Origin of the sequence: Acinetobacter variabilis (genome assembly GCF_000369625.1) — a bacterium.
Classification (GTDB): Bacteria; Pseudomonadota; Gammaproteobacteria; order Pseudomonadales; family Moraxellaceae; genus Acinetobacter; species Acinetobacter variabilis.
Genome location: NZ_KB850113.1, coordinates 921,251 through 1,036,593, shown reverse-complemented (window position 1 = coordinate 1,036,593; position 115,343 = coordinate 921,251). Strand labels below are relative to the sequence as shown.

Genomic DNA, 115,343 nt, shown 5'->3' with positions numbered 1-115,343 from the left:
TGATCCGGAACACACGGTCTTCCAGGCCCTGACGGTCAGGGTAGTAGATCAGTGAGATTTCAGACTGTGGATTCTCAGTCAGACGGTCATCATCATCCCAAGCTGGCATCCAGAAAGAAGCAGTAGGGGCGTAGCACTGTAACCAGTCATCCCATTGCTCATCATCTAAAAAGCGGGCTTCCTGATACAGGAACTGTGCAATATTTTCTAAAGTGATGTCGCTCATGCGGTTTCTCCTTCAGTGCTTGCAGCAATTTCTTTTTCGGTCGCAATGCCTTTTTTGATCAGTTCTAGCCAGTACTGGTGTTGTGCCAGATATAGGCCTTCATCTTCAGTTTTAATGCCGGACAGTTTTGGTTTTAGACCAATTTCATTGGCTGCATCATCCGGCCCTTGAATCCAGTGTTTAGACCCGCGACACATGTCGTTCCATTCCAGTGCGATCCCGGCATAACCAGCCTGACAGGCACGGAATTCTTCAAGATCGTCCGGAGTTGCCATACCAGAAGCATTAAAGAAATCTTCATACTGACGGATACGGCGAGTGCGTGCTTCCGGCTCTTCACCGACAGGACCGATACAGTAAATGGTCACTTCAGTCTTATCGACAGAGATTGGACGCAGGACACGAATTTGTGAGCCGAATTGATCCATGAAGTAAACGTTTGGATAAATACACAGGTTACGTGAACGCTCGATCATCCATTTCGCCATGGCTTCGCCATAACGCTCGGTATATTCATTTTTCTTGGCAAAGTTTGGACGGTCTTCCGGATTGGCCCATTGAGTCCAAAGCAGCATGTGACCATGTTCAAAGCCATAAGAACCACCGCCTTGTTTGCCCCATGAACCTGCGCTCATGGCACGAATATTATCGCCAGCTTCTTTTTCCTTACGTTGCTGAGTGGTCGCGGCGTAGTTCCAGTGCACAGCAGAGACGTGATAACCATCGGCACCGTTTTCTGCAGTCAGCTTCCAGTTACCTTCATAGGTATAAGTCGATGAACCACGTAAAACTTCCAGACCTTGCTCAGACTGACCCACGATCATATCGATAATCTTGGTAGCTTCGCCCAGGTATTCTTCCAGAGATGGAACATCAGGATTCAGGCTGCCAAACAAGAAGCCTTTGTAATTTTCAAAACGGGCTACTTTTTTCAGGTCATGAGAACCGTCTTGGTTAAAGCAATCTGAATAGCCTGCATCAGCCGGGTCTTTCACTTTTAACAGCTTGCCCGAGTTATTAAATGTCCAGCCATGGAATGGGCAGGTATAGGTTGCTTTATTACCACGTTTGTAGCGGCAGAGCTGTGCACCGCGGTGTGAGCAGGCATTGATCATGGCATTCAGTTCGCCATTACGATTACGTGCAATGATGATTGGCTGACGGCCAATATGGGTTGTGTAGTAATCGTTGTTATTGGGAATTTGGCTCTCGTGGGCCAGATAAACCCAGTTTCCTTCAAAAATGTATTTCATTTCCAGATCAAATAGGGCTTGATCAGTAAATACGGAACGGTGCAGTTTAAATTCACCAGATTCAAAATCATCGACCAGTAATTCATCAATACGGTCTAAATGGCTGGTGTTAATTACAGGAATACGAGGCATGTCCAGTCTCCGACTTTCCAAGGAGGGGAAGTCATCGGGATGTTGCTCAGACTGACATCCCGATTCCATTTTGAATTAAGCGCTTGCGCGACGACGTTCTACTTCAGTGCTTGGTGCAGCAGCTTGGTCTTTCACCAGTTCAATATTGAACTGGATATGTTTGAATGGACCATTTAAACCGCGGCGTGCGATTTCAGCTTCATCGGTCACATCATCAGCAGTTGCGACCAGACCATCACGTGTGGCGAATGCAAAGTCATCCCACAGGTATTGATCGCCTTCGATGTTGAACTGTGTGGTTAACTTGCGGTAACCCGGTGCAGATACGAAGTAATGCACATGAGATGGGCGGTTACCGTGACGACCTAATTTGTCCAGTACGAACTGGGTGGTACCTTCAGGTGGACAGCCATAACCGACCGGCATAGTGGTCAGCGCCACATATTTACCGTCTTGATCGGTAAAGATAGAACGGCGCAGGTTAAAGTCAGATTGCGACTTGTCAAAGAAAGAATAGTTGCCCAGGCTATTGGCATGCCAGACTTCAACTTTTGCACCTTCAATGATGTTACCGTCAGTATCAGTCACTGTGCCTTCAATAATCAGGGTTGGAATTTTGCCTTCTTCAGAACCGTCATCCATACGCGCAAAACCAACTGACTCAGGTGCACCTGCAACATACAGCGGGCCTTCGATGGTACGTGGTGTACCACCTGTAATGCCTGCTTTGGCATCTGCTTCATCCGCGCGTAAGTCTAAGTAATGTTCCAGACCAAGACCTGCAGCCAGTAAGCCTAATTCATTAGCTTGACCTGCATCAGTAAAGTATTCCAGACCTTTCCAGAGTTCAGTCTGAGAAATATCAAGATCTTCAATAGCCTGGAAAAGATCACCTAATAAACGTACAACAACTTGTTGTACACGCTCATCGACTGGTCCTGTCGCTGTATCGACATTCATTTTTTTAACCAGTGCATCAATTTCTTGGCGGTTCATACTATTGCTCCTAAAGTATGTTTTCATATTTTAGTGGCGCATGTTTTAGCATTCATTTGGCTGGCTAAATCTTGCTGGCCACAAGTCCTTTTGGATTACCCTCAGGTGTATGGGTGGGAAGGATTTTTTTATTTCCATTCCCGAATTTATTCATTACTTGTCATCATCCCGAATCGATGATGGATGGCGGTTCAATGCCATAACTTCGATGTTCATATACGGATAGAGCGGCAAGCCCTGTAGCAAGTTGTGCAACTCTTCATTGCTTTCAACATCAAAAATACTGATGTTTGAATACTGCCCGGTGATACGCCAGATATGACGCCACTTACCCTGACGTTGCAGATCCTGTGAATAGGCTTTTTCGACAGCCTTAATTTCATTGGCCTGTTCAAACGGCATATCTTTTGGAATGTTGACGTCCATTCGTACTTGGAAAAGCATGGGATTCTCCTGGAATTATTGACGACGCAAGTTGTCAATTTTGTTTTCATCCAACTCAATACCCAGACCTGGTCCTTTCGGAATCTCAAGTTCAAAGTTTTGATACTGGAGTGGGGTTTTTAAAATTTCATCAATTAACAGCAATGGACCAAACAGTTCGGTGCCATAAGCGAGACTTTCAAAAGTCGAGAAGGCATGGGCAGAGGCGATGGTGCCCACCGGGCCTTCCAGCATGGTGCCGCCATACAGGTCGATACCAGCCAGCTGTGCCACTTTTGCAACTTCACAGCCTTCAATCAGGCCACCAGACTGCGCTACTTTGACTGCAAAAACTGATGAACCATGCTGACGTGCGATCTGATAGGCAGACTGTGGCCCCATCAAGGATTCATCCGCCATGATGGCGATATCAAAACGCTGGGTCAGACGTCGCATTGCATCCAGATTGTCAATGGCGCACGGCTGTTCAATCAGATCAATGCCGCCGTCCTGGAGTAACTGAATACCTTTAATCGCGTCCAGCTCTGACCAGGCACGGTTGACGTCCACACGGATTGAAATGTCTTTGCCCAATGCCTGTTTAATGGCAAGCACGTGTTCAACATCCTGTTCCACTGGACGAGAACCAATTTTCAGTTTGAAAATATTGTGGCGTTTGGCCGCAATCATTTTCTGGGCTTCAGCAATGTCTTTCTCGGTATTGCCAGATGCCAATACCCACAGCACTGGTACGCTGTTACGTAAACGTCCACCTAGAATTTCACTCAGTGGCTGGTTCAGACGTTGTGCCTGAATATCTAGTAGCGCAGTTTGAATGGCACATTTGGCAAAACGGTTACCATTAATATTCTTTTTGATGGCTCGTAATGTCTGTGCAACATTCAAACCCGATAATGTTTTCAGAAGCGGTGCAAAGTAAGTCTCAATATTCACTTTGACACTTTCTGGGCTTTCTTCACCGTAGCCTAAACCGCCAATAGTGGTGGCTTCGCCCCAACCCACATAGCCGTCTTCGGTGGTGATTTTGACCAGGACCAGTGTCTGGGTTTGCATGGTTGCGACAGCCATCTTGTGAGGACGGATCGTCGGTATTTGAACCAGCAAGGTTTCAACTGACTTATACATAATTACGCTTCACATTCTTGCTTTAATGTTTTGACTTAATATACCTTAAAAGAATAATTTTGATTGGTCTAAGATCGATTTAGCATTTTTTTATACTTTAAAGGTATTTAGGGATATGGAACTCAGGCATTTGCGTTACTTTGTCGCAGTCGTCGAAGAACAAAGTTTTACCAAGGCGGCAGAAAAACTGTTTATTGCTCAACCACCTTTAAGCAGACAGATACAAAATCTGGAACAGGAACTGGATATTCAGCTCTTTGAAAGAGGTAGCCGACCGCTTAAGACCACAGAAGCAGGTCAATTCTTCTACCAGCATGCGGTTAAACTTTTGTCTAATGCGGAAGAAATCAAATCGATGACCAAGCGGATTGGTATCGCGGATCGCACCATTAGTATTGGTTTTGTTGGCTCGTTATTGTTCGGTTTGCTATCGCGTATTGTGTTTTTATTTAAGCAGCAACATCCCCAGCTCAAAATTGAGATGGTTGAAATGAATACTTCAGAGCAAATTCAGGCACTTAAGGAAGGGCGGATTGATGTCGGTTTTGGACGCTTGAGAATTTCAGATCCAGCAGTGAAACGGGTGTTGCTGCGTGAAGAAAGACTCATGGTCGCTGCGCATTCCAGCCATTTTTTCTCGCAACGAGATGGCGTGAACCTGGTTGAACTGGTGGATCAGCCACTCTTTTTATACCCGAATAATGGTAAGGCTAATTTTTCTACCCAGGTGCGCGGTATATTTTCCGAGTATGGGCTAGAGCCGAAAAATATCCGTGCAGTTAGTGAATTGCAACTGGCACTGGGTTTTGTGGCTGCTGGAGAGGGTGTTTGTATCGTGCCGGAAAGTGCCCAGAATATTCGTCTGGCACATTTAAACTTTATCCCTTTATTAGATGAATTTGCGGTCAGTCCGGTCTTTATGGCGATTCGTAACATGGATGAAAGTGAATATATTCGTTATCTGTTTGATGCGGTCTATCAGGTTTATGATCTTGAAGCGATTAAATATGATCGTGCGGTGTTTTAAACAAGATTAAAACTTTTTAGATGCTATATAAAATAGGTGAAATTATTAGGGTGTGTTGACACTTTTAGCTTAAAAAATAGCGAAGTAGTAAAATCAAATCGCCAAACCCAATTTTACTCTTCGCTATGCCTCGTACCATGCTGACAGATCAACACTGGCAAAAGTTGAAAACTATTTTGCGTAATTTATCTATTCATCACAACTCAAACTTACGTAATTTTATTGAAGCTATTCTCTATAGAATTAGAACAGGCTGTCCGTGGCGAGATATTCCTTCCTATTTCGGTCAATCAAACTCTATTTTCAAACGTTTTAATCGTTGGTCAAGCAGTGGTAAGTTACTTAGATTATTCAAATTATTAGCATCATGCCCCGATATGGAGTGGATTTTTATTGATGGCTCTCACGTACGTGCTCATCAACATTCTGCCGGTATAGCGAATCAATCCATTTCTAAAAGTGTAGGAGAAAACTCCTCAAAAATACATTTGATTGTTGATGCAAATGGCAATCCTGTTGATTTCATGATTACCGATGGAACCACACATGACGTCAAAGTTGCACCTGATTTAATATCAACATTAGACTTAAAAGAGACAAAAGTGGTCTGCGCAGATAAAGGCTATGATTCAGAACCACTGCGTGAACAGATCAGAAAAACAGGGACGAAAGCGAATATACCAAAGAAAATAAATAGCCAATCGAACAATGATCATATGGACTGGTATTTATATAAAATCAGGCATTTAGTTGAAAATATGTTTTGTAGATTAAAGCAATTTAGAGGAATAGCTACTCGATATGACAAGCTCAAAAGAAATTATCAAAGTGCTGTTGCCTTAGCCTGTATATTTTTATGGCTACCTTTATAGGTTTAATTATGAACAGTAAATGTCAACAGACCCTATTTAATGACTGAATTAAAGTCGTTTTATTTGGATGAATATCATTAAGGCATAGTAAATAAAGCTTTCTCTTGAAGGCAGACTTTATAGGTATAGAAGTATGCATATTCAGTTTTGGACATTTATGGACATCTTCTGCATTGTGAATCTCATAAATTGAACTTCACAATTAGGAGGTGAAGATGTCTACAAATAAAGTGAATATAAATACGCTGATCGATGAAGCAAAGTTCACACCTTTTCATTGGGGCGTCCTGATCTGGTGTTTGCTGATCATTATTTTTGATGGTTATGACCTGGTGATCTACGGTGTAGCTTTACCGCTACTGATGCAGGAATGGTCACTCAGTGCAGTACAAGCCGGCATGTTAGCCAGCACTGCCTTGTTCGGTATGATGTTTGGAGCCATGAGCTTCGGGACCTTATCGGATAAACTGGGACGTAAAAAAACCATCATGATCTGTGTCGCGATCTTTAGTGGTTTTACGTTTATCGGTGCCTTTGCAACATCACCTGTCGAATTCGGAATTCTACGTTTTCTTGCCGGACTTGGTATTGGTGGTGTGATGCCCAACGTCGTTGCCCTGATGACGGAATATGCGCCTAAACGTATCCGTAGCACCTTGGTTGCCCTGATGTTTAGTGGTTATGCCATTGGCGGTATGACGTCTGCACTTTTAGGTGCATGGCTGGTACCACAGTTTGGCTGGCAGATCATGTTCTATATTGCCGGTGTTCCTTTATTGGCTTTACCGTTAATCTGGAAATTCCTGCCTGAATCGTTGATGTATCTAACCGTCAGAAATCAGACTGTAGAAGCACGAAACATCATTAAGAAGATTTCACCTGCTCAAGATGTTACAGAAAATTCTCAATTTGTCCTGAATGAAGTGAAAAAGGGTGATGAGGCGCCATTAAAAGCGTTATTTCAGAAAGGTCGTACATTCAGTACCTTCATGTTCTGGATTGCTTTCTTTATGTGTCTGCTGATGGTGTATGCATTGGGAAGCTGGTTACCAAAGCTGATGATTCAGGCGGGTTACTCATTGGGCGCCAGTATGATCTTCCTGTTCGCCTTGAATATTGGCGGCATGATTGGCGCAATTGGTGGGGGTTATCTGGCAGACCGTTTCCATATCAAAAAAGTACTGACAATCATGTTTCTTTGCGGGGCAGCTTCTTTAATCCTGCTCGGTTATAACAGTCCGCAATTCGTGCTTTATAGCTTGATTGCAGTGGCCGGTGCAGCAACCATTGGTTCTCAAATCCTGCTCTATACCTTCGTGGCACAATATTATCCATCGACGGTGCGTTCCACCGGCATGGGTTGGGCTTCCGGAATTGGGCGTATCGGTGCGATCGTTGGACCGGTATTGACAGGTGCTTTACTCACCATGAATTTACCGCATCAAATGAACTTCTTTGCAATTGCGATTCCCGGTTTGATTGCTGCGCTGGCAATTTTCCTGGTGAACTTAAAAATGTCTGTAGAAGGTCAAGCCCTTGCTACACCTGATATTCGTACTGATTCTCTCGCTGAAAAAGCAAGTTAATGGATTAAATATCAATTAATAAAGAAAACACTTCTAATGATAGAGATCGCCATCGTAAGCGGCGGTGATCTGTTGCTAGAATCGAGACGCATAATAAAAAAGTGAGTTTAGGATGAACACGGAACAATTATTTAATAATCAAACAATCACATTAAAACGCACGGTTCTGATGAGCATGATGGCAATGAGTTTAGGGGGCCTTAGCTTGTCTACCCAGGCACAAACTCCAGCTCAGTCCAATCAGCAGGAAATTGAGCAGTTGCGTCAAGAGGTTCAAGCTTTACGTGCCTTGATTGAACAGCAGCAGACTCAGACAGCTGCTGTGACTGCACCTGTAGCGGCAACGCCGGCACCTGCAAATACAGCAGTAGCTCCTACTAGCAAACCTGTGATGAAAATTGCCAGTGGGGCCGAGTTTAATTTATACGGTAATATCCGTGCTGATGCCTCTTATCAGGCTGAGGGCGGTGCAGCGACACGTATGTATAACCAGATTAATGCGGTACCTCTTGAAGGCACAGGTGAACGCAGTGATGAGTTTAAGTCCACGCTTTCAGCCACCCGTTTAGGGATGGATTTTAAAGCGCCCGTGGGTGCTGGGGATAAGGCCTTAAGTGGTAAGGTTGAGGTCGATTTCCTGGGTGGAGCTGGTTTTGATAACCTGCGTATCCGTCATGCCTATATCAGCTATGCTGACTGGTTAATTGGTCAAACCTGGTCAAACTTTGCAACTCCGGACTATATACCTGAGACGGTAGATGCACTGGTTTATGCCGGTGGTTCAATTAAGCGGACACCTCAGATTCGTCATACCAGTACTTTGAGTCCAGCGACCAATCTGGTGCTTGCAGTAGAAGATCCGAAAGATGCGACCATTACGGGAATCAAACAGCGTTTACCGGCTTTAACTGCACGCTTAAACCACAAATTTGCGGATAATCTTTCTGTCAGCGCGCGTGCGATGGGGAATGAAAAACGCGTGAATGAAGATGAAAAAACTGCATGGGGTGTAGGTGTAGGCGCGAAATACGAGTTTGTTCCAGGCACCAGCCTTAAGGCAGATTATTATCATGTCAAAGGTGATAGCAGTTTTGTCTCTTATGCTAATCCAGGTGTCGTTACAGCTGTTAATGGAGATCTTCTACAGAGTGAATTCGACTCAATTACAGTCGGTCTAACGCAGCAGTTTAATGATAAATTGCGTGGCACAGTAGGCTATGGTTATATGAATTTCGACCAAGATAATGGATATCTTGCTGCTCCTGGCCTGAATCTAACAGCAGTGAACAAAGACCTTTGGCAGGCTTGGGCCAATGTGTTCTATAACCCTACAAAACCGCTGAGTTTTGGCCTGGAATATGTCTATGGCGAACGTGAAGCATTGGGTGCTGCACCAACAAATGGCAGTACAAAAGGTGAAGATAACCGAGTGAATGCCGTTGCAATTTACAGTTTCTAAGCTCTAGCGATTTACATAAGAAACCTAAAGCGTGGATGAATTAATCCACGCTTTTTGCATGATTCAGGATCATCTTTGCCAGCACATCGACAGCATTTTCTATCTCAGAGGTCCAGTCAAATGAACAGTTCAGGCGAATATAATTCTGGCTAGTATGTTCCGGTTTAAACAGCAAAGCAGGAGCAATGGCAATATTATACTGAATCAGCTGTTCATATAAAACCTGGCCATCCAGCTGTTCCGGCAATTTGATCCAGAGAAAATACCCACTAGAATAATAATAAATTTCACAGACTGAATCTAAACGCGCTTTGAGTTCCTGATAAAACTTTTGCTTATACTTTTCCAGCTGCTGTTTTAAATGGCGCAAATGCTTTTCATAATGATGATGGGACAGAAAATCGACCAGTGCATTTTGTAATAGCGGACTAACAGTCAAAGTACTCATGAGCTGTAAATGCTGGATTGCATCAGAAAATGGGCCAGCGAAAACCCAGCCGACCCGCGCACCCATGCCCAAGGTTTTGGAAAATGAAGAGCAGTGCAATACCCGTTGATGCTGATCAAAATATTTTACGGAAACCGGTTTATGAGCACCGTAATTGAGTTCCTGATAGACATCATCTTCAATCAGATATACCTGATATTCATTCAACAGTTCCCCAATTCTTTGCTTGATCTCTGAATTTACCGTAAAGCCAATCGGATTATGCACATTCAGCATCAGCCAGCAAACTTTGATCGGGTACTGTTTAAGTGCTTGTTCAAATGATTCCAGGTCAAAACCAAACTGTGAATGCTCAGGGATTGTGATGACTTGCAGGCCTAAACGTTCAGCCGCCTGCCAGGCACCATAAAAAATGGTTTGCTGCAGCAGGATAAAATCACCAGGTTGAGTCAAAGCCTGTAAAGACAGATTAAGGGCTTCCAATGCACCAGAAGTAATGACAATGTCATCCGAAGTGCAGTTTATGCCTTGTAACTGATAGCGGTTGGCAATCAGTTGGCGTAATTCCTGATTACCCGGTGGCATATGATTTTGATGGCTATAACTGCTTTTTCTTTTGCTATGCTGCGCCAGAATCTGCATAAACCGGCTGTTATATAACAGTTCAGCATTTGGAAAAGCTGAACCAAAAGGCGCAATATTTGGGGTTTGCAGTGACTTTAAATAATTAAATACCACAGAGTTGATTTTAATTTTGGAATTTAAGCCAATCTGTACCGCAGGTTCTTTGCTGTTATAGGTTTGAGGTCGCTCCGCAATATAGTAGCCAGATTTATCTTTGGCATAGACTAATCCTTGCGATTCAAGCACCTGATAGGCATTAAGTACCGTCATCAGGCTATAGCCGGACAGTTCAGTCTGTTCCCGCAATGAAGGTAATTTGTCATGCGCCTTCCATGCGCCATTTTCAATCATCTGGCGAATATTCTGGGCCAGCTTTTCAGATTTGAACATAAGAAAATAAAATCTAAACTGTACTAATATAATCAGGATTATATTATGAATAAGTTGTTAAAATATAACAAATGAAGAAAAACAGTGGCTAACTGTTATATTTTTTTTAATGAATATTGTATCTATACAGCTAATTTAGGTCTGCTGATAATAAAGCTCATAACGCCAGACCAACCTATGGGTGATCATATGAATTCAGAAGACAACAAAGCACCAAAATATGCGGATAGCAGTATTTCTGATGCAGCATTCAAGAAGATGATTCTCTGGTTTGCACTTTATGCCGGTTTATTCTGCCTAGGTGTTATCTTTGTAGTAAATGCAGACAAAATTATGATGAGCGGCTTTTAAAATTCTCTCCCTGAACACTATCATCGCCCCAATCTAAATTGGGGCTTTTTTATGGCACACATTACCAGTTTTATTTTCTGCTTTTTTTCTGCATCCACTTTATGACTTTGTCACAATTTGATACTCACAAAGTCAGATTTCCTTGCTAGATTCAGACTGTTTAATGATAAAAATGAATACAGGCTTTTTGCCAGCACATCATACAGAAATAACAACGATATAACAGATGGACAAATAGCAAGGATAAAGGAGTGAAGCATGCTCGGAAATATGATGTTCCAGCCCTTACTGATCAGCAGCATGATTGAACATGCCGGCCGCTATCATGCCGATACCGAGATCATTTCTAAAAATACTGATACCAGCATTAAAAAGACTAATTGGGGAGAAATCCGGGAAAACTCGAAACGTTTTGCCAATGTATTACAGCAATTCGGTCTGACACTCGGCGACCGGGTTGCAACCATTGCCTGGAATAATCATCGACATCTAGAATCTTGGTATGCCATTTCGGGAAGTGGACTGGTTTGCCATACCATTAACCCGCGCTTATTTCCGGAACAGCTGGTATTTATTATCAATGATGCTGCCGATCGGATACTGCTGTTTGATAAAACCTTTGCACCTCTGATTAAAGCCGTCAAACCGTTATTAAAAACTGTAGAACAGTATATCTGTCTGGATGCTGAAGATTCCGCGATTCGTGAAGCCATTCCGGAAGTTCAGTTTTATGATGATTTGCTTGCCCAGCAATCTGCAGAATTTGACTGGCCTGAACTGGATGAAAATACAGCGAGTTCACTGTGTTATACCTCCGGTACGACCGGAAATCCAAAAGGGGTTTTATATAGTCATCGTTCAACAGTATTGCATAGTTACGCCATTATCATGCCGGATTCTCTGAATGTAGCAGCGCGTGACATCATGCTGCCGGTGGTACCAATGTTCCATGTCAATGCCTGGGGAACCCCATATGCCGCTGCCATGGTCGGTTGTACCTTGGTGCTGCCGGGGCCGGGCCTGGATGGAGCCAGTCTGGTCAATCTGATTGATACGTATAAAGTATCTGTAGCTTTAGGCGTTCCAACGATCTGGCAAGGGCTGATTGCGGCTGCCCAGCAAAGTGGTTCAAAACTGGAAAGCCTGAAACGGAATGTGGTCGGTGGTTCTGCCTGTCCACCGGCGATGCTGAAAACCTTTAAAGAGCAGTTTAACTGCGAAACCATTCATGCCTGGGGGATGACTGAAACCAGCCCACTCGGTAGTGCCAATCAGCTAAAAACCAAACACCTTGATCTGGCGGATGAAGAAAAAATGCAGATTCGTCTGTCTCAAGGTCGTCCACCGTTTGGCGTTGATTTACGTTTAACCGATGAAGAAAAAGGAACTCAGGAAATTGCCCGAGATGGTGAAACCATAGGGAATCTACAAATTAAAGGGCACTGGATCATTGATCATTATTTTGGCAAGGAAGAATCTGCACTCACAGCAGATGGCTGGTTTGATACCGGAGATATTGCTACCTTAAATGAAGATGGCTTTATGAAGCTGTGTGATCGCTCCAAAGATCTGATCAAGTCAGGCGGTGAATGGATCTCTTCAGTCGATCTTGAAAATATGGCCATGGGACATCCTGAAATTGCCATGGCTGCCGTGATTGCGGCACAGCATCCTAAATGGGATGAGCGTCCCGTTCTAATTGCAATTAAAAAGCCAGAGAGTCATGTGAGTGAAGCCGAAATTCTGGATTACTATGCGGACAAGGTCGCAAAATGGCAGATCCCGGATCGCGTGATTTTTGTAGATTCTATTCCATTAAGTGGAACCGGCAAGATGCTGAAAAAAGACCTGCGTGAACTTTATGGTTCTATCTTGCTGGAACAGGCCGTAGGTTAAGCTATTTTTTTTAAAGGTAAATTTTTGCCTTTTTAACTCACCCAATATTTAAAACAGAAACTGATCTCTTATATAGAGGTCAGTTTTTTTATGTGTTTTTGCTCAAAATATACAGACCAAAAAAGCAATTTATTCAGTTCATACAGTTTTAACAGCACTTTCTGGCTAGGATTGTCTTACAAAAAGCTCAACAATGGTTTTTAAACACATAATTTGACCTACATTGACATGGTGTGAGCTTCAGAATTCTTTATTCTAGACTACATAATAAATAGACAGTTGTATATTAATGCTGTCTGCGGAATAGAGGGGGATAAAAATGACAAGTATGACAACCTACAAGCCGCATTGGATTCGTGAAGATTTCATTGATTTTGTTGGTGAAAAAATCCATCCAACCTGGGCACTCAAAAAAGTCAAAGCATCGGTCGTGAATATTCAGGCGGTCAGCCCTGACTTTTTTAAAATCCAGTTACGTCCAAATTATAACTTTAACCGCGGGTCATTTCAGGCCGGTCAAAATATCGCGGTGACTCTGCGTCTGGATGGAGTTCGTCATCAACGTCATTATTCTATTGTGACCATTTTAAAAAATGGTGATGTGATTATTGCAGTCAAGCAGCAAGGTAAAGTGTCGCGTGCCCTAACTTTATTGCAACTGGATGCAGTGGTCGAGCTGTCTCAGCCACAGGGCGAATTTACCTTATTAAACTCTCCTAAACCGATTCTGTTTCTGGCATCAGGCAGTGGCATTACAGCAATTTATTCCTTATTGCAAAAAGCAGTCGTGCAGTTTCAGCATCGGATTGACCTGATCTATTTCACTCGTGATGATGCATTTCATGCCGAGATCAAAACCTTGGCGTTGATGCATCCTCATCTGAAATATCATCATTTTAATACAGTCGAGCATAAGCAGCATCTGAGCCAGCAATTGCTAAACAAGCTGGTATCAGACTTTGAACAGCGTGAAATCTATGCCTGTGGTTCCGCGGGAATGATGAAAACTGCACTCAAAATTGCCGATAAACTGGCGGTGAAATCCAGCTTTCATTCTGAATATTTCCAGATTGCAATGGATGAAAAAGTGAAAGCACAGCCTGTACAATTTTTAAGATCGCAGCAGGAATTCCAGGCAGAATCTAATCTGCTGGAAAGTGCAGAACAGGCGGGTCTTCGTCCAGCGCATGGTTGTCGTATGGGCATTTGTAATACTTGCTCATGTACCAAAGTCAGCGGTTCGGTGAAAAACATGCTAACGGGTGAGATCGACCACGGCAGCAATACTCCAGTCAAACTTTGTATTTCACAGGCCGTCAGTCCTGTGGTGATTAATTTATAAGCTATTTTAACCATTACTAAACGAATAAGAAGGTGCTCCCATGAATATGCAAATTGATTTTAAAAAACACAGTAAATCTCAATTTCTAAGCCCGGAACAGGTTGAAGAGTTCGGCGCCAAGGTTGATGCTATCCGCCGTGAAATAATGGAAGATTTGGGCGAGAAAGACGCAGAATATATTTATAAAATCCGTAATTTTGTACGTTATAGCGAGATTGCTTCCCGCGGCATGTTGATGTTTGCAGGCTGGTTGCCACCAGTATGGTTAGCGGGCACAGGCTTATTGGGTATCTCGAAAATCGTGGAAAATATGGAACTTGGCCATAACGTAATGCACGGCCAGTTCGACTGGATGAATGATCCAAGTTTGAATGGTTCTACTTATGATTGGGATACTATTTCCACTGGGAATGACTGGAAATACACCCATAACTATATTCACCACACTTATACCAATATTGTCTGTATGGATCATGATGTCGGTTATGGTCTGATCCGTGTCAGTGAATCTCAGCCGTGGGAACTACGTTTTATCTGGAATATTCCTTTAACCATTCAGTTGATGGTGTTCTTTGAATGGTATGTGGGTGTACAGCGTTTGCATCTGGAAGATGTAATTGTCTATAAAACCAAAACCTGGAAACAGGTCTGGGAAGAAGCAGCACTTTTACGCAAAAAAATGCGCCGTCAGGTCCTGAAAGATTATGTATTTTTCCCGATTATTGCCGGTCCAAATGCGATTCCAGTATTTACCGGGAATGCGGTTGCCAATGTGATTCGTAGCCTATGGGCGTCTGCGGTGATCTTCAATGGACATTTCACCGAAGATGCAGAAATCTTTGAAATGGACAATACCGACAATGAAACCCGTGCAGAATGGTATCTGCGTCAGATCCGTGGTTCGAGCAACTTCAGTGGGGCGAACTGGTTGCATATTCTGAGTGGTAATTTAAGCCATCAGATTGAGCATCACCTGTTTCCCGATATGCCAGCAAACCGTTATGCCGAAGTAGCACCAAAAATCAAAGCCTTATGTGCCGAGTACGGGATTCACTATAACGAAGCCAGCTTTGTGAAGCAGTTCTCGACTGTATGGGTCAGACTGGCGAATTGCTCTCTGCCAAATGAATGGAATCAGCAAATTGCAGAAAAAACTCATGCAGTTAAATCGGTGTTTCGTTACTTTAAATCTAAGCTTGTAAATTAATTTTTAGGGTTTCTCTATTATCCAATTTGGTACTCCTCAATAGATTTGGATGGTCTATTGAGGATTTTTTTATCTGTTAAAAAGTGCTCAGTTCACAGGAATTTATGAATGAAATATGAAGATGTTTTTCAAAAAATGACGAAGCCGGGACAGATTTACTACGGCTGAAACGCTTCGCCTACAAGCTAAGCGTTTACCTCAAGGAGGTTCTTTTTATAATGGCCGCGCTCTATCATTCAAGCATTCAAGGTCTCAGTTTTGAAATATCTTAAATATTTTTCAGGCATCTCACTGTTATTGCTGTTAACCGCGTGTAATACCCCGGAAACTCCAGCACCAGATTATCAGGGGAACTGGAAAAATACACTGGAAAACCCTAAATTGGAAAATATCCTGGTGATTTCCAAAAATGGTGAAAACTATTTCATTACCAATACCATTAAAGATAAAGAAAGCGGCAAAACCGACAAGAAAAATCCAATGCCTGCTTCAGTCGCTGATAATGGTCTGCTACAGATTAATTCAGGTACAGGTGTCGTTGAGTTCGCGATTGACGAAAAAACTGGCAATCTGGTCGGTTCAGGTTCCGTCTATAAAAAAGCCAAATAATGCTCTAATCTAATCATTCAGAGATAACACGAAAAATGCCATGATCAGGGAAGATTCATGGCATTTTTTAGTTCACCAATTTTATGAGACCAGCAAAATCTTCTACAAAATAATCTGCCTTGGCTTTGATCAAATCCATTTCATGCGCAGAATACTGGTCGTAAATTGCCACTACATCAATTCCCGCATTGTTGGCAGCTTCCACCCCAATTAAAGAATCTTCAACAATCAGGCAATCTTTAGCTTCAATTTCAAAATGCTGGAGCGCATTTAAATACACTTCTGGATGCGGTTTGATATTCTCAACATTTTCGCGAGTCAAAATAATCGCAAAATCATTATCAAAACTGATTTTCTGATTAATCTTCTGATTATTGTCCTGATAACGCTGCACATTGAATAAGCTGGTGGTAGTCGTAAGTGCCAATTGTATTCCTTGCTGTTTTAAGGCTTGAATCAGCAGCTCAGCTTGAGGTTTGAGTTCAATCACATGATCCAGAAAATGCTGTGAAATACCGTAACGGCGATTTTTAACCTCTTCCTTGCTTGGCTTGAAACCATAGAGGTCTTTTAAATAGCCACAATATTCCAAATAGGGATCGGGCATATGTCTAAAGGCTTTCAGTTGCAGGTCACGCTGTTGCTGAATCTGATCCAGACCGACTTCGATCCCTGACAATTCCTGAATCAGGGCAGCATCGACCTGGTTCCAGATTCCCACTGAATCAATCAAGGTTCCATCCAGGTCAAAACACACCAGCTTTTTATCTTTAAACATGTCACCCCCATTTTTCTTTCACCGCCATTATCCCGTTTTTGGATAGAGATAAAAAGTCCAGTTTGGGTGCATATCCAGATTGCTTTTATCAATAAATTCCTAAAATGAACTTATTTTGAGCATTTTAAGTATTACTCATAATAAAAATCGTAATACCAAATTGGCACGTCATTTGCATTTATCTACTCATCATAAAGTGATCTAGGGTTCCGGCAGTCATGTTTAAAAGACTGCGCCTGAGACCGAGAGTTCACGGCTCGATTTGAGCTACACGGAGGGATAAAAGCCCGGGAGGTTGGAACAAAAACCTTAGAGAGGTCATGCACATGGGCGCAATAGACAATAAGTACCATAACAATCAAACACTTTGGACTGAAATTCTGCCGGGAGGGCATCATTGGTCCGGGCGCATTCAAAAAGGTACGGTTTTGCAATTCAAGGCACTCGGTGCCAATGCCAACGTATCGCTGTTCTGTGTTAATGCTGAAGACAAACTGGAACGTTACAACATGCCAGACAGTCTGAAAGGCCAGCATACCGCATACCTCACCGCAGGGAATGTGCTGTATTCCGATCTGGGTCGTGTAATGGCATCCATCGTTAAAGATGAAGCTGGCTGGAACGATACCTTCTGTGGTCCATCCCGTCCTGAACAGATTGAAAAACAGTTTGGCATCCGTACCTTCCAGGATGCCCGCAATGACATGTACCAAAGCGGTTTAGATGGTCTGTTAATTGAATTATCTAAATTCTCACTCGGTCAGACTGACCTGAGTGCGACTGTGAATCTATTCTCTAAAGTTACGCCAAATGATGCGGGTGCATTGTCTTATGTGCCTTCAGACAATACTGATCAAATCATTGAACTGCGTTTTGAAATGGATTGTCTGGTGTTCCTGTCTGCGGCACCACATGGTCTGGATAACAGCGCGGAATATCAACCAGCTGACATTCAGTTATCTTTGTTTAAAGCCAATAGCTTAGGCGAAACCGATATCTGTCGCGACTCCTGTCCACAGAACCAGCGTGCATTCCAGAACAACGCACGTTACTACGCACTTTCTAACGTTTAAGGCAGGAGAATCACTATGACAGTTCTACAACAATTCGAAAAAACCGTACTTAGCGAAATCTGTCCTGCCGGTGAAGCATGGATGTGCGAAGTCAAAAAAGGACAGTATTTCCGTATCATCGATTTGGAAGGGAATCAGGCAGTCGATATCTTATTTATCTCGGCTAAAAATCCGGAAGAGCGTTATAGCGCAACCGATACGCTGGCGATTAACCAGCAGATTTATCTGGAAAAAGGCGCTACTTTATACAGCAACTTTGGCCGCGCTATTGCCGTAATTCATGATGATAACTGTGGCCGTCACGATACTTTAGGCGGTGCATGTTCATGTGAAAGTAATACAGTTCGTTATGCATATGACAAATACCCGATGCACAGCTGCCGTAACAATTTTATGTATGCGCTGGCAAAACATCCAGTGGCAAAAAAACATGGCTTAAACGTGCGTCACATCGGTCCAAACATCAACTTCTTTATGAATGTGCCTGTGACTGCCGATGGTCACCTGAAATTTGATGATGGTATTTCTGCACCAGGCAAATATGTGGAAATCAAGGCCGAAATGGATTTGATCGTGCTGATCTCAAACTGCCCGCAGTTGAATAACCCATGTAATGCCTACAACCCGACACAAATCCAGCTGGTTGTGCGTGAAGGCGAGGAGGCTTAAGTCATGTTTAATAAAGTTCTGATTGCCAACCGTGGCGCGATTGCCTGCCGCGTGATCCGTACCCTGAAAAAACTGGGGATTCAATCTGTAGCCGTTTATTCAGAAGCAGACCGTGATTCACTCCATGTGACTTTAGCCGATGAAGCGGTGTATATCGGTGAAGCACCTGCCAGCCAAAGCTATTTAAATGTCGATAAAATTTTAGAGGTAGCTAAACAAACTGGAGCACAAGCGATCCATCCGGGTTATGGCTTCTTGTCTGAAAATGCTGAATTCTGTGATCTGTGTGAATCACAGGGCATTGCTTTTATTGGGCCAAACTCTGCGCAGATGCGTGCCTTTGGTCTTAAACACACTGCACGTGAACTTGCGATTCAAGCCAATGTACCGTTACTTCCGGGTAGTCAGTTATTGGCGGATGAAGCTGAAGCCTTAACAGAAGCAAATCGTATTGGCTATCCTGTGATGCTTAAAAGTACTGCGGGTGGTGGCGGGATCGGCATGCGTCTGGTCTGGAATGAAGCTGAGCTGAAAGATGCCTATGCAACCGTGTCTTATTTGGCACAAGCCAACTTCAAAGATGCAGGTCTGTACCTGGAAAAATTTGTACAAAATGCCCGCCACATCGAAGTGCAGATTTTTGGTGATGGTCAAGGCAAGGTGATTGCACTGGGCGAGCGTGATTGTTCCGTGCAACGCCGTAACCAGAAAGTGATCGAGGAAACCCCAGCACCGCACATTAACGATGTGCAACGTGCCTATATCCAGAATGTGGCGATTCAACTGATGGAATCGGTGAACTACCGTTCTGCCGGTACGGTTGAATTCGTGATGGATACTGACACGCAAGAATTCTACTTCCTTGAAGTGAATACCCGTCTGCAAGTCGAACATGGCGTGACGGAGCAAGTCTTTAGTGTGGACCTGGTGGAATGGATGGTAACGCTTGCCAGTGGTGACTGGACGGCTCCAACAGCGCAACTGGAATCCAAAGGACATTCGATTCAGGTACGTCTCTATGCCGAAGACCCAATCAAGAACTTCCAGCCAAGTGCTGGTCTGCTGACCTATGTCGAGTTTGATGATAAGGCACGTAACGAAACTTGGGTCGAAACTGGTTCAAACGTATCGTCGTTCTATGATCCGATGATTGCCAAAATCATTGTGACGGCAGATGATCGTGAATCAGCGATTCAAGCCATGAGCGATACACTCGCAAAAACCCAAGTGGCAGGCATTGAAACCAATCTTGAATATCTACAAAACATTATCGACTGCGATGTATTTAAATCGGGTACACAGACCACACGTTTTTTAAATACTTTTGATTGGAAAACCCAAAAAATTGAAGTGCTACAAGCAGGCATTCAAACCGCCGTGCAAGATGTTACAGGTCGTTTAGGTTATTGGGATGTCGGTGTGCCACCATCAGGTGCGATTGATCCGCTGTCTTTAAATGTGGCGAACCAACTGTTGGGTAATGTACCGAATACTGCAGGCCTAGAATGTACCTTGCAAGGTCCAAGCTTAAAATTCCATTGTGATAGCCAAATCGTGCTTGCAGGTGGTGATATGCCATCGAGTTTGGATGGTGTGTCTGTCCCAATGTGGCAAACCGTCAATGTCCGTAAAGGTCAGGTGCTTAAATGTGGAAAAATCGCCACAGGTTGCCGTACCTACATTGGGATTAAAGGCGGTCTGAATGTCCCTGAATATTTAGGCTCACAAGCGACCTTTACCCTAGGTCAGTTTGGTGGTCATGCAGGGCGTAATTTACTCATTGGCGATATGCTTCCAATCACGGCATTTACATCCGATGACGTCAAAGCATTAAGCGAAGACCAAATCCCTGCATTCTCAAACTCTTGGGAAATTGCGGTGATGTATGGTCCACATGGCGCACCGGATTTCTTTACCAAAAACGATATTGATACTTTCTTTGCCAACGAGTTTGAAATTCACTTTAACTCAAGCCGTACCGGTATCCGTTTGATTGGTCCAAAACCTGAATGGGCTCGTCAGGACGGTGGTGAAGCAGGTCTGCATCCATCCAATATTCATGATAATGCCTATGCCATTGGTGCGATAGATTTCACGGGTGATATGCCGATTATCTTGGGTCCAGATGGTCCAAGTCTCGGTGGTTTCGTGTGTCCTGCGGTGGTGATTAATTCTGAACTATGGAAATTGGGTCAGCTTAAAGCTGGTGATAAAGTCAAATTTGTACCTGTCAGCTATCACCAAGCGAAATTGCTGAATGAAAAATATCATGCACAATTAACTGCGGTAGACACGCAAGCAGTCATTTTTGATGAGTCGTTCTATCCTGAAATCAGCACGTTGAAATCTGCCATTTTAGATACTTTAAAAGGTCAAAATGGCACGCCTGATGTGGTGTATCGTCCTGCCGGTAACAACTATATGCTCGTTGAATATGGCGAGTTGGTTTTAGATTTAAACCTACGTTTCCGTATTCATGCGCTGATGCAATGGGTCAAAGATCAAAATATTCAAGGGATTATTGACCTAACACCGGGTATTCGTTCACTGCAAATTCATTTTGATTCGACCCAGCTCGATCAAATTGATTTACTACGCATGCTTCAAGTCGCAGAAGAACAATTGCCTGATGTCACCGAGATGCAAGTGCCATCACGTACTGTGTATTTACCGCTGGCTTGGGAAGATTCACAAACGCAACTTGCCACTGAGCGTTATATGCAAACCGTGCGCCCAGATGCACCGTGGTGTCCGGACAATATCGAATTCATCCGTCGTATTAATGGCTTAAAAGATAAACAAGCAGTGAAAGATGTGGTCTATAACGCCAGTTATTTGGTCATGGGCTTGGGCGATGTGTATTTGGGTGCGCCTGTGGCAACACCACTTGATCCGCGTCAGCGTTTAGTCACCACCAAATATAACCCTGCACGTACATGGACACCTGAAAATGCAGTGGGTATTGGCGGTGCGTATATGTGTGTCTATGGCATGGAAGGTCCGGGTGGTTATCAGTTTGTCGGTCGTACTTCACAAATGTGGTCACGCTACCGTAAAAACCCAGATTTTGAACAAGGCATGCCGTGGTTATTACGTTTCTTTGACCAAATTAAGTTTTATGAAGTGTCTGAAGCTGAACTCATGCACATGCGTGAGGACTTTAAAGCAGGTCGTTTAAAACTGCGTATTGAAGATGGTGTACTCAACCTTAAAGAATACAACGACTTCTTAACGGAACATCAGGAATCGATTTCTGCATTTAAAGCGGTACAACAAGCAAACTTTGATTCTGAACGCCGTCGTTGGCATGAAGCAGGGCTTGCAGAATATGTGTCTGAAAGCCTAGATGCCGTGGATGATGGTGAAGGTGTAGAAGTGCCTGAAGGTGGTTGTGCGGTGGAATCGCATATGCCGGGTTCAATTTGGAAAATTGAATGTCAGTCGGGTGATATTGTGGAAGAAGGTGCGACCTTAGCCGTGATTGAAGCAATGAAGATTGAGATTCCAATTATTGCGCCTGAGCGTATGCGTGTAGATGCAATTACCATTGAAAAAGGACAGACGGTGAAAACGGGGCAGGTGTTGTTTACCTTGGCGCCGGTAGCTTGATAAGTAATTAATATAAAAGACCGTCCGTAAGGGCGGTTTTTTTACTATACTAATCAAAAATATATGAATTATTCAAAACTAAATTATGAATGAAACGAATAGTGCTTTAGCCAATATTACTGATGCAGGATTATTTGAAAGATTAGCATCTGATGTTCTTAGATTTGCTGAACCTGAGATTTATAAGAGTATTTCCCATCAGGGTATGAATCCGCAAGGTAAAACAATTAAAGCTCCATTGGATAATGTAGGTTGGTGTTATGTCAACGGTGAAACAAAGGTAGTTGCTGTAGCACACACAACTACATCGCGTAATGATTTAGAGACCAAATGGCTGAGAGATTTAGATACAGTTACACCAAGAATAAAAGGTGGTAAGCCAACAGGAAGCGATGGGGATTTAGTAAAAACAATTAAAGAATTAGTTAAAATTAGGCAAAAAAATCCTCATTTATTAGCTAGATTGGCTTTGATGTGTAATAGTGATGAACCTCAAGACATACGTATCAAAGCACATCAGCTAGCTTCTCAGCATAATATTGAATTAGAAATATGGTCAAATTCTAGAATTTCTTCATTTTTAGATATTGATCCTAATGGTCAAACAATTCGTCATAAATATTTTGGTGTTTTGCCTACTGTTTTATCCTACGAAGAAATCTTAAGGATAGGTAATTTAAGTACGGTACATCTTAATTTCAATACTGAATTATTCGTTGAACGTGATGACATAAAATTTCAAAATTTAAATCTAGTAATTGGAACTTCTGGTTCTGGGAAAACTACTCTTTGTACGAACTATATCCTGAAAAAATTACATAAAGGATGTCCAGTGTTAGTACTTAGAGAAGAAAGTATACAAAGTTCTTTAAATTTGGATGAGGCCATTGAGAAAGAGCTAAAGAGATATTCTGATCGGTTGATGCAAGGATGTGGGAGAAATATGTTAGATTTATGCTCTTTAGATAATCCACTAACTATTTTAATCGAGGACATTAATGCTACAAACAATACAGAACAACTAATTGAAAAGATTGCCTTATGGTCTAGTAAGGAAAAAAGAATAAATATTCTGTGTCCTATTTGGTATCAAAAGCTAAGTACTTTGTCATTCAAGCTTAAAGAAGAATTATCTAAGAATGGATTTTCATATATTTATGTAGATAATTACTCAGATGAACAAGCTTTAGAAGCACTTCAAAAAAGAACCAGACTAAATAATAAGAACATTGATGATTTAACTTTAATCCAAATCGCCAAAAATCTAGGCAATGATCCTTTACTCTTAGATTTGATCACGAACCATACAGAAGTGAGCAAAAAGGATCATATTTTAGAGGATTTTATAAAGAATACACTTGAACAGATTGCTTATCAAAATGATAAATTTATTGATGATCTAGAAAAAACCCTTTTTAAAAGCATTTCATATTTCATTCTAAACAAGACAAATAGAGTTAATAGAAGTCATTTATCAGATTTTTTAAATCGTGAAGAAAAGTCGGATATAATAAATATTCTTGCTGATGGACGTATCATAAGGCTTGATGAACAAAGTAATATTATTTTCCGCCATGACAAAATTAAATTTTTTCTCATGGCTCAATCTATACAAAAATTTTTAGAAAAAGATGAATATTTAGAAATTCTAACTGATCCTTATTTCTCAGAAACATTGGGATTATCATGTTATTTATCTTCATTAGATATCGAAAGGCTTGAATTACTTACTCAGCATAATTTTCTAATAGGAATATATGCTTACTATTATGCTGTTAAGAATAATTCAGATTATAGTAATAGCTGTGTAACAAGTATTTCAAATTGGTTGATTGACAAAGATAATCATAAGTTGTCCAAAAGTACATTACGCTTTAAATCTCTTACGGTTTTAAATGAATTAGTACATAATTCAATTCCTGACTTGCTTAAACTTTACCCTAAACAAGATCATCAACATATATATTACGAATGTGGTTTTAAAAATGGAAACTTAGCAGATGGTATCCAGTGGATAAGATTTTTCCGATTTGAAGTAAACTATTTACAAATTTCTTTAGTCATAGATTTTGTTGTAAAAAAATACAAAAATGAATTTAAAAACACATTATTTGAATTACTAAAAGATAAAAAAACGAAAGTTTCGGTTCTTCATTCGCTCTTTATTATAATCGGATACATAGGAGATGCAGAGTATTTGGACTCAGTTCACACTGCTATAGACAACATTCAGGATGAAGAAAAAGATTATCTTCTTATATTTTGGGTACTATCAAGGATCTGTGATGAAGAATCCGTCTATTTGCTGGATATAGTTTTAAACTATTGGAATAACTTATCGGAAGATCAAGATGAGTATCAAAGATCACCTAAAAGTTCATTCACAATGTATACGTTGGATTTTAAATTTAGAAACTATTTACCAACGGATTCAACTATAAATTATCTATTGGATTATGCCGATAAAAGTGATTTAAAAAATTATATTTTGTATTTATTAAGATTAGTCGATCATCCTGATGTATTAGAAGCACAAGTTAGAAAATTGGCGGATTGGGGGAGAAAAGGCGCTCACACTTGGGGCTTGATAGCCGATGATGTAAGTCGTGCTTTTGAGGAGGGTAAGCAACTATCAAAATTATCTAAAGATAGACTTAAAGAAATATTTATCAAGACTACTGAAGACTCTTTTGTCCGAAAGTATGCATTAAGGATATGGATAAGTAGTCCAAATGGATCTGATTTAGAAGCTCTTCAGTCAATCTCGAATGAAGATGACATTTATGATGAAGTCTTAATGGCAAAAGCAAAATGTAAGGATTTGAGCATAATCGATCAATTAATAGAGAAAATTAAAAATAATGATTCCACATATTGGTGGCAAGCAACTCGTTATATTTGGCATGAAAAATTCGAACAAATCTTTGAAGATTATATCTTGACCGTAAATGATGAAAATTATTGGATGATTGATGAAATTTTTGAAAAAATATCTATAAAAAAAGCAGAAAATCTATTAGAAAAATACTGGGATAACATCAATCAATATAATATTTTCATTCAGTTAGCTCTTTTAGTTGCTACTGATAAATTATGCTCATTAGTAGATAACTCAATTCAAGATAGAAATCTACAAGAAGTTTTTAAATACTTTAGTCATCATTGGGGCTTTAAACAAAAAGGGAGAAAAGGAATCCATCGTTATGATCAACTTCAAGCGATTAAACCTTATATCCAGTACCTAGATGATTTTTCTAAGTCTGAGTTATACGAAATCTCTCTTAAAAATGGATGGAAAGATTTTGCACAAGAATTTATAGATCCACTCGGCTTTGTTGCACAAAGATTTGAAATGCAAAGTGCCCCTAATTGAGCCAAATTTAAGGCGTAACTTGGGTAAGTGGTCGACCTAATTCCGTAAATCTGTTGAGGACTGCTACACGTGCATGAATTTCATTCACCTGACTAGGAAAGCTTCTTGCCATTAATTTATCGCCTAATAATTTGATGCAATGCATCTTGGTTTCCACCAAACTGCGGCGATGATAGCCTGACCATTTTTTCCATAATGTCCTGCCTAAACGTTTAACTGTTCGAAGTAATTCATTTCGCTCTAGCGAGCTACTCTTTGTATCTTTCCATGGTTTCGCATTTTTTCTAGGTGGAATCACCGCATGTGCTTGCCGATCTGCAATGACCTGACGGCATTGCTTGGTGTCATAAGCTCCATCGGTATAAACAGAGTCAATCTGCTCATCTTGTGGAATCTGATTAAGTAAATCACCAAGCACCTGTGAATCACTGACATTATTGGTTGTGAGCTGAATAGCGCGTATTTGTAGGGTTTTGGCATCTATACCAATATGTAGTTTACGCCATTGGCGACGATATTCAGCTCCATGTTTCTTGCGTTTCCATTCGCCCTCACCTAGAAACTTCATGCCTGTAGAGTCTACGAGTAGATGCAGCCCATCGCTACTTTTTTGGTAGCTGATTGCAATATCAATATGCTTTTGTCTTCTACAAAGCGTACTGTAATCTGGTGCGGTCCAATTTAATCCGCAAAGTTTAATCAGACTTTGCACAAAGCCAGTGACTATACGTAAAGATAGACGGAATAAGGATTTAATCATTAAGCAGCATTGGATAGCTGCGTCGGAGTAGGTTTGATTTCGCCCTTGTTTGCCTTTTGATGGCGCATACCATTGCGTAGCAGGATCAAACCAAATGGCAATATTTCCGCGACTCATGAGTGCTCGGTTATATGCGGGCCAATTGGTTGTGCGGTAGATTTTGTGTGTAGGCTTCTTCATTTGAAAATTATATCGCTGAAAAAGCCTTTACAGATAGGTTTGTGCAACAAAGCCGATCCACTCATTCCTAACGATTGCCAATATTGCTTAAAGATTAGCACTAAAAGACTTAATGAGGAGCTTCAAGAAGGAAGAATTATTTGGTCAGATAGATGGCTTCATGATTGTATTGAGAAAGGATGGAGTATTAGTGAAGCATTTGAAAATATAATATCTTGGCTTGATACCAATTATTGTGATTTAGCAGTAGATATTGTTGCATCTAATCTAGAGTATCTTGGCTCAAGACAACAATTTTTAAGATTGAATGACTTATGTGAAAAAAAAGGTGTAAACCTAAATATACAAGAAATTTTAGAGAGGACTTACTGGGTAGTTTATTTAAGAACGATTGAGTAAGCTTAAAGACCAATTAAAAGGTCTTTTAAAAGAGCTTTTAATTGGTTATCATTTGTCTATTGTTTACATGTCTAGGACATCGCCAAGATGAACAATATTATCCATTCACGCTTTGTTGCAAGCGTAACAGACCTGAAAAAGAACCCAATGGAAGTGGTCAATAATGGCTTTGGTGAAGCAGTCGCGATCCTAAACCGAAACAATCCAGCATTCTATTGCGTACCTGCGGATATGTATGAACGCCTCATGGATCTGATTGAAGACAAAGAACTTTTAAAACTCGCTGAAGAAGCGCAAACAGAAGACACTGTAAAGGTAAGCCTAGATGACCTACGAGCTCGAGTTCACAAAAACCGCGCTTAAAAAGTTTGATAAGCTGAATCCGCAAATCGCAGAACAGTTCATTCGTAAGCTCGAAACAATATTAGATAACCCCAAAATCCCGAAAAACAAACTCAGTGGCTCTGTTGATTTATATAAAGTGAAACTTAGATCGGCAGGCTACCGTTTGGTCTATCAAGTCATCGATTCAAAAATTGTAGTTTTGGTTTTAGATGTAGACTGCAGGGATACCATTTATAAAAAGATGTGAAAAATTTTTCTGGAAGTGCTTGCCATTGCTAAATCATCTTTCAGCCACACTTTGATGCACACTCGAACCCCAATGGTGCAAAATGGCCTATTTTTTAGGCATAAAAAAAAATAAAGCATCCTTGTTTTGCCTCTTTTTACGTATGTAATTAATTTCCCACGCGTTCTGCTTAAATCTATTCTATTTTATATTGTGGCACGCTTTATGCTTTTATTTATATACAACATAAATAGAGGAGAGCAATACACTTGATCACTCATAATCACAAACATCGGTTAACCATTCATGTATAAAAAGAATAGCAAGGACATGATCATCAAAATGGAATAAACCGGTGAAATACAAAACTTACTTTTGCTTTAGAACAAGCCCCATCTCACTGTTATGGGGCTTTTTTTCGCCTTTTTACCCAATTTTATTTATCACGTCCCAATAAGCACAAACTGGCACGCTTTCTGCATTTTCCTAAGTAATACGAAATTCTGGTTTTGTAATATCCACAGGAGATGCACATGAACAACCCGACATCAAATAAAAAAATGCATCCATGGCTTCACTTTCTGGTAGAGCTTCTCAGCGTACGCGCAGGCTTTCACATTAAACAGTCTTCCCAATACCAACCCAAGGATCAACATCGTGCCTAAACAAAAATTGGCACGGATCAGTATTACCGTGCCAGAAACAACGCTGCATGCAATGGATCAAAAAATTGTCGAGCAGCACTATGAAAGCCGCTCGCAGGCCATAGTCGACATGATTAACCGCCACCTGATTGATGATCTAGTGATTCGAGATGAAGTCATGGTTGGCACACTTACCTTGCTCTATGACGTCAGCCTGAAACCGCTACGCAGTCAGTTGGTCGATCTGCAACAGCAGTATCTGGCGCAAGTAATCAATTCGCTTCATATCCAGCTGGATGATGAAAAAATCCTGCAAGTCATGCTGATGCAGGGCGCGAGCAGTGATCTGAAAGAAATTAGCGAACAATTTATTGCCCTGAAAGGCGTGATTAAAGGACATCTCGAACTGATGGATGCCGTCATGCCGCCTATTCCACAAAATACCGAACACACTTAAGGAGAACAGCTGTGCACAACTTATGGACTGTACAGGACTGGCAACACGCCTACCAGAATAACAATATCCAGCTTAGTGACCTGATTGAGTATGTTGCCGGGTTGAATAATGACGATCATGCCTGGATATCAATTGCGACAGCCGCACAATTACAGGCACAAATTGATGCATTGACTGGTGCAGATAGTGCAAGCTTGCCACTCTATGGGGTGCCATTTGCGGTCAAGGACAATATTGATGTTGCAGGGTTTTATACCACAGCGGCATGTAAAGAAGCGGCTTATCTGGCGACTTCCGATGCAACAGCAGTAGCCAAATTAAAAGCTGCCGGCGCGATTGTCGTGGGTAAAACCAATCTGGATCAGTTTGCGACAGGTCTGGTCGGTGTGCGCTCTCCATACGGCGCGGTGAAGAACAGCTTTAATCCTGAATATATCAGTGGTGGTTCGAGTTCGGGTTCCAGCGTGGTGGTAGCCAATGGATTAGTACCATTTTCACTGGGTACAGATACTGCAGGTTCAGGACGTGTACCAGCAGGCCACAATAACATTGTTGGACTCAAACCGACCAAAGGCTGGTTCTCGACTACTGGCCTGATTCCGGCTTGCCGTACCATTGATGTGATTTCGATTTTTGCATTAACGGTGGATGATGCCTGGCAGGTAGCGCAAGTCATGCAGGGCTATGATGCCAGCGATGATTATTCCCGAGTACATCCTCAAAATGTACCGAGCCAATTTTCAAAAGGGAAAATTGCCATTCCGGATACACTGGAATTTTATGGCGATGCTGAAACTGAAAAAGCATTCCAGCTGGCGATCGCACGTGCACAAAGTTTGGGTTATACGGTTGAGCCGATTGATTTTACTCCCTTTCAGCAACTGGCGACTGCACTTTACAATCGCTCTTGGGTGGCTGAACGTACCAGTGCCGTTGAAAAACTGGTTTCTCGTGATATGACGCATCCGGTGATTCACCAGATTATCAGTCAGGCAGACAACTTTAATGCTGTCGATATGATCCAGGCAGAATATGAACGAGCGCAATTGGCTCGCCAGATCAATCTGGCGCTGGCAGACTTTGATGCCTTGATGGTGCCAACGGCGCCAACCATCTACAAGATAGCCGATGTGGAAGCCGATCCACTGGTGAAAAACAGCCATATGGGCGCTTATACCAACTTTGTGAATTTTGCGGATTTATCGGCTTTGGCACTGCCTAATGCAATTCGTGCTGATGGTTTGCCAAGCGGGGTAACTTTTATTGCCCCAGCCTGGATGGATCAGGCATTGGCAAACTTTGGTCAGATCTGGCAGCAGGCAACAGCTTTAACACTGGGCACTTCGCAAAAAACTTATGAACAAACAAGCCAGATTCAGTCACAGCATGCAATAAAACTAGCAGTCGTCGGCGCCCATCTGACTGGTATGCCGTTGAACTTCCAGCTCACCACACGTGGCGGCACTTTAGTGCAAAAAACCAAAACTGCAGCCAGCTACAAACTGTTTGCCCTAAAAAATACCACCCCACCAAAACCGGGCCTGCAATACCACAGTAAAGGTCAAGAAATCGAAGTGGAAGTCTGGGAGATCCCATTCGCCAACTTTGGTCAGATCGTGGCGGAAGTTCCGGCACCACTTGGTATTGGTAATGTACAGCTGGCAGATGGCAGTTGGGTTAAAGGCTTTATCTGTGAAGGCTATGCGCTGGAAGATGCAACTGACATCAGTCATTTCGGCGGCTGGCGTGACTTTATTAAATCAAAACAAATTTCAAATACGCGTTTTAAATGTAATTGCATAGGGGAAATCGCACAATGATCAAAAAAGCTACTCTAGCAGCATCGGTTTGCGGTGCCATTTTATTTAGTGGTTGTGACAATACAGCGAAAGTTCCAGAATCATCTGGTCAGGCCAAAGGCAGTGTAAATACTCAGCCGATTCGTATCGGCTATAGCGACTGGCCAGGTTGGGTGGCTTGGCAAGTGGCGATTGAAAAAGGCTGGTTAAAAGAAGCAGGTGTGAATGCAGATTTTAAATGGTTTGACTATTCAGCTTCATTGTCTGCCTTTGCTGCAAATCAGCTGGATGCAGTCATGGTAACCAATGGTGATAATCTGGTGACTGGCTCTGGTGGTACTAAAGGCGTGATGATTCTGGCGACGGATTATTCAGCTGGAAATGACGTGATCATTGCCAAGAATGGAATTAATTCGATTCAGGATCTACGTGGTAAAACGGTTGCCACTGAAAAAGGTCTGGTCGATCACTTGCTGCTATCGACTGCTATGGATGATGCAAAGGTTAAACTGAGTGAAGTGAAACTGGTCAATACCATGACCAATGAATTACCACAGGTCTTTGCAACAGCGGATATTGATGCGATTGCGGTATGGCAGCCAGTGGCGAATCAGGCCTTATCTGCGGTTGCCGGTTCAAAAATTATTTTCAGCTCTAAAGATAAAGCTGGTCTGATTTATGACACTTTAACTGTGAATCCTGCGCATTTGGAAGCCAATAAAGAGCAATGGAAAAAGGTCATTCAAGTTTGGGATAAAACCGTTAAATATATCAATGATCCGGCAACACGTGCAGATGCTGTAGAAATCATGTCGAAACGTGTCGGTATTGATGCCAAAGCCTATATGCAATTTGTAGATGGTACTCATTTGTTGGATCTGGAAGCCAACAAGAAAGTTTTTACCAAAGGTAATGGTTTCGATTCGATTTATGGTTCAAGCTATCACGTCAACAAGTTCAACGTCATCAATGGCATTTATAGCACTGAAGTGAATGTGGATAGTGTGATTGTTCCAACGCTGGTACAAGAGCTGAAATAAGACGGAGTGCAGACAATAAAAAATCCCCGGTTTCGGGGGTTTTTTATATACCATTAAAAAATATAAAAATTAAAGTTCAACACTTTTGGAAAAGACATTAATAAAAATAATTCCCACAATCATAAAAGATAGACCAATCAATGCCGGAATATCCAGTTGCTGCTTGAACACCAGCAGTCCAACCGTAGAAATCAGGATAATGCCTGCACCGGACCAGATTGCATAAGCAATGCCCATTGGAATGGTTTTCATGGTCAGTGACAAGAAAAATAAGGCAACTGCATATCCTAAAATAGTAGCCAGCGAAGGCCAAAGTACACTAAAGCCATTGGATGCTTTCAATGCAGAAGTAGCGATGACTTCTGCAATGATGGCAATCGACAGATATAAAAAAGCCATATTTCTCCTTATAACACTCGTTCTGCATGATGCAGCAGGTGATCCTGTTCCGCGCTTATCCACTGTGCTGCTTCTGCAGTCGTAGTGGTCGTATGCTGAAAATCATATTCAGGTTGGTAGATATCAATCTCAAAAATCAGATCAATTGCACGGCTCTCAACTTCTACATGCTGGACCAGACGGGTTGCATCCAGAATTTTAAAATTGTCTAGCTCAAAGGCGTTGCCTGTTTCCCCGGTACAGGTGCTGTAGGTTTTACTGAAACCTTGAGTGCCAATAGAGACTTCAAAGCTTTGTAATAGATCAAATGAAGTAGTATCGGCTGACTGGATATCTAATACTGCAACCTGAGTTTGTACCTCTGGCAAGCGAGTCAGGGCATAGGCAATATGATCATCGCAGATGATCAGACCACCATCCATTTTCAGTTCTTCACCTGATTGGACATCTACTGCAGATTCTAGACGTAGGCCTAAGAACAGGCCTTTCTTCACTTGCTGACGCCAGTCTTCGACATAGACATTGCTCGGTGAAAATTCCAGAATACAGTTCCCGATCGCATGCAATTTTGCGGGTTCAGGCCATTGCACATGATTCTGGTAATTGGCGTAGTTTTCTACTTCCCAGGACAAGAGCTGCGTTACATCCTCCCATACTGTATTACCAATCCAGCCCTGACGTTCTGTCACCGGCGTGTCATTCTGACTTTTAAGGCGCAGGTCAATGGTAAAGCTGCGTGACTGGAACCAGTACACAATAGTGTTTTGATCGGTCAGGCCATTAAAGAAACTGATGCTTTTCCTGCGAAATGCCCCGTATAAAAAACTCGGAACAACTTCAGGTTGAGCAGTCGTTGGCGTTAAGGTTTTTATGGCTTCTAACAGGTTCATGATGTCGCCTCCGCTTTTTCATTTAAGCCAAAGGAAGACAGTGGAACGGCATTTTTTAGAACCAGCTCACCATTGGCAATTCGCTGTTTTAAATACTGGAACGTTTGTGCCGTCTGGTTAAACAGGTGTTCACCACCAATTAATGCCTCATATTTGGAATCATCAGTTTTTACCATCGGTTCTATCACGGTGTCATAGTTACAGGCACAGAACAGCGGGAAGGAATAACGTTCTTCAGAGACTTTTTTTACGCGGTGTTTGGTCGCCAGGTATTTGCCATTGGACAGGATTTCCATCATGTCACCAATGTTCATCACCAGCGTATTTTCAATCAATGGAATATCAATCCATTCACCGGCTTTGTTCAGCACCTGCAAACCTGGCGCGGTAGGCAGCAGCAGGGTAAAGCATTCATAGTCAGTATGTGCGCCGATGCCTTCGGCATCTTTGATATCCAGATTGTAAGGATAATGAATCAGGCGCAATTGACTTGGCGCATCATTAATTTTATCGGCGAAGAAATCTTCTTTGACACCCAGTGCCAACGCAAAGACTGCAAAAATCTGTTCACTAATGGTGCGCAAGTGACCGTAATATTGGCTGACAATAGCTTTGAAATTTGTATATTCAGGCCATAAGGTTGGGCCTAGCAATGGGCAGTCTGTTCTAGAACCCTGATAGTCATAATTCACATCATAGGCTTCTTTAAGGTCATAACTGTTGCCCGCGAATTGTTCTTCACCAATTGGCACATAACCGCTATGGTTACTGGATTTGCCAATATAGTGCTGCATTTTTGTGTCCAGATCCTGCTCGAAATAAGATTTGGCCAGTTCAACCAGTGACTTGGCATAATCAAAATTAAACTGATCCACTTTAAGATAAAGGAATCCGACATCTTTACAGGCCTGGTCTAAAGCTGCCGCAACTTCAAGACGATCGGCCAGATGTGGACCTTGCATTTTAGAAATATCGACGAGCGGGAGTACGTATTGGTCTTGCATTGCAATCACCTTATTGTTGGTCGTCCAACACAGCGATTAAAACCTTTGGGTCGTCCCAAAGGCTCTTTTTTAAAACGGATTATTTGCTTGTACTGACTTTGGTTAAGCGTGGAATTTCTGGAAGATCGGCTAGTGCAGGATCCAGTTCGTCTTCCTGTGCATGTACCAGATGATTGACGTGCTCGCGAAGCTGTTTAAATTCCGGAGTCAGCATCAGATCTGGATGGCGTGGACGTGGTAAATCCACTTCAATAATTTCCTTGATTTCACCTGGATTGGCTTTCAGCGCCACAATCCGGTCTGCCAGCAAGATGGCTTCATCCATATCGTGGGTCACGAAAATGATGGTAATGTCGATGTTTTGCCACAGATCCATCAGATGACACTGCATTTTTTGGCGCGTATGCGGATCCAGTGCACCAAAAGGTTCATCCATCAGTAGTACTTTAGGTTCATTGACCAAAGCGCGGGCTATCGCCACACGTTGCTTCATCCCGCCTGAAAGTTGATGCGGATACTGATCCTGATATTTTTCCAGGCCAATGATGTTGATCCATTCACGTGCCTGCGCTTCAGCAGAAGCATTACTTTGACCTTTCATTTTCGGGCCAAACATGATGTTTTCTTTCACGGTCTTCCATGGAAACAGGGTATAGCCCTGAAACACCATGCCACGTTCCGGGCTTGGGCCAGTAATCGGCTTGCCATCCACCAGAATTTTACCGCTGGTATAAGGATCCAGCCCAGCCACGACACGGCTAAAGGTCGATTTACCGCAACCCGATGGGCCAATCACACAAATAAACTCACGTTTATGAATTTTTAGGTCAATGCCATTTAAAATGGTGCGTTCAGTTTTGCCATGCTTAAAGGATTGGGTGAGCTGTTTGGCTTCCAGGATGACCGGACGGCTATAAATCTTGTCAAAGTATTCGCGAGCATTAAATTCAGTGCTGTTCATTAGTTTGCTCCTGGTTTCCATTTAAATAAGCGTTGTCCCAATTTCATTAAAATCACGTCACAGAGCAGACCAATTACCCCAATGATCAAGATTGCTGCAAAAACATTGTCAAAATTCTGATAACGGGCCTGCTGGGTAATAAACCAAGTAATACCAGACGTGCTACCGATCAGTTCAGCCACGATCAGGTAAGTCCATGCCCAGCCGAGCAGTACGCGCAAGTTACGGTAAATTTCAGGAAGAGCTGCTGGAATGACCACATGAAACAGGCTTTTTAATTTATTGGTACCTAGGGTAAAACCGGCTTCAATCAGACTGCGATCGACTAGTCGTGTGGTATTGGCAATGATCAGGATTTGCTGGAACAGGGTTCCAATCACAATGATGGCTACTTTTGGTGCATCATTGATGCCTAAAATAGCGACCGCAAGCGCACCAAAGGCTGGAGCTGGCAGATAGCGGAAAAACTCAACAAATGGCTCGGTCAGTTGGGACGTTTTATTAGAGAAACCACATAAAATACCGAGTGGAATACCGATCAGGGAAGAAATAAAGAAGGCAGTAAATACCAGTTTGATACTGTGCCACAGGCTTTCATGAAACCATGGGGCATTGGCTTGAGCAGGTTCTGTGGTAAATGCAGTGACCAATGCGATCGCCACTTCATGCGGGGCAGGCAGATAGATCGGATTGACCAGAATACCTTGGGGCGGCGCCAGACCTTGATCCACTGCGGATTGCGCAGCAGAGAAAAAGATATCCTTATCAATACGACTACCGACCTGTAAATAGCTAACGCTGCCTGAATCGGCAATCTGCACTTGTGGATGCCAGATAAATGGCAAATAACTGACTGCACACCAAATCAAGATCGGTATTAAAAAAGACCCCAAGCCAAACAGTATTTTATTTCTTTGACTGAGTTCACGTGCAACGTAACTCATAGTGTTGCCCCTCAATATTACAATTTTTATAAAACGTAATACTGATTAAGCAAAATGAATGCCATGATAAGTAGAAACATTCAAAATGATAAAATAACCTGATATTTAAAAAGAAAAATTTAAACTGATAAGTAGGACTAACAACTTACTTAAGTTAACAGTTTGATTACATCCAGAAACATAAATAACCGTATTTTAGTCTTTATTGATCAATTTATAGTCAAAAATATTTCATATCTTTACATCGGTTTATTTAATCTCTTAGTTTCCTTAAGGTATTTTCCAATTCTTAACTCATTGAATTATAAAAGGGGAGCAATGCTAGAATTTAAAAATCAAATCGTACACGGCGCAATTTTCGATATGGATGGAACCATGTTTGATACTGAACGTTTGCGCTTTCAAACCTTGCAACAAGCTTCACGTGAGCTGATCGGCGTCGAATTTTCTGAAAACTATTTAATGCAGTGCTTGGGCTTAAGTGCCCGTAGTGCCGAGCAGCTGGCCAAAGAGCGTTATGGACAAGATGTTCCTTATGCCGAGATCCGCCAGCGCGCCGATGTACTGGAACTAGAACATGTACGCAATTATGGTGTTCCAATTAAAAAAGGTTTATTACAGGTGTTGGAACGCCTACGCAAGGCAGGCCTAAAAATGGCTGTGGCGACTTCGAGTCGACGTGCGATCGCAGAAGAATATCTGATCAATGCCAATGTCTATAAATTTTTTGATGTGCTGGTGTGTGGTGATGAGATTAAACAGGGGAAACCTCATCCAGAAATTTTTATCAGCGCAGCCGAAAAAATCAATTTAAGTCCGGCTCAATGCCTGATGTTTGAAGATTCTGAAAATGGCCTGCGATCTGCCTATGATGCAGGTGGCATGACGGTACTTTTCAAAGATATTAAAACGCCGAATGAATCGATGCTGGCACAAGCCCAATATTATTATGAAACGATGGAAGATTTTCTGACAGATCTGAACCAGTTTGTTCCTGTTCTGGAAATGCCAGAACTTGAGACCGCATTTCCGCAAACGCTGAATCAGTTAACGGTCGGGATTCACGGTTTCGGTGCGATTGGTGGTGGTTATTTGGCTCAGGTGTTATCACACTGGGATGGTTATACGCGTCCACGCAAAATTATTGCCTCAACGCGTAATCCACTCTATCAGTCTGCCGTAAATGCATTTGGCACTTATTGCATTCGTTATGGTCAGAACTCTTTTGACCAGCGTATTGAAAATATGAGTGTAATTGATGCGCATGATCTGGAGCAAATGCAGAACATGTATATTGAATCCAGTCTGGTCGCAGTCTGTGTCCCTGAGGAAGCGCTGGTTTCTGAAGCAGAGGTGATTGCACAGGGTTTATATGCGCGATACTTGGCCTACGAGCAGCAGGAACAGCCGCTGACGCTGTTGATTATCCTAAATAAAATCGGAGCCAAACAGCTGGTGATGCAGCAGATTCTGAGCCGTCTGAAACAGATTACGAATGAACAGACAGCGCAGCACATTATGGATCAGCATTATTTCTGTGACACAGTGGTGAACCGTATGGTCTCCAAACTGTCCGACCAGAAACTGTACCGTCAGCTGCGCATCAAATACAACATGTTCAAGCAGTATCAGCTGGATGAAGATCTGTCCGTAGTGGATCTGGATGATTCTACAGCCCTGAATGCAGACCAGGAACATCAGGCGGGCTTGTATATTGAAGACCTGCGCCGTAATTTCCAGCCTAGTCATATTCTGCAGTCGATGGATCTGATTCTGTTTAATGCCGAAACGGATATGCCAATCTATGTGGAAAATAACAGTCCATTATTGGCTAAAATGCGCCAGATGATTCTGGTAGATGATATTGCCAATATCCAGCTGATTAAAAACCGATTATGGAATGGTGTGCATGCGATGATGGCTTGGTATGCCAGCCTGCGCGGTCATCAGACTATTGGCGTGGCCATGTCAGATCATTCGGTCAGAAAATTTATGCAGCAGGCTTTAGCGCAGGTAAAGCATGGCCTCTGTTACCAGATTCCTAAGCATTCTTCAGATCTGGAACGTCTGGCACAAAGTTTCACTGAATCTTGTGCCTATGCTTATCAGGACCCATGTGCACGTGTAGGACGTGAACCCTTAAGAAAGCTGGAACACAATGAACGGGTTATGGGTTCATTATTGACCTTGCTTAAATATAGCTTGCCATTTGATGTGGTTTTAAAAGGCGCAGTGCTGGGTTATATCTATGCTCTGGAACAGGGTGAATGCGAGCAGCAGGAACTGTTGATGCATTTACAGACCCAGTTAAGACATATGGCATTAGAACCGCAGCTATATGAGACCTTGTATGATGAAATGTCACAATTCATCAATCAGGTTATCGCTGGAAAATTATCCTTGCAAAAATTTATGCAACTGGATTTACAGCAAGCGTTCAGTTAAATATCAGCAGTTAATAAAAAGACCCAGAAATTTCTGGGTCTTTTTTATGGAAATTTATAAGCTTAAACAGCCGTAGATTCTTGCTGATAAATACAGGATTGGGCAATTTGTCGCTGATCATCTGCGGACAGATCAATATTTTCCCATTTTTCCATCTGCTCTAATAGCCAGATAAAATCGGTAAATTGAGGCTCAACACTTTCACCTGCAAGGTTACGGATAATATTCTGAATCTTATGGAAGTCATAAACGTGTCGAGAAGCTGAACATTCAAACTGGATAATCTGATAATCCATCAGCATGTCCCAGACTTCAGAAAGATCCGTAACATGCTTTAAATCCATCTGGGCTTTTTTTACAGCCGTGACTAAGGCCTCAACAGTCAGTGGATGCAACTCGCCCCATTCCTGAGTTATCGCCAGCACTTTGTCTGCCACTTTAGGAATGACATTCTGACTGGCTGCAACAATCAGGCTATAACCTTCAAGCTTGGCCTGAATATTCCAAGGTTCACCCACACAAAAACCATCAAAAATCTGTGCTGCGATCCCTTTGACCATCAAAGGGGGTGGTGAGGTCTTGAGCAATATATTTTTGGCATATTGCGGATCACTTAAGGCCAGCCATTCTCTTAAACAGTAATGATGAATGGAATATTTATAAACATGAGCCAGACCTACGTTATGTTGCTGCTTTAAGGCACTGACCAGCTTTTGCGACGTGATCTGTTCATTATCTTCAGGCTGAATGCCCAGTTCATAACACAGATCCTGTCTTAAGCTGATAAATGCCTGATTGATACTGAGTACTAATGGAGTCTGCAAAGCGATTTGTAACTGGTCTGCGCCCAAAGCAGCCGCGGGAAGCATGGCAGACAGGCAATGGGCTGCATCCAGAAAGCCATAGGCTAGGCGGTCGCGTAAGCTGGACCAGGAAGCTTCACGGATCAGATTTACCTTTAAACCCTGTTCAGTAAAATAACCTTGGCGCTCTGCCCAAAGAATGGCAACACAATCAAGCAGTGGAATATAGCCAATATTGAGTTCTGTTTTTTCTAATGTTGTCATTGAATGCTCCTTATTGGCCAGATAACAGTTTTTGTGCATCAAGTAAGCGCCTTGCCATATCGCCAATGGTAATCCGGTGACTCATGGCATTTTTTCGCAATAGGGCAAATGCTTCTTCTTCGCTCAGTCCATGCAGCTGGATCAGCAGGACTTTGGCTTTATCAATATCCCTGCGATCACTTAATTTTTCCTGAGTTTCCTTCAGGTCATGTAACAGTTTTTTATGTTTCTGAAATTGTTCAATCGATATTTCCAGAATATTTTCCAGTTTGGTCGGATCGATCCCGTCCACAATATATGCCGTGACGCCGGCATCAATGGCATTTCTGATGGTGTCCTTGTTGGAATTTTGGGTAAACAGAACCGTAGGTAATTCATACTGACTCACGCAGCTTTCGATAATATCGCGATGAGGATGATCCATATTTAACAGAATGACATCGGCATGCAGGCTTTTGATATCAACAATGTTGAGGTCATTCAGAATGACACAGGCCACTACAAGAAAATCATGCGCAAGCAAAGAAGCCTGAATAAATTCAGCGCGTTCTGGATCATCATCAATCAGGGCAATTCGTAATTTAGACATGCAAGATTTTTAGCTAGTACATCGGGGAATATTCTATGAAGACTTATGCAAAAAACATACCATGCAATTTGGTGCAAAAAATTAGGAGATCAGGTTAAAAGTGTCATAAAAATAGTGCAGAAGAACTTAGAAGGCCGAATCAACCTGACTAAAATAAGGCGTTCTTGAAATAAGCGCACTAAAATAAGGAGTTTTAAGGCGAATAAGAATATAAAAATATTGGAATAATAATTGCTTATTTTTAATCCACTATAAAATAAAAAGGTGGAATAGACATGAAATTACAACTTATACCATCACTGCTAGTAATAGGAACTCTTTTGATGGCGGGTAATGTGATGGCAGAAGATGGTGGTTTACGTTTTACCGAGAAAACTCTGGCCAAAGTGGCAGAAATGAAAACCAAGAAAAAACCAGCCGAAACCCAGCAAGCTGCACCATTACAAGCGCAAGTAATTGCAAATGACTCTAAATAATAGCCAGAATACATGAAGAAACTCTCCAGCAGAAGAGTTTCTTTTTTTGGCTGAAATTTATAAGCCATAGTTCAAAAAATAAGAATTCTATTTTCTAGTTATAACTTAGATTTTGGTTTAGAAACCTGTCTATTAAACTGATCTTAATGAATCAGAATATTGTTTATATCTTCGAAATTTTTAATTTAAATAATTTTTTGCCAACTCGAATGAGATGGTTACAAGAAAAAAATACATATATATAAATTACAAATACTTAATAAATTAGATGTCAGAACTTGTTTGAATCTGTCTGCGATCTTGCAAAGTATTGACAGATTATTTGTATAGAATAAATTAAAATATTGCCGCACCAGTCAGATATTTTGGCAGAAAATATCTGCTTAATTTTGCGTGCTTCATTTATGCTACAGCTTAAATTTTAAGCCAAGCCCTTAAGCAGATCAGGATCACTTATACAGGATTGTATAAATTCGCCATGAATATGACAAAAATTCCTCTCAAGAAAAATCCGCTTAGCCTGATGATATTGTCGGCATTTTCAGGCCATCTTTATGCTGAAACTACGCTAGCGCAGGATAGTGTTCAGCAGTTGGACACTATTGTGGTGACCACTGAGCAAAATACAAATTCTCAGAAACAGACTGAGGCGGAACTTGCCAGCGTTTCGGGAGGAACCAACTTTATTTCAGATCAGCAGTTACAACATCAGCGTCTGGGAACCACTGCTGACGTCTTCCGTCTCCAGCCCGGTATTTATGCCCAATCGCCGGGCAATGAAGGAGCCAAAATTTCTATCCGTGGTTCTGGCATTAACCGTACTTCTGGTGCACATGCATCCGGAACTTATGTCATGATTGATGATATTCCCTTTACTGGACCGGGTGGTACGGCTTATGAACTGCTTGAACCGTGGTGGATTGATCATGTTGGGGTGTACCGTGGTGCCAATGGTTTAAAACAGGGCGGATTGTCCTTAGGTGGAACAGTTAACTATAAAAGTAAGACTGGTGCAGAGCAGAATGGCTCTGAATTAAAATACGAAGCGGGTAGCCATGGCTATCAGAAATACCAGTTTAGTACTGGCCGACAACTCGACAAGTTAGATTATTATCTGGCAGTGACGGGTTCACAGTTTGATGGAATTCAGGATCATGCCGAAGGTGATGGTAAAGGTTTGGCTTTTAATCTGGGTTATCAGATCAGTCCGGATATCGAGACCCGCTTTTATGCCCGTTACCGTGAAAGCAAACACTTAACGCCGGGACGCATTACCCAAGAACAGCTCAAGAATAATCCTGGAGCAGCCAATGATTTTAATCTGGCTGTAGATGCCAAGCGGATTCAGCCGGGCAGTACTTGGCTGGCAAATACTACCACCTGGAACTTGCGGGATGATGCCAAACTGACCGGTAGTCTGGCTTATCATCATTATCCATTGGATTTACGTGAAAGTAGTTATCGTACCAATGTCGATTATGAAGATATTAGTGCAAGAATCCAGTATGAGAAACCTTATGAGTTATTCGGTCTTGAACATCAAGGAAAAGTTGCTTTTCGAAGTACCACGCACCGTCCGAATAGTGGTGTAACCGAAACAATTCGACGCGATACTACAATTGATGGCACGCTTTATCCGGCAGATACCGTAACACGCCGTTATACTTATCGTGGTTCAGACAATGTGCTGCAATTTGATCAGGAAACCCAGTTGAATGATCAGTTTAAGCTTGATCTAGGATTGGCAGCAGCCTATACCCACCGTGAGAGTGAAGTGACTTATCCTGTGGCTAGTCCTGAAGTTAGCCGCTATGAATGGAATTTCGCACCGCGTATTGGCCTGACTTATCAGCCAAATGAGACGCTGCAATGGTTTGCCAATTTAAGCCGTAGTATTGAACCGGCACATCCATGGGCGATGGCATGGTCTTCGCCATATTATTTTGATGGTGGGGTCGCTTCAGGGCGGGTACGTGAACCTATTTATCTGGACACGCAAACTGCAAATACTTTAGAACTGGGTGGCAGGGGCCAATCAGCCTGGGGTGATTGGGCACTGAGCTACTATTATTCCAAAGTTAAAAACGAGTTATTAACCTCAGAGTTGATCAAAACCTATGAGGATGGATCGGAACGACCTTCTGAACCAATTGCTGTAGAATCCAATGCAACTCCAACCCTTCATCAAGGTGTGGAACTCAGTCTGGATACACTATTCTATGCATCACAGCAGGGCGAGCTTCGTTTACGTCAGGCTTATACCTTGAGTGATTTCCAATATAAAAACGATCCTTTATTTGGTAAAAACCAGTTGCCGGGAATTCCAAAACATCTTTATCAGGCACAGCTCAGTTATGCCTTGAATAATGGTCTTTATATGGGTCTAAATACAGAATATGCATCGAAGATGGCGCATGATTATGCCAATAGCCGCTTTAGTGATGATTATCAGATTTGGGGTATTGATCTGGGATATGCACCAGAACATCAATCATGGAAAACTTGGATCAACTTTAAAAATATCACCGATGAGAAGTATGCTGCGGTCGTGATTCCTGGGCTAAATGATCAAGGTGCTGATGTAGCGCGATCTTCGCCGGGTGAAGGTTTCTCTACTTATGCCGGTGTGTCATTTAAATTTTAATTATTTAAAAATTAAAAAAAGAGCGGGATATTTCCCGCTCTTTTTATTTACCCAATAAAATGATTGATCAGGTTTCTAATATTCCGGTAACGCCTGTCACGATCATATCAATGGCAATCGTACCAATCAGAAGTGCTGCAACACGACCGACGATATCGACATACAGGTCAATATAGTTTGAATACTTGTGCTGTAAATGATCATGCAGGTATTTCATCAGGATCAGCAGACTACAAGTCAGAAACAGGGTCGAGAAAATCACCAGAATGGTTTGCATTAAACTGAGCTGTATACCGGTGATCACAGATGCCGAAATGGTGCCCGGACCGATCATAAACGGCATGGCAATCGTGCCTGCCAGATGACTGGGCGCTCCACGCATCACGCCAATCGTATCAGCACCTTCAAAGACATAACGATAGCCAATTACTAGAAAAATAATACCGCCAAAAATCTGGAAGGACTCAAACCGCACATGCAAGACTTCATTAAAGAAGGCTTCACCAGTTTTCGCAAAAATGATGAAAACAATAAAGCTGATCAGGCTGCCCTGAATCAATGCCATATTGAAGACCTTTGCTTCGGAATTACGGATAATTCCGAGCATATAAATACTCATCAGAAAGGGATTGAGTAGAGAGAAAAACAGGGCAAAGGCATTCAAGCTTTCTGACATCATTGCGTCCTTCAGTAGTTAAGAGATCCTAGATTTCACGATCCGGGAAAAGTGGACGTTTACCTGGGCTGATCCGGTTAATGTGCAGATACATCATATGGCGTTCATATTTATCCAGGATGTCATTGATCACCTGTTCCTTACTGTAACCGACCAGATCGTTACCCTGAGAGCCTTCAAACAGATAACTTTCCAGACGATAGTAATAGCGTTTGGTTCGTTTACCACGTGAACTGAAATTTGGCGTGTCATAGCGTACCGGCCATATTTCATAAACAAAGTTTTCTTCTTCATCGAGCTGAATAGTCAGATCCAGATGATACAGTTCAGGTTCTTCCTCAAGTGATTTTTCCTGAATATTGACTTGAATACCTTTATCAATTAACTCGGTTGCAACGGCCTCGATGGCTGGTTTGCAGACATTGTCCAGCATGGTCCGGGTCTGGGACAGGCTTGGATGTAGCATGACCCGGCTCAGACGCTTCTTCCAGTTCAAGATATCCACATTACCGACCACAGGTGCCGCATTCAGGCTGGTACTGGCCTGACGAAAATCCTCCAGACGCAAGGACTTATATAGCCCCGCCATCACAAAGAAAATGACGAAACTAAAAGGCAGTCCCATAATGATGGTAGTGTTTTGCAATGCAGTAACACCGTTAGCCATTAGCATAGCTAGCGTCAAAAGACCAATTGCAATTGCCCAGAACACACTCAGCCAGCGTGGTGAATCATGCTCAATATTAGTGAATTTAGTGGTGAAGTTCCCCAATACTAATGCCCCTGAATCCGCTGAAGTCACATAGAACAGCAACCCTGTAATGGTGGCTACACCTGCGATAAATGTGAAACCTGGATACTGTGCCAGCAGATCATAAAAACCATGTGCCGGATTTTCTAAAACAGTTGTCGCAAGCTGAGTATTACCATCAAAAATCACGCTGTATAAAGCACTGTTACCGAAAATAGACAACCAGGTCAGGGTAAATAACAGAGGAATAACCAAAGTCCCGGTGACAAATTCACGAATAGTACGACCACGGGAAATACGTGCCAGGAACAGACCTACAAACGGCGACCAGGCAATCCACCATGCCCAGAAGAACAGGGTCCAGCTATTCATCCATTCTTTAGGCTGCTCAAAAGGAAAACTGCTTAAAGAGAGTTTCGGGAACTGGCTGAGATAATCACCAAAATTCTGAATTAGAGCCGCTAATAAAAACTCTGTATTTCCCATAAAGAGAATAAAGAGCAGCAATCCGATTGATACATAGATATTAATTTCGGATAGGACCCGGATACCTTTATTAACCCCCGCAGTGACGGAAATAATGGTAATAATGACGGCAACACCGATTAATGCAGTTTGAATCCAGATATTTTCTGGCAAGCCGAACAGGACATGCAAACCATAATTTAATTGGACGACACCAATACCGCAGGTGGTGGCAATACCAAAAATCGTACCGAGTACTGCAGCGGTATCTACCGTATGGCCAATCGGGCCATTAATTCTTTTTCCAAAAATAGGATAAAGCGCAGATCGAATTGTCAGTGGTAAATTATAGCGATAACTGAAATATCCCAACGCAACCCCAATCAGCGCGTACATGCTCCAGCCGGTCAGACCATAGTGAAACAGGGTCCAGACCATAGACTGACGCGCGGCTTCAAAGGTTTCAGCTTCACCGACTGGAGGACTCATATAATGAGACAAGGGTTCAGCGACCGAGAAGAACATCAAGTCAATCCCGATCCCGGCTGAGAACAACATGGCCGACCAGCTCAGCAGGCTGAATTCGGGTTTAGAATGTTTGGGACCAAGCTTGATTTCGCCATAACGTGAGCAGGCGATAAAGACAATAAAAACCAGATACAGCGTTGCCGCCAGCAGGTAATACCAGCTAAAGGTACTACTGACCCAGTTTAAAATATTAATAATGACTAAATTGGCTTGTTCATTAAATAAAATCGTGATGATAGAAAACAGCAGAATAAGCGTCGCCGAACAATAAAAGACTACCTTATTCAGACTATCTTGCACCTCTTCGTTTTTCTTTTGCATAAATCTCTGACCATCGTTTTGTTGCCGAATGATCTACAGTGCAGTGTGATTTAAAAGCAAAAGCTGGCCCTAAAGCTTCCTTGTTTTCGTGAATTACAAACTTTTGCAAATCCAAAACAAACTGCGCTGTACATCAAGGGTGAGCTGGTACTATAATTTTTATTAATTGAACGTTCAATTAAAAAAGCGTTTATGAATTGTTACATCATTCCGCTATTTGCTTTAGCAGAGTGATTTTTTATTGCTACATCCGTTATTCAGGTTAGTCCTATGCCAAAAGTTGGTATGCAACCGATCCGTCGTCAGCAACTGATCGATGCCACCTTAGCTGCAGTGAATGAGCTAGGTTTTGCAGAAGCTTCAATTAGTCAGATTGCTCAGAGGGCAGGTGTCTCAACAGGCATCATAAGTCATTATTTTCAAGGTAAAAATGGGTTAATTGAAGCCACAATGCGTTACTTATTGCAGCAATTAGGTAAATCTGTTGCTGAAATCAAGTCACAGGTGAATGACGCCCCTGAACAACGCTTACTGGCAATTGTGCGTGGCAATTTTACTGCTCCACAAACGGATAAAGCGGCCATGAAGGTGTGGTTGGCTTTTTGGGCCAGCAGTCTGCATCAGCCCGATTTACATCGTTTACAGCAAATAAACCATTACCGCTTACATTCCAATCTTAAATATGAATTCATGAAAAAGCTGAGTAAGGATCAAGCTGAGAAGGCAGCACAAGGTCTGGCTGCACTCATTGATGGATTCTGGCTAAGAGGTGCTTTAGTAAGTGGCGAAATTGATCCAGAACTGCCGATTGAACTGTGTAGTGAATATATCCGGCAACAACTCAAATAACCAATCTGCGAGGGAATTCCATTGACAACATTCAACCTGCAACGTCCTTATATTCATGGACAATATGTCGATGCAACGTCCAATAGCACGTTTCAAACTATTAATCCTGCAACAGGCGAAGTCCTGGCTGAAGTGCAGGTCTGTTCAAAAAATGATATCGATCGTGCGGTTGAATCTGCACAACAAGGGCAAAAATTCTGGGCAGAAATGACCGCGATTCAACGCTCGCGCATCTTGAACAAGGCAGTCGCCATTTTACGCAAGCGTAACGATGAGCTGGCAAAATTAGAAAGCTTGGACAGCGGTAAAGCCTTTAGTGAAACATCGACTGTTGATATTACGACAGGTGCAGATGTACTCGAATATTATGCGGGAATTCTACCGGTTCTTGAAGGCCAGCAAATCCCGCTGAGAAGCAGTTCCTTTGTCTATACTCGCCGTGAACCTTTGGGTGTTGTCGCTGGAATTGGCGCATGGAATTATCCGATTCAGATCGCATTGTGGAAATCTGCACCGGCACTCGCTGCAGGCAATGCCATGATTTTCAAAGCCAGTGAAGTTACGCCTTTAACTGCGCTGAAACTGGCAGAAATTTATACCGAAGCCGGTGTGCCGCATGGTGTCTTTAATGTGGTTACCGGTAGTGGTGAAATTGGTGGTTATCTAACTTCGCATCCCGATATTGCCAAAGTGTCTTTTACCGGTGGCGTTTCTACTGGTAAAAAAGTCATGGCGCAAGCTGCAAATTCTAGCTTGAAAGAAGTTACCATGGAGCTGGGCGGTAAGTCTCCGCTGATTATCTGTGAAGATGCCGATCTGGATCTGGCGGCTGATATTGCCATGATGGCCAACTTCTATAGCTCCGGTCAGGTGTGTACCAACGGTACTCGTGTATTTGTGCCTTTGGCATTGAAAGCAGCATTTGAAGAAAAGATTTTACAGCGTGTTGAACATATTCGTATGGGTGACCCTCTCGATCCTGAAACCAATTTTGGTCCGGTGTCCAGCTTTGAGCATATGGAAAAAGTGCTGGGCTATATTGAAAAAGGCAAGATAGAAGGGGCACGCCTATTATGTGGTGGCGGTTGTGCTGAGGATGAACAGTTTGTCCAAGGGGCTTATGTCCTGCCAACCGTATTTACCGACTGTCGTGATGACATGACCATTGTACGTGAAGAAATCTTCGGTCCAGTCATGAGTATTCTCAGTTATGACACTGAGCAAGAAGCGATTCGTCGTGCCAATGATACCGATTATGGTCTGGCTGCAGGTGTCGTCACACCAGACTTAGCCCGTGCACACCGAATTATTCATCAGGTAGAAGCGGGTATCTGCTGGATCAATACCTGGGGTGAATCGCCTGCAGAAATGCCTGTCGGTGGTTATAAACATTCCGGTGTTGGACGTGAAAATGGGCTTGTGACCTTGCAGCATTACACCCAGACCAAATCGGTTCAGGTCGAACTCAGTCCTTTCCAATCTGTATTTAGCGCATAAGGGGGATTTGATGAATTACGACTATATTATTATCGGTGCGGGCTCTGCGGGTAATGTTCTGGCAGCGCGTTTAACTGAAGATCCAGATACTAAGGTGCTATTACTTGAGGCAGGTGGCCCGGACTATCGTCTGGATTTTAGAACCCAGATGCCAGCTGCTTTAGCTTATCCTTTACAAGGACGCCGTTATAACTGGGCCTATCTGACCGATCCAGAACCCCACATGAACAATCGCCGTATGGAATGCGGCCGTGGTAAAGGTCTGGGCGGATCTTCACTGATTAATGGCATGTGCTATATCCGTGGTAATGCTATGGATCTGGAACAGTGGGCCAGCCTTAAAGGTCTGGAACACTGGAATTATGCGCAGTGTCTACCCTATTACAAAAAAGCTGAAACCCGCGATATTGGCGGCAATGACTATCATGGCGATTCAGGCCCGGTTTCAGTCGCAACGCCTAAGAATGGTAATAATGAGCTGTTTCATGCTATGGTCGAAGCTGGGGTTCAAGCCGGTTATCCACGTACCGATGACTTGAATGGCTACCAACAGGAAGGTTTCGGGCCAATGGATCGTACTGTGACACCACAAGGTCGTCGCTCCAGTACGGCACGTGGTTATCTGGATATGGCCAAAGGCCGGGATAATCTCACCATTATTACCCATGCCATGACCAACCGAATTCTGTTTAATCGCAATAAGGCGATTGGCGTAGAATATTTTGAAGGTCAAAATACCTTACAGCCGATTCAGGTCTTTGCGGATCGTGAAGTTCTACTATGTGCAGGTGCAATTGCATCTCCACAAATCCTGCAACGCTCTGGTGTAGGTCCGGCTGAATTGTTAAAAAGTCTGGATATTCCGGTGGTTCAGGACCTGCCGGGTGTGGGTGAAAACCTGCAAGACCATCTGGAAATGTACTTACAATATAAGTGCAAAAAACCGGTCAGCTTATACCCAGCATTAAAATGGTATAACCAGCCCATGATTGGCGCAGAATGGCTATTCTTAGGTAAAGGAATTGGTGCCAGCAACCAGTTTGAAGCCGGTGGCTTTATCCGTTCTTCGGATGAGTTCGAATGGCCGAACATCCAGTATCACTTCCTGCCAGTGGCGATCAATTACAATGGAACTAATGCTATCCATGAGCACGGCTTCCAGGCCCATGTCGGTTCTATGCGTTCACCATCTCGTGGTCGAGTCCGTCTGAAATCCAAAGATCCGTTCGAGCATCCAAGTATTCTGTTCAACTATATGAGTACCGAACAGGACTGGCGTGAATTCCGGGATGCCATCCGCATTACCCGTGAAATTATGCATCAGCCCGCCCTGGATCCATATCGTGGTGAAGAAATCAGTCCGGGCAAAAATCTGCAAACTGATGCAGAAATTGATGAATTTGTTCGTAATCATGCAGAAACAGCGTATCATCCGTCCTGTAGCTGTAAAATGGGTGAGGATGATATGGCCGTTGTCGATGGTTATGGGCGTGTGCATGAGATGCAAGGCCTGCGTGTCATCGATGCTTCAATTATGCCGCTCATTATTACAGGCAACCTCAATGCAACCACGATCATGATGGCTGAAAAGCTTGCAGATCATATCCGTGGCAAGCAGGCATTACCTGCTTCTACAGCGCCTTTCTACCGGGCCCCACGCGCTTAAGTCATGGCTATATTCCTGTTGCTTGCTGCAAAGAGGAATATAGCGGAATTTATTTTTATCCAAAGCTGGATAAGGCTGTAATCGGTTTCAGTGTTATCCATTCTTTGCTTAATATAATTTATATTTTATGAGAATTTTCAAACAAACAGTCCTTTTCGGCTGTGCTGCTGTTTCTAGTGTTTATTGTTTTGCAGAGGATGCGAAAGCAAAAAAAATTGAAACCAGTGGAAACATCAGTGTAGTTTCTAAATACATCTCCCGTGGTCTGACCAATGCACCAGAAAATGATGACGTTGCTTTACAGGCAGCACTGAATCTGGCTTATGGTAATTTTTATGTCGGTTACTGGGGCTCAACCTTAGGGTATTCCTATCCGGAACTGGAAGGCAAGAAATCACATCGTCGTGATAAATTCGAACATGATTTTATCGTGGGATATACCTATAGCAGTGAAAACTACGACTGGAATGTTTGGGATGCGACCTATTATTATCCGGGTGGCAGCCATACCACCTCAAATGAATTAGGTTTGAATGTAAGTCGTGCACTAAACGACAAGACCAGCGTTACAGCAGGTGTGTCGACCTATTTATATGATGTGGCCTATGCCAATCAGGGCGATACTTTTTATACCCTGGATTTAACCCATCAGCTTAATGATAAGCTGGGTGCGCATGTCGGTGCAGCAGGTGGTTATTTTAATGATGAAGGCAAATATGAAGGTAATGAGCTGGGTAACACTACCAAACAGCATGCTTTCCGTTATGCAACTGCCGGATTGAGTTATGAAGTTGCGCCGAAGTTGACCTTATCTGGTGATTATATCTTTGGTGGTTATGACCGTTTTGGTGATAAACAGCGCGATCTCGCTGTGTTTGGTATTGGCTATGATTTTTAATTTGGATCTTGATCTGATTTAAAAAACGCATTGCCCAGTCCATAAAATCCAGCCGGGAACAGCAAGTATTAATAAAAACAGTCTGTTCCCGGCTTAAAGCAAGATTTTCTGAATATTTAATTAACAGATATTTTGATAAATCTGCAGGAAATTCGAGCAAACATTATCAATTTCATAAAATGATTCTATAATAGCGCCCATTCTTACTCGAGCTTATCCTGAAACTAACTGGTTGAAGGTTTAACCCGGGTTATTATTATTTTTGAGTCAAATTCTCCTCCGTGATTCGGCTTGTATATTCAGATTTAGCATCTTATCTGTCCGTGGTGGCACATAAGAATATTTAGGTATCCACATGGAAATTAAGGTCAATTATCTCGATAATCTTCGTCAGGAAGCCAAGTTCGATGACTTCACGGTAATCGCCGATCAGCCGATCCGCTATAAAGGTGATGGTTCTGCGCCAGGTCCATTTGATTATTTTCTGGCATCTTCTGCGCTGTGTGCGGCTTATTTCGTTAAAGTCTATTGTGCAGCGCGTGACATTCCAACCGACAATATCCGTCTGTCTCAAAACAATATCGTCGATCCTGAAAACCGCTACAAACAGATTTTTAAAATTCAGGTCGAGCTACCGGCTGATATCTCTGAAAAAGACCGTCAGGGGATTTTGCGTTCGATCGACCGTTGTACCGTCAAAAAAGTGATTCAGACTGGTCCTGAATTTGTTATTGAAGAGGTTGAGAGCATTGATGCCGATGCGCAGGCTTTGTTGATGCCAAATCTGGCTTCAGACAGCCTAACCTGTATTCCGGGTAAAGACTTACCACTTGAAGAAACTATTGCCAATATGTCTGCGATTCTGGCAGGCCTCGGCATGAAAATTGAAATTGCGTCTTGGCGTAACATTGTACCGAATGTCTGGTCATTGCATATTCGTGATGCCCAGTCACCGATGTGCTTTACCAATGGTAAAGGTTCAACCAAAGAAAGTGCGCTGGCATCTGCACTGGGTGAATTTATCGAGCGTCTGAACTGTAATTTCTTCTATAATGACCAGTTTTGGGGTGAAGATATTGCCAATGCAGAATTTGTGCATTATCCGGATGAAAAATGGTTCCAGCAGGGTCCAAATGGTGAGTTGCCAGCAGAAGTTTTAGATGAACATACTCGTGAAATTTATGATCCTGAAGATGAGTTACTAGGCACTCATCTTTATGACACTAACTCGGGCAATAAAGCACGTGGTATCTGTTCATTGCCATTTGTACGTCAGTCTGATGGTGAAACTGTATATTTCCCATCGAATCTGATTGAAAACCTGTATCTCAGTAATGGGATGAGCGCGGGCAATACCTTGGCTGAAGCTCAAGTACAATGTCTGTCTGAGATTTTCGAACGTGCGGTTAAACGTGAAATTCTGGAAGGTGAGCTGGCACTGCCGGATGTACCTGAACACGTACTGGCAAAATATCCGAAAATTATTGAAGGTATTAAAGGCTTAGAAGAGCAAGGCTTCCCAGTACTGGTCAAAGATGCCTCTTTGGGCGGTCAGTTCCCGGTGATGTGCGTGACCTTGATGAACCCGCGTACGGGTGGTGTCTTTGCCTCATTCGGTGCACATCCAAACTTTGAAGTGGCTTTAGAGCGCAGTCTGACTGAACTGTTACAAGGTCGTAGTTTTGAAGGCCTGAATGATCTGCCAAAACCAACCTTCAGTTCAAATGCAGTCACTGAACCGAATAACTTTGTTGAGCACTTTATTGATTCAAGTGGTGTCGTATCTTGGCGTTTCTTCAGCGCAAAATCTGACTATGATTTTGTTGAGTGGGATTTCACCAATAATGGCCAAAACTCAAATGCCGATGAGGCACAAGAATTGTTTACCATTCTGGAAGAGATGGGCCATGAAGTTTATATGGCGGTCTATAAGCATTTAGGTGCAACCGCTTGTCGTATTCTGGTACCGGGTTATTCTGAAATTTATCTGGTGGAAGATCTGGTTTGGGACAATACCAACAAGGCGCTGTTATATCGTGAAGATATTCTGAACCTGCATCGTCTGGATGATGAACAGCTAGAAGCTCTGGTTGAACGTCTGGAAGAAGCAGATGAAGATGATTACACCGAGATCCGTACCTTGATCGGGATTGAATTTGACGAAAATACCGAATGGGGTCAGCTGACCATTCTGGAACTAAAACTCCTGATCTATCTGGCTCTACAACAATTTGAAGAAGCTAAAGATCTGGTCGAACAGTTCTTGCAATACAATACCAATACCGTTGAACGTGGCCTGTTCTATCAATGCATGAATGTAGTGCTTGAAGTCATTCTGGATGATGAAATGGAACTGGAAGACTATGAACACAACTTCCGCCGTATGTTTGGCGATGTCCGTATGGATGCAGTCCTCGGTTCAGTAGAAGGTACAGTACGTTTCTACGGTTTAGCTAAAACCAATATGCAGCTTGAAGGTCTGGATCGTCATCTACGTTTAATTGAGAGCTATAAAAAACTGCATGCAGCGCGTGCCAAGTTTGTAGCACAATAAGCTGAGATCATCAGCCAAATTTGCTGGTCATTAGATCTTTAAAAAATAGCCCATCTTAGAATGGGCTATTTTTTATATTGCTCTAACATTTTGCGAGTGTTTTAAAAAAGAAAAGTAAAGGGCGATCATTGCCGCCCATTTAAATCTTAAATAACAGCTTAAATATTATTTAAAGTCAGAGAAATGTTATTGACCATATGAATCAGACGAGGACCGATTTCATTTTCCAGTTTTTCCTGATTGAGCAGATAGGTTGGTGCGCCGCAGTTAAAAGTCAAAATACCATGTTTAGGATGAATCAATGGCACTGCAACAGAGTTCACATCTTTGGCCCAATCACCGAGAGATAAGCAATAGCCATAATCCTGATAATCACGAATAGCACGTTCTAAATTACGCTTAATGGTTGGCCACTGATCTTCATTTCTTTTCTTGATGGCATCAAATAGATACTCACGTTCTTTAACTTCCATCGCAGCCAGGCAGGCACGGCCCATCGCACTACTATGAATAGGCAGGGTAGAGCCAACTGGACGACGCATGGTCAAAGTAGACTCTGTGTGAACGACTTCCAAATAAATCATGCTCAGACGATCACGGGTTGCCATGGCGACAGGCGCTTGCGCATAACGTGACATTTCTTCCATAAATGGATATGCCTGTGTACGTGCCGAAATATTGCTTAGCGCCGCATAACCCAGAGCCAATACACCAACGTCCAACAGGTATTTGGTCGTATTCGGTAACTGTTTTAGATAACCTAAAGAAACCAACGTGCTGGTGATCCGGGCAACAGTCGGTTTTGGCAGATTAGTTAGCTGTGCAATTTCCTGGTTGCCCAGTAATTGATTCGTTGCGGAAAAACATCTGAGGATTTCTAAACCACGTGCAATAGACGCGATAAATTGTGGGTTATTTTCTCTATGAATATGTGAAATCGGATCTAAACGGATCTCATCAAAATTAGGTATTTCACCAGTTTTATTTTTTGTCATGGTCAGAGCAATTAAAGGTAAATTAATAAATATGATAGCAATTAAATTTCACGATACAAAATAAAACACTTCTATTAGTGATAAAAATAAATAAAAAAGTGCTCACTTTATCTGTATTTAAGTTAATTAGCGCTATTCAGCTAAAAACCATGCAGAATCTATAGGTTTTTGAGACCTGTAATGATTTTTAAGTATCTTTAGAAAATTTAAAGTTCATCAGATAAAATTTCAGGAAAATGGAGCCAATCAAAACGAGAATCATCAGCACAATTTAATTGAAACATTCTTGTCTAGCTGCACTTTTATAGAATCAATTATGACCTGATTCAAATCATCTAACTCTTTTCTAAATCTACCAACAATCTAAAAATTTCGCATTGTGAAATAAAATTCTAACTAAAATTTTTAATTAAAGCTAGAAAAATTTGCTTTTTTGCTTAAAAAATAAAATTTTTAATAATTTTTCTTGCTCAAAATGAATTTTTATGATTATTTATTTCGTATTACGAAACTAAAATTAAAGGGTAAAGGAATTTACCCAGATGAACTAAATAACATGGAGATCCCTATGATTCGCGATCCGGAAATGCTTGAGCAACTTCTTTCGACTATTCGTAACTTTGTCAAAAATGAACTAGTTCCTTTAGAACATGAAGTTGAAGAAAGCAACGCGATTCCTGAGCGTATTGTCGAGCAGATGAAAGAATTAGGTCTGTTTGGCCTAACCATTCCAGAGGAATACGGCGGTTTAGGTATCACTATGGAAGAGGAAATTCTGGTCGCAATGGAATTAGGCCGTACATCAGCTGCATTCCGTTCTTTGATTGGAACCAATAACGGGATCGGTTCAAGCGGGATCGTGATTGACGGTACTGAAGAGCAAAAACAGAAATACCTGCCACGTTATGCGACTGGTGAAATCATTGGTTCATTCTGTTTAACTGAGCCGGATTCAGGTTCAGATGCAGCATCTTTAAAAACCAGCGCGGTTAAAGATGGCGATTACTATATTTTAAACGGTACTAAACGTTTTATTACCAATGCACCGCGTGCAACAACATTTACGGTGATGGCGCGTACCAATCCTGATATCAAAGGTGCAAGCGGCATTTCTGCATTCCTGGTAGAAGCGAATACACCGGGCCTAAGTCTGGGCAAAATTGATAAAAAAATGGGCCAACATGGTTCATACACTTGTGACGTGATTTTTGACAACTGTAAAGTTCATAAAGATCAGTTGATCGGTGGTGTTGAAGGCATTGGCTTTAAAACTGCAATGCGTGTTCTGGATAAAGGCCGTCTGCATATTGCTGGCTATAGCGTAGGTATGGCAGAGCGTATGCTGGAAGATGCTTTAAATTATGCAGTGGAACGTAAGCAGTTCGGTCAACCGATTGCGAATTTCCAGCTCATCCAAGGCATGCTGGCAGACTCTAAAGCTGAAATTTATGCAGCGAAATGTATGGTTCTAGATGCTGCCCGCCTGCGTGACCAAGGCAAGAATGTGACTACTGAATCTTCATGCGCGAAAATGTTTGCGACTGAAATGTGTGGCCGTGTAGCGGATCGCTGTCTGCAAATTCATGGTGGCGCGGGCTATATCAGTGAATATTCAATTGAACGTTTCTACCGTGATGTGCGTTTGTTCCGTCTGTATGAAGGTACAACTCAAATCCAGCAAATCATCATCGCACGTGAAATGATTAAACAAGCGACCGCGTAAGCAGCAGATTTTAGAATATTGGAAATATTAAAATGAGCACAAGAATTAGATTTGACTGGCAAGATCCATTTTTACTGGAACAGCAACTGACTGAAGAAGAACGTATGATCCGTGACAGCGCGCATGCGTACTGTCAGGATAAGCTGATGCCACGTGTACTAGAACAGTTCCGTCATGAGAAAACAGATCCAACCATTTTCCGTGAAATGGGTGAACTCGGTCTGCTGGGTCCAACCATTCCTGAGCAATACGGCGGTGCCGGCTTAAATTATGTCAGCTATGGTCTGATTGCCCGTGAAGTAGAACGTGTGGATTCAGGTTATCGTTCTATGGCCAGTGTGCAAAGTTCTCTTGTGATGGTGCCAATCAATGAATTTGGTTCTGAAGAACAGAAACAGAAATATTTGCCAAAACTGGCGACCGGTGAATATATCGGCTGTTTCGGTCTGACTGAACCAGATCATGGTTCAGATCCGGGCAGCATGATTACCCGTGCCAAAAAAGTCGATGGTGGTTACCGTCTGACAGGCGCCAAAATGTGGATTACCAACAGTCCGATTGCTGATGTCTTTGTGGTTTGGGCAAAAGAAGTGTCTCCTGAAGGCAATGTCGGTGATATTCGCGGCTTTATTTTAGAAAAAGGCTGGGAAGGGCTTTCTGCACCAGCGATTCACGGTAAAGTTGGCTTACGTGCTTCGATCACCGGTGAAATCGTGATGGACAATGTTTTCGTTCCAGAAGAAAACGCATTCCCCGAAATTCGTGGTTTAAAAGGTCCATTTACCTGTCTGAATAGTGCCCGCTATGGCATTGCCTGGGGTGCAATGGGTGCAGCTGAATTTTGCTGGCACACGGCTCATCAGTACACCATGGACCGTAAACAGTTTGGTCGTCCATTGGCTGCCAATCAGTTAATTCAGAAAAAACTGGCAGACATGCAAACTGAAATTGCGCTGGGTCTGCAAGTGGCATTACGTTTTGGTCGCATGAAAGATGAAGGTATTGCTTCAGTCGAGGGTACTTCACTGATCAAACGTAATAACTGTGGTAAAGCTTTAGATATTGCCCGTTTAGCGCGTGACATGATGGGCGGTAACGGGATCTCTGATGAATTCGGTGTAGCTCGTCATCTGGTAAACCTGGAAGTGGTCAATACTTATGAAGGTACCCATGATGTACATGCCCTAATTCTAGGTCGTGCTCAAACAGGTATTGCTGCATTCTCCAACTAAATGCAGATCAACTTCTAGCCAGCAATGCTGGCTAGTTTGTTTTGGCTGACTTCAATTGAAGTCAGCCAATCCAGTTCTGGGATGGTTTTTTAAAATCTAGTCAGTTTCAGAATTAGAGAGCAATCAAACATTCTATGTTTCATTTAATTAATTAGGTGAAACATAAACTTCTAAAGGGCACAGGAGTGCCAGCAAAGTGTAAAGGACATTATGAATACGCTTAATTCACAACAAAACCTTCTACCAGAAGAAAATATGCCTAAGAAAAAGGTCTGGATTCTGGCTTTTATCTTTTCATTTTTAGCGTTATTGGTAGATGGTGCAGATCTTGCACTATTAGCCTACAGTCTAACCAGCCTCAAACAAGAATTTTCTTTAAGTAGTATTCAGGCAGGTGCACTTGGTAGCTGGACACTTGCTGGTATGGCCATTGGTGGCTTTTTTGGTGGCTGGGCTTGTGACCGCTTCGGGCGAGTTCGCGTGATTGTTGTTGCGATCGCTTTATTCTCTTCATTAACCTTCTGGCTGGGCTTTACTCAAAGCTATGAAGAATTCAAATGGTTGCGATTCTTTTCAGCAATTGGCTTAGGAGCCCTCTATATTGCCTGTAATACTCTAATGGCAGAGTATGTGCCAACAAAATATCGTTCTACAGTACTTGCTGTTTTAATGACAGGTTGGACACTTGGTTCAGTTGTTGCCACTGTACTTGCAGGATGGCTGCTTCCAGAACTAGGCTGGCGTTACATTTACTATATTGGCATTGTTCCGATTGTTCTTGCCATTGGCATGTTCTTCCTGGTACCAGAACCACAAGCCTGGTTAAAGGCACGTCAAGAAAGATTGGCAGCCAAAGCCAGCGGCGTAGTGCAGGAAAAACCGAAGAATACGTTTAAAATGATTTTTGCCGATGCTTTAAGCCGTCGCATGTTCATCCTCTGGTCGTTCAGCACCGCATTCTTACAGTTTGGTTATTACGGCGTAAGTAACTGGTTACCGGCTTATCTGGAATCAGACTTAGGTATCAAATTTAAAGAAATGACCACCTATATGATTGGGACCTTCCTGATCATGATGTGTACCAAAGTGATCGCGGGCATTATTGCGGATAAAATTGGTCGTCGTGCAGTATTTGCTTTCGGTACCATGGGCACCGCCATCTTTATTCCTATCATTGTCTTTGGTAACACACCGGACAATATCTTATGGTTAATGCTGTTTTTCGGATTCCTTTACGGTATTCCATATGGCATTAACGCAACTTATATGACTGAAAGTTTCTCTACCAAAGTCCGTGGTACAGCTACAGGTGGCGCTTATAACATTGGCCGTCTAGGCGCAGTATTGGCACCTTTAACTATCGGCTATTTTGCGCAAGGTGGATCAATTGGTACAGGTCTACTCATCATGAGTGTGGCTTATTTTATTTGTGGTTTGATCCCGGCCACTTTCATTAAAAACCGTTTATTTGACCCACAAAAAGCTGACTAATTGATTAATCAAACATTTATAAAGACAGGAAGATGCTAGGAAGCAATTAAATGAATAAAATCACACAGGATATCGAAACTATACTCAAGCAGATTCCAGATGGCGCGCATATTATGACTAGTGGCTTCGGTCTGGCAGGACAGCCAATCGAACTGATTGAAGCTTTGATTGATATTGGTCCTAAAGATTTGACCATCATCAACAATAATGCTGCTTCTGGTGACCGTGGCCTAACCAACCTGTTATTGTCAGGGCTGGTGAAAAAAATGATCTGTTCATTTCCTCGTGCCAATAACTCCAAGGTGTTTGAAGAGCTGTATAAAGCTGGAAAAGTAGAGTTAGAACTGGTGCCACAAGGCAACTTGGCTTGCCGTATTCAGGCAGCGGGTGCAGGTCTGGGCGCTATTTTTACGCCTACAGGTTACGGCACCAAGATTGCTGAAGGCAAAGAAACCCGCCATATCAATGGCAAGGACTATGTACTGGAATATCCAATTCATGCGGACTATGCCTTGGTTTATGGTAATCAGGCTGATCAATGGGGCAATTTAACCTATCGTAAAGCAGCTCGAAACTTTGGCCCGTTAATGGCAAAAGCAGCCAAAACCACGATTGCCCAAGTGCATGAAATTGTAGAACTAGGCGAGCTTGATCCAGAGATTATCGTGACGCCGGGTATTTTTGTGCAGCATGTGGTGAAGGTAGGAGATATCAAATAATGACAATTCAAAAACGTACACGCGAACAGATTGTAGAAAAAGTTGCACAGGATATTCCGACCGGTTCTTATGTGAATTTAGGCATTGGCTTACCAACACGCGTTGCTGGTTATTTAAAACCTGAACAGGATATTGTCCTGCATTCTGAAAATGGTGTTCTGGGTTTTACCGCTTTAACTGATCCTGAACAGGCTGATGATGATCTGATTAATGCTGGTAAAGAACTGGTCAGCATGCTCGATGGCGGTAGTTTTATGAACTCTGCAGATTCCTTCGATATTATGCGTGGCGGCCATTTAGATTTCTGTATTATGGGCGCCTTTCAGGTCGCCGTGAATGGTGATCTCGCTAACTGGCATACCGGTGCACTGGATGCGGTTCCAGCAGTGGGTGGTGCCATGGATCTGGCGGTTGGTGCTCGCTGTGTCTATGTTTGCATGGAACATGTCACAAAAAATGGCGAACCACGAATTGTGGAAGAGCTGACTTATCCAATTACTGGTAAAAACTGCGTTGACCGCATTTATACCGATTTGTGCATTATTGAACTCAAAGATAATCAGGCTTGGGTGCTAGAAATGGTGGATGGCTTGAGTTTCGAAGAACTTCAGCAACAGACAGGTTGCAAGTTACTTGATGGCCGTGCAGCTGCACAGTTAAAACCATCCGTATAATAATTCTATCAATCATTTAAACATGATTAGAAATCGCAGCTTAGGCTGCGATTTTTTTATGTGTTGTATTTTTTGCGCTAAGTTATGCATTCTAAAAGCGGACATTTCTACTTAGGAATAACATATTTTTATAAATCATAGTCTTACCCTATAAAAAAAGCCCAATCATCACAGATTGGGCTTTTTTTATAATTTTTCATGTTTCACGTTCAATGAATAAGCAATGTTCCACGGTTTTATGTAGTCTCATTTAACTATAAACGGAAAAAATGTCCCGATGCAATAAGAATAAATATCCAAGTAATTATGGTTTAGTAACATTCTCTATTTAAGTGTTAAGTTAAAAAAAAGAATTCGATACTTGACCTGAAAATGATGCTGGCAGGAGCCGAGTTCTTTTTAAACTGGGGAGCAGTTCTAAATTTCACAGCAAAGAATTCAAAATAGAAATGCAGAGATAATGTGTCATGTACTGCGCACCCAATCTTATATTCTATGAGTGCACAATGTATGAGTCTAAATCGATTAGGATTGGGGCTGAATATTGACCAGATTGCGTTCGCGGCTTAGGTCATAGCGGTTAATACTAAAGATGAGCAGGGCAAAGCCAAAGCCCAATGCAACACAGGCTGACCAACCATACATTTTCCATAGGTTTAGCGATAGAAATGCACCGATCCCGGCACCTAAAAAATAACAGGTCATATAGATTGCATTAATACGGGAACGGGCTTGTACCGAGATTCGATATACCAGATTCTGATTTAACACATGCAGTGAAGAAATCCCAAAATAAGCGGGAATTAATCCAATGATATACACCCATAAATAGCTTTGCGCAAAAAATAACGGAATCCAGGCCAGAATTAAACCCGTGGTAGCAAGTTGTGCAACCCATTTTTCCCGATGTCGACCAATCATTTTACCGGTCCATTGTGATGACCAGATGCCAACCACACCAACAATACCCATTAACCCAATCTGGAAATCATTAAAATGATAGGGTGCTTCCGCCAGTACAAAAGTCATGGTGGTAAAAATAATACTCAGCATACCAAAGCCCAAACCACCAATGATGCTACGTCGGATCAGCATGGGTTCGGTTTTGGCAAAGGTAAATAGTGAGCGATAAATCTGTAAGATACTCATTTGTAATTGGCTCTTCGCTTTAGGTAACTGATACCACATAGCGATACTGAGCAAGAGAATAGAACAGCCACTCAAAAGGTAGACTGCATGCCAGGACCATAGGGTAGAAATCAGTCCTGATACAGTCCGGGCAAACAGAATACCGACCAATACACCACTCATCAGCAGACCAACCACTTCAGCACTTTTTTCTCGTTGAGAAAGGTTGGCAGCAAAAGGAATCAGAATCTGGGTGGTAATCGAACAAAAAGAAGCGAGCAGGGTAAAACCATACAGCATATGCAGATTGGTACTGGCAGAAAGTCCGATTAGCGCCAGTCCGGTACATAGCATGAGGCTGCAAATATAGAGGCGTTTTTCAAACAAATCGCCTAAAGGCACAAACAAGAATAACCCAGTGGCATAACCAATCTGGGTTAAAACGACAGTCCAACCAGACTCAGCCACACTGATATGCAGATCTTCTGCGATAGAATAAATTAATGGCTGGTTAAAATAGTTACAACCCGCGCAGAGTGCGCAGGTCATGGCCATCATAAACATAAATTTTCGTGAAATTTGCCCTTGGGCTGACATCCTTGTCTCCTAAGGCTTTAGAAACTATAAGTCGCTGATAAATTCACACGAGAAACATCCGCTTCTCGATTATCAAAAGTTTCACGTTTGCCGTGGTGATATTCTGCGCCCAGATTAACCTTTGGAACTGGAGAATAAATCACGTTAGCCACATAGTCAGTTAAACGTTTATTGGTTTCAGGATTCGCGCGTGCATAGTCGCTGGAATCATCAAAATCTACCACGCTGGCATTAATGCTACTACGTAGTTTTGGCGTAAATTTATGCGTAAAGCCGATATTTAAACTATTAAACTCATTGAGTAAAAGTTCGTTATTGATGGGATCGACTGAATAATCTCCACCCCAAGCAGCACCATCGGTTGTTGAACCTTGAGTCAAGAAAGCTGCAATACGCTGGTCACCGACCATATGGAAATAGTTACCCTGGATCGAGTTTTGATCATTGAGATGATAACGTCCACCAAGACCTACACCCCAACCAACTTTTTCAATATCACCTGTATCAGTTTGCGCCTGCTTTTGATTGACAAAGCCTTGAGCTAATAAATGCAGCGGACCTGATTGATGAATATATTTAGTGGTTAAAGCAGGCAAGGTAGAAGAGCGATCGCCACCAGCCATATACTCCAGACCAACATTCCAAGTATTTTCCGGATCAAGTTTGAAAGCATAGCTGACTTGAGGCGTACGTAGAACCGATCCACCCAGTAATAAGCTGTAATCGACAGCTTCAGTACTAATTTCTGGTGTCGACATTAATGACCAGGCCTGACCAAAAGTCCAGTTATAGTATTTTAAATGTGCATGACGGATACGTAGTCCACCATCACCTTTACCATTATTGGTCCAGAAGTCAGCTTCTAAACGTGCAGAAACATTTGGATTTCCACCCAAGTCTTTAGCCAGGAAACCAATTCGGCTGGCAGCAGCAGTAAAATCTGAACGGGTAGAGTCAGGTTCAGTAAAAGGCACTTTATTAATCTGGTTAATAGTACGGCCACGAGCTTCAGGGGTACTTTTGAAATCAACTGCGCCATCAAAGCGAATCAATCCATAAACATCGACATTATCCACCATCGAACTCAGCGTTTTAGAGTCTTGTGCTTTGGCTTCTTCTTGCTGGTTCTTTAACGCAAGTTGCGCGGCTTTCTGCTGTTCCAGTTCGGCTTGGATTTGCTTTAACTGTGATTCTAAAAACTGCATCCGGTCTTCTGACGCTTCTGCTGAAAATGCCTGTGCTGAAGCAATACCACATAATGTTGCTAAAACTAATTTTTTCATTTCTTAATCCCTAAAGAAATTTTCTGATATCTAAGAAGGAAAATCTTTCCTTGTCGTTGCTCTCATTGCTAAATGCAGAGATGCTGACTTTTGAATAATGAATACGAATCTCGTTCAACCAGGAAACATCCTGTTCAGGTCAAAGGGTATGTATTCGATATTTAAAGTCATAAAAATATAGATGAAGGAGGGCAGTAAATTTACCGCCCTCTTGAGTTAAAAGTTATTCAGCTTTTTGTGGATCGTATAAACGGTCCTTAATAAACAGGGCAGGAATCAAACCGCATAGGAAGTAAGCTGCACCCATCACCAATAGACCCGTACCGATCGAACCATTCATCGCAAGATAACCAATCGTAATTGGAGCGAAGATTGCACCGATACGACCAATATTGAACGCACCGCCAACTGCTGTACCACGTACTCCAGTAGGGAAACTTTCGGTTAGATAGGTTGCATTAATGGCATATGGAATACCGTACAGGAATCCGAAGATCAGCATCAGTACACCAATATTATCGGCATTGTGCATATACACCACGACAGGAATAAACAGCGCTGTTCCCATGGTGCCGAAAGCAAATACGATACGACGACCAATTTTGTCAGCCACATAACCTGCAATGATTTTGGCGAACATCATGGTGATAAAAGTACCCACCATGTATAGCGCCATTTCCTTGAATTTAATGCCTAATTCAGCTTCAAGATAACTTGGTAACCAGTTGCTTACACCGAAATAACCGAATAGCAGGAAACCAGAGCTGAAAGACCAAAGGATAAACATCTTGCCGTGGGTTTTATCTTTAAGAATGGTGATATACGGATTGCCTTTTTTGGCATCATTATCCACGATCTGACCAGTTCTTTTCATTTCACGGACACGTTTCCATGACTCTGGTTCTGGTACCATGAAGTGCATCAAAATACCCAAAGCTAATGGGGCAATTGTCACCCAGTACAGCATACGCCAGCCGAATTCAGGAATGATCCAGCCTGAAATCATGGTAATCACCAATGAACCTAAAGTGAAACCGGTCATCAATGTTGCCAGTACCGTAGTACGGTATTTGGTTGGTACATACTCAGACATCAGGGTATTACAGGCAATATATAAACAGCCCAAACCTAAGCACGAAAGGGTACGTAAAATCGCAAACTCTTGATAAGACTGGGCAAAACCTGAATAGGCAGACAAGATTGAGAAGGAAATAGTGGCCAATACGATGACACGTACACGTCCAAACTTGTCACAGGCCCATCCGCCAATAAAGCCACCGATCCCCATACCCAAAAGAGAATAACTTCCCAAGGCACCGGCCTGTACAGAAGTCAGCCCCCATTCTGCTTTCAAACTGGTCAAGCTGAAAGCCAGAATACCAATGTCTGCACCGTCACATAGTAAAATCAAAAAAGCGAAGACAAAGGCCGTCATCCACATGCGTTTAGGTGCCTGCTTAATGGTGCCGTCGGAGGAGACCCCCGTTTTAGTTTCCTCAGCTACGATGGTATCGCTTGTCATTCTTATATCCTCTATATATTAAAGTAGCATTCCTCTGCTACCGCTAAATTCATTTTCTTCCTCACGGAAAAGCATTTTCCTCATCTAAGGTCTAAGCGTCTGTGCGCATTCACCCTGTTACGATCAGGCTGGATCTGATTTTTCCGTTTCACCTTGAGTGAAAAATCACTGAACAACGTAGTATCCTTATGACGGAAATTAATTTTTTTATTTTGTATTGTGGTTAATATTTACATAAATGAATAACCAAAATTCGAATTAAATAATTAATTCCGTATTGCGAAATAAATTAATCATAAAATAGCCAACTGAACAAGAGTTTTTACTCTAATTTTTATTAAAAAATAACTTTTTTACGTTTTTGAGAGAAAAAATCTTGATTTATGGGTCTAGAAACCGTAGTTTTATATAAAATAATATTTCGCTATACAAAATAAATGGAGATTTTTGATGGAACAGGTAGTTCAAGTAGAGCAAATCTCGACACATGTGGCGATGGTCAAGATCCATCGTCCAGAAGCTAAAAATGCCCTGAATACAGAAGTGCGCCAGAAACTGGCTGCGGCTTTTCTGCAATTGAATGACGATGAAAATATCCGTGCCATTATTCTCACTGGCGGTGAAACTGATTTCGCTGCAGGCGCTGACCTTAAAGAATTAGCCAATGCTGAAACGATCCAGATGATGCAACGTCGTACTGAGCGTTACTGGCAAGCCATTGCGCAGTGTCCAAAGCCGGTGATTGCAGCAGTAAACGGTTATGCATTGGGTGGTGGCTGTGAACTGGCGATGCATGCGGACATTATTATTGCCGGAAAAAGTGCCCAGTTCGGTCAGCCTGAAGTCAAAGTAGGGGTAATGCCGGGTGCGGGTGGTACACAGCGTTTATTCCGTGCCGTGGGTAAATTCCATGCGATGCGTATCATCATGACGGGTTGTCTGGTACCAGCGCCGGAAGCTTATCAGATTGGCCTGGTGTCTCAAGTAACGGAAGACAGTGAAACCCTGGCAACAGCAATCAAAATGGCTGAAGGTCTGGCAAAAATGCCGCCAATCGCGCTTGAACAAATCAAGGAAGTGGCTTTACTGGCTGAAGATGTGCCACTCAATGCTGGCTTAATGCTGGAACGTAAATCTTTCCAGATGCTGTTTTCTTCAGAAGATCAAAAAGAAGGTATGCAAGCCTTTATCGAAAAACGTAAACCAAATTATCAGGGACGATAAGCATGAGCATTCAAATTCAGAAAATCGGTATTATTGGCGTAGGTACGATGGGTGCGGGCATTGCCCAGATCGCAATTCAATCTGGCCATGATGTGGTGCTGTTTGATGCCAAAGCGGGTGCTGCTGAACAGGCACAGGAAAAGCTGGCTAAAACATTAAATACCCTGGCTGATAAAGGTAAATTTAGCCATGAAAAAGCTGCTGAAGATCTTGCTCATTTATCCATTGCTCAGCAGATCGAAGACTTGAAAGATTGCGATTTAATCGTTGAAGCGATTATTGAAAATCTGGAAATCAAACAAAAGCTGATGCAGCAACTGGAAGGTATCGTAAAACCGGAAGCGATTCTGGCATCTAATACATCTTCACTATCCATTAGTGCGATTGCTGCCAATTGCAGCCAACCGGAACGCGTTGCCGGTTATCACTTCTTTAACCCAGTACCACTGATGAAAGTGGTTGAGGTCATTGAAGGCTTTAATACCCGTGCTGATATTGTGGATGCACTCACTCAGTTATCGACCAAGATGGGACATCGCCCGGTAAAAGCTAAAGACACCCCAGGATTCATTATCAATCATGCTGGCCGTGCTTTTGGTAGCGAAGCCTATGCGATTCTGAATGAAAATGTCACTCCATTTTATGACATTGACCGCATCTATCGTGACGGCATCGGTTTCAAGATGGGACCATTCGAGTTAGGCGATCTGACCGGAATGGATGTATCTCATCCGGTAAGTGAATCAATTTATCACCAATACTATGAAGAAACACGTTACCGCCCAAGCGTGATTACCCGCCAGCGTTTTATTGCTAAACAGCTAGGCCGTAAAACTGGTAAAGGTTTTTACGATTATACCTCGGGGAGCAAAGTAGGTGATGTGGCTCCAACCTTGGTTGAAAAGCTGGATCAATATCCATCGGTTTGGCTGGGTACAGAATATAGCGAAGACCGTCAAGCGCTTGAGCAATATCTACAGCAGTTCAACATCCAGATCGAGCAGACTGACGCACCTTCAGCAGATGCTTTAATTTTAATTGCGACTTATGGTGAAGATGCCACTTCAGCAGCAGTCCGTTATCAAGTGTCTCCGCAGCAAGTAGTCTGCATTGATCTGCTTTACGGCTTAAATAAACACCGTACCTTGATGCCAACGTTTGTGACCAAAGCTGAACTGATAAATGCAGCGCAATCTATTTTCAATCTGGATGGTGTGACTGCAAGCACAATTCAGGAAAGCGTCGGTTTTGTAGCGCAACGTGCTTTGGCCATGATTGTGAATCTTGGCTGTGATATTGCCCAGCAAGGTGTTGCAACCGTACAAGATATCAATGTTGCCGTGAAGTTAGGCCTTGGTTATCCATATGGCCCAATTGAATGGGGCGATGTACTGGGTGCGGAAAAAATTCTGAAAATTTTAGACCGCATGACTGCAATTACCCGTGACCAGCGTTACCGCCCAAGTCCTTGGTTGCGCCGCCGCGTTCAGCTCAGTTTACCTCTTATTCATACTACACATTGATTAAAAAGTTAAAGGAATAACACTCATGTTAAATGCCTATATTTATGATGGTTTACGTTCTCCAATCGGTCGCCATGCAGGAAGCCTGGCAACTGTACGTCCAGATGATCTGGCAGCAACAGTCATTAAAAATCTGCTAGAAAAAACCGGTATTCCAGCAGCTGACGTAGAAGATGTGATCTTTGGTAGCACCAACCAGGCCGGTGAAGACAGCCGTAACGTGGCTCGTTTTGCGGCACTGCTTGCAGGTATGCCTGTGACCGTTCCAGGTCAAACTGTAAACCGTCTTTGTGCTTCAGGCTTGGGCGCTGTGATTGATTCAGCACGTGCCATTACCGCAGGTGAAGGCGAGCTGTATATTGCAGGTGGTGTAGAAAGTATGACGCGTGCACCGTTTGTAATGGGTAAAGCTGAAAGCGCGTATTCACGTGATGCCAAAATCTATGACACCACGATTGGTACACGTTTCCCAAACCGTAAATTTACTGATCAGTTTGGCGCGCACAGCATGCCAGAAACAGGTGATAACGTCGCTGAAGAGTTTGGCATTACGCGTGAACAGGCAGATACTTTTGCTGCTGCATCACAAGCGAAATATCAAGCTGCAAAAGAAGCAGGCTTCTTTGAAGGTGAAATTACCCCAATTGAAGTTTCACAAGGGCGTAAATTACCGCCTAAATTAGTGACTGAAGATGAACATCCACGTCCATCTTCGACATTTGAAGCATTATCCAAGTTAAAACCACTTTTCGAAGGTGGTGTAGTCACTGCGGGTAATGCATCAGGTATCAATGACGGCGCTGCAGCACTGATTATCGGCAGTGAAAAAGTTCAGGAACAGTATGGCTTAAAACCTTTAGCTCGTATCCTGTCTTCTGCAGCCGCTGGCATTGAGCCACGCATCATGGGCGCAGGTCCAATCGAAGCAATCAAAAAAGCCGTTAAACGTGCAGGTTTGACGCTAGATGATATGGACATTATCGAGATCAATGAAGCATTTGCCAGCCAGGTGTTATCTTGCCTGAAAGGTCTGGATGTTGCATTTGATGATCCGCGTGTGAATCCAAACGGTGGTGGTATTGCGATTGGCCATCCATTGGGCTGTTCAGGTGCGCGTTTGGCCTTAACCGTCGCACGTCAATTACAGCGTACTGGTAAAAAATATGCCGTGATCAGTTTATGTATCGGTCTGGGTCAAGGCCTGGCGATGGTGATTGAAAACCCTGAAGCTGCATAACAGCTTTAGTCATCGTATTAATGCCATGTATAGATAATATACATGGCATTTTTTATTAGACTATTTATATAGAAATAAAAATCCCTGCATATCGCAGGGATTAATTAAATCAGCGTAAGGATTATTTGCGGTCAGTGACCAATAAAGTTGCTGAACCAAAGGCATAAATTTTACCGTCTTTGTCGACAATTCGGCCTTCTGAGGTCAGCACATTGCGTCCGATCCGGATCACTTCACCAATGGCTGTATAAGTTTCACCATTTTTCATGGCTTTGAGCATTTTGACATTCAGGTCAATAGTGGAAAAACTGACACCAGCATCAACTGTGGTATGCACTGCTGCACCAGTTACGCTATCCAGAACAGTGGCGCAAAATCCACCATGAATGCCGCCTTGCAGATTGAAGTGACGTTCATCTGGATAAACTTCATATTCCACATAGTTTTCATGGACGACACTGAGTTTCATGGGAATCAGTTGTCCCATCGCTGAACCAGGCAATTCGCCATTTTTAATTGCGGTTAGATATTCAAGTCCATTCATTTGAGCTGTAGTCATATCGTTTCCCTTCAATAAAATATTTCGCTTTATGAAATAATATTCTGTTTTTCTAAAATTATGATATAACAGATAGTGATCGAAATGCTATATTTTTCTAGGATGGAATGATGACAATAAAAAATCTCGTTACAGCTGCTGAATGGCAGGCACGCTGTGAACTGGCAGCGCTTTATCGCATTATTGCGCATTATCGGATGACTGACCTGATTGATACCCATATCAGTTTAAGAGTTCCAGATCAGCCTGACTGCTTTCTGATTAATCAATATGGGGTCGCATTTGAAAAAATGCGTGCTTCAACGCTGGTGAAGATTAATCATGAAGGACAGGTGGTAGAAAGCTATGAACAAGACAAGCCAGTCAATATGGCAGGCTTCGTGATTCATTCTGCGATTCATGAAGCACATCCTCATCTGAATTGTGTCATTCACACCCATACCGCGGATGGAATTGCTGTTTCTGCACAGAAACACGGGCTTCTCCCAATTTCCCAGCACGCCATGAAATTTTATCAGCATGTGGCCTATCACGAATATGAAGGCGTTGCGCTTTCAACTGACGAACAAGAACGCTTGATTCAGGACTTGGGCGACCATCGTGCCATGATTTTACGCAATCACGGACTATTAACGGCTGGGGAGACCATTGCACGGGCTTTTCATGAAATTTATTTTCTGGAACGCGCCTGTCAGGCACAGGTGAAAGCCTTAAGCGGCGGTGCTGAATTGCATTATCCAGCAGAAGAAGTCCGAATTAAAACAGCCAAGCAGTTCGCGAGTCCTCTCATTGAACCGATATTACAGCGTGCCTGGCAGGCCGCTTTGTCCCTGATTGAGCATCAATATACGGAGTATGCATCATGATTGTTATTTCCAGTTCTGTACCGAATATTGAGGCCATTCTGATCAAGTCTTTTCAAAAATATGCGCCTGCAGGCAGTTTCTGTACAGTGGACAGCCCTGAAGCTGAACGGGCAACCACAGTTGCTGCCTGGTTTCCAGATCTGGAAAAAGTGCAGCAGCTACCAAAGCTTGGCCTGATTCATTCGATTGCTGCTGGGGTAGAACATTTAAACTTAAATGCTGTACGCCCAGATCAAGCCGTTTGCCGGGTACTGGATCCACATCACCAAAAGGGCATGTTTGATTATCTGCTTTGGGGCGTGCTGTATTTTCAGCGTTATTTTGACTGCATGATCCAGCAGCAAAAGCAGCAGCTCTGGAAACAGTATCGTCAAAGTTATAGCCATCATATCCAGATCGGGATTATGGGACTGGGGCATATGGGCGGATACGTAGCAGAACGCTTTGCTGACATGGGCTATCAAGTCTCTGGTTGGTCGAATTCCCCAAAAGATATCAATCAAGTTAAAAGTTATGTGGGCCAAGAACAGCTTTCCGAGTTCCTGGCTCAAAGTCAGATTCTGATTAACCTGCTACCCCTTACCGAAGAAAATACCGGGATTCTTTCTGCTGAATTATTTCAGCAACTGCCTGAACAGGCAGTTTTGATTCATGTCGGGCGTGGCCAGCATTTAATCGAGCAGGATTTATTGGATGCACTGGATTCTGGTCATCTGCGTGGTGCGATTGTTGATGTATTTGAGCAGGAACCGCTGCCTGCTGACCATCCATTCTGGCAGCACGAAAAAATTGTGGTGACACCACATGTGGCCTCACATGCCCCAATGTCTGTGGTGGTAGAGCAGATTCTGGAAAATGACCGCCGTTTAAATCAAGGCCTGGATTTGTGTCATCAGGTGGATGTCAATAAAGGCTATTAATTGTAGGGATACAGATAAAAAAATAAGGAAATTGATGATGTGGGAAATGATTCAGACTCAGGTTCAGCAAGGCGTCGCTACTTTAAGTTTTAATCGGCCAGATTCACTGAACAGTTTTAACCGGCAAATGCATGAGGAAGTGCAACAGGTTTTGAAAAGCTGGAATACGAATCCGGATATTCGGGTGATTGTGATTCTGGGTAATGGCCGGGCATTTTCTGCGGGGCAGGATTTAAAAGAACGGGCTGGACAGCTTGGCAATGTACCTTTGCCACCAGAGGGTTCGCTGGCTAAATACTATAATCCTTTGATCAACCTGATTCGCAAAAGCCCTAAACCTGTGATTGCAGCGGTAAATGGTGTGGCTGCCGGTGCAGGGGCTAATATCGCACTGGCTTGCGATCTGGTCATTGCCAAGGAAAGTGCCAAATTTATTCAAGCCTTTTCTAAAATCGGCTTAATTCCTGATGCCGGCGGTACCTGGATGTTGCCGCGTTTAATTGGTTATGCACGCGCTATGGCATTAACCTTACTCGGTGAACCTGTGCATGCCAAAGAGGCTGCTGAAATGGGCATGATCTGGAAAATGATCCCTGATGCAGAATTTGATGCTTATATCGAAGAACTTGCACAGCGACTGGCACAACAGCCGACCTATGCACTGGCTTTAACTAAACAGGCGCTGCAACGCAGTGCTGAAAATAGCATGGATCAGCAACTGGAGCTGGAACAAAACCTGCAATATCTGGCCCTGAGTAGTCAGGATTATAAAGAAGGTGTACAGGCCTTTGTCGAAAAACGCCCCGCACAATTTACCGGACGCTAAGGAGAGCATTCATGAAAATTCAAACGCGTATTACCGAGCTTTTAGGCATTCGTTATCCGATTATTCAGGGCGGCATGATGTGGGTCGGTACTGCAGAAATGGCCAGTGCAGTCTCCAATACAGGTGGTTTGGGAACGCTGACGGCATTGACACAACCTACACCTGAAGCGCTGACCAAGGAAATTGCACGCTGCCGTGAAATGACAGATCAGCCTTTTGCAGTAAATCTGACTTTATTGCCCGCTGTAAACCCACCGCCGTATGCCGAATATCGACAGGCTATTATTGAAAGTGGAATCAAGATTGTAGAAACGGCAGGCAACAAACCACATGAACACATTGAAGCCTTTAAACAGCATGGCATCATTGTGATTCATAAATGTACCTCGGTACGTCATGCACTTTCAGCACAAAGAATCGGCGCGGATGTGATCTCGATTGACGGTTTTGAATGTGCTGGTCATCCGGGTGAAGACGATATTCCTGGACTGATTCTGATTCCAGCAGCCGCTGATCAACTCACTGTACCGATTGTAGCCAGTGGTGGTTTTGCGGATGGTCGTGGTTTGGTGGCAGCACTTGCTTTAGGTGCAGAAGGCATCAATATGGGAACACGTTTCTGTGCCACACAAGAAGCGCCGATCCATCCAAATATCAAGCAGTTTTATGTCGACAATGATGAACGGGCAACGCATCTGCTTTACCGTCAGTTCAGGAATACTGCGCGTGTTGCGAAGAATGCAGTATCTGATCTCGTCGTTAAAATGGGTGAAGATCCAAATCTGGAATTTGAACAGATTCGCCCTTATGTCAGTGGCTTAAAAGGCAAGCTGGCTTTGGAAAATGGCGATGTTAATGCAGGCATACTGACAGCAGGTCAAGTAATGGGATTGATCCATGACATTCCAACCTGTCAAATGCTGATTGACACTATCATGCAAGAAGCAGAACAGATTGTTCAGCAACGTTTGGCTCAGTTTTTCCCGCGCTAGATCGTTTCATTTTGATCATTTAATCAAAAGCCATTCATTACCGAATGGCTTTTTTATACCAAAGTTTTAATTTTTTAAATGTGATTTTTTATGTCATGACTAGATTTTATCCATGAACTTATATTATATTCGACCTAAAACATAATTTCGTATTATGAAATTAATTGTCATAAATATACAAATTAGAACTCATACAAGGGAATTACGATGAGAAATTATATTGCGCCATTAAAAGACATGAAGTTTGTCCTGAAAGATCTGCTCAATGTTGAACAGAAATACACAGGCTATGCAAAGTTTGCAGACAAAGTTTCTATGGATATTATGGAACAATATCTGGAAGTCGCTGCGGACTTTTGCCAAAACGAACTTCTACCGATTAATGCAACAGGCGACCAGCAGGGCTGCCGTTTGCAGGATGGCGTCGTAACTACACCGGATGGTTTTAAAGCGGCTTATGACAAATATGTAGAACTCGGCTTTACTTCATTAACTGGTGATGAAAAATATGGCGGCCAAGGCTTCCCGACTTTATACCGTATTGCCATTTCAGAAATTATCACAGCGACCAACTGGTCTTGGGGTATGTATCCAGGCCTGTCACATGGTGCGATGCGTACCTTGGAACATCATGGTAGCGACGAACAGAAACAGAAATTCCTGGTACCTTTAATTGCAGGCCGCTGGACAGGCACCATGTGTTTAACTGAATCACATGCGGGTTCTGATCTGGGCCTGATCCGTACCAAAGCGGTGCCAAATGAAGATGGTAGCTACAGCATCAGCGGTGAGAAAATCTTTATTTCTGCAGGTGAGCATGATCTGGCTGAAAATATCGTGCATATTGTATTAGCACGTTTACCGGATGCGCCTGCCGGCACCAAAGGTATTTCACTGTTCATCGTGCCTAAATACAATCTGGATGAAGCTGGGAATGTGGCTTCTCGCAATGGCGTGGTGTGTAGCGCGATTGAACACAAGATGGGTATTCATGGCAATGCGACCTGTGTGCTGAATTTTGACAATGCCAAAGGCTTCCTGATCGGGCCTGAAAACCGCGGCTTGAACTGCATGTTTACCTTTATGAACTCTGCGCGTATTGGAACGGCGATTCAGGGTCTTGCTGCAGCTGAATCTTCTTATCAAGGTGCATTGGCTTATGCCAAAGACCGTCTGGCGATGCGTTCACTTGAAGGTGCGAAAGAGCCAAATCTGCCTGCGGATCCAATCATCGTGCATCCGGCAGTACGTAATATGTTACTGACTCAGAAAGTATTTGCAGAAGGTTCACGTGCCTTGGCTTATTATCTGGCTACGTATGCAGATATTGCTGAAGCAACAGATAATCCTGAAGAGAAAAAAGCCGCAGAAGATCGTCTGGCATTATTAACCCCAATTGCTAAAGCATTAATGACTGAAACGGGTGTAGAAGCAGCCAAACACGGTATGCAGGTCTTTGGTGGACACGGCTATATTGCTGAACATGGCATGGAACAGATTGCCCGTGATGCACGTATTGCTAGCCTCTATGAAGGTACCACTGAAATTCAGTCTATTGATTTACTGGCTCGTAAAGTGCTGGGTTCGAAACTAGGTTTATTGACTGCATTAACAGATGAGATTCAGGGCTTTGTAAAAGAACATCAGCAACATGCCCAGTTTAACCAGCAAGTGGCACAAGTGAGCCAGTTGACTGAGCAATGGCTAGAATTAACCAAAACCATTCAGTCTCAGACGCAACAGTCTGCCAATGAAATCGGTGCGGCATCAGTCGATTACTTATATTTCTCTGGTTATGTAGTGTCTTCATATTTATGGCTAAAAATGGCGATTACGGCTCAGCAAAAGATTGAAGAAGGCAATACTGATCCGTTCTATGCAGCGAAGATCAAAACCGCACAATTCTTCTTTGCACGTATTCTGCCAAGAACTTCAAGCCACATTGCCAATATTCAGGCCGGTGGTGAGAGCTTGTTCCTACTGACTCCTGAAGAGTTTAAATTCGATTAATTCTTTTACCCACGATCAATCTCTCGATCGTGGGTCTTTTTTTAATTTCTATTTTTTCATCCTGCACAATATTCAATATCGATGGGTACTTTTCAGTATTACATCGGCCATAAAACAACAAGATCAGGAGTCTATATGGATTTAGACACGATTACACGACAATGTCCTTATGGTGATCAACAACTCACTTATCATGAAGTCGGACAGAAATCCTCATATCCCACCATTATTCTGATTCATGGCACAGGTGGAAATACCGACAAACATTTCAGTTATATTTTCCCTATGCTCGGTATTCATCAGCGGGTTTTATCCATTGATTTGTATACCCCGGATAAAGCCGATCTGGCAGTGACTGATTTTAGTCACCAAGTTGAAGCACTGATCCATCATGCAGTTGAAGAAGATGAAGCTATTACTGTGGTGGGTTATTCACTCGGTGCCGTGATTGCTGCACAAGTGGCTGCAAGTCTTAAACAGCGCGTGGCACGTTTGATTTTGTTAGCCGGTTGGGCAAAAACCAGTTCGGTGCAACAACTACGAACCACCATCTGGCAACAGTTATTTAATGATCAATCTGCAGCATTGCCGCATTTCGTGAATTATTGCCTATATAGCGATGACTATCTGTCAGCTCGTACTGAAAAACAGGTGCTTGATCTGGCACGTTTCGTCAAACCTTCTCAAGATGCAGCTAAACAGCGTGAACTGAATTATCGCATTGATATCACCGCCATTTTGCCGGACATCTCTGCTGAGACCTTGATCGTGGCCTGTCGTGAAGATCGTATGGTGCCTTTAGCGCAAGCAAAATTACTCTTTGCTTCGATTCAGAATAGCCGTTATATCGAAATTTCTTCGGGACATGCGATTCATATTGAAGCGCCAGCAGAAGTTGTGCAGCTAATTAATCAGTTTAGCCAGCATCCAGAGCAGTATCCGGCGAATCAAAAAATCCAGCCCATGATGCCTTAAAAAGGAGAAAAATAATGCAGGCTCAAGGACAGCGCAGCAAGATTTTAATTGTAGGCAGTGGTTTTGGTGGCCTAGGAATGGCGATCCGTCTTAAACAGCAGGACATTCACGATTTTAAAATCATTGAACGTGCAGCAGAAGTAGGCGGAACATGGCGGGATAATACCTATCCCGGCGTCGCCTGTGATGTACCATCACATTTATATTCTTTCTCGTTTATTAAAAATCCCAACTGGTCACGTGTCTTTCCGCAAGGGGCAGAAATTCAGCGTTATTTAATCCAATGCTGTGATCAGGAAAATATCCGGTCACATATTGATTTTCATACACAACTGGAAAAAGCCAGCTGGAATACCGAAAAACGTATATGGGAAATCCAGACCTCTAACGGTTTGTATCAGGCAGATTTTTTAATTACAGCAACCGGGCATCTGGCAGATGAACATCTGCCACAAATTCCGGGATTGGATGAATTTCAAGGTCAGGTGATGCATTCTGCACGCTGGAATCACGAAGTGAATCTGGATAATCAGCGTGTGGTCGTCGTAGGTTCAGGCGCTTCTGCGATCCAGCTTGTACCGGAAATTGCCAAAACAGCAAAAAGTCTGACCGTATTGCAACGTAGTGCACCGTATATCTTGCCGCGACCGGACCGACCTTATTCTGAGTCAGAAAAACAGCTTTTCCGCAAAGATCCGGACAGCATGTCGGCGTTAAGACATTCCTTGTTCTGGGGTAATGAATACAATTTTGCCCAGCGCCGTAATCTGAAAAGCCAGATTGAGCGGGTCAAAAAAAACTGCCTACAATTCTTGAAACACCAGATTCCAGATCCTGAATTACAGCAGAAACTCACACCGAATTATGAACCGGGCTGTAAGCGCTTACTGCTGTCCAATGATTATTATCCGACTTTTCTAAAACCGAATGTCACGCTTGAAGATTCAGCTTTGGCTCAAGTGAATAAGGATGGCGTGATCAGCAAGTCCGGCAATGAATTTCCTGCAGATATTATTGTCTTTGCTACCGGATTTGAAGCAGCACAACCACCTTATGCCGCAAAGGTAGTGGGTAAACATGGCCTAAGCTTGGAGCAGCAATGGTCTAGTGGTATGCAGGGTTATCAATCTACGACAGTCCATAATTTTCCAAACCTGTTCATTCTGAATGGTCCCAATACCGGAAGTGGGCATAACTCAGCGCTTTATTTCCTGGAAACCCAATTTGATCTGGTACTGGACGCCTTGCAATTTTTTGAACAGCAACAGATTCAGGTTTTTGAAGCCGATCAGAACGCCGAAAATCGCTATATGCAGGAATTACAGCAACTTTCCCAAGGCAGTGTCTGGTTATCAGAAAGCTGTCAAAGCTGGTATCTGGACCCGGTGAGTCGCAAACTGACTTTGGTCTGGCCGGATTATGCACATTCTTTCAGAGATAAAAACCAGCATTTTATTCGCAGTGGTTACCATTATGAATATATAGAAAATGCTCAGAGAAAAGTTGTCTGATTTTTAAATTTATTCATTAAAAAAACCAGTCTATTTGACTGGTTTTTTATCAAAAGATGATAGAGATTAATCTGCTTTTTGCGGATCATATAAGCGATCACGTATAAACAGTGCAGGAATCAGACCGCAAATAAAATAGGCACCTGCCATTTACCAGTAGACCCGTTCCAATTGAGCCTCCATGAGCAAAATAACCAATAGTGAGTGGTGCAAATACTGCTCCGATACGGCCTATATTGAATGCACCACCTACAGCCGTACCACGAATCGAAGTAGGGAAGCTTTCAGTCATATACGTGGCATTAATGGCAAATGGTATACCATACAAGAAGCCGAACATGAGCATCAGGTACAAAATATTGGTCGGTGTATTGAAATAAATTACAATCGGAAGAAACAGGGCTGTGCCCATGGTTCCAAAAGCGAACAAGGCACGTCGTCCGAAACGATCTGCCAGAATCCCGGCGACGATCTTGGCAAAAATCATGATCATAAACGTGCCAACCATATAGCCAGTCATGGCCTTAAAGCTGATGCCCAGATCCGATTCGAGATAGGCAGGTAACCAGTTACTTAAACCGGCATAGCCAAATTGCAGGGCACCTGCACTTAAAATCCATAGTAAAAATATCCAGCGGTGATTTTTATCTTTGAGAATGACTTTATAAGGATTCTCTTTTTTCACCTTAACTTTGCTAGCTGCTTCCTGACGTTTTAATTCACGTGAACGTAGCCATGAATCCGGCTCAGGAACAAGAAAATAAAGCAGAAAAGCCAGAACGATCGGGCAAATGGTAATCCAGTACAGCATACGCCAGCCATATTCAGGAATAATCCAGCCCGCCAGTAAAGTTGCACATAATGAACCTAAGGTAAAACCGGTCATAAGTGCCGCCAGAACAGTCGTCCGGTATTTTGTCGGAACATATTCTGACATTAAGGTATTACAGGCGATGTATAGGGAACCCAGTCCAATAGCTGCAATACTGCGGATAATTAAAAACTGATGATAAGATTCTACAAAACCCAAAGTGCAAGATAAAATTGAAGAAAGAATCATATAAAATACAATAACTTTCACCCGGCCAAAACGGTCACAGGCCCAACCGCCAATCACTCCACCGACCAGACTCCAGCTCCCTAAGGCACCTGCCTGAACCGTGGTTAAATTAAATTCAGCTTTGATACTGGTGAGGCTATAGGCCAAGAAAGCCAGATCAACACCGTCTGCAAGTAAAATAAGAAAACATAGAATAAACGCGGTCATCCATATTTTTTTAGGCTGAACTGTGGCCTGTTCAGCTTCTAGCACTGAAGTTTCATACGTCATCATCGACATCCTTTTCTTTTTACATTGTTGTTTTATAAGAATGAATCCACATTTTTTTGTTGCTTTTACTGATTTATTATTTCGCTATAAGAAATGTCATATTATTAATTGATAAAATATATCCAAATAATTAGCCATAAAATTCGTGATTTTATTTGTAAAAATTTGAAATTAGCCAAATATTGCATTGATTTGGGAGGAAAGATAACGTTATTATTTTTTAATCAAAATAAAGTTTCACGATACAAAATAAATTTAAAATCAAGGATAGGAGTGCTGTAATGACAAGTCAGCCATGGATGGAAGAATATAAAAAATGGAACGTCAATCCGGAATTTACCTGGCCTGACCCTGATAAAACTTTGAGCATGACAATTGCTGAGAATCTACTTAAGTTTAAAGATAAGACTGCATTTTTTTATCTGGATCGAAATTTCAGCTATCAGGAGATTGATGTTTATAGCCAGAAACTGGCTACTTACCTACAGAATCTAGGCTTGGCGGCCGGTAGCCGGATCGCTGTGATGTTGCCGAATATTATTCAATATCCGATTGCGACTTTCGCGATTATTCGCGCAGGTTATATTCTGGTGAATGTAAACCCGATGTACACCCAACGCGAGCTGTATCATCAAGTGCAGGATTCAGGAGCAGAAGCCTTGATTATTCTAGGCTCAACCTTAAAACAGTTAAATAATCTGGATGAATGTCCTGCACTGAAACATGTAATTTCTACCTATCCGCTCGATTTCATTCAGGATCAGCCTGTTTCAACTTATAGACAGGCTGCGCAATATTCAGGAAAACAGTTTTCTGACTTTAAACAGGCCATCGATCAGGTACGGGTCATTGATTTTGAAGCGCCTGTACAGCAGCAGGAAGATACCGTTATTCTGCAATATACCGGTGGAACTACAGGTGTTTCCAAAGGTGCTGAGCTCAGTCATCGCAATATCTTATTTAATATTGCCCAGAACAGTACGGTGTTTATCAGCCATTTTGGCGATCGTTATGCCACAGAAGATGAATATGTGTTTTGTGCCTTGCCGCTGTATCACATTTATGGTTTTACCATCTGCCTGTTCAGTTATGGACTAAGTCGAGGTTTTGCCAATGTGCTGATTCCAAATCCAAGAGATCTGGATGCTTTAGTCGATCAATATCATAAACATCCTCCGACGGTGTTTCCGGGCGTGAATACCATGTTTAATGCATTGGCTCATCATCCACGTTTCCGCGAGCTGGATCACTCACGCCTAAAAACCACGACAGGCGGTGGTGCATCTGTTTTAAAAAACACGGCAGAATTATGGTATGAAGTCACAGGCTGTCATATCTATGAAGGCTACGGTCTTTCTGAGACCTCACCAACGGCAACATTTAACCCGCCTTTAAGCAAGCGCTTTAGCAGTAGTATTGGCTTGCCATTGGCAGGCACAGAAATTCAGATTCTGGATGATGAAGGAAAACCTGTAGCACTTCATCAGGCTGGAGAAATTGCTATTCGCGGCCCTCAGGTGATGAAAGGTTACTGGAAGCAACCGGAAGCAACAGCACAGGTATTTACCAAAGATGGTTTCTTCCTGACAGGTGATATCGGCTGTATGGATGAGAAGGGTTATATCACCATTCTGGACCGTAAAAAGGACATGATTCTGGTCTCCGGCTTTAATGTCTATCCAAATGAGTTGGAAGGTGTTTTATCCAAACATCCGAAAATCCTGGAATGTGCTGTCATTGGGGTTAATGATGAAAAATCTGGACAAGTCCCGAAAGCCTTTATTGTAAAACAGGATACCAGTCTGACTGAGAATGAAGTCATGACTTATCTGAGACTACAACTGACCAGTTATAAGCTACCAAAATATATTGAGTTTGTGTCTGGATTGCCAAAGTCTGCAGTCGGTAAAATTCTACGTCGTGAGTTGCCTAAAACCGTGCAGCCGGATGCTAAAGCCTGTTAAGGAATGACATAGTCAAAATAAAAAAGGAATCTTTCGATCACTGCTGTCCCATAGTTTGCTTTAAATAAAAAAACCTGAGTCCTAACAGTTAAAATATGAGTGCAAACAAACTGCATCAACAGCAGCAGTAGCGAATTAGAATTTCGGCATAAAACTAATAAAAACCCTGATGTGACATCACATCAGGGTTTTTAACCAGTAAATAAATAACTGGCCTACAATGACTTATATCTGGATGAAATCTTATTTTAATAACTTTAACAGCGCCTCAGCCGTTGCGGCAGAAGATGCCGGATTCTGTCCGGTAATTAACAAGCCATCTTGCTGTACATGCACCTGCCAGTCCTCAGCCTTGGAATACTGTCCGCCTTTTTCTTTTAGTGTATCTTCAACTAAAAATGGCACAATATCAGTCAGGCCAACACCATCTTCTTCGGTATTACTAAAGCCAGTCACTGATTTACCTTCGACAATAGGTCGGCCTTCTGCATTTTTAACATCGCGAAGTACACCCGGTGCATGACAGACAAGTGCCACAGGTTTATTAGCCTGTAGAGACTGTTCAATTAAGGAAATAGAATTCTGGTCCTTGGCCAGGTCCCATAACGGTCCATGACCGCCCGGATAAAAGACCGCATCAAAATCCTGATTTAGCACTTCACTTAATTTATGCGTATTGGCAAGTGCCTGCATGGCTACTTCATCTGCTTCAAAACGTTTGGTTGTTTCGGTTTGTGCATCAGGTTCATTACTTTTTGGATCAAGTGGTGGCTGGCCACCAGCAGGAGAGGCTAATGTTACGTCTGCACCTGCATCAATAAAAGTGTAGTAAGGCGCGGCGAGTTCTTCGAGCCAGAATCCGGTTTTTTTCCCGTTTCGCCAAGTTGATCATGTGAGGTTAATACAATCAGAATTTTCATATTTTTCCTTAAAATTATCTTGAATGACTTGATGAAATAACGAAACAAAGGAACGAATCTGACTTCCTAACGCAATCAGATTTTTTCGATTGTTTAAAAATAAAAAGAATAAAATCTGGATAGTTGAAATGATGCTAAATCAATAGCATCACTTTCCTTGAACTTTGGATAGCTCAGTTTTTCTTTTTCTTGCCACCGCCGTCTTGCTTATTCACAGTCGACCAGGCAATACGCTCTGCTTCGTCTTCAGAACGACCACGATCTTTTTCACTGTCTTCAATATGCTTAGCTTGCCGTTTTTGCTTTTCGGTATAAGCCGATTTATCACCTCTAGACATTTTACTATCCTCATCAGGTAGGGTCTGAAATCACTATAACAAGGGATGATTTTAGCGCGGGTAACCATCTGTCAGGATTTGTTTGAATTGTTTTATAGCTTTAAGATGAATTTTATTGATATTCATCAAATTCTGTCCTTTGAAAGGTGTCTGAATCTAAAACATATCAAGTAATTAATAAAAAAGTAGATAACGACCTAAAAGACCGCTATCTACTTTCAAACTTTGATTAGCCGTTAATAATACTGCCGCCATTTACATGAATGACCTGACCTGAAATATAGCTGGCTTCTTCACTGGCCAGAAATAAATAGGCAGGAGCGACCTCACTCGGTTGTCCCATACGTCCCATTGGTGTCTGTTTACCAAAATCTTCCAGTTGTTCTTCATCAAAGCTACTTGGAATGAGTGGTGTCCAGATTGGGCCTGGTGCAACACCATTTACACGAATTCCGGTTTTATTTTTCGCCAGATTGGTAGATAAGCTACGGGTAAAAGAAGTAATCGCGCCTTTGGTACTCGAATAGTCTATCAACGTGTCATGCCCATGATAGCTGGTGATACTGGTCGTATTAATAATACTATCACCTGCCTGCATATGCGGAAGCACCGCCTGAGTTAGATGGAACATAGACAGGATATTGACATTAAAGGTCTTGAATAACTGGTCTGGAGAAATATCAGTAATACTGTCCTGCGGATACTGTACACCTGCATTATTTACCAGAATATTAATGGTTTTAAATTCCTGAAGGGTCTGCTCAACCATTTTTTTGATTTCATCAGGATGCTGTAAATCGCATTGAATCAACAGGCAACGGCGTCCTTCTGCTTCAACCATTTTTTTTGTATCAAGCGCATCCCGGTCTTCATCCAGATAGCAAATGGCAATATCGGCACCTTCGCGGGCAAACAATACTGATACAGAGCGACCGATCCCGCTGTCACCACCTGTAATGAGTGCTACTTTGCCTCTTAATTTATCGCTACCTTTATAATTATCTTTAATGACTTCCGGGGTAGGATCCATTTTAGTCTGGTCACCCGGTTGATGAGCCTGGGTTTCAGTTGAAGCTGGAGTTTCAGGATAGTTATTCATATTTTTTCCTTGATTGCTCTTGATGAAAAAATATATTAGGAGCTTTTAGTTGGGATTAAATTAGACTCAACATTTCATAACAGAACCTGTGCAAGATTTAGCATTTATACATTTAGCTTAAATTGACACTTTAAAACTGTATGTTCGAGTTATTTAAAGTCGACTTCTAGAATGAAATATCGGGTTTCTTTTTAAGAAATTGCTCGGGCCCTCATTACAGAACCTGCCTTGTTACTGGCCGATGAACCAACCGAGAACCTGGATACCCAGACCGCGTCTGAAGTTTTTGAACTGTTTCGTAAAATAAATAAGGAACAGGGCTGTGCCATTTTGCTGGTGACTCATGATCCGCGCTTGTCTGTTAGTTGTGACCGCACTATCAAGTTAGTTGACGGTCTGATTCAAAGTGATACCAAAACAGCTCCAGCAGATATTCCTGAAAGTACTTAACTTTTAAATAGTTAAGAAGTTTTATTCTTCAATTATAGATAAATGAAGATTTTTCTTATCACTTAAGCCTTGCAATAAAGCTGATATAAGGTTTGCATCAGGGTGAGTAATTTGGGGTCGGAAAGCTGATAAAAAATCTGTTTGCCTTCACGACGCGTGCTGACCATTTCGGCTTTTCGGAGTACGGTAAGTTGTTGCGAGAGAGTAGGTTGGTGAATATCAGTTTGTAGCTCAATCTGTTGTACATTCATTTCACTATCGACCAGTACACATAGAATTTTCAGACGGTCAGAATTCGACAACACTTTTAAGCGTTCGCTCACCACATGAGCCTGAGAAAAATCAATACGTGTCTGAGATTCATCTGCTGTCATATAAAAACCTGTATTTGTATTACTCACGCAATATTCAAAAACTGTCTTGATTAATATTTTTAATTATATAATATAAAAATATATATTGTAAGTAGGATATGCTCATGCATGACTTTTTGGCAGCGTTTCTCGGTGGATTACTGCTTGGTCTTTCAGTGGTCGGCTATCTGTATGTCAATGGCCATATTGTGGGCGTGAGTGGTTTGGTTGGGCAAGTACTTAATCGAAAGACGATTTTCAAAACTCCTGCGGTCTGGTTTTTAGCAGGACTATTTATAGTTCCATTTATCTACGGCGTTTTGTTTCAGCCAGAAATTGAGCTGAATGCCAGCCCATGGATGATGGTCATTGCCGGTTTGCTGGTCGGTTTTGGTACACGTTTAGGCTCAGGTTGTACCAGTGGGCATGGCATCTGTGGGATTAGCCGTCTGTCAAATCGCTCCTTTGTTGCGACCGGGTCTTTTATGCTGGCGGGATTTATCACGGTTTATGTTGTTCGTCATCTGATTGGAGCTATCTAAATGAAAAATCTATTCGCTTTTCTATTTGGTGGCCTGTTTTCAGTCGGCTTAATGCTCTCAGGCATGTCTAATCCTGAAAAAGTTCTGGATTTTCTGGATCTGTTTGGGGATTGGGATGCCAGCCTTGCCTTTGTCATGATGGGGGCTATTCTGGTGGCTTTTATTCCTTTCCAGAAAGCTAAACATAATCCAAATCCAACCACTTTATTTAATGAATCCATTGATTTACCAAAGCATCAAAAGATTGACCCTAAACTGCTGTCGGGTAGTTTATTATTTGGTATCGGTTGGGGAATTGCAGGCATTTGTCCGGCACCCAGTTTTACCCTGATTGGTTTGGGACATTATCAAGCCTTGTATTTTATCGCAGCTATGATGTTTGGGGTCTGGATTCACCGTAAATGGGCAGGAGTATAAATATGACACAGCAGTCACACGTCAAAGCATTTTTTGATAAAAATACCAATACTTTTAGTTATGTAGTGAATGATCCTCAAACTGCCCAATGTGCCATTATTGATAGCGTGCTGGATTACGATGCTGCGTCTGCCACCACATCGACCGAGCATGCCGATCAGATGATTGCCTATGTAAAATCACAAGGTTTGACCGTGGAATGGATTCTGGAAACCCATGTTCATGCTGATCATCTGACAGCCGCCCCATATCTGAAACAGCAATTAGGCGGCAAGATTGCAATCAGTAAGAAAATTTCGCTGGCGCAGGAAACTTTTACCGAGATTTATCATCTGGACATGAAACAGATCAATGCGCATCAGCCTTTTGACTATCTGTTTGAAGATGGTGAGCATTTCAAGATTGGAGAACTGGAAGTTTATAATATTCCTACGCCAGGCCATACACCTGCCTGTTTAAGCTATGTGATTGGTGATGCCGTCTTTGTAGGGGATACACTGTTTATGCCTGACTATGGCACGGCTCGTTGTGATTTTCCAAATGGCAGTGCCTCGGTTTTATATGATTCTGTTCACAAGCTATTTCAACTCCCGGAAAGTACCCGGGTATTTCTATGTCATGACTATTTGCCAGAGTCACGTCATGAATATCAATGTGAAACGACGATTCAGCAGCACAAACAGCAAAACGTTCATATCCGTGAAGGGATTAGCAAATCTGAATTTGTACAGATGCGAGAGCAGCGTGATGCGGGTCTAAGTATGCCTAGACTGATTTTGCCTGCGATCCAGATCAATATGAATGGAGGACAGTTTCCAATGCCAGAAAACAATGGTGTGTCTTATTTGAAGCTGCCGCTAAATTATTTTAAGAAGTGATCAATTTATCAGGAACAAAATATTAATCTTTAAATTAAGCGCTTATAAAGTTTGCGAATTTTAATATTCCACCTTATGCTATTTGGGTTAACTCATTTTTATATTTTCAGGGTGCATCGTGCTCAGACAGTTCTTTAAACAGATCTGGTTTGTGATGCTTATGGTCTTCGCCGTAGGCTGGAGCGGCATGTCTGTTGCTTCAGTAAAAACGATGCATCTGGAAACGTCAGCCAAGCAGATGAGTTCCCATTGTCAGGAAATGGCAAAAATAGAGAAGTTACATAGCCAGCATCAAGCTATGCATAGTTCTGCTCATGATATGAGTCAGGACATGGATTGCCACTCCGACTTAAACGAGCACAAAGATGACTGTCCGGATTGTATTTATAGCTCTTGCCATAACCTGAGTAGCTGGATCGATATGGAAATTTCGAAGTTAACTCTCCCTGAGATTCATGCCTTAGAAACTACTTTTATTTCTAATTATCAAGCCAAGCACCTTGCCGGGTATTGGCAGGAAATACTGCGCCCACCTAAAGCTTAATCCTCGATATTTATATTTTAATAAATCAAGGATTAAGTTATGTCGATTAAAATTAGTCAAAGCCTATTATTGGGCTTAAGTTTAGTGATCTCGTCTTCATTATTTGCTGCTGTAAAAGAATATCAGCTGGTTATTGATGAAGGTCCAGTCAATATCACTGGTAAAACGGTACAACGTATTACAGTTAACGGTAAATTTCCTGCACCTTTACTGGAATTTGAGGAAGGTGATGAAGCTGTTATTCGCGTCAAAAACAAGCTAAAAAATAAAGAAAGTTCTCTTCATTGGCATGGTTTATTGCTACCCGGCCTGATGGATGGTGTCCCGGGTTTTAACGGGTTTCAGGGCATTGCACCTGATCAGGAATTTGTCTATCGCTTTAAAATTCGTCAGAGTGGAACCTACTGGTATCATGCCCATTCCAAGGGTCAGGAACAGGACGGCCTTTATGGCGCCTTTGTGATCTATCCCAAAAACCAGGCGGAAGTTCCTGCACATGAGCATACCGAGCGTGATTATGTGGTCATGCTTTCAGAATTTCATGAGCAGTCCGGCCAGCAGATCATGAATAATTTAAAAAAATCTGCCGAGTATTATCAAAATCAGCGTGAAACTCTGGGCGATGTTTTTCAGCAAATCAAACGGGAAGGGCTTAAAGCCACCTGGAATGATCGCAAAATGTGGAATCAGATGCGCATGCTGAAAACCGATCTGTCTGATGTAACCGGCTATACCTTTTTGGTGAATGGAAAAACGCCTGAACAGAACTGGATGGCACAGTTTAAACCGAATGAAAAAGTGCGACTGCGTTTTATCAATGCCTCTGCCATGTCATTTTTCGATGTGCGTATTCCACAGTTAAAAATGACAGTGGTCAGTGCAGACGGGCAGCCTGTCAAACCTGTAGTTGTCGATGAATTCCGCATTGGTGCCGCAGAAACCTATGATGTGATTGTGGAGCCCGCTGCGGAACACTATCAGATTGAAGCTGAATCGATTGACCGTTCTGGTTTTGCGATTGGCAGCTTACAGAATGAGTTAAAGCCAGTTCATCATGCCATACACAAACCTATATCCCGTCCTCGTGCCTTATTGACTATGGAAGATATGGGACATGGCAACATGCAGGGTGAAGAACACGAGCAGATGAATCATCAGAATCATGCTAGTCATGACATAAATGTCAAAACAGCTACTAAACATTCGATGATGGGGCATGAGCAGCATGCATCAGCCAAAGTGATCGAGCAAGGGGAAGATAATCATGCCGAGCATTCAGATACTTCATCCGCTATAGATCATGTGAATCACTCAAATATGACCGGGCATATGCAACATGAAAAAGACGCCAAAACTTCTACGCAGCAACCAGTTTACGGCTGGGCTAATGCCTCTACACCGGTAGGGCATAAAGCTTTGCAATATAGCGATCTAAAATCTTTGACCCCGCAAAAAGATATTCGCGAAGCAGAAAGCGAATTGGTGATTCGTTTAGGCGGCACCATGGAACGGTATATCTGGACCATGAACGGCAAAAAATTTAATGAAGCAGAGCCGCTCAAAGTGAAATTTGGGGAACGGATCAGGCTGAAATTTATCAATGACAGTATGATGGCGCATCCAATGCATTTACATGGCATGTTCATGCAGCTCGAAAATGGCCAGTCTGCAATAGATATGCCGAATAAACATACAGTGATTGTCCCACCTGGAAAAACCGTTACGACTTTGCTGACTGCAAATGAACTAGGTGAATGGGCGATTCATTGTCATCTGCTGTATCACATGACTGCCGGCATGATGAATAAACTGATTGTAGCAAATGTTCAGGAAAATGGCGTTTCGACTCAGGATACTGTGCGAGAAGATCATTCCAATCATCACATGCCAAAACCAGCAGAAAAACAAGGAGATGCTCATGCGCACCATTAATCTTTGTTTGAAACCTGTTTTGGCTAGTGTATTGGCGTTGGGAAATATTGCTGTTTTTGCTGAAGAAAGTTCTCAACAGCATGCTGATCATTCGATGCATCATCAACAATCACTCCAATCGTCAGAGCATCATTTAACTTCTGTAGCACCGGAAGTTGCTGAAAATTTAATTCCAGATTCAGCTTCAACCTATTCCAGCGAACATGATCATCGCAAGGAACATGGAGGGCAAATTTATACGTGGGTCAAACTGGACAATACATGGATCAAAAATTCAGAAGGTGAGGGAGGTTTACAGTCTAAGAATGAGCTTCGGATTGGCACGGATGAAAATAAACTGTTCATTAAACTCAAAGCTGACAAACAAGAATCCAGAACAACAGAATATGCAGTCCAAGCTCTGTATAGCCGGAATATTTCAGATTTCTGGGATGCTCAGGCGGGTCTTCGCTATCGTCAGAAAAGTTTGGGGCAGCCTAATGCTGGGCAAGATAGTGAACATGTAGATGCAGTGTTTGGATTCCATGGACTGGCGCCGTATTTCTTTGAAACCAATACACATCTGTATCTTGGTGAAGATGATTTTATCGGGCTTGAATTGGAAACAGAACGTGATCTGCTACTCACACAAAAACTGATTTTGCAGCCTTATTTTGAAGTTGACCTCATTCTGAAGGATAAAGCAGCCAATGCCAAAAAGACTGGAATAAGTCATGCGGCATTCGGTCTGGAAACTCGTTATGAAATCAATAAAAAGATCATGCCTTATCTTGATATTGCTTATGAATATTCCAAGGGTAATGAGCACACCTCATGGCAGGACGCATCTGATTCTGAACAGGGTGGGCGTTATGGAATCGGTTTAAGAATGATGTTCTAAACAGATATGTATATAAGCTAATATTTATGAGGCGGAAAAATCATTTTCTCGCCTCATATACTTAGTTATATCTTATTCTTAAGGCCTTTATAAACTTTTAAATTTTTCTTTGTTTTAAATTATTCATCTTCAGAATAAATATAAATACGATTGGACTTATAAAAACCCAAAGTGCCATAAAGCTAATACTACTACTGAATTGAGTTCGTAAAAGGGACAATACCAATAGTAAAAGACTGCCTGAGATCAATTTAACGATGACCGGATAACTCACAAGAAAAGAATATCGAGATTGTCTGGTTTTTAAAATCTGTTTTTCACTCACTGCATAAAAACCAAAACAGGCCATCCAGATCAGCCCTACTATTGCCATCCATATCATGAAGAAGACTCCTGCTGTGCAGTTTTAAGCTTGGCCTGAATTTTATGAACAGCTTTTTGCTGGATAGGTGTAATTTTCTGATGTAGGAAGTAAGCGAGAAGTGCCAAGATCCAGAGCATCAGATCGATACGCAAAAACAGCCAATAGTTTGCAAAAGAATCCAGATAATGCTGAGACCATAAATAATATAGGTCGATGAATGGAAGCATAAAAGCGGCACAGATGAGAATTTTAAGCTGCGTTTTCCATAAATGCAGTTGTGGCGTTAAACAGGCCAAGATAAAACTACTCAGCCAAATACCAAAGAAGATATAGATTTCATAATTTGTTGTGCCTCCAGGAATGTGAACTAAACGGTTTGCATAAAGATAAGCCAGCATGGCAATAGGTAAACCAATTATCATGGTGATATTCAGACGATTCACCAGATAATATCCAAAGTGAAAACGATCCGATTTTTTCTGCATCTGCCGTTTCAGGCTCCAGAGCAATAATCCGGAAGCGATCATGGCACAGCCTAATATGCCTGAGAAAAATAGGGCTAAACGTAAAACAGGTTCAGCAAAACGTGCCATGTGCAAACCATATACTCCGGCATTCAGGGTAGCAATTGCACTGTCATTACGAGTGTTTTCAAGCAATTTGCCCGTCGTCGCATTTAATACGAGTTGTGCCTGATTGCGGGTAATAGAATGATCTTTCAATTCGGTTAAGGTAATCTTTGCCAGCTGGGTATTCGGCTGCTTCACGGTAATATTGTCAAATTCTGATTTTCCCCAGTGCTGCTGCGCCGTAGTGATAAAATGTTGAATCGGTAACATCTCCGTTTTAATGGGCACAGCAGAGGGAGCAAGCACATTTTTGGTTCGGATTTCTTCAAAATATTGAAATGGATTTTCTGGATATAGCTGCTTCATACCAGATGATATACGCTGAATTATCAGGAGACTTTCCCTTGGGAGATTTTAGGCAGCCAACTTATAAAAGTCTTCGGCCATTTGATTTGGTGTCTTAAAACCCAAACCCTTTTGAATTCTTCGATGATTATAAAATAACTCAATGTATTTTATAATATCTGCTTTGGCTTCTTCTCTGGTTTGATAGTTGTAATGATGCACTAACTCATTTTTCAGTATTCCCCAAAAGCTTTCAATCGGTGCATTATCGTAACAGTCTCCGCGCTTGCTCATTGAACCTTGAAAACCATATTGCTCAAGTATATTTCGATATTCATGGCTGCAATATTGACTTCCTCTGTCTGAATGCACAATCAGTTCTTTGGTTGGTTTTTGATTGTGAATAGCCATATTTAGCGCATTACAAACAAGCTGTGTTGTCATGCGCTCATTTAAGCTATAGCCAACCACTTGCTTCGTGTAAAGGTCTTTTACCGCTGCTAAGTACAGCCATCCTTCAACAGTCCATATGTACGTAATATCACTTGACCATGCTTGATTTGGTCTAGTCATTGAGAATTGTTGCTCCAGCAGGTTTTCATAGATCGCTCGATTATGGTCACTATTCGTAGTCCTTTTAAAACGCTTGTGTCGCTTACAATACAGGTGGTTCAGCGCTTTTATCTGACGTACAGCGTACATACTCATTTTTATGCCCTGAGCTTGTAAGTATTTGGTTAATCGAATATAACCATAGCTCTGCCTTGTCTCCTCATGGGCTATTTTCACCAATATCGTCTGTTGATTTCGTTGAATCGTTCTTTTGCTCACGCCTCTCTTGAGCCAATCATAAAAACATGAAACTGAAACATGAAGTAATCGAGCCATTAAGGTAATTGGAAATGAATATCTTTTTTGTTTCATATAGGCGTACCTTACTGACTTTCTTTGGCAAAGTACGCTGCTGCCTTTTTTAAAAATTCACGTTCCATTTCAGCTATTTTGAGCTGTTGTTTGAGTTTTTTATTTTCTTCGAGTAGAGCGTTTAGATCAGGTGAATACTGTTTTGTACCTGCTAAAGTTCCAGCCTTTGCTTTGGTATTCCAATTTGAAAGAGTTTGCATTGAAATGCTAAGTTGTCTAGCTGTTTCCGAGACATTGCCTTGATTGGCTTCAATTAATTTGATGGCTTCAGCTTTAAATTCTGTGGTGTAAGTCTTGTATTTCTTGCTCATGGTAAACTCCTGATGAGTGTGTTTAGTTTACCAAGTTAAAACCTCCTGTTTTTTCAGCACACATCAGATCTACATTAATGTTTGAATGAGAAACTGTATTTTGTCCTATTTAATTTTAAGTAAGTATTCATACAAATAATTCGGCTATAGTGAATTTATCTCATCTTTGTTTTACGGCATCTGCGGTATGCAGCTTGACCGATACGCCACCCACATTGCTGGTCTGTATGAATCAGTCATCTCGATCACATGTGCATTTTATTGAGAACAAAATTTTGTCAGTGAACGTCTTAGGTCCACAGCACGAACAGATTTCCAATGCATTCGCATCCAGCAAATTCAGTTCTGAACGAAGATTTCAATTAGGTTCTTGGACCGCTAAAAACAGGTTCACCTGTATTAGACGATGCATTAGTGAATTTCGACTGTGAAATCGAGAATATCTAACAAGTAGGGACACACAGTATCTTGATGTGCCGAGTGGTTGCGATTCAACGGAGCGAACAGGATCAAAGCCTGGTGTATTTTAATCGTACTTACCATTCGGTTGGACAATTAGAATTTGCTTGAATATAAATGAAAAAAATGACAATAAGATAATGTGGATTTTCTCATTTTTAAGATTTGTATCGAATTTAACAAATCAAAAGCAATCGGTATTCACCCTCATTTTCAACTGGAGCCCGATGTACACATGGTAGAGCGTGTTGGGTGGGATGATCTACTGCCAATCGCCAAAGATGGCCTTGACCTAAATTTACAGGTTTTGCATTAGGCTTAGGTTGATAATGCAGATTAAAGAAATACTCTTCCAGAAAATCTTCAAATCCGGCTTCTGGGCCATCATATAATTCTTTCAGCTTTGCCCTGATTTCTGAAATCAGAATCTTTTGTTCCACCTGATCATTGGGCAAGATATCGCTTGCAGCGCCATGATAGGTACATAAGAAAGTATCTGTTTCAATCGGTGAGCGATCGACATGAAATGAATAGACATCTGTAGTAATAAAATCAAGCTCATTATCCCGTTCATAGCATTTGAGCAGATTGAGTGAAGGGGAAGCGCCGTAGTCAGTTAGTCGCTGTATATCTTTTAAGATAATCTCTCTTGCCAGATGACCGCTTTCTGAAAGCTGGAGTGTCATCAGATCATCAATTGAAACTTCGGTCATATTTTCCTCTAAATGAAGCTTATTCACGATCTCGGCAAAATCGCCCGCTAAATTTCTAGACCAGCAAATCGCATTCATCTCCCCCTTAAAATGCGAATTAACGAGTTCAGAAAAGTTTGAAACTACAAGAATTTGTTTATTGCCTGAAAATTGATTATGCATGCTTAAGTGAAATGACTTATGAACTATGCCTAATATTACCCTTAGATTCCTCACAATAACTTTATGACCGCATAAAAAAAGAGATTTTAAAACCTAAAATCTCTCCTTTCACAGCATCTTAATTTTCAGCTTGTGCTTTGGCTGCAATATTACTTTTATAGATAAAAAATAGTGCAACGGCTAATAGAGCAATTGCTGCTAGTCTGGAGCCATCTAAATGAATCACCGGATTATTCAACCAACCGAAATGGTCGATAAGCAGACTCATTAATAACTGTCCACTAATGACGGCGACAGTGGTGGCAGCAGCGCCCAGTCTAGGCATGGCAAATACAATGGTGAGCATATAGGCTACGCCAAAAAATGCGCCTGTTAACTGCCATCTTGGTGCGGTGAATAAATTCAACTCATGGTTTGGTTCAAGAAAGAAAGCAATTAGAAAACTGACTAAAGCACCTAAAACAAAGGTCAGCCAAGAACTTTCTAATACGCCTACTTTAGCACCTAGACGACCATTAATTGAAGATTGAGCACATAAAACTGCTCCGCCAAAAATAACGACTAATAACATTATATAAATCATGGAGAAGCTTCCTTATTGAATAAGCCATAATGCAGCTAAAATAGCCACCAGCGCGCCAATACGATATTTATCTACAGCCCGTTTATGACTACCTAACAAACCCCAGTGATCAATAATAAGACTGGTCGCAACCTGGCCAAAAAGGATGCCCACCATGGTGAGGCCAACGCCAATATGAGGTGTTGCTATAGTTAAAGCTACTACATATATAGGGCCTAATATGCCACCAATCAGTTGCCACCGTGGCTGCTTGAACATGAGAGAAAGTTTTGGACGGCTAAAGATCAGTCCGAAGGTTAAGAGCAGTGAGCCGATCGCGAAAATTCCCAAGGTTGCCCAGAAATGGCCAATTTCTTCCCCGAGTGGACCCAGTAAACCCGCTTCAACAGATAATCCCATACCTGCAAGAACGACTAATGGGAAAATCCACAACTGTTTCATATATGCTTTCCAAAAGAAGAAAGCACCGAATTATATTCTCTTATCTAAAAGCTACAATTCCGTAATTTTTCAAAACATAATTGCTATTATGACAATAATAAAATGATTAAATTAAATTCAGGGATAGATCAGGTATGCAACTCAATGCATTACGCTATTTTGTGATGGTGGCAACCACAGGCAGTTTTTCAGCCACAGCAAAGCATTTTCAGGTTCCATCTTCCTCAGTATCTCGTTTTATTTCCAAACTTGAACAGGAAATTGGACAGCAACTTTTTTATCGTAATACACGCTCTGTCCGGCTGACTGACATAGGAGAAAAGTACTTTGTGCAAATTAAGGAAGTGCTTGATACGCTAGATCTGGCCAATGAAGAAATTTCTGGTAGAAATGCGATCAGAGGATTAATTCGCATCAATACGGCGGTTGCGCTGGGAAGGCTACATATATCGCGTATAGTGAATAACTTGCATGATAGCTTTCCAGATCTTTCAGTCGAGCTGATCTTGACGGATACTTTTATTGATCCTGTACAAGAAGGCGTAGACATTGCCATACGGATTGGCTCATTACAGGATTCAGCATTAATTGCACGCAAGGTCTGTGATCAAAAATATGTACTGTGTGCAAGTCCTGCATATCTTGAAAAACATGGAACTCCACATTCCCCATACGAGATTCAGAATCATCAATGTCTGGTGTATAAGGGCGTTTCAGGAAGCCAACGCTGGTATTTCCGTCAACAGGAGCATGACACTCCGATTTTAATTGAGCCACAAGGACCTTTAAGAAGCAATAATGCAGAAGTCCTGGTAGATGCGGCATTGGAAGGACGGGGGATTGTATTATTTCCAACCTGGATTTTTATGGAAGACTATTTCAAAACACATAAACTGGTTCAACTCCTTCCTGACTGGATCAGTACAGTGGAACCTTATTCTATAGGGATTCATCTGGTTTCTCCTGAAAACAGAATTCGTTCGCAAAAGGTTAGAACTGTGCTTGATTTTATTTTAAAAGAAATTGGAGATCCGCCGTACTGGGATAATATTCTTAAGCTATAAAGATTTTATGATTCAATTATAGGAAGCTTAATGGGCTTCTTAGTTATCTCGTTTTTGATCAAGAAGGATTCTAAGGCAGAGCTAAAATTAAAAGCATAAAATGGATGAATTTATACGGTTTCAAATTTCTAACTTTAGATTTTATCTACACATCGCAATTGTAAAATTCTTAACTTTCTTTAAATGTATCCGCATTATTGTTATAAATCCAAAATTAAAATAAAAAAGCCTATCTCATTCGAAATAGGCTTTTTTACCTCTGAGGAATCTTCTCGCCATTTAATTCAGTAAGAATGCTATGACTTAAAGACTAATAATCATATTATGAGAATATGAATAGTTTTTCAAACATAATTTAAATTTTATTTGGTTAAATTATTACGAATGTCACTTGTGCTTGCAGGATGGTGGAGGAACTTATTTTCAATAATCTGTGCTTTCTCCTGAAGAATTTGTACTAATTTGTCCAGATTTACGAAATCAAATCTATTTTTTGAAGCTAATAAAGTAAGCGCTAAAGGTGGTTCTTTAAGAGAGAATTTAACTGGTACAGACAAACCGGCAACTTGAGGATCAAGTTCACCACTAGAATAATAATAACCCTGTTTTTTAATCTTTCTCATTTGTTCCAGAAAAGCGGTTTCATTCTGCACAAATCCCACTTCTTCAAATGCATCTGCATAACGTTGATAATAATCAAGCAAAGCTTGCTTCGGTAAATGTGCCATGATGACTTTTGACGATGAGCCGACATAGACAGGACGTGGACAACCGCGTCCGAATGAAAGCAGATGTGCATTTTTAAAGACTTCGTCATGTAAGTCGATACAAGAATCATAATTGAGATGAGTCAATATACAAGAGAACTCAGTCCGTTCGACGATTTCCTGCATAAAGGGAATGCTGATCTGTACCAAAGGATCAGTTTTTCTTGAAATATAATCCAGAACAGCAATTTTTGAACCCAAGGTGTAGTCACCGGATGTGCCACTGATTCGCTGTAAAAGTTCAGCCGATACCAATTCTTTTAAATAGCGATAACTGGTAGGTTTGGAGAGGTTTAATTCTTCACTGATGATATCTACATTAATCACTGAACGTGATAATGAAAATAGATCGAGAACCGTAAGAATTTTTCCAAAACTTGCTTGCGCCATAAAAAACCTGAAATGCTGACCATTGAAAAAGATGATGACTCACTTTAGCTTAAAAGAAGGTAGTAGAGGCAATTATTTATCTTAAATTCTCGAATCATGAGGATATAGGAAGAAAAGAGATAAATATTCAGCATAACGGCCTATGCAATGATAAAAAATCATACTTATTCTCATATAGAGATATTTTTATTGACAATAAAGCGTTTATTTGAAAAAATTAATCACATAAATATCCAATGATGAATAATTAAGCAAAGTGTTGTCTTTTGCTTTTTATATTTTCATCAAACAGTTTCAGTTTAATCAGCTGAATATTCTAATTTTATAGCCTTTCAACAAGTAAAAATTTTGTCACTGAGCTCTTTGGGCTTGGTGGGCAGGTTATTTACTTTAGAAAATGAAATAAGCTCTTAGAGAGAAACCATGCTGCTTATAAAATCTTTACTCGCATTTCGTCCAAATAAAATGGACTGGATTTTTGCGACTAAAACGTTTGTGGCTGGTATTTTGGCGCTCTACGTTGCATTGATTTTGGATCTTGCTTATCCGATTTGGGCTATTGGCACAGTTTTCGTTATTGCCAATCCTTATACGGGTATGACCGCTTCAAAAAGTATCTATCGTGTACTAGGTACTTTATTAGGCGCAATTGTGGCAGTTGCAGTTACTCCATGGCTAATCAATACACCGTGGTTGTTTACGCTGTTTTTATCCTGCTGGGTTGGCCTCTGCTTATATTTCTCTCTGCTTGATCGTACACCGCGCAGTTATATACTGATGCTGGCTGGATATACGACTGTCATTATCTGCTTCAATATAATTTACTTTATTGATACTGCTTCATTATTTGATATGGCAGTAGGACGCTTTCTGGAAATTACAATTGGCGTCGTTTGCAGTGCGATTGTGACAACGACGATATTTCCAATGCATATTGGCCCCGCAGTGAAAAGTCGTGTCAGTAAAACCTTAGTGGATACTCAGCAGATTTTTAATAAAATTCTATTAGAACCACGTCAAGACCAGAACTATACAAAAGCTTTAAGCCAATTAGCTGCAGATATTGCAGATATTCATGTCATGGCTGTGCATTTAAGCTATGAAAAGTCGGCTCTACAGGGAATGACCAAACCACTGCAGGAAATGCTGAATCAGATCACAATGCTGGTGAGTAATTTGGTGGCAATGTCAGAACGCATGCAACAGTTAGACTTCATTGATACAGGATATCGCCAGCCATTAGCAGATTTACATTCCAAAATTAATAAATATCTAACTGATGAACATACATTAAAAGAGTCTGAACTGAATCAGCTTCCCACTGATTTTGAAAAAGATTTCCTGAAAATTTTTGAACATTCAAAAGATGATCAAATTGTGATATTGAAAAGCTTGAAAATGGATATCCGCCATTTCATTCAGAATATCCATGCAATTAAGTTGATCTGGCAGCGAATCCAACAAGGGGATACTTCACTGCCTGAAATGATTGTTCCACTTACTACAAACTATCCAACTCTGCATCGTGATCATGGCGTAGCAGTGCGGGGCGGGGTTTCTGCATGCCTCACTGTTTTTATTGCTACTGCCTTTTGGATCTTAAGCGGCTGGAAAGCTGGATTTATGCTGGCTGAAATGGCTGCAATTAGTGCATGTATATTAACGGCGCTGGATAATCCGGTGCCTGCATTAAAGCTGTTTATTCGTAGTAGCTTATATGCTTCGTTCGTGATCTTCATATATGCCTATGGAATTTTTCCAAATATTATAGAGTTCTGGCAGTTAGCACTTGTACTTGCACCATTCTGCATATATTGCCTGATGCTTTTTTTGCATCCACCCTTGGTTGGAATTGGTTTGCCTTTGTTGATGGGTACGATCATGGGGCTGAATTTTCATAACCGTTATACCCTGGATCAAATTTCTTTCTTTGATGCAGCGATTGGTACAGTGATTGGGCCAATCATCGCTGTATTTATTATCCATATGATCCGTGCAATGTCTCCAGATATAACCGTACAGCGCATTTTGGCCATTCATAACCGAGCCATTCGTCAGGCACTGTATATTCCTTATGGGGTACGGTTCCGTATTCATTTACGTACGATGATTGACCGCATCGGGGTATTAAATACTAAAACAGTAGAATCTGAAGATCTAAAAAATAAAATCAATCAAGCACTCATTGAATCCAGCGCCGTCGTGGATCTGGCACGGTTACAAGAACTCATACTCAAGTTACCTGAACAGCAGCCTTTGACCCAGCAACTCGAAGATCTTCAAATACAGCTGGATGAATATTTTCGTGCCAAAGAAATTGGACAAAATTATGATGCTGCCTTCACACAGTTAATTAACAAAATACAGGCTTTGGAAGCAGATCTCATCATGCAGGAACATACAGATGTTGTAGAACGGCTGCATATTTCACTCAACAATATTCGTAGCAGCTTATGTCATATCAAGACACCGCCAAGATATGCAGGCGCAGGAGATTAATACATGGGAGAGCTGAATATCTATGGTGTGTATGTGCCGATTTTATTGATTCAAGCTGTGATTGCCTATGTACTGCTCAGAATCTTGATGAAGTGGCTAGACAGACTAGTCGCAAATGACTGGATCATCATGCCGAATATTTTCTATTTATGCACTTACGTACTTTTGCTGGGCGCCGTCCATTGGGCAGGCTTATTACTATGAGGTCTGATATTAAAATGATTGAGGAAAACCGTATATGACATCTGTCAATTTACGCAAATATTTGCGACCTGTACTTTTGACGGTAGTGGCTGTTCTCGCCATTTTAGTGATTCGACATATCTGGAATTATTATAATTCTGAGCCATGGACGAGGGACGGGCGTGTACGTGGTGATGTAATTCAGGTGTCATCAGATATTTCAGGCCTGGTCACAGAAGTCCTGGTGCAGGATAACCAGACCATCAAGAAAGGGCAGCCTTTATTTAAAATTGATGTTGAACGTCAAGAACTGGATGTTCAAGAAGCTCGTGCGGATCTTGCGAAAGCAAAAGCAGGTCTAGCGCAAGCTGAGGCTGAACTGGTGAATGCTAAAGCCAATGTCGTGAAATCCCAAGCAAATATTCATCTGGCAGACAAGAATGCAAGTCGTTATTCAAGCTTAATGGATGGTGCTATTTCAAAACAGGAACAGGATCAGATTTTTGCTGCACGGGATGAATCACATGCCGAGCATGAGCAGTCCTTAGCTGCAATCGAACAGGCCAAAGCGAATATCGAGCAGCAAAAAGCATTAATACAAGTCGCCGAGAATAACCTCAATCTCGCGCAACTTAATTTACATCGTTCAGAAGTTGTTGCCCCGGCAAATGGGACATTATCAAATTTTGAATTAAAAGAAGGGAACTATGTCAAAGTTGGCCAAGCAGTTGCCGCATTACTAGATCGCAAGCAGCTCTATGTAGTCGGTTATTTTGAAGAAACCAAACTGGATAAAATTTACGTGGGAGCACCAGCTACAATTCAGCTGATGGGTGATTCGCAAAAACTTAAGGGCCATGTGCAAGGTATTGCCTCGGGGATTGAAGATCGTGAGCGTACTGCTGGTTCAGGACTTTTAGCGAATGTGAATCCAACTTTTAGCTGGGTGCGTTTAGCCCAACGTGTTCCTGTTAAGATTATTCTGGATGAGTTACCAAAGAATGAACTTGCCTTCGTTGCAGGGCGAACAGCAACAGTACATATAGAAAAGCAAGAAAAATAAACTGACCTGTAATTCAATAACACAAGGTTCTTTACGAAAAGAGAACCTTGTCATGAATCCTGATTTAAAAGATCAAATAGCTATATAAAAACAGTAATAATAAGAAGTATGTAATTTGACCATTAAATTACCTTGTCATTACATTTTTATTGACCATTCGTTCAAATTTTTATATTTTCGTATGGATCTTTTTTAAGCAGGAGGAAATTTTTATTATGAATGATGTAAGGCTTTTATATGTAAGTAAGTTCAAAGATGAGAGATACTCTACTTCTGAACTTTATAATATTTTAACAGAAGCCTTAGAATTTAATGAGTTACACAAAATTTATGGCGCACTCTATTTTGGTAATAATTATTTTGTCCAGTGTCTGGAAGGTACTGAAGAAGATGTAAAAGACCTTTTCTACAATCGAATAGTCAAAGATCCACGCCATAAGAACTGTGAAATTCTCTCTTATGAAATAATCGACTCATATCTTTTCTCCAGTTGGCACATGAAGTATGCCAATGTCCATAATGATTTCATTGAGTTCTTTATCAAGAATCATCATGATGGATTTAATCCTTATCTCCTGGAACCAGACACTATTCCTGCTTTTATAGAATTACTCAGACAGCACGAAGATGATTTATACAAAGCTCAGGTGATGGCTTAGTCAGATTAAGATGTAACATGTGATATGTTATTTTAAAGAAATTGTTATATTACATGTTATATTTATAATTTTAAGTTTTTGAAATTTATAAAATAATTAAATTTTCAGTTTAAAAAATAGAGATGGTTAACCATCTCTATTTCTAATGGATGTAAAATTCCGAGACAACTTAAATAAATTTCAGCACTTCAAGTCTCAGTATTTAAAATATTTCCTGATTACATATTTCTATTCTTGAAATAAAATCGAGAGGCATAGTTAGTCTTTCAGCAGTTATTGTTTCAAAATGAACCCAAATAGCTGCGTCTCTATTTTCAAAACTAATACTTACAAGCTTAACCAAGTCATAAGGTTCAACATTGTGAGTTAAGATAATATTATAAAAGTGATCTGAGCGTACGTAAGAGATAAGCATTTGATGAATAGCTACTTGTTCATCGCTACTTAGCTCACTATATTTACTTAGTTCAGGTAAATCATGTTGTCTGTTCACTTTAGTCCTTATCAATCTTCAAGTTTTTTATAGAGGACCAGAATTTTAACAATTTAGACAGGGCAGCATTTAGTTGTTTTGTATAAATAATTGAACTTTTTATGAATGATGCTGAACAACAATGCCAGCCAGATTAAAGCCCACACTATAATTAAAACTGTAACTATAAGAGCGTAGAAAACAATGTCTCAAGTAAAAATTTATGCTTTAAATGAAACAATCGAAGTATATTAAATAAAGCTATCCATCAAGCTTTAATCAAAGAGCTAAGTTATCTCGAGGAAAATATTTTTCAACGATTTATACCTTTAGAGTCTGAAATTTTATTTATCCAAAGGATCGATCTAGATTTTATATCATTATCGAGGTTTCAATATTTGAAGGAAGAACGAAGAGACCAAAAGAGTATTTATTTAGGCTTTTATTAAAAATATAAGTCATTTATGTGGGATTAAATCTAATGATATTGAAATAACCATATTTGAAACTTTTAAAGAAAACTGGGGGGTATTCGAGGGAAAATTGCGGATGAGCTTCATCTAGGTTATGAGGCAAATATTTAAGTGATTTATATAAAGAAAACCTTAAGACTAATCTTAATATCTACGTTCAACATGAATGGATGAAAAAGAGATATTAACTAATTGGTGAGTGCTGCATACAGAAATAGGCTATATGCATAATATTTAATTTAACATAATATACATTATACGAAATGAATTATATATTAGCTTTAAATAGAAATGTCCGCCTTAGATTTGCACTTATTGCTTATCTTGGCGGACACTCATATGTGAATATTAATCTTGAATAAATTGAGAAAGCTTAAATCAGATTTAAATTAAAACTGTTTTGTCACGCTTAATCCAGCACTCCAGTTACGACCTTCTGCAGGTTCATAGAAACGACCATTGCTTTCATTGACAATGACTGAACCTGAATAATCCTTATCAAACAGATTATCTACGCGTGCAAACGTTTTTATAGATAAATCTTTGACATTCCAGTTATAGCCTACATTAGCCCCAGCCACTGTATAACTTGGTGCAACTTCAGAATTAATATCATTCACAAAAATTCGGTCTGAATAACGCACATCAAGACCTGCATTAAAGCCATTTTCAGGTTTCCAGCCTAGACTGACAAAAGCCTGATTTTTAGCAATTCCAGGAATATAATTACCTGACGAAACTGCAGCTACTGTACCAATTGCTGGAATATCGGCATCAAATGTTGCATCAATATAGCTATAGCTGGCTTGAGCTGTTAGATCACGCCAAAGATCTTTATTCCAAGATAGCTCTAATCCTTTTCTTAGAGTTTTATCTGCATTACGAAACGTTGAGCGCCCGCCATCACTTCCCGCAGAAACAATGTCATTTTTGGTTTGAGTCTGAAATGCTGCTAAGGTCATATCACCAAAGCGATTCGCAGATTTTAATCCTAGCTCATAAGTTTCACTTTCAGCCGCTTTTAAGCTTAGTACATCGTTGCTACCATCAGCCGGATAAGCCATTTCGGTAAATGTTGGTGTTTCAAAACCTTGTGCATAGCTTGCATAAGTCATTAAATCAGGAAGAATTTTCCAACTTAATGCAACTGAAGGCAGTAATTTCTCATAAGTCGTTTTACCTGAATTATCGCCATTGCTTAGGTATCGATCTTCAGATTTAAAATGCACATTGCTATAACGCAAACCAGCATCTAGCGTCCAATCTGGCGCAAAGTTATAAGATGCTTGAATATAAGGATCTGCATTCCAAAGCGTATTGTCTTCATTACGACGGAGTTCACCTTTAACGCCTAAAGTATTACCGACAAAGTTTTGATAGCCTTTACGGTCTTCGGTCATGCCATCAATCGCCACCCCAGCAATCAATTTTAAGTTATGTATAACCTCTTTACCCATCCAACGGATATCTGCACCATAAAAGTTACGATCAAAATCAATGACACCACCCGCATGCTTTTTACCCAGCTGGATTGTATTAGGGATACAAACATCTGTGTCCTTAACATAAGCACATTTAGGCGTTGATTGATATTGGGTTACAGAACGCTGACCAGCATAGACCATTGCATAAATTTCATTTAATTCATTGATGGGTTTATTCCATGTTAAGCCAGTTTGCACTTGCTCAATTTCTTTACGTGCATTATATAGCAACACATTCGCTGCGACCTGTTTAGGATTTTCTCGCCATTGATCTCGAGTTAAACCACCTGGATCATCTGCTGCAATTTTGACATAGTTATTGATCCAATTAATTTTAGAGCCATCGTCCAGATCCCACGTCAGCTTGGCATTGTTCAGTACTTTATGTGCACCACTATGATCACGAAAACCATCCGTATCAAAATAAGATGAACTGATGATATAGCTTGGTTCAGAAGCATTTTCTGAACCACCTTGTAGCACCAGGTTCGTTTGGCCTTTATTCTGACTGCCACCCGAATATCCCAAAGTGACTGAATCAGGTCCCTGTCCTTCACGGCTTTGTGTCAGGATGGTTCCGCCAGAAGAATTACCATATAGCGAAGAAAATGGCCCACTCAGCACTTCAATATGATCCAAACTATTCAGGTCAATATTCGAGGTTTGCCCCTGCCCATCCGGCATAGTCGCAGGAATACCGTCTACATATAAACGTACTCCTCGCACACCGAAAGTCGAACGCGCACCGAAGCCCCGCATTGAGATCTGTAAATCCTGAGCATAATTTTCGCGGTTATTCAGCTGCAAACCTGGTACACCTTTTAAGGTTTCAGACAGATTTACATTCAGGCTATTCTGTTGTTCCTGATTCAGATAATAGGTAGATGCCGGTGTTTCCAGAATGGCACGATCTGTACGGGTTGCTTCAACCACAATGGGAGCCAGTCGCTGTACCTCTGTAACCGGTTCTTCCGCATAAATTCCTTGACTGATACAAGCAATCAGACAGGATAAAGTCGATTTCATCGGCAACCGCGTGGTATGAAGGTGCATAGCTAATATTCCTGATATATGGCATTCACTCATGCCATGGGAGTTCAAACGTTTTAAAAGTGTCTTATTAATTTTAAAGACTCAGCATCTGCATAAGATCAAACTGAATACTTGCAGGAAAGCTGAGCTAAAGGTTCATGATTTTCTAATCAAGCTTTATTGTCATAACAGCCTGTATTTTGCATAAAAAAGCCTGACGAATCAGGCTTTTTTACTTAACTATAAAACTTCATTATTTATTGTCAGGTAGTGCATAGGCAACCAAAGAGTCACCCATTTTGGTACCGAAGGAACCGTGACCACCCGCCATAATCACAACATACTGCTTACCATTGGCTTCATAAGTCATTGGCGTCGCTTGACCACCTGCAGGTAGACGACCTTTCCACAGCTCATCACCATTAGTCACGTTGATCGCACGGATGTAATTGTCTTGAGTTGCACCGACAAACATCACATTACCTGCAGTCGAGATTGGACCACCTAACATTGGTACACCCATTTTAAATGGAGGTAATGGAATGCCCGGCATACTGTCACGAATCGTACCGATACGACGTTTCCAAGCGATTTCATGATTGGTCAGATCAACACCAGCCACATAACCCCATGCAGGTTGCTTACATGGTAAGCCGAATGGAGAGAGGAAGGCACTGATTTCAACACCATAAGGCACGCCATACATTGGCTGTACCCCCGCTTCAGTACCTGCACCTTTGGCAGTCTGCTTACGGTTCGGATCTTGCGGAATCAGACGAGATACAAATGGCAAACCAATTGGATTGGTTAATGCGATTTGACGGTCTGGGTTGACTGACATACCGCCCCATTCGAATACACCGAGGTTACCCGGGAACACTAACGTACCATTTTCAGAGGGTGGCGTATAAATACCGTCATAGTTTAATTTCTTGAACGATACACGACACATCAACTGGTCAAACATAGTGGCACCCCACATGTCTTTATCAGTCAATTTATCTTTAGGTGCCAGGTTAAAGTCAGAGAATGGTTGAGTTTTTGAATACCATTCGCCTTTGGTTTGTGGACCGCGTTTTACTGACTGAGGTACTGGTTTTTCAGTAATCGGAACGATCGCTTCACCTGTACGACGGTCTAATACAAAGGCATTACCGGTTTTGGTCAGCACATAGATCGCTGGAACCATTTTCCCGTTTTTGTCTTTGATATCAGTCAATGTCGGTTGAGCGGGTACATCCATATCCCACAAGTCGTGGTGAGTAGTCTGGAAGTTCCAGATCAATTTACCGGTAGATGCATTAATCGCCAGCATAGAGTTCGCATAACGCTCGTCTAGCTCAGTACGGTGACCACCGTAGATATCCGGTGTACCTACACCTGTTGGTACATAGACGATATCCAGCTGTGCATCATAAGCCAATGGCGCCCATGCGTTTGGAGAGTTATTTACGAATTTTTGACCAGGAGCTGGAATCGCGTTTGGATCTTCTGCGCCAGTATCAAATACCCAGAGCAATTCACCAGTATTTACATCATAACCACGAATGACACCTGAAGGTTCTTCAGTTGAATAGTTATCTGTGGTTGAACCGGCGATGATAATAGTTGTACCTGTCACCACAGGAGGTGAAGTCGGGTTATAACCGCCTGGATATGGGAATGGCATGTCTTTTTGCAGATCGACTTCGCCGTTATTACCAAAGTCGGAACATACCTTACCAGTAGTTGCATTGACCGCCACCAAACGTCCGTCATTCACTGGTAAGATTACTTTCTGAGGACATTCGGCAGACGTAGTTGAACGCGCAGCCAGGCTGCTTTCAAAACCTGCAGTATTGTTCGCATCATAATAAGATACGCCACGGCAAGTTAAATGCTGGAAGGTATTGTCCGCTTTCAGCTTAGGATCAAAACGCCATTTTTCCTTACCCGTCGCAGGATCAAGTGCAATCAGGTACTGGTGAGTGGTACACATAAACAGGTTATTACCCACTTTAATCGGGGTTACCTGATTCGTAGTTTCACCAGAATCTTTATCCGTTTTTACATCACCGGTATGAAATTCCCAAGCTAACTCCAGATCTTTTACGTTATCAGCAGTAATCTGTTTTAATGGAGAATAACGTAAACCTGACTGAGTACGACCATAAGCAGGCCAATCTTCATCGGCAATACCCGGAATGGCTTGATGGACTGCAGGTTGCTGTGATTTTAATTCGCCACGGATTTCTTGCGGGTCATTAAATACAGAGTAAATCATGACAGCAATCGTAATTGCCAAGGAGCCAGTCAGCGCCATTTTTGCCGCTTTGCTGTCGCCAAAACCGCGAGTCACTGCAGGAATCAGCAGAGCCAGACCGAATAGGCCTAAAATATCTAGACGTGGTGCCAGTGCAAAGAAGTCTGAACCCACTTCCCAAAGCCCCCATACCACTGTACCAAGGACCAATACTGCATAAACAATAAGAGCTGTGCTTTTACGTTTTTGTAATAACACTGCTGTCGCCAGGAAGAACAGACCGGCAATGATGTAGTACCAAGACCCACCAAGTGTTGCCAGATATATTCCTCCAAATAGCAGAACCAAACCGAAAATGGCAGCAATAGCTGCCAGAATCGTTTTCAGTACTGAACCTGAAGACGAAGTATTCATATTGAACACCTTTTTTTTGATTTCTTGAACGTCTAAGCACTTAAGCGGCATAGACACCATATTGTTAAGTTCTTAGTTATAAATACATGAATACTTGGAGTATCAGTTCATCAATGCCCCAAAGTAAAGGAAGAATCAATTGTGTATTTGCAACTAAAAACTCCGTTTAGAACGACGTATTAAACTTGATTCCGCCTACCCAGACATTTTCACCGCCTTTATATGCGCCGACATGATGGACATATTGCAGGTTTGGACGGATGGTTAGCCAGTTAGTTGCATGAATGCCGTAATAGATTTCTGCATCGACTTCTTCACTACGGTTACCCAATACATCATTGTTCATATTGATCCGGGCAACACCTAAAGCGATTTCATCCTGTGGACGGGCATCCATCGCACCTTTGTAGACAAGACCGATATTTTGCATATCACTAACTTGGTTGGTTTTAGAGTCATGAACAGTGACGTTCACGAAACCGCTTAAACCACGTGATGTATCCCCTTGATGTGAAGTCAGCTGTTGCTTAGCTACAATCCACCCCCCGTGATGATGACCATTTTGGGTTTGTTCATCTTGTGGAGTCACGCCATCAAATATTTTGGCATCAGCGGTGCTGTAGTAATAACCGGCACGATATTCACCTGGCAGTTTTTGCTCACCCAGTTTCGGTGTCCAGACCACTTCTGCAGGAATAATCGCGCCTTTAGATCCGTCTGTGCTCAGGCTAAAGCCTTTGCCACGATTGTCAGCATTTTCAGGGTTGTATTCATAAACCCCTACCTGAGTATAAACTTCCGGGGTAACGTTATATTTAACCCGCGCAGCCCATTGAGAAACTGGCCAGTTATACCATTGATCCCCTACCCAGTTACCCACTTGTGAACCGCACAATGCCAGATTCTGGAAGTCACAATCAAAACTGTTAAAGTCTTCACCTTCACCAAAACGCCCGACTTTTACATCCAGTTTTTGATCCAAGAATTGTTTCTTGATCCAGAAATCTGTTAGACGCCAAGTTTGACCGCGACCCCATACTTCCTGAACTGAACTTAAATGTCCTGTAAGCGCATCAGAAGTATTCGAAAGGTTGCGACCATCGCGATGAGTTACTGTAATTTGTGCTTCAGTGTCTTGCCAGCCAGCAATTTTTTCCAGATCCAGATGAATACCCAGGTTTAACTGACCTGTATATTCTGTGCCATGGCTATTTGAGCGTTTCGCGTCAAGCAAAGTTGCCATTTCACCTGTATATCCAAAGCTAAAATCATAGCCCTGCTCTTGAAGCTGGATACGTTGACCATTCCAGTCACCCAACATCCACGGACTTTCTGCACTAAATGTATCAGCGGCCTGAGTAGTTGTATTTGCCAATAGCAATCCAACTAAGGATGTATAGACAGCCTTAGATAAGGGAGAAATAAACATTAAATGCTTTACCTTAATCACGTTTTTACTAAATATAGTACACTCATTTAATTTTTTAGTTTCAAATAATGAAGGAAAAGTATTAATAATGTTATGAAGTTTAGCTAATCTAATCCTTTTGTTAATTTTAATTTAATAAAATTTTAAATTTTAAATTCAATAATTTAAGAGGAATTAAATATAATATTAATAAAAATAATGCTACCTATAAATATTTTTTCTACATTAGTTCTTTTGTACAAAAATTTACCAATTCAAATTGCGTAATAAAAAACATTTGGTCTTTTTGTGCGTTTTTTATACTGAAACTTGATGGTCATCGCCTTTCTATTCTTGAATTTGTTACCGAGGAAAATTGAAAAAATCTGGTTCTATAAAGGTATCTAAAACCATTAAATAAGATAAAAAGTGATATCTGTTAGATAAAGTTTAAATATATGTAAAAATTAAAATTATTGACTCTTTATAGTTGATTATAGATGTATATTTTCTTAATCCTTTCTATCAATATTCTCGTTAACCACTTTATATTGGCTTCATCTTTTGATCAGCTAATTGTAAGTAAAATGAGTCATTATAAATAACTCCATTGAATCGCTACAAAATATGTAATGATTCGAGCTTAAAACTAAATAAAACATGATTTAATATAGAATATAAAATTTAAAAACAATAATTTGCATCGATAAAAGTATATATTTTATTTTTCAAATCTTACCAATTCTCCCTCCTCTTTTCCTACTTGCAATTAAAGCTATTCAGTCACATGATTAAGTGATCAAGTCTGCATATCAAGTGAGTAAAATCATGACGCCTGAACAATGCTTCCAAGCCATTTTGGCCCAATCCAAGCAGCATAATGAAGAAAAATCCTAGCGCTCAAAGCTGGAAAATAACCTGATCGTGCTCAGTCATGAACTGAAGGAAATCGCAGAACGCATTGAGGAACAATTCACTGATCTCATCTTCGCTGAAATGGATCATTTTCTAGAATCTCAAGGCTGGAATTCAAAATTTATTAATACCAGAAATAAAAGATATACCCTGAATAAAAAAAATATTTATCTCAGTGCGCTTAAACCAGCGATTGGAAAATTTTTATTTGTGATTAAGCATGACCTGTTTGAAAGTACTGAACATCAGGTGGAAGCCTGCTTTAAAGATAGTACGACCTTGAGTCATTTTAAAACTGCCATGCAAGGTGGAAATCTTAAAAATGATATTCCGATCAAGGCGCTTGAAGAATGGTTAAAAGGCTTACAGTTAACATTGCAGAAATTAAAAGCTGAAAGTAACAACCTTCTGGCTGATGGTCTGACCTATGAAGTGATCAAGGTCGGCCAGATTCATCATAAAAGACTGCCTAACTTTATCGAAGCCTTTTTATCCATTCTGGAGCATAGATAAGCCTGTTTAAAGTTAGGGGCAATTTTGAGTTCTATTTATAGGCGCTGTAACTCATTGACCGTACTTCCCTGTTCTGCGAGCCATTTCGCGCGGCGCTGGAACAAGGCTGGAGCAGCCTGATTGACCTGATCAATTAAGATTTGTAGATCAGCACGCACCAGTTTTCGGTTTTCTACTACTACCTGACCGTTCACCATGGTCATGTGCACATCCTGTCCTTGTACTGCATGTACCAGATTGGTATGTAAATTAAATAACGGGCCTTGATCAATCAAGGGTGTCATTCTTGGGGTCGCAATATCTACTGCAATCATATCGGCAAGTTTTCCAGCTTCTAGCGAACCAATCTGATCCTGCATACCTAAGGCTTTGGCACCTGTCCGAGTTGCCATCTGACAGACTGACCATGAGTCGAGTGCTGCGGCATCTAAACCAGAAAACTTCGCCAATAATGAAGCAGTTTTCATTTCTTCAAACATATCCAGATTATTATTTTCTTTCTCGCCGTCTGTACCCAGTCCTACTGCTATGCCGTGTTTAAGCATTTCCGTAATGGGTGCAGCCCCCGAGGCGAGTTTCATATTCGAGATCGGATTATGTGCGACACCAATATTATAGTGTTTTAAGATTTCGATCTCTGTTGAATCAGCCCAGACACAATGCGCTAACAGACATTGAGGCACATCCAGCATACCCATTTGCTCCAGCGTCTGGATCGGGCGCACGCCATAACGTCGAAGGTTTTCTTCGACATCAAACTTGCTTTCATTGCTATGCGTGTGAAAACCAGTCTGATATTCATGACATATTTTCTGGATACGTGCCAATGCATTTTCTTCAGCATAAAACAGATGTTCCAAGCCAACCCAGACCTGAATTCGCCCATTTTCGGCTTGATGCCATTTTTGAATTAAAGCTTCATTGCTATTGAGGGTTTCAAAATAGTTGTGATCTAGATGTTCAGCCACATATGGCACCAGCACTGCACGTATACCGAGTTGCTGTGCAGCCTCGGCACTACCTTCCATATAACGCCACATATCCACAATGGTAGTTGTGCCGGATAGCAGCGCTTCTGCATAACAGAGATAAGAGGCGATTTTGGCATCTTCCGGAGTCACTACCCGATGCATCGGGTCAATAAACTGCTGCAGCCAGTCCCAGACTGGTAAACCTTCGGCAGTACCGCGGAGCAGGCCTGAGTGGCAGTGGGTATTAATCAAACCCGGCATCAATAAACTTTTGGGATACTGGATAACTGCAGCTTCAGGATATTGCTGAGTTACTTCCTGTAATGTTCCTACCTGTTTAATGAGAACACCATCAATCAGGATGGCACCACCTTTAATACAGTCCAGGTTTGAGTTCATGGTCAGGACATAATCTGCGCTTATAATTTTCATAAAGTAATTCCTGAAATTCGTCCGATTAAGGGCTAAAGGTTTTGCCAAGTGACGCTGGTAAATTGAGTTTCAATAACTTCTTGTCATGTGAAATGAGGACTAAGACAATAATGGTTGCGATGTATGGCAATGCCGATAACAGTTCATTCGGTACTTCTAGACCCAGCGCTTGAGCATGAAACTGCAAAATCGTTACACCACCAAATAGATATGCACCCAACATCAAACGTGTTGGTTTCCATGCAGCAAAAACGACTAAAGCAATTGTAATCCAGCCGCGCCCTGCAACCATATTTTCAACCCACATGGGCGTATAAACCGTAGATAAAAATGCACCGCCAATACCTGCCATTGCACCGCCAAACATGACTGCACCATAGCGAATCGCCAGCACGTTATAGCCCATGGCATGTGCGCTTTCTGGAGATTCCCCTACTGCTTTCAGTAACAGGCCTAAACGAGTTTTACTCAGTACCCACCACACCAACACAAAAGCAAGAATGGACAGATACACTACATAGTTTTGCTGGAACAGGACTGGTCCTATGAATGGAATATCTACGAGTCCCGGAATTTTTAGATTTTCCAGACCCGGTAAGGCGGTACTGACATAATTCTGTCCAAGAAAGGCTGAAATCCCGATCCCAAAAATAGTGAGTGCCAGACCACAGGCGGATTGGTTAGTACTTAAGGACAAAGTAAAAAATGCAAAAATTAGTGCCATCAATGTGCCTGCCAATCCGCCCATAAATAAGGCACTGGCGACACTGGCTTCATACTGGCTAGCGAAAGCAAATCCAGCAATGGCACCGACCAGCATCATGCCTTCTACCCCAAGATTGATGACACCGGTACGCTCTGCTACCAGCTCACCCAGCCCGGCAAAGATCAATGGCGTTGCCGCAGCGACAGTTCCGGCAACAATTGCGGTTAATTCAATACTCATGTTGTTATCCTTCTTCTGTCTGGATCAGGCTACTTGCGCAGTGGTCATGGTTTTTTTGATTTTCTTTTTGGCAAAACGGTAGCGGTTTTCAATCAGGGCATCTGAAGCCAGCAGGAAAAATAAAAGCAGGCCCTGGAAAATTCCGGTAATCGCGACTGGGAGTTGCAACTGCATTTGTGCCAGTTCACCACCTAAATAGATTAGCGCCATTAGGAAACCTGAAAGTACGATTCCAATTGGATTTAGTCGGCCGAGATAAGCCACAATAATGGCTGCATAACCGTATCCCGGTGAAATATTTGGATTGAGCTGACCAATTGGACCTGCTACTTCACAGATTCCGGCAATCCCCGCTATCAGACCTGAAATTCCCAAACTTAACCAGATGGCTTTTTTAGCTGAAAATCCTGCATATTGGGCTGCCAAAGGTGCCTGACCACTGACTTCCAGCTTATAAGCCATCAAACTTTTACGAATAAAAATCCAGAACAATACGACTGCGATGATCGTGATAAAAATTGAAGCGTTAATCCGTGTACCTTCCATAATCAACGGCAAGGTCGCGCTTTCCGAGAACATTACGGATTGTGGAAAGTTCATGCCATCTGGATCACGCCATGGACCATTGACCAGATACATCAGCAGGAAAAATGCCACATAGTTCATCATTAAGGTGGTCAAGGTTTCTTGCGCATTAAAATGGGTTTTTAGCAGCGCTGGAATCAGGCCCCAAATTGCACCACCAATCGCACCCATAATCACCATTAAAGGTAAAATCCACCAGCCGATCTGCTCATGAAACAGGATGGCAATACCACCGCCAAAGATGGCCCCCATAGCCAACTGCCCCTCGGCACCAATATTAAACAGACGGGCACGAAACCCAACAGCCAGACCCAAGGCAATTAAAATCAGCGGACTGGCTTTAATTATCAGTTCACTCAGATTATAGACTGAAGTCAATGGCTCAATAAAAAAGATATATAAAGCCTGAGCAGGATTCACCCCAAGCATTAAAAACAATAGGCTACCTACTGCCAGCATGGCGAGTAATGCAAGCACGGGTGAAAGCCATTTCATTAATTGAGAAGGATGTTCTCTAGGTTCTAATAAATGCATATTTACACCTCTTCTCTACGCATGTACTTCATGGACAGGCTCGGACTCAGCTATTGCTGGATCTGCCTGAATACCTGACATGAGCAGGCCTATCTGTTCTGCATTGGTATTTTTAGCTGGAACAGGTGCAGACAGCTTTCCACCAGCCAGAACACAAATCTGGTCGCTAATTTCAAACAGCTCTTCCAGCTCTTCTGAAATCACTAAAATCGCAACACCTTGACGGGAAAGATCAATCAGGGTTTGACGGATAAACATCGATGCACCGACATCAACACCCCAGGTTGGCTGGGAAATAATTAATACTTTGGGCTGTTGCAGGATTTCACGCCCCACAATAAATTTTTGCAGATTCCCGCCCGAAAGGCTGCGCGCTTCCGCTTGTGGTCCTGCAGCTTTTACCCCAAATTTTTCGATACATTGCTGGGCAAAAGTGACAGTTTTCTCAAACTGGATAAAGCCCCATTTGTTTAAACCCTGACGAAAGGCAGTTAACAGGGTGTTTTGTGCCAGCGTCATATTCGGCACAGCACCGCGACCTAAACGCTCTTCCGGGACAAAACCCAAGCCTAGATCACGTCGCTGACCTGCACTGAGTTCAGAAATGTCATGATCTAATAGAAAGACCTGACCTTTTTTCGCCGTTTGCTCACCGGAAAGCAGAGCCAGTAATTCAGATTGACCATTACCCGAAATACCAGCAATGCCCAGAATTTCACCGGAATTTAGGTTGAGTTGAATATTGGATAAGGACACACCAAACGGATCATCAGTTTCGTAATTCAGGTTTTTTACCTGAAACAGCGTGCGATGTTCGCCTGTATATTCAACATGCGCATACGTCGGCAATTCCCGGCCAATCATTAATTTGGCCAGTTCACTGGTACTATTTTCAGAAGGCAATACATAGCCGGTGACTTTGCCATTACGCAGAATCGTCGCTTCATCACAGAGTTCTTTGATTTCATGTAATTTATGGCTGATATAAAGAATTGAAACACCTTGCGAAGCCACCAGTCGCAAAGTTTTAAATAACTGACGTACCGCTTGTGGGGTTAATACGGAGGTCGGTTCATCTAAAATGAGTAAGGAAGGATTTTGGAGTAGACAGCGGATAATTTCGACCCGTTGTCGCTCACCAACCGATAAAGAAAAAACTTCACGCCGTGGATCTACCGGTAAGCCATATTGTTCTGATACTTCGGTGATTTTAGCCCCTAAGCTTTTCAGGTCTATTTTCTCATCCAGACCTAATAAAATATTTTCAGCCACAGTCATAGTTTCAAACAGCGAGAAATGCTGGTACACCATACCGATGCCCAGTTTTCTGGCCATCGACGGACTTTCTATCTGTACTTCTTTGCCATTCCAGACGATATGACCGCTATCTGATTTCGTGGCGCCGTAGATGATTTTCATCAAGGTACTTTTACCAGCACCGTTTTCACCCAAAATGGCATGAATTTGCCCAGGTTGGACTTTTAAATTAATACTGTCATTTGCTTTCAATGAGTTATAGCTTTTGCTGATATTGATCAGCTCCAGTCGTGGAATTTGCTGCTCATTGAGCGATGACATTTCGATGTCATTTGACATGTGAGGCAGATCGCTCATAACTCAGTCTCCACTCATTTTGGCCCAGTCCATAAAGTGATTCATGGACTGGGGGATGATTTTTCAGGATTTACTTTCTTTTATTTTTAAGTCATACAAATAGTGAAAGAATTATTTAGGCAATGAACCTTCAACTCCTTTCACATAGAAGTTCATTTTTCCAAGCGCTTCATCTGTCATTTTTCCGCCCTTGGCAATCACCAAAGTTCCATCCTGTTTATAGATTGGACCCTGGAATGGATGTAATGTACCTTTATGAATTGCACTTTGTGCACTTAAAGCGGACTGTTTCACCTTGACAGGAACAGCAGGCCCGAAGTTTTCAATTTTCACTGCATCCTGTTTTACGCCATACCAGAGAGCAGCAGGTTTCCAAGTTTTATTAGCCACTTGCTGCATTGCTGGTGTATAAATTTTTTCCCAGTGCAGTACTGAAGCAGCCAAATGCGCTTTAGGACCAAATTTGCTCATGTCTGAATCCCAACCAAAGGCATAAACGCCTTTTTGCTGGGCAGCTTGCACAACTGCTGGCGAATCTGTGTTTTGCATCAGCACATCAGCTTTTTGAGAAATCAGTGCCAAAGCCGCATCACGTTCTTTACCCGGGTTAAACCATGAGTTCACCCAGATGACTTTGGTTTTGACTTTAGGATTGACGCTTTGTGCACCCAAGGTATAGGCATTAATATTACGAACCACTTCCGGGATCGGGAATGAGGCTACGACACCCAAGGTATTAGTTTTGGTGGTTTGCCCTGCCACTACACCCAGCATGTAAGCACCTTCATAGGTACGTACATCATAGATGCCTAGGTTTTTCCCCTGCTTATAACCGGTCGCGTGCATGAATACGGTATTGGGGAACTGCTTCGCGACTTTTTCCATCTGGTTCATATAACCAAAAGAGGTCGCAAAAATCACTTTATTGCCCTGCTGTGCCAGATTACGAATCACACGTTCAGCATCGGCCGTTTCAGGTACATTTTCGATGTAAGTCGTTTTAAATTTTCCGCCCAAAGCTTTTTCAGCTTTAATACGCCCCTGATCATGAGAATACGTCCAGCCATGGTCACTGGTTGGTCCAATATAGACAAATGCAGGGCAGAGTAAAACTTGAAGTGCGACATAAACCACCTAATTAATTTAAAGGGTTTATGGAGTATATAAAATTGTCATACCATCATCTTAACTTTGA

General features: G+C 41.9%; 95 protein-coding genes, 6 pseudogenes and 1 riboswitch (1 of these 102 cut by a window edge). Of the genes and pseudogenes, 59 read left to right on the top strand and 42 right to left on the bottom strand.

From position 1 onward, the window contains the following. From benB to F897_RS10665, 5 genes are all read right to left on the bottom strand, one after another. Positions 1-226, bottom strand: the 5' end (the start) of a protein-coding gene (gene benB, locus F897_RS10685; protein WP_005235790.1) for a benzoate 1,2-dioxygenase small subunit. Its footprint begins 266 nt before the window's first position; the window shows 226 of its 492 coding nt (coding positions 1-226); the start codon lies at positions 224-226; its stop codon lies beyond the left edge, outside the window. Beyond that, positions 223-1,611, bottom strand: a complete 1,389-nt coding sequence (gene benA, locus F897_RS10680) for a benzoate 1,2-dioxygenase large subunit (protein ID WP_005235789.1) — start codon at positions 1,609-1,611, stop codon at positions 223-225. The genes benB and benA overlap by 4 nt, the downstream gene beginning before the upstream one ends. A 75-nt stretch (positions 1,612-1,686) precedes the next feature. Then, on the bottom strand, positions 1,687-2,607 hold the full coding sequence (catA, locus tag F897_RS10675; RefSeq protein ID WP_005235786.1) for a catechol 1,2-dioxygenase: 921 nt from the start codon (positions 2,605-2,607) through the stop codon (positions 1,687-1,689). A gap of 153 nt (positions 2,608-2,760) precedes the next feature. Next, positions 2,761-3,051 (bottom strand): muconolactone Delta-isomerase, encoded by a 291-nt coding sequence (gene catC / locus F897_RS10670; RefSeq protein ID WP_005235784.1) that lies wholly within the window; start codon positions 3,049-3,051, stop codon positions 2,761-2,763. Between the two features lie 15 nt (positions 3,052-3,066). Then, positions 3,067-4,176 (bottom strand): muconate/chloromuconate family cycloisomerase, encoded by a 1,110-nt coding sequence (locus tag F897_RS10665; protein WP_005235782.1) that lies wholly within the window; start codon positions 4,174-4,176, stop codon positions 3,067-3,069. A gap of 115 nt (positions 4,177-4,291) precedes the next feature. On the opposite strand from F897_RS10665, the gene F897_RS10660 reads away from it, so the two are divergent. From F897_RS10660 to F897_RS10645, 4 genes are all read left to right on the top strand, one after another. After that, positions 4,292-5,203 carry a LysR family transcriptional regulator gene (locus tag F897_RS10660; protein ID WP_005235780.1) on the top strand — a complete coding sequence of 304 codons (912 nt, stop codon included), beginning with the start codon at positions 4,292-4,294 and terminating at the stop codon, positions 5,201-5,203. A 125-nt stretch (positions 5,204-5,328) separates the two neighbouring features. Continuing rightward, complete coding sequence (locus F897_RS10655) at positions 5,329-6,075, top strand: IS5 family transposase (RefSeq protein WP_005235778.1); 747 nt, start codon at positions 5,329-5,331, stop codon at positions 6,073-6,075. 215 nt (positions 6,076-6,290) lie between these two features. After that, complete coding sequence (locus F897_RS10650; protein WP_005235777.1) at positions 6,291-7,661, top strand: MFS transporter; 1,371 nt, start codon at positions 6,291-6,293, stop codon at positions 7,659-7,661. A gap of 112 nt (positions 7,662-7,773) precedes the next feature. Then, positions 7,774-9,120: a DcaP family trimeric outer membrane transporter gene (locus F897_RS10645; protein ID WP_005235776.1), complete on the top strand. Its 1,347-nt coding sequence runs from the start codon at positions 7,774-7,776 to the stop codon at positions 9,118-9,120. 40 nt (positions 9,121-9,160) lie between these two features. Here F897_RS10645 and F897_RS10640 read toward each other — a convergent pair whose 3' ends face one another. Further along, positions 9,161-10,582 (bottom strand): aminotransferase-like domain-containing protein, encoded by a 1,422-nt coding sequence (locus F897_RS10640; protein ID WP_005235775.1) that lies wholly within the window; start codon positions 10,580-10,582, stop codon positions 9,161-9,163. Positions 10,583-10,771: 189 nt separating this feature from the next. On the opposite strand from F897_RS10640, the gene F897_RS17740 reads away from it, so the two are divergent. From F897_RS17740 to F897_RS10620, 5 genes are all read left to right on the top strand, one after another. Beyond that, positions 10,772-10,933, top strand: a complete 162-nt coding sequence (locus F897_RS17740) for a hypothetical protein (RefSeq protein WP_162835335.1) — start codon at positions 10,772-10,774, stop codon at positions 10,931-10,933. Positions 10,934-11,191: 258 nt separating this feature from the next. Continuing rightward, positions 11,192-12,829, top strand: a complete 1,638-nt coding sequence (locus F897_RS10635) for a long-chain-fatty-acid--CoA ligase (protein ID WP_005235773.1) — start codon at positions 11,192-11,194, stop codon at positions 12,827-12,829. A gap of 319 nt (positions 12,830-13,148) precedes the next feature. Beyond that, the gene (locus F897_RS10630) at positions 13,149-14,171 is read left to right on the top strand and encodes a flavin reductase family protein (RefSeq protein ID WP_005235772.1); all 1,023 of its coding nucleotides are present in this window, start codon (positions 13,149-13,151) and stop codon (positions 14,169-14,171) included. 40 nt (positions 14,172-14,211) lie between these two features. After that, positions 14,212-15,378 carry a fatty acid desaturase family protein gene (locus F897_RS10625; protein ID WP_005235770.1) on the top strand — a complete coding sequence of 389 codons (1,167 nt, stop codon included), beginning with the start codon at positions 14,212-14,214 and terminating at the stop codon, positions 15,376-15,378. A 258-nt stretch (positions 15,379-15,636) separates the two neighbouring features. Next, positions 15,637-15,987 (top strand): hypothetical protein, encoded by a 351-nt coding sequence (locus F897_RS10620; protein ID WP_005235768.1) that lies wholly within the window; start codon positions 15,637-15,639, stop codon positions 15,985-15,987. A 67-nt stretch (positions 15,988-16,054) separates the two neighbouring features. Here the strand turns inward: F897_RS10620 and F897_RS10615 are convergent, their stop codons facing one another. Further along, positions 16,055-16,765, bottom strand: a complete 711-nt coding sequence (locus F897_RS10615; protein WP_005235766.1) for an HAD family hydrolase — start codon at positions 16,763-16,765, stop codon at positions 16,055-16,057. Positions 16,766-16,955: 190 nt separating this feature from the next. Continuing rightward, a riboswitch (guanidine-I (ykkC/yxkD leader) is annotated at positions 16,956-17,061 on the top strand. 30 nt (positions 17,062-17,091) lie between these two features. On the opposite strand from F897_RS10615, the gene F897_RS10610 reads away from it, so the two are divergent. The 4 genes from F897_RS10610 to F897_RS10595 all read left to right on the top strand — a co-directional run bounded on the left by F897_RS10610 (position 17,092) and on the right by F897_RS10595 (position 25,489). Beyond that, complete coding sequence (locus tag F897_RS10610) at positions 17,092-17,838, top strand: urea amidolyase associated protein UAAP1 (RefSeq protein WP_005235758.1); 747 nt, start codon at positions 17,092-17,094, stop codon at positions 17,836-17,838. A 15-nt stretch (positions 17,839-17,853) separates the two neighbouring features. Then, positions 17,854-18,507: an urea amidolyase associated protein UAAP2 gene (locus F897_RS10605; protein ID WP_005235755.1), complete on the top strand. Its 654-nt coding sequence runs from the start codon at positions 17,854-17,856 to the stop codon at positions 18,505-18,507. A gap of 3 nt (positions 18,508-18,510) precedes the next feature. After that, positions 18,511-22,116 carry an urea carboxylase gene (uca, locus tag F897_RS10600; protein WP_005235754.1) on the top strand — a complete coding sequence of 1,202 codons (3,606 nt, stop codon included), beginning with the start codon at positions 18,511-18,513 and terminating at the stop codon, positions 22,114-22,116. A gap of 85 nt (positions 22,117-22,201) precedes the next feature. Next, a complete protein-coding gene (locus F897_RS10595; protein ID WP_005235751.1) occupies positions 22,202-25,489 on the top strand; it encodes a hypothetical protein in 3,288 nt (1,095 codons plus the stop codon). Positions 25,490-25,496: 7 nt separating this feature from the next. On the opposite strand, the gene F897_RS10590 is transcribed toward F897_RS10595, so the two are convergent. Then, complete coding sequence (locus F897_RS10590; RefSeq protein WP_000743268.1) at positions 25,497-26,429, bottom strand: IS5-like element IS17 family transposase; 933 nt, start codon at positions 26,427-26,429, stop codon at positions 25,497-25,499. On the opposite strand from F897_RS10590, the gene F897_RS10585 reads away from it, so the two are divergent. The 7 genes from F897_RS10585 to F897_RS10560 all read left to right on the top strand — a co-directional run bounded on the left by F897_RS10585 (position 26,430) and on the right by F897_RS10560 (position 31,339). Then, positions 26,430-26,828: a hypothetical protein gene (locus F897_RS10585; protein WP_034580977.1), complete on the top strand. Its 399-nt coding sequence runs from the start codon at positions 26,430-26,432 to the stop codon at positions 26,826-26,828. Positions 26,829-26,915: 87 nt separating this feature from the next. Continuing rightward, positions 26,916-27,191 carry a type II toxin-antitoxin system Phd/YefM family antitoxin gene (locus F897_RS10580; protein WP_005235749.1) on the top strand — a complete coding sequence of 92 codons (276 nt, stop codon included), beginning with the start codon at positions 26,916-26,918 and terminating at the stop codon, positions 27,189-27,191. Further along, the gene (locus tag F897_RS10575; RefSeq protein WP_005235748.1) at positions 27,154-27,420 is read left to right on the top strand and encodes a type II toxin-antitoxin system RelE family toxin; all 267 of its coding nucleotides are present in this window, start codon (positions 27,154-27,156) and stop codon (positions 27,418-27,420) included. The genes F897_RS10580 and F897_RS10575 overlap by 38 nt, the downstream gene beginning before the upstream one ends. A gap of 512 nt (positions 27,421-27,932) precedes the next feature. After that, on the top strand, positions 27,933-28,064 hold the full coding sequence (locus F897_RS18055) for a hypothetical protein (RefSeq protein WP_004647016.1): 132 nt from the start codon (positions 27,933-27,935) through the stop codon (positions 28,062-28,064). Further along, complete coding sequence (locus F897_RS10570) at positions 28,057-28,500, top strand: CopG family ribbon-helix-helix protein (RefSeq protein ID WP_004280384.1); 444 nt, start codon at positions 28,057-28,059, stop codon at positions 28,498-28,500. The genes F897_RS18055 and F897_RS10570 overlap by 8 nt, the downstream gene beginning before the upstream one ends. An 11-nt stretch (positions 28,501-28,511) precedes the next feature. After that, the gene (gene atzF, locus F897_RS10565) at positions 28,512-30,320 is read left to right on the top strand and encodes an allophanate hydrolase (RefSeq protein WP_005235745.1); all 1,809 of its coding nucleotides are present in this window, start codon (positions 28,512-28,514) and stop codon (positions 30,318-30,320) included. Then, a complete protein-coding gene (locus tag F897_RS10560; protein WP_005235743.1) occupies positions 30,317-31,339 on the top strand; it encodes an ABC transporter substrate-binding protein in 1,023 nt (340 codons plus the stop codon). The genes atzF and F897_RS10560 overlap by 4 nt, the downstream gene beginning before the upstream one ends. A 69-nt stretch (positions 31,340-31,408) precedes the next feature. Here the strand turns inward: F897_RS10560 and F897_RS10555 are convergent, their stop codons facing one another. From F897_RS10555 to F897_RS10535, 5 genes are all read right to left on the bottom strand, one after another. Further along, complete coding sequence (locus F897_RS10555; protein ID WP_005235742.1) at positions 31,409-31,738, bottom strand: DMT family transporter; 330 nt, start codon at positions 31,736-31,738, stop codon at positions 31,409-31,411. An 8-nt stretch (positions 31,739-31,746) separates the two neighbouring features. Continuing rightward, on the bottom strand, positions 31,747-32,628 hold the full coding sequence (locus tag F897_RS10550; protein WP_005235741.1) for a hypothetical protein: 882 nt from the start codon (positions 32,626-32,628) through the stop codon (positions 31,747-31,749). Then, positions 32,625-33,632, bottom strand: coding sequence for an isopenicillin N synthase family dioxygenase (locus tag F897_RS10545; protein ID WP_005235740.1), 1,008 nt, complete (start codon positions 33,630-33,632; stop codon positions 32,625-32,627). Before F897_RS10545 ends, F897_RS10550 begins: the two co-directional genes overlap by 4 nt. Before the next feature lie 79 nt (positions 33,633-33,711). Then, the gene (locus F897_RS10540) at positions 33,712-34,593 is read right to left on the bottom strand and encodes an ABC transporter ATP-binding protein (protein WP_005235739.1); all 882 of its coding nucleotides are present in this window, start codon (positions 34,591-34,593) and stop codon (positions 33,712-33,714) included. Beyond that, a complete protein-coding gene (locus F897_RS10535; protein ID WP_005235737.1) occupies positions 34,593-35,537 on the bottom strand; it encodes an ABC transporter permease in 945 nt (314 codons plus the stop codon). Before F897_RS10535 ends, F897_RS10540 begins: the two co-directional genes overlap by 1 nt. 318 nt (positions 35,538-35,855) lie before the next feature. On the opposite strand from F897_RS10535, the gene mtlD reads away from it, so the two are divergent. Then, positions 35,856-37,982, top strand: coding sequence for a bifunctional mannitol-1-phosphate dehydrogenase/phosphatase (gene mtlD, locus F897_RS10530; RefSeq protein ID WP_005235736.1), 2,127 nt, complete (start codon positions 35,856-35,858; stop codon positions 37,980-37,982). Between the two features lie 62 nt (positions 37,983-38,044). Here mtlD and F897_RS10525 read toward each other — a convergent pair whose 3' ends face one another. Beyond that, positions 38,045-39,049 (bottom strand): ABC transporter substrate-binding protein, encoded by a 1,005-nt coding sequence (locus tag F897_RS10525; RefSeq protein ID WP_005235734.1) that lies wholly within the window; start codon positions 39,047-39,049, stop codon positions 38,045-38,047. 10 nt (positions 39,050-39,059) lie between these two features. After that, positions 39,060-39,638: an ANTAR domain-containing response regulator gene (locus F897_RS10520; protein WP_005235732.1), complete on the bottom strand. Its 579-nt coding sequence runs from the start codon at positions 39,636-39,638 to the stop codon at positions 39,060-39,062. 275 nt (positions 39,639-39,913) lie between these two features. Here F897_RS10520 and F897_RS17735 point away from each other — a divergent pair, with 275 nt between their 5' ends. After that, complete coding sequence (locus F897_RS17735; RefSeq protein WP_164071339.1) at positions 39,914-40,114, top strand: fimbrial protein; 201 nt, start codon at positions 39,914-39,916, stop codon at positions 40,112-40,114. Between the two features lie 478 nt (positions 40,115-40,592). After that, complete coding sequence (locus F897_RS10515; protein ID WP_005235727.1) at positions 40,593-42,758, top strand: TonB-dependent receptor family protein; 2,166 nt, start codon at positions 40,593-40,595, stop codon at positions 42,756-42,758. Between the two features lie 67 nt (positions 42,759-42,825). Here the strand turns inward: F897_RS10515 and F897_RS10510 are convergent, their stop codons facing one another. Next, positions 42,826-43,434 (bottom strand): MarC family protein, encoded by a 609-nt coding sequence (locus tag F897_RS10510; RefSeq protein ID WP_005235725.1) that lies wholly within the window; start codon positions 43,432-43,434, stop codon positions 42,826-42,828. 28 nt (positions 43,435-43,462) lie between these two features. Further along, positions 43,463-45,499, bottom strand: coding sequence for a choline transporter (locus F897_RS10505; RefSeq protein WP_004785675.1), 2,037 nt, complete (start codon positions 45,497-45,499; stop codon positions 43,463-43,465). A 270-nt stretch (positions 45,500-45,769) separates the two neighbouring features. Here F897_RS10505 and betI point away from each other — a divergent pair, with 270 nt between their 5' ends. The 5 genes from betI to F897_RS10480 all read left to right on the top strand — a co-directional run bounded on the left by betI (position 45,770) and on the right by F897_RS10480 (position 52,963). Next, the gene (gene betI / locus F897_RS10500) at positions 45,770-46,348 is read left to right on the top strand and encodes a transcriptional regulator BetI (RefSeq protein ID WP_005235723.1); all 579 of its coding nucleotides are present in this window, start codon (positions 45,770-45,772) and stop codon (positions 46,346-46,348) included. A gap of 21 nt (positions 46,349-46,369) precedes the next feature. Next, positions 46,370-47,845 carry a betaine-aldehyde dehydrogenase gene (betB, locus tag F897_RS10495; RefSeq protein ID WP_005235721.1) on the top strand — a complete coding sequence of 492 codons (1,476 nt, stop codon included), beginning with the start codon at positions 46,370-46,372 and terminating at the stop codon, positions 47,843-47,845. Positions 47,846-47,855: 10 nt separating this feature from the next. Continuing rightward, a complete protein-coding gene (betA, locus tag F897_RS10490) occupies positions 47,856-49,511 on the top strand; it encodes a choline dehydrogenase (protein ID WP_005235719.1) in 1,656 nt (551 codons plus the stop codon). Between the two features lie 127 nt (positions 49,512-49,638). After that, the gene (locus tag F897_RS10485; protein ID WP_005235718.1) at positions 49,639-50,409 is read left to right on the top strand and encodes a TorF family putative porin; all 771 of its coding nucleotides are present in this window, start codon (positions 49,639-49,641) and stop codon (positions 50,407-50,409) included. Between the two features lie 355 nt (positions 50,410-50,764). Further along, positions 50,765-52,963, top strand: a complete 2,199-nt coding sequence (locus F897_RS10480) for an OsmC domain/YcaO domain-containing protein (RefSeq protein WP_005235715.1) — start codon at positions 50,765-50,767, stop codon at positions 52,961-52,963. A 158-nt stretch (positions 52,964-53,121) separates the two neighbouring features. Here F897_RS10480 and F897_RS10475 read toward each other — a convergent pair whose 3' ends face one another. Further along, entirely contained in the window at positions 53,122-53,958 is an 837-nt protein-coding gene (locus F897_RS10475; RefSeq protein WP_004785687.1) for an IclR family transcriptional regulator, read from the bottom strand. A gap of 568 nt (positions 53,959-54,526) precedes the next feature. On the opposite strand from F897_RS10475, the gene F897_RS10470 reads away from it, so the two are divergent. From F897_RS10470 to F897_RS10450, 5 genes are all read left to right on the top strand, one after another. Further along, complete coding sequence (locus F897_RS10470) at positions 54,527-55,681, top strand: acyl-CoA dehydrogenase family protein (RefSeq protein WP_034580970.1); 1,155 nt, start codon at positions 54,527-54,529, stop codon at positions 55,679-55,681. 32 nt (positions 55,682-55,713) lie between these two features. Then, positions 55,714-56,913 (top strand): acyl-CoA dehydrogenase, encoded by a 1,200-nt coding sequence (locus F897_RS10465; RefSeq protein ID WP_005235711.1) that lies wholly within the window; start codon positions 55,714-55,716, stop codon positions 56,911-56,913. 210 nt (positions 56,914-57,123) lie between these two features. Then, positions 57,124-58,404 carry an MFS transporter gene (locus F897_RS10460; RefSeq protein WP_005235709.1) on the top strand — a complete coding sequence of 427 codons (1,281 nt, stop codon included), beginning with the start codon at positions 57,124-57,126 and terminating at the stop codon, positions 58,402-58,404. 50 nt (positions 58,405-58,454) lie between these two features. Continuing rightward, a complete protein-coding gene (locus F897_RS10455) occupies positions 58,455-59,123 on the top strand; it encodes a 3-oxoacid CoA-transferase subunit A (RefSeq protein WP_005235708.1) in 669 nt (222 codons plus the stop codon). After that, on the top strand, positions 59,123-59,797 hold the full coding sequence (locus F897_RS10450) for a 3-oxoacid CoA-transferase subunit B (protein ID WP_005235706.1): 675 nt from the start codon (positions 59,123-59,125) through the stop codon (positions 59,795-59,797). Before F897_RS10455 ends, F897_RS10450 begins: the two co-directional genes overlap by 1 nt. A 525-nt stretch (positions 59,798-60,322) precedes the next feature. On the opposite strand, the gene F897_RS10445 is transcribed toward F897_RS10450, so the two are convergent. The 3 genes from F897_RS10445 to F897_RS10435 form a co-directional block, all read right to left on the bottom strand. Next, the gene (locus F897_RS10445) at positions 60,323-61,522 is read right to left on the bottom strand and encodes an MFS transporter (protein WP_005235704.1); all 1,200 of its coding nucleotides are present in this window, start codon (positions 61,520-61,522) and stop codon (positions 60,323-60,325) included. A 17-nt stretch (positions 61,523-61,539) separates the two neighbouring features. Further along, positions 61,540-62,805 carry a DcaP family trimeric outer membrane transporter gene (locus F897_RS10440; protein ID WP_005235702.1) on the bottom strand — a complete coding sequence of 422 codons (1,266 nt, stop codon included), beginning with the start codon at positions 62,803-62,805 and terminating at the stop codon, positions 61,540-61,542. Positions 62,806-63,028: 223 nt separating this feature from the next. Next, positions 63,029-64,327 (bottom strand): MFS transporter, encoded by a 1,299-nt coding sequence (locus tag F897_RS10435; protein WP_005235700.1) that lies wholly within the window; start codon positions 64,325-64,327, stop codon positions 63,029-63,031. 450 nt (positions 64,328-64,777) lie between these two features. Here F897_RS10435 and F897_RS10430 point away from each other — a divergent pair, with 450 nt between their 5' ends. The 3 genes from F897_RS10430 to F897_RS10420 are packed head-to-tail and all read left to right on the top strand — an operon-like array spanning position 64,778 to position 68,311. After that, positions 64,778-65,551: an enoyl-CoA hydratase gene (locus F897_RS10430; protein ID WP_005235697.1), complete on the top strand. Its 774-nt coding sequence runs from the start codon at positions 64,778-64,780 to the stop codon at positions 65,549-65,551. Positions 65,552-65,553: 2 nt separating this feature from the next. After that, on the top strand, positions 65,554-67,074 hold the full coding sequence (locus F897_RS10425; RefSeq protein ID WP_005235696.1) for a 3-hydroxyacyl-CoA dehydrogenase: 1,521 nt from the start codon (positions 65,554-65,556) through the stop codon (positions 67,072-67,074). Positions 67,075-67,099: 25 nt separating this feature from the next. Continuing rightward, positions 67,100-68,311 (top strand): 3-oxoadipyl-CoA thiolase, encoded by a 1,212-nt coding sequence (locus F897_RS10420; RefSeq protein WP_005235695.1) that lies wholly within the window; start codon positions 67,100-67,102, stop codon positions 68,309-68,311. A 121-nt stretch (positions 68,312-68,432) separates the two neighbouring features. On the opposite strand, the gene F897_RS10415 is transcribed toward F897_RS10420, so the two are convergent. Beyond that, a complete protein-coding gene (locus tag F897_RS10415) occupies positions 68,433-68,870 on the bottom strand; it encodes a PaaI family thioesterase (protein WP_004785711.1) in 438 nt (145 codons plus the stop codon). A 110-nt stretch (positions 68,871-68,980) separates the two neighbouring features. Between F897_RS10415 and F897_RS10410 the strand changes: the two genes are divergently transcribed. The 7 genes from F897_RS10410 to F897_RS10380 all read left to right on the top strand — a co-directional run bounded on the left by F897_RS10410 (position 68,981) and on the right by F897_RS10380 (position 76,970). Continuing rightward, positions 68,981-69,736 carry a class II aldolase/adducin family protein gene (locus F897_RS10410; protein WP_004785712.1) on the top strand — a complete coding sequence of 252 codons (756 nt, stop codon included), beginning with the start codon at positions 68,981-68,983 and terminating at the stop codon, positions 69,734-69,736. Next, complete coding sequence (locus tag F897_RS10405) at positions 69,733-70,656, top strand: 2-hydroxyacid dehydrogenase (protein WP_005235694.1); 924 nt, start codon at positions 69,733-69,735, stop codon at positions 70,654-70,656. The genes F897_RS10410 and F897_RS10405 overlap by 4 nt, the downstream gene beginning before the upstream one ends. Positions 70,657-70,693: 37 nt before the next feature. After that, a complete protein-coding gene (locus tag F897_RS10400; RefSeq protein ID WP_005235693.1) occupies positions 70,694-71,482 on the top strand; it encodes an enoyl-CoA hydratase-related protein in 789 nt (262 codons plus the stop codon). A gap of 11 nt (positions 71,483-71,493) precedes the next feature. Then, positions 71,494-72,474 carry an NAD(P)H-dependent flavin oxidoreductase gene (locus F897_RS10395; RefSeq protein WP_005235692.1) on the top strand — a complete coding sequence of 327 codons (981 nt, stop codon included), beginning with the start codon at positions 71,494-71,496 and terminating at the stop codon, positions 72,472-72,474. 207 nt (positions 72,475-72,681) lie between these two features. Next, the gene (locus tag F897_RS10390; protein ID WP_005235691.1) at positions 72,682-74,484 is read left to right on the top strand and encodes an acyl-CoA dehydrogenase C-terminal domain-containing protein; all 1,803 of its coding nucleotides are present in this window, start codon (positions 72,682-72,684) and stop codon (positions 74,482-74,484) included. A gap of 135 nt (positions 74,485-74,619) precedes the next feature. After that, positions 74,620-75,459: an alpha/beta fold hydrolase gene (locus tag F897_RS10385; protein ID WP_005235689.1), complete on the top strand. Its 840-nt coding sequence runs from the start codon at positions 74,620-74,622 to the stop codon at positions 75,457-75,459. A gap of 14 nt (positions 75,460-75,473) precedes the next feature. Continuing rightward, positions 75,474-76,970 carry a flavin-containing monooxygenase gene (locus tag F897_RS10380; protein WP_005235687.1) on the top strand — a complete coding sequence of 499 codons (1,497 nt, stop codon included), beginning with the start codon at positions 75,474-75,476 and terminating at the stop codon, positions 76,968-76,970. 66 nt (positions 76,971-77,036) lie between these two features. Here F897_RS10380 and F897_RS10375 read toward each other — a convergent pair. Then, a pseudogene (locus F897_RS10375) lies at positions 77,037-78,300 on the bottom strand (MFS transporter). Positions 78,301-78,581: 281 nt separating this feature from the next. On the opposite strand from F897_RS10375, the gene F897_RS10370 reads away from it, so the two are divergent. Next, complete coding sequence (locus F897_RS10370; protein ID WP_005235683.1) at positions 78,582-80,264, top strand: long-chain-fatty-acid--CoA ligase; 1,683 nt, start codon at positions 78,582-78,584, stop codon at positions 80,262-80,264. A gap of 243 nt (positions 80,265-80,507) precedes the next feature. On the opposite strand, the pseudogene F897_RS10365 reads toward F897_RS10370, so the two are convergent. The 3 genes and pseudogenes from F897_RS10365 to F897_RS10355 form a co-directional block, all read right to left on the bottom strand. After that, positions 80,508-81,184, bottom strand: a pseudogene (locus F897_RS10365) (type 1 glutamine amidotransferase domain-containing protein). Between the two features lie 173 nt (positions 81,185-81,357). Further along, the gene (locus tag F897_RS17730) at positions 81,358-81,522 is read right to left on the bottom strand and encodes a hypothetical protein (protein WP_005235678.1); all 165 of its coding nucleotides are present in this window, start codon (positions 81,520-81,522) and stop codon (positions 81,358-81,360) included. A 229-nt stretch (positions 81,523-81,751) separates the two neighbouring features. Continuing rightward, the gene (locus tag F897_RS10355; protein ID WP_005235676.1) at positions 81,752-82,621 is read right to left on the bottom strand and encodes an SDR family oxidoreductase; all 870 of its coding nucleotides are present in this window, start codon (positions 82,619-82,621) and stop codon (positions 81,752-81,754) included. 198 nt (positions 82,622-82,819) lie between these two features. Here F897_RS10355 and F897_RS10350 point away from each other — a divergent pair. Beyond that, positions 82,820-83,071: pseudogene (locus F897_RS10350) on the top strand (ABC transporter ATP-binding protein); the annotation flags it as partial. Between the two features lie 62 nt (positions 83,072-83,133). Here F897_RS10350 and F897_RS10345 read toward each other — a convergent pair. After that, on the bottom strand, positions 83,134-83,445 hold the full coding sequence (locus F897_RS10345) for an ArsR/SmtB family transcription factor (RefSeq protein WP_005235664.1): 312 nt from the start codon (positions 83,443-83,445) through the stop codon (positions 83,134-83,136). A gap of 104 nt (positions 83,446-83,549) precedes the next feature. Here F897_RS10345 and F897_RS10340 point away from each other — a divergent pair, with 104 nt between their 5' ends. The 6 genes from F897_RS10340 to F897_RS10315 all read left to right on the top strand — a co-directional run bounded on the left by F897_RS10340 (position 83,550) and on the right by F897_RS10315 (position 88,617). After that, positions 83,550-83,966 carry a YeeE/YedE family protein gene (locus tag F897_RS10340; RefSeq protein WP_005235662.1) on the top strand — a complete coding sequence of 139 codons (417 nt, stop codon included), beginning with the start codon at positions 83,550-83,552 and terminating at the stop codon, positions 83,964-83,966. Further along, on the top strand, positions 83,967-84,383 hold the full coding sequence (locus F897_RS10335) for a DUF6691 family protein (RefSeq protein WP_005235658.1): 417 nt from the start codon (positions 83,967-83,969) through the stop codon (positions 84,381-84,383). A 2-nt stretch (positions 84,384-84,385) separates the two neighbouring features. Beyond that, positions 84,386-85,261, top strand: a complete 876-nt coding sequence (locus F897_RS10330) for an MBL fold metallo-hydrolase (protein WP_005235657.1) — start codon at positions 84,386-84,388, stop codon at positions 85,259-85,261. Between the two features lie 118 nt (positions 85,262-85,379). Further along, positions 85,380-85,805: a hypothetical protein gene (locus tag F897_RS10325; protein WP_005235656.1), complete on the top strand. Its 426-nt coding sequence runs from the start codon at positions 85,380-85,382 to the stop codon at positions 85,803-85,805. Positions 85,806-85,844: 39 nt separating this feature from the next. After that, positions 85,845-87,737, top strand: coding sequence for a copper resistance system multicopper oxidase (locus F897_RS10320; protein WP_005235655.1), 1,893 nt, complete (start codon positions 85,845-85,847; stop codon positions 87,735-87,737). Then, positions 87,724-88,617 carry a copper resistance protein B gene (locus tag F897_RS10315; protein ID WP_005235654.1) on the top strand — a complete coding sequence of 298 codons (894 nt, stop codon included), beginning with the start codon at positions 87,724-87,726 and terminating at the stop codon, positions 88,615-88,617. Before F897_RS10320 ends, F897_RS10315 begins: the two co-directional genes overlap by 14 nt. Positions 88,618-88,995: 378 nt before the next feature. On the opposite strand, the pseudogene F897_RS10305 reads toward F897_RS10315, so the two are convergent. Next, positions 88,996-89,928, bottom strand: a pseudogene (locus F897_RS10305) (PepSY domain-containing protein); the annotation flags it as partial. Between the two features lie 36 nt (positions 89,929-89,964). Next, positions 89,965-91,130, bottom strand: a protein-coding gene (locus F897_RS10300) for an IS3-like element ISAba22 family transposase (protein ID WP_087748731.1) whose coding sequence is annotated in 2 segments (ribosomal slippage) — positions 89,965-90,872 and positions 90,872-91,130 — 1,167 coding nt in all. Because the reading frame shifts where the segments join, the coding sequence is not laid out codon by codon here. A 170-nt stretch (positions 91,131-91,300) separates the two neighbouring features. Between F897_RS10300 and F897_RS17105 the strand changes: the two are divergent. Then, positions 91,301-91,700, top strand: a pseudogene (locus F897_RS17105) (flavin reductase); the annotation flags it as partial. A gap of 65 nt (positions 91,701-91,765) precedes the next feature. On the opposite strand, the gene F897_RS10290 reads toward F897_RS17105, so the two are convergent. From F897_RS10290 to F897_RS10280, 3 genes are all read right to left on the bottom strand, one after another. Further along, positions 91,766-92,464 (bottom strand): DUF1826 domain-containing protein, encoded by a 699-nt coding sequence (locus F897_RS10290; RefSeq protein ID WP_034580967.1) that lies wholly within the window; start codon positions 92,462-92,464, stop codon positions 91,766-91,768. 118 nt (positions 92,465-92,582) lie between these two features. Continuing rightward, positions 92,583-93,047, bottom strand: coding sequence for a DMT family transporter (locus tag F897_RS10285; RefSeq protein WP_005235646.1), 465 nt, complete (start codon positions 93,045-93,047; stop codon positions 92,583-92,585). Positions 93,048-93,059: 12 nt separating this feature from the next. Beyond that, positions 93,060-93,488 carry a DMT family transporter gene (locus F897_RS10280; RefSeq protein WP_005235644.1) on the bottom strand — a complete coding sequence of 143 codons (429 nt, stop codon included), beginning with the start codon at positions 93,486-93,488 and terminating at the stop codon, positions 93,060-93,062. Positions 93,489-93,622: 134 nt separating this feature from the next. Between F897_RS10280 and F897_RS10275 the strand changes: the two genes are divergently transcribed. Then, entirely contained in the window at positions 93,623-94,552 is a 930-nt protein-coding gene (locus F897_RS10275) for a LysR family transcriptional regulator (protein WP_005235643.1), read from the top strand. 362 nt (positions 94,553-94,914) lie between these two features. On the opposite strand, the gene F897_RS10270 is transcribed toward F897_RS10275, so the two are convergent. After that, positions 94,915-95,709, bottom strand: a complete 795-nt coding sequence (locus tag F897_RS10270; protein ID WP_005235641.1) for an IclR family transcriptional regulator — start codon at positions 95,707-95,709, stop codon at positions 94,915-94,917. Between the two features lie 423 nt (positions 95,710-96,132). Here F897_RS10270 and F897_RS10265 point away from each other — a divergent pair, with 423 nt between their 5' ends. From F897_RS10265 to F897_RS10250, 4 genes are all read left to right on the top strand, one after another. After that, positions 96,133-98,208 carry an FUSC family protein gene (locus F897_RS10265; RefSeq protein WP_005235639.1) on the top strand — a complete coding sequence of 692 codons (2,076 nt, stop codon included), beginning with the start codon at positions 96,133-96,135 and terminating at the stop codon, positions 98,206-98,208. Positions 98,209-98,211: 3 nt separating this feature from the next. Beyond that, positions 98,212-98,412: a DUF1656 domain-containing protein gene (locus F897_RS10260; RefSeq protein ID WP_005235637.1), complete on the top strand. Its 201-nt coding sequence runs from the start codon at positions 98,212-98,214 to the stop codon at positions 98,410-98,412. 34 nt (positions 98,413-98,446) lie between these two features. Continuing rightward, complete coding sequence (locus F897_RS10255; protein ID WP_004785789.1) at positions 98,447-99,454, top strand: HlyD family secretion protein; 1,008 nt, start codon at positions 98,447-98,449, stop codon at positions 99,452-99,454. A gap of 215 nt (positions 99,455-99,669) precedes the next feature. Further along, entirely contained in the window at positions 99,670-100,113 is a 444-nt protein-coding gene (locus tag F897_RS10250; protein ID WP_005235635.1) for a BLUF domain-containing protein, read from the top strand. 202 nt (positions 100,114-100,315) lie between these two features. On the opposite strand, the gene F897_RS10245 is transcribed toward F897_RS10250, so the two are convergent. Then, positions 100,316-100,606, bottom strand: coding sequence for a hypothetical protein (locus F897_RS10245; RefSeq protein ID WP_004785797.1), 291 nt, complete (start codon positions 100,604-100,606; stop codon positions 100,316-100,318). Positions 100,607-100,789: 183 nt separating this feature from the next. Between F897_RS10245 and F897_RS17950 the strand changes: the two are divergent. Continuing rightward, positions 100,790-101,169: pseudogene (locus tag F897_RS17950) on the top strand (tautomerase family protein). Positions 101,170-101,447: 278 nt separating this feature from the next. Here the strand turns inward: F897_RS17950 and F897_RS10240 are convergent. The 3 genes from F897_RS10240 to F897_RS10230 all read right to left on the bottom strand — a co-directional run bounded on the left by F897_RS10240 (position 101,448) and on the right by F897_RS10230 (position 107,659). Further along, positions 101,448-103,595, bottom strand: coding sequence for a TonB-dependent receptor family protein (locus F897_RS10240; protein ID WP_005235633.1), 2,148 nt, complete (start codon positions 103,593-103,595; stop codon positions 101,448-101,450). A gap of 232 nt (positions 103,596-103,827) precedes the next feature. Then, a complete protein-coding gene (locus F897_RS10235; protein ID WP_005235630.1) occupies positions 103,828-106,230 on the bottom strand; it encodes a glucose/quinate/shikimate family membrane-bound PQQ-dependent dehydrogenase in 2,403 nt (800 codons plus the stop codon). 166 nt (positions 106,231-106,396) lie between these two features. Beyond that, positions 106,397-107,659 (bottom strand): carbohydrate porin, encoded by a 1,263-nt coding sequence (locus F897_RS10230; RefSeq protein ID WP_005235628.1) that lies wholly within the window; start codon positions 107,657-107,659, stop codon positions 106,397-106,399. 903 nt (positions 107,660-108,562) lie between these two features. On the opposite strand from F897_RS10230, the gene F897_RS10225 reads away from it, so the two are divergent. After that, positions 108,563-109,066 (top strand): hypothetical protein, encoded by a 504-nt coding sequence (locus tag F897_RS10225; protein WP_005235625.1) that lies wholly within the window; start codon positions 108,563-108,565, stop codon positions 109,064-109,066. A gap of 35 nt (positions 109,067-109,101) precedes the next feature. Here F897_RS10225 and F897_RS10220 read toward each other — a convergent pair whose 3' ends face one another. The 5 genes from F897_RS10220 to F897_RS10200 all read right to left on the bottom strand — a co-directional run bounded on the left by F897_RS10220 (position 109,102) and on the right by F897_RS10200 (position 115,282). Further along, a complete protein-coding gene (locus F897_RS10220; protein ID WP_005235624.1) occupies positions 109,102-110,469 on the bottom strand; it encodes an amidohydrolase family protein in 1,368 nt (455 codons plus the stop codon). Positions 110,470-110,494: 25 nt separating this feature from the next. Further along, positions 110,495-111,415, bottom strand: a complete 921-nt coding sequence (locus F897_RS10215) for an ABC transporter permease (RefSeq protein ID WP_005235622.1) — start codon at positions 111,413-111,415, stop codon at positions 110,495-110,497. Between the two features lie 24 nt (positions 111,416-111,439). Continuing rightward, on the bottom strand, positions 111,440-112,534 hold the full coding sequence (locus tag F897_RS10210; protein ID WP_005235616.1) for an ABC transporter permease: 1,095 nt from the start codon (positions 112,532-112,534) through the stop codon (positions 111,440-111,442). Between the two features lie 15 nt (positions 112,535-112,549). Next, the gene (locus tag F897_RS10205) at positions 112,550-114,148 is read right to left on the bottom strand and encodes an ABC transporter ATP-binding protein (RefSeq protein ID WP_005235614.1); all 1,599 of its coding nucleotides are present in this window, start codon (positions 114,146-114,148) and stop codon (positions 112,550-112,552) included. Between the two features lie 111 nt (positions 114,149-114,259). Beyond that, entirely contained in the window at positions 114,260-115,282 is a 1,023-nt protein-coding gene (locus F897_RS10200; protein WP_005235612.1) for a BMP family ABC transporter substrate-binding protein, read from the bottom strand. Between the last annotated feature and the right edge of the window lie 61 nt (positions 115,283-115,343).

Bases quoted from the DNA above. Each gene is read 5' to 3' on its own strand.
- F897_RS10625 (WP_005235770.1), top strand. From the start codon at position 14,212: ATGAATATGCAAATTGATTTTAAAAAACACAGTAAATCTCAATTTCTA.
- F897_RS10455 (WP_005235708.1), top strand. From the start codon at position 58,455: ATGAATAAAATCACACAGGATATCGAAACTATACTCAAGCAGATTCCA.
- F897_RS10595 (WP_005235751.1), top strand. From the start codon at position 22,202: ATGAATGAAACGAATAGTGCTTTAGCCAATATTACTGATGCAGGATTA.
- F897_RS10220 (WP_005235624.1), bottom strand. From the start codon at position 110,469: ATGAAAATTATAAGCGCAGATTATGTCCTGACCATGAACTCAAACCTG.
- F897_RS10340 (WP_005235662.1), top strand. From the start codon at position 83,550: ATGCATGACTTTTTGGCAGCGTTTCTCGGTGGATTACTGCTTGGTCTT.
- benA (WP_005235789.1), bottom strand. From the start codon at position 1,611: ATGCCTCGTATTCCTGTAATTAACACCAGCCATTTAGACCGTATTGAT.
- F897_RS10370 (WP_005235683.1), top strand. From the start codon at position 78,582: ATGACAAGTCAGCCATGGATGGAAGAATATAAAAAATGGAACGTCAAT.
- F897_RS10450 (WP_005235706.1), top strand. From the start codon at position 59,123: ATGACAATTCAAAAACGTACACGCGAACAGATTGTAGAAAAAGTTGCA.
- F897_RS10470 (WP_034580970.1), top strand. From the start codon at position 54,527: ATGATTCGCGATCCGGAAATGCTTGAGCAACTTCTTTCGACTATTCGT.
- F897_RS10435 (WP_005235700.1), bottom strand. From the start codon at position 64,327: ATGACAAGCGATACCATCGTAGCTGAGGAAACTAAAACGGGGGTCTCC.
- F897_RS10390 (WP_005235691.1), top strand. From the start codon at position 72,682: ATGAGAAATTATATTGCGCCATTAAAAGACATGAAGTTTGTCCTGAAA.
- F897_RS10610 (WP_005235758.1), top strand. From the start codon at position 17,092: ATGGGCGCAATAGACAATAAGTACCATAACAATCAAACACTTTGGACT.
- betI (WP_005235723.1), top strand. From the start codon at position 45,770: ATGCCAAAAGTTGGTATGCAACCGATCCGTCGTCAGCAACTGATCGAT.
- F897_RS10475 (WP_004785687.1), bottom strand. From the start codon at position 53,958: ATGACAAAAAATAAAACTGGTGAAATACCTAATTTTGATGAGATCCGT.
- F897_RS10410 (WP_004785712.1), top strand. From the start codon at position 68,981: ATGACAATAAAAAATCTCGTTACAGCTGCTGAATGGCAGGCACGCTGT.
- F897_RS10460 (WP_005235709.1), top strand. From the start codon at position 57,124: ATGAATACGCTTAATTCACAACAAAACCTTCTACCAGAAGAAAATATG.
- F897_RS10420 (WP_005235695.1), top strand. From the start codon at position 67,100: ATGTTAAATGCCTATATTTATGATGGTTTACGTTCTCCAATCGGTCGC.
- F897_RS17730 (WP_005235678.1), bottom strand. From the start codon at position 81,522: ATGTCTAGAGGTGATAAATCGGCTTATACCGAAAAGCAAAAACGGCAA.
- F897_RS10405 (WP_005235694.1), top strand. From the start codon at position 69,733: ATGATTGTTATTTCCAGTTCTGTACCGAATATTGAGGCCATTCTGATC.
- betA (WP_005235719.1), top strand. From the start codon at position 47,856: ATGAATTACGACTATATTATTATCGGTGCGGGCTCTGCGGGTAATGTT.
- F897_RS10335 (WP_005235658.1), top strand. From the start codon at position 83,967: ATGAAAAATCTATTCGCTTTTCTATTTGGTGGCCTGTTTTCAGTCGGC.
- F897_RS10230 (WP_005235628.1), bottom strand. From the start codon at position 107,659: ATGTTTATTTCTCCCTTATCTAAGGCTGTCTATACATCCTTAGTTGGA.
- F897_RS10485 (WP_005235718.1), top strand. From the start codon at position 49,639: ATGAGAATTTTCAAACAAACAGTCCTTTTCGGCTGTGCTGCTGTTTCT.
- F897_RS10545 (WP_005235740.1), bottom strand. From the start codon at position 33,632: ATGCAAGACCAATACGTACTCCCGCTCGTCGATATTTCTAAAATGCAA.
- F897_RS10235 (WP_005235630.1), bottom strand. From the start codon at position 106,230: ATGAATACTTCGTCTTCAGGTTCAGTACTGAAAACGATTCTGGCAGCT.
- F897_RS10575 (WP_005235748.1), top strand. From the start codon at position 27,154: ATGACCTACGAGCTCGAGTTCACAAAAACCGCGCTTAAAAAGTTTGAT.
- catA (WP_005235786.1), bottom strand. From the start codon at position 2,607: ATGAACCGCCAAGAAATTGATGCACTGGTTAAAAAAATGAATGTCGAT.
- F897_RS10560 (WP_005235743.1), top strand. From the start codon at position 30,317: ATGATCAAAAAAGCTACTCTAGCAGCATCGGTTTGCGGTGCCATTTTA.
- F897_RS10635 (WP_005235773.1), top strand. From the start codon at position 11,192: ATGCTCGGAAATATGATGTTCCAGCCCTTACTGATCAGCAGCATGATT.
- F897_RS10250 (WP_005235635.1), top strand. From the start codon at position 99,670: ATGAATGATGTAAGGCTTTTATATGTAAGTAAGTTCAAAGATGAGAGA.
- F897_RS10555 (WP_005235742.1), bottom strand. From the start codon at position 31,738: ATGGCTTTTTTATATCTGTCGATTGCCATCATTGCAGAAGTCATCGCT.
- F897_RS10535 (WP_005235737.1), bottom strand. From the start codon at position 35,537: ATGAGTTACGTTGCACGTGAACTCAGTCAAAGAAATAAAATACTGTTT.
- F897_RS10520 (WP_005235732.1), bottom strand. From the start codon at position 39,638: ATGTCTAAATTACGAATTGCCCTGATTGATGATGATCCAGAACGCGCT.
- F897_RS10465 (WP_005235711.1), top strand. From the start codon at position 55,714: ATGAGCACAAGAATTAGATTTGACTGGCAAGATCCATTTTTACTGGAA.
- F897_RS10590 (WP_000743268.1), bottom strand. From the start codon at position 26,429: ATGAAGAAGCCTACACACAAAATCTACCGCACAACCAATTGGCCCGCA.
- F897_RS10290 (WP_034580967.1), bottom strand. From the start codon at position 92,464: ATGCATAATCAATTTTCAGGCAATAAACAAATTCTTGTAGTTTCAAAC.
- F897_RS10540 (WP_005235739.1), bottom strand. From the start codon at position 34,593: ATGAACAGCACTGAATTTAATGCTCGCGAATACTTTGACAAGATTTAT.
- F897_RS10205 (WP_005235614.1), bottom strand. From the start codon at position 114,148: ATGAGCGATCTGCCTCACATGTCAAATGACATCGAAATGTCATCGCTC.
- F897_RS10215 (WP_005235622.1), bottom strand. From the start codon at position 111,415: ATGAGTATTGAATTAACCGCAATTGTTGCCGGAACTGTCGCTGCGGCA.
- F897_RS10550 (WP_005235741.1), bottom strand. From the start codon at position 32,628: ATGAACCTGTTAGAAGCCATAAAAACCTTAACGCCAACGACTGCTCAA.
- F897_RS10480 (WP_005235715.1), top strand. From the start codon at position 50,765: ATGGAAATTAAGGTCAATTATCTCGATAATCTTCGTCAGGAAGCCAAG.
- F897_RS10210 (WP_005235616.1), bottom strand. From the start codon at position 112,534: ATGCATTTATTAGAACCTAGAGAACATCCTTCTCAATTAATGAAATGG.
- F897_RS10510 (WP_005235725.1), bottom strand. From the start codon at position 43,434: ATGTCAGAAAGCTTGAATGCCTTTGCCCTGTTTTTCTCTCTACTCAAT.
- F897_RS10260 (WP_005235637.1), top strand. From the start codon at position 98,212: ATGGGAGAGCTGAATATCTATGGTGTGTATGTGCCGATTTTATTGATT.
- F897_RS10425 (WP_005235696.1), top strand. From the start codon at position 65,554: ATGAGCATTCAAATTCAGAAAATCGGTATTATTGGCGTAGGTACGATG.
- F897_RS10580 (WP_005235749.1), top strand. From the start codon at position 26,916: ATGAACAATATTATCCATTCACGCTTTGTTGCAAGCGTAACAGACCTG.
- F897_RS10345 (WP_005235664.1), bottom strand. From the start codon at position 83,445: ATGACAGCAGATGAATCTCAGACACGTATTGATTTTTCTCAGGCTCAT.
- F897_RS10525 (WP_005235734.1), bottom strand. From the start codon at position 39,049: ATGACAACATTAGAAAAAACAGAACTCAATATTGGCTATATTCCACTG.
- F897_RS10430 (WP_005235697.1), top strand. From the start codon at position 64,778: ATGGAACAGGTAGTTCAAGTAGAGCAAATCTCGACACATGTGGCGATG.
- F897_RS10650 (WP_005235777.1), top strand. From the start codon at position 6,291: ATGTCTACAAATAAAGTGAATATAAATACGCTGATCGATGAAGCAAAG.
- F897_RS10505 (WP_004785675.1), bottom strand. From the start codon at position 45,499: ATGCAAAAGAAAAACGAAGAGGTGCAAGATAGTCTGAATAAGGTAGTC.
- F897_RS10630 (WP_005235772.1), top strand. From the start codon at position 13,149: ATGACAAGTATGACAACCTACAAGCCGCATTGGATTCGTGAAGATTTC.
- F897_RS10320 (WP_005235655.1), top strand. From the start codon at position 85,845: ATGTCGATTAAAATTAGTCAAAGCCTATTATTGGGCTTAAGTTTAGTG.
- catC (WP_005235784.1), bottom strand. From the start codon at position 3,051: ATGCTTTTCCAAGTACGAATGGACGTCAACATTCCAAAAGATATGCCG.
- F897_RS10515 (WP_005235727.1), top strand. From the start codon at position 40,593: ATGAATATGACAAAAATTCCTCTCAAGAAAAATCCGCTTAGCCTGATG.
- F897_RS10655 (WP_005235778.1), top strand. From the start codon at position 5,329: ATGCCTCGTACCATGCTGACAGATCAACACTGGCAAAAGTTGAAAACT.
- F897_RS10330 (WP_005235657.1), top strand. From the start codon at position 84,386: ATGACACAGCAGTCACACGTCAAAGCATTTTTTGATAAAAATACCAAT.
- F897_RS10445 (WP_005235704.1), bottom strand. From the start codon at position 61,522: ATGTCAGCCCAAGGGCAAATTTCACGAAAATTTATGTTTATGATGGCC.
- F897_RS10415 (WP_004785711.1), bottom strand. From the start codon at position 68,870: ATGACTACAGCTCAAATGAATGGACTTGAATATCTAACCGCAATTAAA.
- F897_RS10270 (WP_005235641.1), bottom strand. From the start codon at position 95,709: ATGGCGCAAGCAAGTTTTGGAAAAATTCTTACGGTTCTCGATCTATTT.
- F897_RS17735 (WP_164071339.1), top strand. From the start codon at position 39,914: ATGAAATTACAACTTATACCATCACTGCTAGTAATAGGAACTCTTTTG.
- F897_RS17740 (WP_162835335.1), top strand. From the start codon at position 10,772: ATGAATTCAGAAGACAACAAAGCACCAAAATATGCGGATAGCAGTATT.
- uca (WP_005235754.1), top strand. From the start codon at position 18,511: ATGTTTAATAAAGTTCTGATTGCCAACCGTGGCGCGATTGCCTGCCGC.
- F897_RS10665 (WP_005235782.1), bottom strand. From the start codon at position 4,176: ATGTATAAGTCAGTTGAAACCTTGCTGGTTCAAATACCGACGATCCGT.
- F897_RS10440 (WP_005235702.1), bottom strand. From the start codon at position 62,805: ATGAAAAAATTAGTTTTAGCAACATTATGTGGTATTGCTTCAGCACAG.
- F897_RS10240 (WP_005235633.1), bottom strand. From the start codon at position 103,595: ATGCACCTTCATACCACGCGGTTGCCGATGAAATCGACTTTATCCTGT.
- F897_RS10380 (WP_005235687.1), top strand. From the start codon at position 75,474: ATGCAGGCTCAAGGACAGCGCAGCAAGATTTTAATTGTAGGCAGTGGT.
- F897_RS10660 (WP_005235780.1), top strand. From the start codon at position 4,292: ATGGAACTCAGGCATTTGCGTTACTTTGTCGCAGTCGTCGAAGAACAA.
- F897_RS10615 (WP_005235766.1), bottom strand. From the start codon at position 16,765: ATGTTTAAAGATAAAAAGCTGGTGTGTTTTGACCTGGATGGAACCTTG.
- F897_RS10395 (WP_005235692.1), top strand. From the start codon at position 71,494: ATGAAAATTCAAACGCGTATTACCGAGCTTTTAGGCATTCGTTATCCG.
- F897_RS10645 (WP_005235776.1), top strand. From the start codon at position 7,774: ATGAACACGGAACAATTATTTAATAATCAAACAATCACATTAAAACGC.
- F897_RS10315 (WP_005235654.1), top strand. From the start codon at position 87,724: ATGCGCACCATTAATCTTTGTTTGAAACCTGTTTTGGCTAGTGTATTG.
- F897_RS10400 (WP_005235693.1), top strand. From the start codon at position 70,694: ATGTGGGAAATGATTCAGACTCAGGTTCAGCAAGGCGTCGCTACTTTA.
- F897_RS10265 (WP_005235639.1), top strand. From the start codon at position 96,133: ATGCTGCTTATAAAATCTTTACTCGCATTTCGTCCAAATAAAATGGAC.
- F897_RS10605 (WP_005235755.1), top strand. From the start codon at position 17,854: ATGACAGTTCTACAACAATTCGAAAAAACCGTACTTAGCGAAATCTGT.
- mtlD (WP_005235736.1), top strand. From the start codon at position 35,856: ATGCTAGAATTTAAAAATCAAATCGTACACGGCGCAATTTTCGATATG.
- F897_RS10255 (WP_004785789.1), top strand. From the start codon at position 98,447: ATGACATCTGTCAATTTACGCAAATATTTGCGACCTGTACTTTTGACG.
- F897_RS10385 (WP_005235689.1), top strand. From the start codon at position 74,620: ATGGATTTAGACACGATTACACGACAATGTCCTTATGGTGATCAACAA.
- F897_RS10280 (WP_005235644.1), bottom strand. From the start codon at position 93,488: ATGAAACAGTTGTGGATTTTCCCATTAGTCGTTCTTGCAGGTATGGGA.
- F897_RS18055 (WP_004647016.1), top strand. From the start codon at position 27,933: ATGAACAACCCGACATCAAATAAAAAAATGCATCCATGGCTTCACTTT.
- F897_RS10285 (WP_005235646.1), bottom strand. From the start codon at position 93,047: ATGATTTATATAATGTTATTAGTCGTTATTTTTGGCGGAGCAGTTTTA.
- F897_RS10355 (WP_005235676.1), bottom strand. From the start codon at position 82,621: ATGAATAACTATCCTGAAACTCCAGCTTCAACTGAAACCCAGGCTCAT.
- F897_RS10640 (WP_005235775.1), bottom strand. From the start codon at position 10,582: ATGTTCAAATCTGAAAAGCTGGCCCAGAATATTCGCCAGATGATTGAA.
- F897_RS10275 (WP_005235643.1), top strand. From the start codon at position 93,623: ATGCAACTCAATGCATTACGCTATTTTGTGATGGTGGCAACCACAGGC.